The 110,924-nt window shown below is 64.2% G+C and carries 114 protein-coding genes and 1 tRNA gene (1 of these 115 running past the window's edge); 64 read left to right on the top strand and 51 right to left on the bottom strand.

From position 1 onward, the window contains the following. Window positions 1-385: the 5' end (the start) of a lactonase family protein gene (locus tag AWB70_RS04030; RefSeq protein WP_053567772.1), read on the bottom strand. The gene continues 950 nt to the left of window position 1, outside the view; only the first 385 of its 1,335 coding nucleotides appear in the window; the start codon lies at window positions 383-385; the stop codon falls past the left edge of the window. 206 nt (window positions 386-591) lie between these two features. Between AWB70_RS04030 and AWB70_RS04020 the strand changes: the two genes are divergently transcribed. Beyond that, the gene (locus AWB70_RS04020; protein ID WP_014190884.1) at window positions 592-744 is read left to right on the top strand and encodes a DUF3096 domain-containing protein; all 153 of its coding nucleotides are present in this window, start codon (window positions 592-594) and stop codon (window positions 742-744) included. A gap of 132 nt (window positions 745-876) precedes the next feature. Here the strand turns inward: AWB70_RS04020 and AWB70_RS04015 are convergent, their stop codons facing one another. After that, entirely contained in the window at window positions 877-1,125 is a 249-nt protein-coding gene (locus tag AWB70_RS04015; protein WP_053567770.1) for a hypothetical protein, read from the bottom strand. A gap of 465 nt (window positions 1,126-1,590) precedes the next feature. Here AWB70_RS04015 and AWB70_RS04005 point away from each other — a divergent pair, with 465 nt between their 5' ends. After that, a complete protein-coding gene (locus tag AWB70_RS04005; RefSeq protein WP_014190882.1) occupies window positions 1,591-3,465 on the top strand; it encodes a glycoside hydrolase family 15 protein in 1,875 nt (624 codons plus the stop codon). Between the two features lie 353 nt (window positions 3,466-3,818). After that, the gene (locus tag AWB70_RS04000) at window positions 3,819-5,090 is read left to right on the top strand and encodes a polyhydroxyalkanoate depolymerase (RefSeq protein WP_014190880.1); all 1,272 of its coding nucleotides are present in this window, start codon (window positions 3,819-3,821) and stop codon (window positions 5,088-5,090) included. Between the two features lie 113 nt (window positions 5,091-5,203). Here AWB70_RS04000 and AWB70_RS03995 read toward each other — a convergent pair whose 3' ends face one another. Beyond that, complete coding sequence (locus AWB70_RS03995) at window positions 5,204-5,836, bottom strand: TetR/AcrR family transcriptional regulator (RefSeq protein WP_014190879.1); 633 nt, start codon at window positions 5,834-5,836, stop codon at window positions 5,204-5,206. A gap of 272 nt (window positions 5,837-6,108) precedes the next feature. On the opposite strand from AWB70_RS03995, the gene rsxB reads away from it, so the two are divergent. The 3 genes from rsxB (at window position 6,109) to AWB70_RS03980 (ending at window position 8,107) form a co-directional block, all read left to right on the top strand. Further along, window positions 6,109-6,972, top strand: coding sequence for an electron transport complex subunit RsxB (rsxB, locus tag AWB70_RS03990; protein ID WP_053567768.1), 864 nt, complete (start codon window positions 6,109-6,111; stop codon window positions 6,970-6,972). After that, window positions 6,969-7,613, top strand: a complete 645-nt coding sequence (gene nth / locus AWB70_RS03985) for an endonuclease III (protein ID WP_053567767.1) — start codon at window positions 6,969-6,971, stop codon at window positions 7,611-7,613. The genes rsxB and nth overlap by 4 nt, the downstream gene beginning before the upstream one ends. A gap of 62 nt (window positions 7,614-7,675) precedes the next feature. Then, on the top strand, window positions 7,676-8,107 hold the full coding sequence (locus tag AWB70_RS03980) for a DUF1841 family protein (RefSeq protein WP_014190876.1): 432 nt from the start codon (window positions 7,676-7,678) through the stop codon (window positions 8,105-8,107). Window positions 8,108-8,190: 83 nt separating this feature from the next. Here the strand turns inward: AWB70_RS03980 and AWB70_RS03975 are convergent, their stop codons facing one another. Together AWB70_RS03975 and AWB70_RS03970 are read right to left on the bottom strand one after the other, a co-directional pair. Beyond that, window positions 8,191-8,571 carry a c-type cytochrome gene (locus AWB70_RS03975; RefSeq protein WP_053567766.1) on the bottom strand — a complete coding sequence of 127 codons (381 nt, stop codon included), beginning with the start codon at window positions 8,569-8,571 and terminating at the stop codon, window positions 8,191-8,193. A 45-nt stretch (window positions 8,572-8,616) separates the two neighbouring features. Beyond that, window positions 8,617-8,982, bottom strand: coding sequence for a c-type cytochrome (locus AWB70_RS03970; protein WP_014190874.1), 366 nt, complete (start codon window positions 8,980-8,982; stop codon window positions 8,617-8,619). 397 nt (window positions 8,983-9,379) lie between these two features. Between AWB70_RS03970 and AWB70_RS03965 the strand changes: the two genes are divergently transcribed. The 7 genes from AWB70_RS03965 to AWB70_RS03935 all read left to right on the top strand — a co-directional run bounded on the left by AWB70_RS03965 (window position 9,380) and on the right by AWB70_RS03935 (window position 15,337). Next, window positions 9,380-10,222: an AAA family ATPase gene (locus tag AWB70_RS03965; RefSeq protein ID WP_053567765.1), complete on the top strand. Its 843-nt coding sequence runs from the start codon at window positions 9,380-9,382 to the stop codon at window positions 10,220-10,222. Window positions 10,223-10,225: 3 nt separating this feature from the next. Further along, window positions 10,226-10,816 carry a GNAT family N-acetyltransferase gene (locus AWB70_RS03960; protein WP_053567764.1) on the top strand — a complete coding sequence of 197 codons (591 nt, stop codon included), beginning with the start codon at window positions 10,226-10,228 and terminating at the stop codon, window positions 10,814-10,816. A gap of 25 nt (window positions 10,817-10,841) precedes the next feature. Next, window positions 10,842-12,017: a vWA domain-containing protein gene (locus AWB70_RS03955; protein WP_053567763.1), complete on the top strand. Its 1,176-nt coding sequence runs from the start codon at window positions 10,842-10,844 to the stop codon at window positions 12,015-12,017. Window positions 12,018-12,027: 10 nt separating this feature from the next. Further along, a complete protein-coding gene (locus tag AWB70_RS03950; RefSeq protein WP_053567762.1) occupies window positions 12,028-13,224 on the top strand; it encodes a benzoate/H(+) symporter BenE family transporter in 1,197 nt (398 codons plus the stop codon). Window positions 13,225-13,296: 72 nt separating this feature from the next. Beyond that, window positions 13,297-13,539 (top strand): energy transducer TonB, encoded by a 243-nt coding sequence (locus AWB70_RS03945; protein WP_053567761.1) that lies wholly within the window; start codon window positions 13,297-13,299, stop codon window positions 13,537-13,539. 217 nt (window positions 13,540-13,756) lie between these two features. Beyond that, the gene (gene tal / locus AWB70_RS03940) at window positions 13,757-14,710 is read left to right on the top strand and encodes a transaldolase (RefSeq protein ID WP_053567760.1); all 954 of its coding nucleotides are present in this window, start codon (window positions 13,757-13,759) and stop codon (window positions 14,708-14,710) included. A gap of 198 nt (window positions 14,711-14,908) precedes the next feature. Further along, window positions 14,909-15,337 (top strand): VOC family protein, encoded by a 429-nt coding sequence (locus AWB70_RS03935; RefSeq protein WP_053567759.1) that lies wholly within the window; start codon window positions 14,909-14,911, stop codon window positions 15,335-15,337. A 16-nt stretch (window positions 15,338-15,353) separates the two neighbouring features. On the opposite strand, the gene AWB70_RS03930 is transcribed toward AWB70_RS03935, so the two are convergent. The 6 genes from AWB70_RS03930 to AWB70_RS03905 all read right to left on the bottom strand — a co-directional run bounded on the left by AWB70_RS03930 (window position 15,354) and on the right by AWB70_RS03905 (window position 20,678). Further along, entirely contained in the window at window positions 15,354-16,460 is a 1,107-nt protein-coding gene (locus AWB70_RS03930) for an FUSC family protein (protein WP_053567758.1), read from the bottom strand. A gap of 177 nt (window positions 16,461-16,637) precedes the next feature. Then, on the bottom strand, window positions 16,638-18,188 hold the full coding sequence (gene mctP, locus AWB70_RS03925) for a monocarboxylate uptake permease MctP (protein ID WP_014190865.1): 1,551 nt from the start codon (window positions 18,186-18,188) through the stop codon (window positions 16,638-16,640). Then, window positions 18,188-18,436 (bottom strand): DUF3311 domain-containing protein, encoded by a 249-nt coding sequence (locus AWB70_RS03920; protein WP_014190864.1) that lies wholly within the window; start codon window positions 18,434-18,436, stop codon window positions 18,188-18,190. The genes mctP and AWB70_RS03920 overlap by 1 nt, the downstream gene beginning before the upstream one ends. Window positions 18,437-18,661: 225 nt before the next feature. Beyond that, window positions 18,662-19,564, bottom strand: a complete 903-nt coding sequence (locus AWB70_RS03915) for a class I SAM-dependent methyltransferase (RefSeq protein ID WP_053567757.1) — start codon at window positions 19,562-19,564, stop codon at window positions 18,662-18,664. Further along, a complete protein-coding gene (locus AWB70_RS03910) occupies window positions 19,561-20,043 on the bottom strand; it encodes a DNA-deoxyinosine glycosylase (protein ID WP_053567756.1) in 483 nt (160 codons plus the stop codon). The genes AWB70_RS03915 and AWB70_RS03910 overlap by 4 nt, the downstream gene beginning before the upstream one ends. After that, entirely contained in the window at window positions 20,040-20,678 is a 639-nt protein-coding gene (locus AWB70_RS03905; protein ID WP_053567755.1) for a chorismate--pyruvate lyase family protein, read from the bottom strand. Before AWB70_RS03905 ends, AWB70_RS03910 begins: the two co-directional genes overlap by 4 nt. A 145-nt stretch (window positions 20,679-20,823) precedes the next feature. Here AWB70_RS03905 and AWB70_RS03900 point away from each other — a divergent pair, with 145 nt between their 5' ends. Next, window positions 20,824-21,081 (top strand): hypothetical protein, encoded by a 258-nt coding sequence (locus AWB70_RS03900; RefSeq protein ID WP_053567754.1) that lies wholly within the window; start codon window positions 20,824-20,826, stop codon window positions 21,079-21,081. Window positions 21,082-21,136: 55 nt separating this feature from the next. Here AWB70_RS03900 and htpG read toward each other — a convergent pair whose 3' ends face one another. After that, window positions 21,137-23,041: a molecular chaperone HtpG gene (gene htpG, locus AWB70_RS03895; protein WP_053567753.1), complete on the bottom strand. Its 1,905-nt coding sequence runs from the start codon at window positions 23,039-23,041 to the stop codon at window positions 21,137-21,139. 165 nt (window positions 23,042-23,206) lie between these two features. Here htpG and AWB70_RS03890 point away from each other — a divergent pair, with 165 nt between their 5' ends. Further along, window positions 23,207-23,785 carry a hypothetical protein gene (locus tag AWB70_RS03890; RefSeq protein WP_053567752.1) on the top strand — a complete coding sequence of 193 codons (579 nt, stop codon included), beginning with the start codon at window positions 23,207-23,209 and terminating at the stop codon, window positions 23,783-23,785. Here the strand turns inward: AWB70_RS03890 and AWB70_RS03885 are convergent. Further along, window positions 23,752-25,215, bottom strand: a complete 1,464-nt coding sequence (locus AWB70_RS03885) for an aminotransferase-like domain-containing protein (protein ID WP_014190857.1) — start codon at window positions 25,213-25,215, stop codon at window positions 23,752-23,754. The two genes, AWB70_RS03890 and AWB70_RS03885, sit on opposite strands and share 34 nt — an antisense overlap. Before the next feature lie 179 nt (window positions 25,216-25,394). On the opposite strand from AWB70_RS03885, the gene AWB70_RS03880 reads away from it, so the two are divergent. The 6 genes from AWB70_RS03880 to AWB70_RS03855 all read left to right on the top strand — a co-directional run bounded on the left by AWB70_RS03880 (window position 25,395) and on the right by AWB70_RS03855 (window position 32,750). After that, entirely contained in the window at window positions 25,395-26,180 is a 786-nt protein-coding gene (locus tag AWB70_RS03880; RefSeq protein ID WP_053568101.1) for a VOC family protein, read from the top strand. Between the two features lie 31 nt (window positions 26,181-26,211). Continuing rightward, complete coding sequence (locus AWB70_RS03875) at window positions 26,212-27,138, top strand: DMT family transporter (RefSeq protein ID WP_053567751.1); 927 nt, start codon at window positions 26,212-26,214, stop codon at window positions 27,136-27,138. A gap of 86 nt (window positions 27,139-27,224) precedes the next feature. After that, window positions 27,225-28,421, top strand: coding sequence for an aminotransferase-like domain-containing protein (locus AWB70_RS03870; protein WP_014190854.1), 1,197 nt, complete (start codon window positions 27,225-27,227; stop codon window positions 28,419-28,421). Between the two features lie 25 nt (window positions 28,422-28,446). Further along, window positions 28,447-28,908, top strand: coding sequence for a RidA family protein (locus AWB70_RS03865; protein ID WP_014190853.1), 462 nt, complete (start codon window positions 28,447-28,449; stop codon window positions 28,906-28,908). Window positions 28,909-28,989: 81 nt separating this feature from the next. Further along, complete coding sequence (locus AWB70_RS03860) at window positions 28,990-29,880, top strand: PhzF family protein (protein ID WP_053567750.1); 891 nt, start codon at window positions 28,990-28,992, stop codon at window positions 29,878-29,880. A gap of 449 nt (window positions 29,881-30,329) precedes the next feature. Continuing rightward, on the top strand, window positions 30,330-32,750 hold the full coding sequence (locus AWB70_RS03855) for an EAL domain-containing protein (RefSeq protein WP_053567749.1): 2,421 nt from the start codon (window positions 30,330-30,332) through the stop codon (window positions 32,748-32,750). Between the two features lie 9 nt (window positions 32,751-32,759). Here AWB70_RS03855 and AWB70_RS03850 read toward each other — a convergent pair whose 3' ends face one another. Next, window positions 32,760-33,218, bottom strand: coding sequence for a CopD family protein (locus tag AWB70_RS03850; RefSeq protein WP_014190850.1), 459 nt, complete (start codon window positions 33,216-33,218; stop codon window positions 32,760-32,762). Between the two features lie 73 nt (window positions 33,219-33,291). Here AWB70_RS03850 and AWB70_RS03845 point away from each other — a divergent pair, with 73 nt between their 5' ends. Together AWB70_RS03845 and AWB70_RS03840 are read left to right on the top strand one after the other, a co-directional pair. Beyond that, the gene (locus AWB70_RS03845; protein ID WP_053567748.1) at window positions 33,292-33,759 is read left to right on the top strand and encodes a helix-turn-helix domain-containing protein; all 468 of its coding nucleotides are present in this window, start codon (window positions 33,292-33,294) and stop codon (window positions 33,757-33,759) included. Next, window positions 33,756-34,331: a PIN domain-containing protein gene (locus AWB70_RS03840; RefSeq protein WP_053567747.1), complete on the top strand. Its 576-nt coding sequence runs from the start codon at window positions 33,756-33,758 to the stop codon at window positions 34,329-34,331. Before AWB70_RS03845 ends, AWB70_RS03840 begins: the two co-directional genes overlap by 4 nt. Before the next feature lie 39 nt (window positions 34,332-34,370). Here the strand turns inward: AWB70_RS03840 and parC are convergent, their stop codons facing one another. From parC to AWB70_RS03820, 4 genes are all read right to left on the bottom strand, one after another. Continuing rightward, window positions 34,371-36,689 (bottom strand): DNA topoisomerase IV subunit A, encoded by a 2,319-nt coding sequence (gene parC, locus AWB70_RS03835; protein ID WP_053567746.1) that lies wholly within the window; start codon window positions 36,687-36,689, stop codon window positions 34,371-34,373. 34 nt (window positions 36,690-36,723) lie between these two features. Then, entirely contained in the window at window positions 36,724-38,703 is a 1,980-nt protein-coding gene (locus AWB70_RS03830) for a DNA topoisomerase IV subunit B (protein ID WP_014190847.1), read from the bottom strand. A 317-nt stretch (window positions 38,704-39,020) separates the two neighbouring features. Then, window positions 39,021-40,955 (bottom strand): ATP-binding cassette domain-containing protein, encoded by a 1,935-nt coding sequence (locus AWB70_RS03825; protein ID WP_053567745.1) that lies wholly within the window; start codon window positions 40,953-40,955, stop codon window positions 39,021-39,023. 151 nt (window positions 40,956-41,106) lie between these two features. Further along, window positions 41,107-41,514 (bottom strand): DUF4399 domain-containing protein, encoded by a 408-nt coding sequence (locus AWB70_RS03820; RefSeq protein ID WP_014190845.1) that lies wholly within the window; start codon window positions 41,512-41,514, stop codon window positions 41,107-41,109. A 245-nt stretch (window positions 41,515-41,759) separates the two neighbouring features. Between AWB70_RS03820 and AWB70_RS03815 the strand changes: the two genes are divergently transcribed. Then, window positions 41,760-41,942: a rubredoxin gene (locus AWB70_RS03815; RefSeq protein ID WP_041730228.1), complete on the top strand. Its 183-nt coding sequence runs from the start codon at window positions 41,760-41,762 to the stop codon at window positions 41,940-41,942. 28 nt (window positions 41,943-41,970) lie between these two features. Here AWB70_RS03815 and AWB70_RS03810 read toward each other — a convergent pair whose 3' ends face one another. Genes AWB70_RS03810 through cynR form a run of 3 tightly spaced genes read right to left on the bottom strand, consistent with a single transcriptional unit; the run spans window position 41,971 to window position 44,464 of the window. Continuing rightward, window positions 41,971-42,723, bottom strand: a complete 753-nt coding sequence (locus tag AWB70_RS03810) for a class I SAM-dependent methyltransferase (protein ID WP_053567744.1) — start codon at window positions 42,721-42,723, stop codon at window positions 41,971-41,973. Further along, a complete protein-coding gene (locus AWB70_RS03805) occupies window positions 42,723-43,523 on the bottom strand; it encodes a bestrophin-like domain (protein ID WP_053567743.1) in 801 nt (266 codons plus the stop codon). The genes AWB70_RS03810 and AWB70_RS03805 overlap by 1 nt, the downstream gene beginning before the upstream one ends. 26 nt (window positions 43,524-43,549) lie before the next feature. Beyond that, complete coding sequence (cynR, locus tag AWB70_RS03800) at window positions 43,550-44,464, bottom strand: transcriptional regulator CynR (protein ID WP_053567742.1); 915 nt, start codon at window positions 44,462-44,464, stop codon at window positions 43,550-43,552. Between the two features lie 124 nt (window positions 44,465-44,588). On the opposite strand from cynR, the gene AWB70_RS03795 reads away from it, so the two are divergent. Both AWB70_RS03795 and cynS read left to right on the top strand, forming a co-directional pair. Further along, entirely contained in the window at window positions 44,589-45,248 is a 660-nt protein-coding gene (locus AWB70_RS03795; RefSeq protein WP_014190840.1) for a carbonic anhydrase, read from the top strand. Between the two features lie 47 nt (window positions 45,249-45,295). Next, the gene (gene cynS, locus AWB70_RS03790) at window positions 45,296-45,766 is read left to right on the top strand and encodes a cyanase (protein ID WP_053567741.1); all 471 of its coding nucleotides are present in this window, start codon (window positions 45,296-45,298) and stop codon (window positions 45,764-45,766) included. Window positions 45,767-45,980: 214 nt separating this feature from the next. Here the strand turns inward: cynS and AWB70_RS03785 are convergent. Continuing rightward, window positions 45,981-46,055: transfer RNA gene (locus AWB70_RS03785), tRNA-Arg, on the bottom strand. Between the two features lie 175 nt (window positions 46,056-46,230). Here AWB70_RS03785 and AWB70_RS03780 point away from each other — a divergent pair. After that, the gene (locus AWB70_RS03780; RefSeq protein ID WP_053567740.1) at window positions 46,231-46,545 is read left to right on the top strand and encodes a hypothetical protein; all 315 of its coding nucleotides are present in this window, start codon (window positions 46,231-46,233) and stop codon (window positions 46,543-46,545) included. 21 nt (window positions 46,546-46,566) lie between these two features. On the opposite strand, the gene AWB70_RS03775 is transcribed toward AWB70_RS03780, so the two are convergent. After that, window positions 46,567-48,462 carry a bifunctional sugar phosphate isomerase/epimerase/4-hydroxyphenylpyruvate dioxygenase family protein gene (locus AWB70_RS03775; RefSeq protein WP_053568100.1) on the bottom strand — a complete coding sequence of 632 codons (1,896 nt, stop codon included), beginning with the start codon at window positions 48,460-48,462 and terminating at the stop codon, window positions 46,567-46,569. Window positions 48,463-48,704: 242 nt separating this feature from the next. On the opposite strand from AWB70_RS03775, the gene AWB70_RS03770 reads away from it, so the two are divergent. Further along, window positions 48,705-49,562 carry a shikimate dehydrogenase gene (locus AWB70_RS03770; protein ID WP_053567739.1) on the top strand — a complete coding sequence of 286 codons (858 nt, stop codon included), beginning with the start codon at window positions 48,705-48,707 and terminating at the stop codon, window positions 49,560-49,562. A 71-nt stretch (window positions 49,563-49,633) separates the two neighbouring features. Here AWB70_RS03770 and AWB70_RS03765 read toward each other — a convergent pair whose 3' ends face one another. Further along, window positions 49,634-50,314, bottom strand: coding sequence for a TetR/AcrR family transcriptional regulator (locus AWB70_RS03765; protein WP_014190834.1), 681 nt, complete (start codon window positions 50,312-50,314; stop codon window positions 49,634-49,636). 129 nt (window positions 50,315-50,443) lie between these two features. Here AWB70_RS03765 and AWB70_RS03760 point away from each other — a divergent pair, with 129 nt between their 5' ends. Further along, entirely contained in the window at window positions 50,444-50,833 is a 390-nt protein-coding gene (locus tag AWB70_RS03760; protein WP_143281607.1) for a hypothetical protein, read from the top strand. Between the two features lie 22 nt (window positions 50,834-50,855). On the opposite strand, the gene AWB70_RS03755 is transcribed toward AWB70_RS03760, so the two are convergent. Continuing rightward, entirely contained in the window at window positions 50,856-52,334 is a 1,479-nt protein-coding gene (locus AWB70_RS03755) for a sensor domain-containing diguanylate cyclase (protein WP_082378036.1), read from the bottom strand. Window positions 52,335-52,624: 290 nt separating this feature from the next. Here AWB70_RS03755 and AWB70_RS03750 point away from each other — a divergent pair, with 290 nt between their 5' ends. The 6 genes from AWB70_RS03750 (at window position 52,625) to AWB70_RS03725 (ending at window position 56,812) form a co-directional block, all read left to right on the top strand. Beyond that, window positions 52,625-53,128 carry a YbhB/YbcL family Raf kinase inhibitor-like protein gene (locus AWB70_RS03750; protein ID WP_053567738.1) on the top strand — a complete coding sequence of 168 codons (504 nt, stop codon included), beginning with the start codon at window positions 52,625-52,627 and terminating at the stop codon, window positions 53,126-53,128. 99 nt (window positions 53,129-53,227) lie between these two features. Further along, window positions 53,228-54,595, top strand: coding sequence for an MFS transporter (locus AWB70_RS03745; RefSeq protein WP_014190830.1), 1,368 nt, complete (start codon window positions 53,228-53,230; stop codon window positions 54,593-54,595). A gap of 94 nt (window positions 54,596-54,689) precedes the next feature. Continuing rightward, on the top strand, window positions 54,690-55,241 hold the full coding sequence (locus AWB70_RS03740) for a type 1 glutamine amidotransferase domain-containing protein (RefSeq protein WP_053567737.1): 552 nt from the start codon (window positions 54,690-54,692) through the stop codon (window positions 55,239-55,241). After that, window positions 55,238-55,795, top strand: coding sequence for a DUF4142 domain-containing protein (locus tag AWB70_RS03735; protein WP_053567736.1), 558 nt, complete (start codon window positions 55,238-55,240; stop codon window positions 55,793-55,795). The genes AWB70_RS03740 and AWB70_RS03735 overlap by 4 nt, the downstream gene beginning before the upstream one ends. 83 nt (window positions 55,796-55,878) lie before the next feature. Next, window positions 55,879-56,166: a DUF1488 family protein gene (locus tag AWB70_RS03730; protein WP_045450410.1), complete on the top strand. Its 288-nt coding sequence runs from the start codon at window positions 55,879-55,881 to the stop codon at window positions 56,164-56,166. A gap of 73 nt (window positions 56,167-56,239) precedes the next feature. After that, entirely contained in the window at window positions 56,240-56,812 is a 573-nt protein-coding gene (locus AWB70_RS03725) for a glycine zipper family protein (RefSeq protein ID WP_053567735.1), read from the top strand. A 72-nt stretch (window positions 56,813-56,884) separates the two neighbouring features. Here the strand turns inward: AWB70_RS03725 and AWB70_RS03720 are convergent, their stop codons facing one another. Continuing rightward, window positions 56,885-57,133, bottom strand: a complete 249-nt coding sequence (locus AWB70_RS03720) for a hypothetical protein (RefSeq protein WP_041730223.1) — start codon at window positions 57,131-57,133, stop codon at window positions 56,885-56,887. Window positions 57,134-57,320: 187 nt separating this feature from the next. Between AWB70_RS03720 and AWB70_RS03715 the strand changes: the two genes are divergently transcribed. Then, the gene (locus tag AWB70_RS03715) at window positions 57,321-57,773 is read left to right on the top strand and encodes a PA2169 family four-helix-bundle protein (protein ID WP_014190825.1); all 453 of its coding nucleotides are present in this window, start codon (window positions 57,321-57,323) and stop codon (window positions 57,771-57,773) included. A gap of 97 nt (window positions 57,774-57,870) precedes the next feature. Here the strand turns inward: AWB70_RS03715 and AWB70_RS03710 are convergent, their stop codons facing one another. Continuing rightward, entirely contained in the window at window positions 57,871-58,095 is a 225-nt protein-coding gene (locus AWB70_RS03710) for a hypothetical protein (RefSeq protein ID WP_041730221.1), read from the bottom strand. A 324-nt stretch (window positions 58,096-58,419) separates the two neighbouring features. Further along, a complete protein-coding gene (locus tag AWB70_RS03705; RefSeq protein WP_014190824.1) occupies window positions 58,420-58,761 on the bottom strand; it encodes a BON domain-containing protein in 342 nt (113 codons plus the stop codon). 477 nt (window positions 58,762-59,238) lie between these two features. On the opposite strand from AWB70_RS03705, the gene AWB70_RS03700 reads away from it, so the two are divergent. Beyond that, window positions 59,239-60,708, top strand: coding sequence for an RNA polymerase factor sigma-54 (locus tag AWB70_RS03700; protein WP_053567734.1), 1,470 nt, complete (start codon window positions 59,239-59,241; stop codon window positions 60,706-60,708). A gap of 648 nt (window positions 60,709-61,356) precedes the next feature. Here AWB70_RS03700 and AWB70_RS03690 read toward each other — a convergent pair. The 9 genes from AWB70_RS03690 to AWB70_RS03650 form a co-directional block, all read right to left on the bottom strand. After that, the gene (locus AWB70_RS03690) at window positions 61,357-62,265 is read right to left on the bottom strand and encodes a YihY/virulence factor BrkB family protein (RefSeq protein ID WP_041730219.1); all 909 of its coding nucleotides are present in this window, start codon (window positions 62,263-62,265) and stop codon (window positions 61,357-61,359) included. Window positions 62,266-62,380: 115 nt separating this feature from the next. Next, window positions 62,381-62,734 (bottom strand): hypothetical protein, encoded by a 354-nt coding sequence (locus AWB70_RS03685; RefSeq protein WP_053567733.1) that lies wholly within the window; start codon window positions 62,732-62,734, stop codon window positions 62,381-62,383. 126 nt (window positions 62,735-62,860) lie between these two features. Further along, entirely contained in the window at window positions 62,861-64,312 is a 1,452-nt protein-coding gene (gene otsA / locus AWB70_RS03680; RefSeq protein WP_014190820.1) for an alpha,alpha-trehalose-phosphate synthase (UDP-forming), read from the bottom strand. A 191-nt stretch (window positions 64,313-64,503) separates the two neighbouring features. Next, window positions 64,504-64,740 (bottom strand): hypothetical protein, encoded by a 237-nt coding sequence (locus tag AWB70_RS03675; RefSeq protein ID WP_014190819.1) that lies wholly within the window; start codon window positions 64,738-64,740, stop codon window positions 64,504-64,506. A gap of 225 nt (window positions 64,741-64,965) precedes the next feature. After that, window positions 64,966-65,148 carry a hypothetical protein gene (locus AWB70_RS03670; RefSeq protein WP_041730217.1) on the bottom strand — a complete coding sequence of 61 codons (183 nt, stop codon included), beginning with the start codon at window positions 65,146-65,148 and terminating at the stop codon, window positions 64,966-64,968. Window positions 65,149-65,370: 222 nt separating this feature from the next. After that, the gene (locus AWB70_RS03665) at window positions 65,371-66,774 is read right to left on the bottom strand and encodes a sigma-54-dependent transcriptional regulator (protein WP_053567732.1); all 1,404 of its coding nucleotides are present in this window, start codon (window positions 66,772-66,774) and stop codon (window positions 65,371-65,373) included. 331 nt (window positions 66,775-67,105) lie between these two features. Next, window positions 67,106-67,330 carry a hypothetical protein gene (locus AWB70_RS03660; protein WP_053567731.1) on the bottom strand — a complete coding sequence of 75 codons (225 nt, stop codon included), beginning with the start codon at window positions 67,328-67,330 and terminating at the stop codon, window positions 67,106-67,108. Between the two features lie 87 nt (window positions 67,331-67,417). Next, window positions 67,418-67,735: an ElaB/YgaM/YqjD family protein gene (locus tag AWB70_RS03655; RefSeq protein WP_014190816.1), complete on the bottom strand. Its 318-nt coding sequence runs from the start codon at window positions 67,733-67,735 to the stop codon at window positions 67,418-67,420. A gap of 90 nt (window positions 67,736-67,825) precedes the next feature. After that, the gene (locus AWB70_RS03650) at window positions 67,826-68,194 is read right to left on the bottom strand and encodes a hypothetical protein (RefSeq protein WP_053567730.1); all 369 of its coding nucleotides are present in this window, start codon (window positions 68,192-68,194) and stop codon (window positions 67,826-67,828) included. 569 nt (window positions 68,195-68,763) lie between these two features. Here AWB70_RS03650 and AWB70_RS03645 point away from each other — a divergent pair. From AWB70_RS03645 to AWB70_RS03635, 3 genes are all read left to right on the top strand, one after another. Beyond that, complete coding sequence (locus tag AWB70_RS03645) at window positions 68,764-69,831, top strand: sigma-54 interaction domain-containing protein (RefSeq protein WP_053567729.1); 1,068 nt, start codon at window positions 68,764-68,766, stop codon at window positions 69,829-69,831. Between the two features lie 291 nt (window positions 69,832-70,122). Further along, entirely contained in the window at window positions 70,123-70,677 is a 555-nt protein-coding gene (locus AWB70_RS03640) for a hypothetical protein (RefSeq protein WP_014190813.1), read from the top strand. Between the two features lie 71 nt (window positions 70,678-70,748). Further along, entirely contained in the window at window positions 70,749-71,198 is a 450-nt protein-coding gene (locus tag AWB70_RS03635; protein WP_232355421.1) for a hypothetical protein, read from the top strand. Window positions 71,199-71,262: 64 nt separating this feature from the next. Here the strand turns inward: AWB70_RS03635 and AWB70_RS03630 are convergent, their stop codons facing one another. The 4 genes from AWB70_RS03630 to AWB70_RS03615 form a co-directional block, all read right to left on the bottom strand. Further along, on the bottom strand, window positions 71,263-71,664 hold the full coding sequence (locus AWB70_RS03630; RefSeq protein WP_053567728.1) for a type II toxin-antitoxin system HicB family antitoxin: 402 nt from the start codon (window positions 71,662-71,664) through the stop codon (window positions 71,263-71,265). Between the two features lie 13 nt (window positions 71,665-71,677). Then, window positions 71,678-71,878 carry a type II toxin-antitoxin system HicA family toxin gene (locus AWB70_RS03625; protein WP_053567727.1) on the bottom strand — a complete coding sequence of 67 codons (201 nt, stop codon included), beginning with the start codon at window positions 71,876-71,878 and terminating at the stop codon, window positions 71,678-71,680. Between the two features lie 174 nt (window positions 71,879-72,052). After that, on the bottom strand, window positions 72,053-73,408 hold the full coding sequence (locus AWB70_RS03620) for an ABC transporter ATP-binding protein (RefSeq protein WP_041730214.1): 1,356 nt from the start codon (window positions 73,406-73,408) through the stop codon (window positions 72,053-72,055). Window positions 73,409-73,420: 12 nt separating this feature from the next. After that, window positions 73,421-75,184: an ABC transporter permease gene (locus AWB70_RS03615; protein ID WP_053567726.1), complete on the bottom strand. Its 1,764-nt coding sequence runs from the start codon at window positions 75,182-75,184 to the stop codon at window positions 73,421-73,423. A 758-nt stretch (window positions 75,185-75,942) separates the two neighbouring features. Between AWB70_RS03615 and AWB70_RS03610 the strand changes: the two genes are divergently transcribed. Beyond that, window positions 75,943-77,628, top strand: coding sequence for a sensor domain-containing diguanylate cyclase (locus AWB70_RS03610; RefSeq protein ID WP_053567725.1), 1,686 nt, complete (start codon window positions 75,943-75,945; stop codon window positions 77,626-77,628). 132 nt (window positions 77,629-77,760) lie between these two features. After that, window positions 77,761-78,024 carry a double-stranded DNA-specific endonuclease gene (locus AWB70_RS03605; RefSeq protein WP_014190806.1) on the top strand — a complete coding sequence of 88 codons (264 nt, stop codon included), beginning with the start codon at window positions 77,761-77,763 and terminating at the stop codon, window positions 78,022-78,024. 24 nt (window positions 78,025-78,048) lie between these two features. Here the strand turns inward: AWB70_RS03605 and AWB70_RS03600 are convergent, their stop codons facing one another. Together AWB70_RS03600 and AWB70_RS03595 are read right to left on the bottom strand one after the other, a co-directional pair. Beyond that, window positions 78,049-79,389: an ATP-binding protein gene (locus AWB70_RS03600; RefSeq protein WP_053567724.1), complete on the bottom strand. Its 1,341-nt coding sequence runs from the start codon at window positions 79,387-79,389 to the stop codon at window positions 78,049-78,051. Continuing rightward, window positions 79,373-80,095, bottom strand: coding sequence for a response regulator (locus AWB70_RS03595; RefSeq protein WP_014190804.1), 723 nt, complete (start codon window positions 80,093-80,095; stop codon window positions 79,373-79,375). The genes AWB70_RS03600 and AWB70_RS03595 overlap by 17 nt, the downstream gene beginning before the upstream one ends. A gap of 244 nt (window positions 80,096-80,339) precedes the next feature. On the opposite strand from AWB70_RS03595, the gene AWB70_RS03590 reads away from it, so the two are divergent. Continuing rightward, window positions 80,340-80,921 (top strand): Spy/CpxP family protein refolding chaperone, encoded by a 582-nt coding sequence (locus AWB70_RS03590; RefSeq protein WP_053567723.1) that lies wholly within the window; start codon window positions 80,340-80,342, stop codon window positions 80,919-80,921. Between the two features lie 71 nt (window positions 80,922-80,992). On the opposite strand, the gene AWB70_RS03585 is transcribed toward AWB70_RS03590, so the two are convergent. Then, window positions 80,993-81,691 (bottom strand): pirin family protein, encoded by a 699-nt coding sequence (locus tag AWB70_RS03585; RefSeq protein WP_014190802.1) that lies wholly within the window; start codon window positions 81,689-81,691, stop codon window positions 80,993-80,995. A gap of 551 nt (window positions 81,692-82,242) precedes the next feature. Between AWB70_RS03585 and AWB70_RS03580 the strand changes: the two genes are divergently transcribed. From AWB70_RS03580 to AWB70_RS03555, 6 genes are all read left to right on the top strand, one after another. Beyond that, entirely contained in the window at window positions 82,243-82,929 is a 687-nt protein-coding gene (locus AWB70_RS03580; protein WP_014190801.1) for an ABC transporter permease, read from the top strand. A gap of 27 nt (window positions 82,930-82,956) precedes the next feature. Beyond that, window positions 82,957-83,670: an ABC transporter permease gene (locus tag AWB70_RS03575; protein ID WP_014190800.1), complete on the top strand. Its 714-nt coding sequence runs from the start codon at window positions 82,957-82,959 to the stop codon at window positions 83,668-83,670. 25 nt (window positions 83,671-83,695) lie between these two features. Further along, a complete protein-coding gene (locus tag AWB70_RS03570; protein WP_053567722.1) occupies window positions 83,696-84,475 on the top strand; it encodes an ABC transporter ATP-binding protein in 780 nt (259 codons plus the stop codon). A gap of 540 nt (window positions 84,476-85,015) precedes the next feature. Next, a complete protein-coding gene (locus AWB70_RS03565; protein WP_014190798.1) occupies window positions 85,016-86,164 on the top strand; it encodes a porin in 1,149 nt (382 codons plus the stop codon). A 289-nt stretch (window positions 86,165-86,453) separates the two neighbouring features. Continuing rightward, complete coding sequence (locus AWB70_RS03560) at window positions 86,454-87,596, top strand: porin (RefSeq protein ID WP_053568096.1); 1,143 nt, start codon at window positions 86,454-86,456, stop codon at window positions 87,594-87,596. A gap of 319 nt (window positions 87,597-87,915) precedes the next feature. Next, window positions 87,916-88,680 (top strand): alpha/beta hydrolase, encoded by a 765-nt coding sequence (locus AWB70_RS03555; RefSeq protein ID WP_053568095.1) that lies wholly within the window; start codon window positions 87,916-87,918, stop codon window positions 88,678-88,680. 50 nt (window positions 88,681-88,730) lie between these two features. Here the strand turns inward: AWB70_RS03555 and AWB70_RS03550 are convergent, their stop codons facing one another. The 4 genes from AWB70_RS03550 to AWB70_RS38180 all read right to left on the bottom strand — a co-directional run bounded on the left by AWB70_RS03550 (window position 88,731) and on the right by AWB70_RS38180 (window position 93,460). After that, a complete protein-coding gene (locus tag AWB70_RS03550; protein ID WP_014190795.1) occupies window positions 88,731-90,641 on the bottom strand; it encodes a bifunctional transcriptional regulator/glucokinase in 1,911 nt (636 codons plus the stop codon). After that, window positions 90,622-91,332 carry a 6-phosphogluconolactonase gene (pgl, locus tag AWB70_RS03545; RefSeq protein WP_053568094.1) on the bottom strand — a complete coding sequence of 237 codons (711 nt, stop codon included), beginning with the start codon at window positions 91,330-91,332 and terminating at the stop codon, window positions 90,622-90,624. The genes AWB70_RS03550 and pgl overlap by 20 nt, the downstream gene beginning before the upstream one ends. A gap of 111 nt (window positions 91,333-91,443) precedes the next feature. Then, a complete protein-coding gene (gene zwf, locus AWB70_RS03540) occupies window positions 91,444-92,904 on the bottom strand; it encodes a glucose-6-phosphate dehydrogenase (protein ID WP_014190793.1) in 1,461 nt (486 codons plus the stop codon). A gap of 61 nt (window positions 92,905-92,965) precedes the next feature. Further along, window positions 92,966-93,460 (bottom strand): hypothetical protein, encoded by a 495-nt coding sequence (locus tag AWB70_RS38180; protein WP_143281606.1) that lies wholly within the window; start codon window positions 93,458-93,460, stop codon window positions 92,966-92,968. A 59-nt stretch (window positions 93,461-93,519) separates the two neighbouring features. Here AWB70_RS38180 and AWB70_RS03535 point away from each other — a divergent pair, with 59 nt between their 5' ends. The 7 genes from AWB70_RS03535 to AWB70_RS03505 all read left to right on the top strand — a co-directional run bounded on the left by AWB70_RS03535 (window position 93,520) and on the right by AWB70_RS03505 (window position 101,096). Next, on the top strand, window positions 93,520-94,773 hold the full coding sequence (locus AWB70_RS03535) for an ABC transporter substrate-binding protein (protein ID WP_014190792.1): 1,254 nt from the start codon (window positions 93,520-93,522) through the stop codon (window positions 94,771-94,773). 151 nt (window positions 94,774-94,924) lie between these two features. Further along, the gene (locus AWB70_RS03530; protein WP_014190791.1) at window positions 94,925-95,863 is read left to right on the top strand and encodes a carbohydrate ABC transporter permease; all 939 of its coding nucleotides are present in this window, start codon (window positions 94,925-94,927) and stop codon (window positions 95,861-95,863) included. Further along, window positions 95,853-96,710: a carbohydrate ABC transporter permease gene (locus tag AWB70_RS03525; protein ID WP_041730209.1), complete on the top strand. Its 858-nt coding sequence runs from the start codon at window positions 95,853-95,855 to the stop codon at window positions 96,708-96,710. The genes AWB70_RS03530 and AWB70_RS03525 overlap by 11 nt, the downstream gene beginning before the upstream one ends. A 35-nt stretch (window positions 96,711-96,745) precedes the next feature. After that, window positions 96,746-97,864: an ABC transporter ATP-binding protein gene (locus AWB70_RS03520; protein WP_014190789.1), complete on the top strand. Its 1,119-nt coding sequence runs from the start codon at window positions 96,746-96,748 to the stop codon at window positions 97,862-97,864. Between the two features lie 240 nt (window positions 97,865-98,104). Beyond that, entirely contained in the window at window positions 98,105-98,365 is a 261-nt protein-coding gene (locus tag AWB70_RS39160; protein WP_075644206.1) for a hypothetical protein, read from the top strand. Between the two features lie 16 nt (window positions 98,366-98,381). Further along, window positions 98,382-98,906 carry a helix-turn-helix transcriptional regulator gene (locus tag AWB70_RS03510; RefSeq protein WP_053567721.1) on the top strand — a complete coding sequence of 175 codons (525 nt, stop codon included), beginning with the start codon at window positions 98,382-98,384 and terminating at the stop codon, window positions 98,904-98,906. 78 nt (window positions 98,907-98,984) lie between these two features. Continuing rightward, a complete protein-coding gene (locus AWB70_RS03505; protein WP_053567720.1) occupies window positions 98,985-101,096 on the top strand; it encodes a prolyl oligopeptidase family serine peptidase in 2,112 nt (703 codons plus the stop codon). A gap of 389 nt (window positions 101,097-101,485) precedes the next feature. On the opposite strand, the gene AWB70_RS03500 is transcribed toward AWB70_RS03505, so the two are convergent. Next, entirely contained in the window at window positions 101,486-102,697 is a 1,212-nt protein-coding gene (locus tag AWB70_RS03500; RefSeq protein ID WP_053567719.1) for a Bcr/CflA family multidrug efflux MFS transporter, read from the bottom strand. 147 nt (window positions 102,698-102,844) lie between these two features. Here AWB70_RS03500 and AWB70_RS03495 point away from each other — a divergent pair, with 147 nt between their 5' ends. The 4 genes from AWB70_RS03495 to AWB70_RS03480 all read left to right on the top strand — a co-directional run bounded on the left by AWB70_RS03495 (window position 102,845) and on the right by AWB70_RS03480 (window position 106,509). Then, window positions 102,845-103,297: a hypothetical protein gene (locus AWB70_RS03495; protein WP_014190786.1), complete on the top strand. Its 453-nt coding sequence runs from the start codon at window positions 102,845-102,847 to the stop codon at window positions 103,295-103,297. Between the two features lie 157 nt (window positions 103,298-103,454). Continuing rightward, window positions 103,455-104,738 carry a glutamate-1-semialdehyde 2,1-aminomutase gene (hemL, locus tag AWB70_RS03490; protein WP_053567718.1) on the top strand — a complete coding sequence of 428 codons (1,284 nt, stop codon included), beginning with the start codon at window positions 103,455-103,457 and terminating at the stop codon, window positions 104,736-104,738. Window positions 104,739-104,757: 19 nt separating this feature from the next. After that, window positions 104,758-105,870, top strand: a complete 1,113-nt coding sequence (gene ribD, locus AWB70_RS03485) for a bifunctional diaminohydroxyphosphoribosylaminopyrimidine deaminase/5-amino-6-(5-phosphoribosylamino)uracil reductase RibD (protein ID WP_014190784.1) — start codon at window positions 104,758-104,760, stop codon at window positions 105,868-105,870. 27 nt (window positions 105,871-105,897) lie between these two features. Further along, window positions 105,898-106,509 carry a riboflavin synthase gene (locus AWB70_RS03480; protein ID WP_053567717.1) on the top strand — a complete coding sequence of 204 codons (612 nt, stop codon included), beginning with the start codon at window positions 105,898-105,900 and terminating at the stop codon, window positions 106,507-106,509. 22 nt (window positions 106,510-106,531) lie between these two features. On the opposite strand, the gene AWB70_RS03475 is transcribed toward AWB70_RS03480, so the two are convergent. Both AWB70_RS03475 and AWB70_RS03470 read right to left on the bottom strand, forming a co-directional pair. Next, window positions 106,532-106,933, bottom strand: coding sequence for a type II toxin-antitoxin system RelE/ParE family toxin (locus tag AWB70_RS03475; protein WP_053567716.1), 402 nt, complete (start codon window positions 106,931-106,933; stop codon window positions 106,532-106,534). Next, complete coding sequence (locus AWB70_RS03470; protein ID WP_041730207.1) at window positions 106,926-107,249, bottom strand: type II toxin-antitoxin system Phd/YefM family antitoxin; 324 nt, start codon at window positions 107,247-107,249, stop codon at window positions 106,926-106,928. Before AWB70_RS03470 ends, AWB70_RS03475 begins: the two co-directional genes overlap by 8 nt. A 220-nt stretch (window positions 107,250-107,469) precedes the next feature. On the opposite strand from AWB70_RS03470, the gene ribBA reads away from it, so the two are divergent. From ribBA to AWB70_RS03450, 4 genes are read left to right on the top strand one after another with little or no spacing between them, the layout of a single operon-like run. Next, complete coding sequence (ribBA, locus tag AWB70_RS03465; RefSeq protein WP_053567715.1) at window positions 107,470-108,651, top strand: bifunctional 3,4-dihydroxy-2-butanone-4-phosphate synthase/GTP cyclohydrolase II; 1,182 nt, start codon at window positions 107,470-107,472, stop codon at window positions 108,649-108,651. A 34-nt stretch (window positions 108,652-108,685) separates the two neighbouring features. Next, entirely contained in the window at window positions 108,686-109,192 is a 507-nt protein-coding gene (ribH, locus tag AWB70_RS03460; protein WP_014190779.1) for a 6,7-dimethyl-8-ribityllumazine synthase, read from the top strand. Then, complete coding sequence (gene nusB / locus AWB70_RS03455) at window positions 109,189-109,626, top strand: transcription antitermination factor NusB (RefSeq protein WP_053567714.1); 438 nt, start codon at window positions 109,189-109,191, stop codon at window positions 109,624-109,626. Before ribH ends, nusB begins: the two co-directional genes overlap by 4 nt. Continuing rightward, window positions 109,626-110,819, top strand: a complete 1,194-nt coding sequence (locus AWB70_RS03450; RefSeq protein WP_053567713.1) for a pyridoxal phosphate-dependent aminotransferase — start codon at window positions 109,626-109,628, stop codon at window positions 110,817-110,819. The genes nusB and AWB70_RS03450 overlap by 1 nt, the downstream gene beginning before the upstream one ends. Window positions 110,820-110,924 lie beyond the last annotated feature (105 nt).

Below are 110,924 nucleotides of genomic sequence, written 5' to 3'. Positions count from 1 at the left end.
CGTAATTCCGGTCGCGGCTCACGACGAGATACGACGGATTCACCGTCTGCGCCGACGCGATGCGCGACAGTTCGCCATTGCCCGTATCGAAGCGATAGACATAGATGCCTTCGCTCTTGCCGCCGCCGGTATAAGTGCCGACGAGCAGATCGAAGACCGGGCCGCCCGACGCGCCCACGGCGGCCGTGCCGCTCGCAGCGCCAGGCGTGGCGGGCGTGGCCGACGTGGCCGACGCCGGGGCGGATTGCGCGAACGCCTGCGCCGCCGCCAGCGACAGCATCAGCGCCATGCCTCTCGCCCACGCGACGGTTCTGGCGCGCATCGGGCGCGCGTCTTGCAAGAGCGGCATCAGCGCGTTCGCGCCGAATGGATGGCTCGGGTGCATGAAACCTCCTCATCGTTTCTTTGCCGCTTGTTTTCGGAGCAAGGCGAAGCGATGCGAGCGCGCGGCATCGCGAAGCCCGCGACGTGCGGGAGCAAGTTCCGCTCCAAAGGCGCCGGCGCCATCGCGAAAGATGGCTCGCAGCCAAGATACACCACCGCGCCACAGGTCAACCGACACGATTCGAATCAACAACAGGAGTTGCCGCGATGACTATCCATCTAAGCCTTGCCCCGCTGGTTTCGCTGATTGCCGGGATTCTGATTCTCGTGATGCCGCGGCTTCTCAACTTCATCGTCGCGATCTATCTGATCGTGATCGGTCTGATCGGCTTGTTCGGCATGGGATCGGCGCATTTCTGACGTTTCGACGGTCGCACGCGCGAAGACGAACGAACGCACGCGCACGGACTGAACCGCTCGCGTGCGCAAAGTGTCACGAAAAAAGTACAGGTGGAAGTACGCGCGGTCCTGCCGCGCCAGAATCTGCGCGCGTCAGCCGTTCGCGAGCTGATCGAGACGCAGGCGCCCCTGCAACGACAACGCGCCGACCGAAACGCCGGCGACACCGAAGCTATAGCGGCTGAAACAGGCGCGTTCGGTGAGAAAGGCCGCGGCGGTGACCATTGCGTTGCGCGACAGGCCGAGATGGGTGTGATCGAGCGCGAGGAGCGTGTCGGCGTCCGGGACGCGGCTCGCGGCGGAAAGAATGGCGATGCAGTCAGCTTTCGACGGATAGAGCATGGGTTCTGTTCCTCGAAAACGCTACGTTAAGGTACGTAAAGGACCGGCGGGAGCGGCCGGGATCATGCTTGAAAGACGCGCGAAAGGTCAAAGAGTTTCAGCCGCACCGCGTAACAAGAAGAAACAAGGGAAACCGCGCCGAAAGCTTTCGCGAAACTTCATTGTAAACATCAGTCGAATGTTTTTTCAACGGATTCATCGGCGCTTCGTTCGCGCTTTTCCGCCAGTTGCCCGCGGCATGCCGTCGCATGCCGCATGGCGCGGCGCGCTGCGTGCCCGGCCCGCTTTTCTGCTCGGATCGAACGAATGCGGCAGAATGCGGCCAGAAAGCATGCGTGACGTCCCGTATGTCGTGGACGCGGCGCTTGCCCGGAGCACGCTCGCAGCATGCGTCCCGGATCTCCCGCTCAACCCGCGGCGCGCGCTTTGGTTCGGCCCGTGCCGCCAGGAGGATGATGTTCGCTCATGCCTGCACTGATTGAAGACTATGCGATGGTCGGCGACGGCCACACCGCCGCTCTCATTTCCCGCGAAGGCTCGGTCGACTGGCTGTGCTGGCCGCGCTTCGATTCCGGCGCGTGTTTCGCCGCGCTGCTCGGCACGCCGGAGCACGGACGATGGCTGATCGCCCCGGAGATGGCCGACGGCGAGATGCCCGTCATCAAACGCCGCTACCGCGAGGACACCCTCGTCCTCGAGACCGATTTCGAAACGCCGCAGGGCGCGGTGACGATCGTCGACTTCATGCCGCTGCGCAACGGGCATTCGGAACTCGTGCGCATCGTGATCGGACGGCGCGGCACCGTGCGCATGAAGATGGAACTGGTCCTGCGCTTCGATTACGGCTCGGCCGTGCCCTGGGTCAGCCGCCTGCCCGACGACAGCGGCATCCGCGCGATCGCCGGACCCGATCTGGCGGTGCTGCGCACGCCCGTCGAGCTCGTCGGCGAAAACATGCATACGACGGCCTGCTTCGATGTGAGCGCCGGCGAGCGCGTGCCCTTTTCGCTGTGCTATTCGCAATCGCATCTGCGCGTGCCGCATGCGTCCGATCCGCATACGCAGCTTGCGCGCACCGAGAACCACTGGCGCGAATGGTCGGGCCAGAGCGAGCTCAAGGGCCAGTGGGCGCCGGCTATTCGCCGCTCGCTCATCACCTTGAAGGCGCTCGCCTACGAGCCGACCGGCGGCATCGTCGCGGCGCCGACCACCTCGCTGCCCGAGCAACTGGGCGGCACGCGCAACTGGGATTATCGATACTGCTGGCTGCGCGATGCGACCATCACCCTGCTCGCGATGATGCGCGGCGGCTACTACGACGAAGCCCGCGCGTGGCGGGCGTGGCTCGGCCGCGTGATGGCCGGCTCGCCCTCGCAGATCCAGATCATGTACGGCATCGCGGGCGAGCGCCGCCTGCCCGAGTGGGAAATCCCGTGGCTGCCGGGCTATGAGGGCGCGGCGCCGGTGCGCATCGGCAACGGCGCGGTCGACCAGTTGCAGATCGACGTCTATGGCGAAGTGATGAACGCGCTGCACCTCGCGCGTGTCGGCGGCCTGCAGACCGACGAGACGGCATGGTCAATCCAGTGCGCGATGCTGGAGCACCTCGACACGATCTGGGATCGACCCGACGAAGGCATCTGGGAAGTGCGTGGCGGGCCCCAACACTTCACCTTTTCGAAGGTCATGGCGTGGGTCGCGTACGACCGCGCGATCAAGTCGGCGGAGAAGTTCGAGCTGCCCGGTCCGATCGACCACTGGCGGGAGATGCGCGCGCGCATCCGCGCCGAAGTGCTGAAGAAAGGCTGGAACCCGAAGCTGAACTCGTTCACGCAGGCGTACGGCAGCGACGCGCTCGACGCAAGCCTGCTGCTTATTCCCTTGCTCGGATTTTTGCCGCCAAAAGATCCGCGAGTGACCGGAACCGTACATGCGATCGAGACCGATTTGACGCACGATGGTCTTGTCAAGCGCTATCACACCGCCGAAGTCTCCGACGGACTGCCGCCTGGGGAAGGCACGTTTCTAGCTTGTAGCTTCTGGCTGGTCGACAACCTGGCGTTGCAGGGCCGGATCGACGAGGCGCACCGGATGTTCGAGCGCCTTGTCGGTCTCGCGAACGACGTCGGCTTGCTGGCCGAGGAGTACGACACGGTGGCGAAGCGCATGGTGGGCAACTTTCCGCAGGCTTTCACCCACGTGGCGCTGGTGCACACGGGGATGAACCTGATGCGGCACGAGGAAGAGATGGCCAAGGCGACCGGCCAGCCGACTGGCTCGGAGAACCACGAAGACGCGGACGCCCCCGCTGCGGTCGATGCGGCGGCGGGAAAATCTTAAATAGCTGTTTTGTTTGGCGAAAACGGGCGGCGCACGGTAATATTGGTGCAATGCACAAAAGTTAGTATTCGCAGATGTGTTGTTTCCAGGCCGGCAATTTCAACCTGTTGGTTGAATTGAACATTTAATGCGCGGAAAATCTTGCCTAGACTCAAGGATTTGTTGCTGAGGGTCGATAACGCGCAGGTGGCAACACAGAAAAGGCATGCAGCGTCGCAGGAAAGACAGTGCCCCGCAGCGCGGCGACAGCCCGTCGCGCCGCCGGGGATCTTCGAATGCCGTTGAAGCTCATCCCCGGGAGGTTTGCCGGGATCAACGGGCGTACCGGTTTCACCGGAGTTACTGGGGCAACCATGCTCTATCAAATTCACGAATTTCAGCGAGCCGTGCTGTCTCCCCTCACAGCATGGGCCCAGGCCGCATCGAAGTCGTTCGTCAACCCGGCCAGCCCCCTCGCCTACGTTCCCGGTTCGAGCCGTCTGGCCGCCGCGTACGAGTTGCTCTACCGGCTTGGCAAAGACTACGAAAAGCCCGAGTTCAGCATTCATCAGATCGTCAAGGACGGCCATAACATTCCGATCGTCGAGCAGACGGTCGTCGAAAAGCCGTTCTGCCGCCTGCTGCGCTTCAAGCGCTTCGCGGACGACAGCGGCACCGTCACCAAGCTCAAGAACGAGCCGATCGTGCTCGTGTGCGCGCCGCTTTCCGGCCATCACTCGACACTCCTGCGCGATACGGTGAAGACCCTGTTGCAGGACCACAAGGTCTACATCACCGACTGGATCGACGCGCGCATGGTGCCGATCGAGAATGGCCCGTTCCATCTGGACGATTACGTCGCGTACATTCAGGAATTCATCCGCCATATCGGCGCGAAAGATCTGCACGTGATCTCGGTGTGTCAGCCGACCGTGCCGGTGCTCGCCGCCATTTCGCTGATGGCGAGCCGCGGCGAAGACACGCCGCGCACCATGACGATGATGGGCGGCCCGATCGACGCGCGCCGCAGCCCCACGTCCGTCAACTCGCTCGCCAATGAGCATTCCTACGAGTGGTTCGAGAACAACGTCATCTACACGGTGCCGGCGAACTATCCGGGCGTCGGCCGCAAGGTGTATCCGGGCTTCCTGCAGCACGCGGGCTTCGTCGCGATGAATCCGGAGCGCCACCTTACGGCCCATTGGGACTTCTATCAAAACCTGCTGCGCGGCGACGATGACGACGCCGAACAGCACCGCCGTTTCTACGACGAATACAACGCCGTGCTCGACATGGCCGCCGAGTATTATCTGGAGACCATCCGCGTCGTGTTCCAGGAGTTCCGGCTCGCGGAAGGCACGTGGGAAGTCGAAGGCGAGCTCGTGCGTCCGCAGGACATCAAGCACACGGCGCTCTTCACGATCGAAGGCGAACTCGACGATATTTCCGGCAGCGGCCAGACGCGCGCCGCGCACGATCTGTGCACCGGCCTCCCGGCGAAGCACAAGCGGCATTTCACGGCGGAAAAGGCCGGCCACTACGGCATTTTCTCGGGCCGGCGCTGGCGCACGATGGTGTATCCGCAATTGCGCGAGTTCATCCTCGAACACGACAAGACGCCGAAAACCGAAGCGGTGCCGGCGTGAACGTCTGAGCTTAAAAGCGTCGAAACCGATTCCATCGCATCAAACGAAAACGTCGCGCCCTGCAAAAGGCGCGACGTTTTTTCTTCGGGCAACGCGTGCGCGAAGTTCGCGAATCAGCGGCGCGTCAGATACGCCATCAGCAATTCGGTATTCATCCGCACGATCTGATCGCGCTGCCCCTGCTCGCTGAAGTCGAGCCCGAAAGTGGCTTCCAGCGTGAAGCGATTCGAGACGATGTAATAGCCGAGCCCCGACAGAATGATGTAGAACTTGAGCGGATCGACATCGGTGCGAAACAATCCTGCCTTCTGTCCGCGATCGAGAATGGCCGTGAGCGTCGCGACGATAGGCGAAATGAGCTCGCGTATTCGATTCGATCCTTTGATATACCGCGCTTCGTGCAGATTTTCGTTATTGATGAGCCGCAAAAGCTCGGGATGGTCGCGGTAATAATCCCAGACGAAATGCGCGAGGCGCGTCATGGCTTCGATGGGCGCAATGCCGTCGAGTTCGAGCGTGCGCTCGGCGTCGACGAGCGCGGCAAGCGCGTGTTCCAGCACCGCCGTGAATAACTGCTCCTTGCTACCGAAGTAGTAATAGAGCATGCGCTCATTGGTCTCCGCCCGGCGCGCAATTTGATCGACGCGAGCGCCGAACAGCCCACCGGCCGCGAATTCCTCTGCGGCGGCAAGCAAAATACGGCGCCGGGTGCCTTCCGGATCTCTTTTGATTTTCGGCTGATTCATGATGGCATGACTCGGGAGCCGCGTTGCCGGGTTAGCGTCACGCGGCCCGCAATGGGGTACATGACGTGAACGGGCGCTGCCCATTGGTTAATTGGGAAACACCGTCCTGCGGTCAAACGGAAAAGCACTTCGATTATGCGCACATTGAACGAACATTGGCAATTAGGATTGAAAGACATTCGGCACGACCGTTGACGACTTCGGCGATAATGACGGTTAAAGCCGAGCGCGCGCATGCCGCGCCAGTCCCCAAGGCAACATCGCCATTCCCCGTGACCGCCACCGTTTCCAGAACGCTCGCAGAGCGCATCGAAGACCTGCTGCCGCAGACGCAATGCACCAAGTGCGGCTATCCGGCCTGCCGTCCCTACGCCGAAGCCATCGCCGCGGGCGAGGCGAACTACAACCAGTGCCCGCCCGGCGGCGCGCAAGGCATCGCGCGCCTCGCCGCGCTGCTCGACAAGCCCGTGATTCCGCTCGACACGACGCATGGCGAGGAGCGCGCGCGCCCGCTCGCCGTCATCGACGAGAACGTGTGCATCGGCTGCACGCTGTGCATGCAGGCTTGCCCGGTCGATGCGATCGCCGGCGCGGCGAAGCAGATGCACACGGTCATCGCCGAACTGTGCACGGGCTGCGATCTGTGCGTGCCGCCCTGCCCGGTCGATTGCATCGCGATGGTTCCCGTGACCGGCCCGCGCACCGGCTGGGACGCATGGAGCCAGGAGGAAGCCGATGCGGCGCGCGCGCGGCATGACCGGCGCATGACGCGCCTCGAACGCGAGCGCGCGGCGGCCGAAGCGCGGGCGAACGCGCGCCAGGCGTCGCGCTCGCAGGCCGAATCCAAAGCGCAGGAAAAGCCCGAAGCGCCCGCCGCGCAGGACGATCCCGAAGCGAAGAAGCGCGCGATCATCCAGGCCGCGCTCGAACGTGCGCGCAAGAAAAAGGAAGAGATGGCCAGCCTCGGCGCGGGTCCGAAAAACACCGAGCATGTCAGCACGGATGTTCAGGCGCAGATCGACGCGGCCGAAGCGCGCCGCCGCCGGCTCGGACTGACGGACGGCGAAAACGCGTCCCATCCCGGCGACGGCGAGCGCTCCGCCAACGTGAACGCCAAAAATCAACGCCACGAATGAACGCCACCAAGCGCCGCGCCATCTACGAAACGCTGCAAAGCCTGAATCCGCATCCGACGACCGAGCTCGAATACACGACGCCCTTCGAACTGCTGATCGCGGTGATGCTTTCCGCTCAGGCCACGGATGTTTCGGTGAACAAGGCGATGCGCAAGATGTTTCCCGTCGCCAACACGCCGACGGCGGTGCTCGCGCTCGGCGAAGAAGGCGTCTCGGACTTTATCCGCACCATCGGGCTCTATCGCACGAAGGCGAAAAACGTGATCGCGACGTGCCGGATTCTCATCGACCGACACGGCGGAGAAGTGCCGGACGATCGCGAGGCGCTCGAAGCGCTGCCCGGCGTCGGCCGCAAGACCGCGAACGTCATCCTGAACACGGCGTTCGGGCATCCGACGATCGCCGTCGATACGCACATCTTCCGCGTCGCGAACCGCACGGGGCTCGCGCCCGGCAAGGACGTGCGCACGGTCGAGACCGCGCTCGAAAAGTTCACGCCGAAGGAGTTCCTGCACGACGCGCATCACTGGCTCATTCTGCACGGGCGCTATGTCTGCAAGGCGCGCGTGCCCGAGTGCTGGCATTGCGCGATCGAGCCGCTGTGCGAATACCGGCCGAAGACGCCCGCGCCGGTGGAATGAGCGGCCCGCGGCGCCGCAGTCTACAATAGCGGGTTACGAAACCCGCATCGAATCAATACCTTATGTTCAACCCCAGCCGCGACGAAGTTCGCCAGTTCTTCACCGAGACGTGGCGCAAGGAGCGCGCCGGCGAAATCCTGACGCCGCTCGAAAGCATGGCCGCCGACTGGATCGGCGAGCATCCCGAATATCACGACGCGCTCGCGAACCCCGAAGCGCGAGACACCGATTACTCGCCGGATCGCGGCCAGACCAATCCGTTTCTGCATCTGTCGATGCATCTGGCGATCAGCGAGCAGTTGTCGATCGATCAGCCGCCGGGCATCCGCCGGGCGCACGACAGGCTCGTCGCGCGGCTCGGCTCGCCGCACGACGCACAGCACGCGATCATGGACTGCCTCGGGCAAGTGATCTGGGAAGCGCAGCGCTCGGGCACGCCGCCGGACACCGACGCCTATCTCGCCCTGATCGAGCGGCGTGCTTCGCGCGACTGAGCATCGAAACCGGCCCATCAAGCAAAACACCCCGCTTCGAGCGGGGTGTTTCGTTTGTCTGGGCCTGGCCGAACGACGCGCGCTTACTTCTTCAGGACGAGACTGCCGTCGAGCGATTCGATATAAGCCGCGAGATCCTTCAGGTCGCTCTGCGACAGGCTTTGCACCTGCGCCGCCATGATGGCGTTGTTGCGGCCGAAGTTCGGGTTGTTGCCGCCGATCTGATACTGGCGCAGCGCCCAGTAGATATAGGTCGCATGCTGACCCGCGAGACGCGGATACTCGCCGCTCACCGGCTTGTTGAGGCCGGGGCCGTGACAGGCCGCGCAGTTGTGGCTGTCCGAGAGCGCCTTGCCGTTGCTCACGTCGGCCGCGTGCGCCGCGCCGAACGACGTCATGCCGATCAGCGCCGCTGCCGCGCATGCTGCCTTGAAGCTGCTTTGAAGTGCCTTGGAGGGCTTCATGAATTCTCCTTCCCGTTGTCGCTCTGGCGTGCTTCGACGCCGGGATTACTTGTCGGGATTGTTCTTCGATTGGGGAGTCTGCGCAGCGTAGTACGCGGCGATATCGGCGATGTCCTGATCCGAGAGCGTCGTCGCGATAGCGCGCATCGTGTCGAAATGACGGTCGCCCTTCTTGTAGGCATGCAGCGCGTTGGCGATGTACTGCGCGTTCTGGCCGCCCAGCATCGGCACTTCATAGACCTCGGGGTACGCGGTGCGATAGCCGGGGATGCCGTGGCAGCCGATGCACATCGCGACCTTGCCCTCCGCAGCCTTCGCGTTGCCGACGACGTCGGCCGACGCCTCGGTCGCGAAGCCGGCGAGACCGGACAGCGCTGCAATCACGGCACATTTGCCGACGAAATTGTTCATAGCTCTTCTAACCTGGCTTGAGGGGAAATCCGGCGCTCAAAAGGCCGTGGCCCGCGCCGAGCGCGCTACAACCTTCTCGGGACTGTTTGCTGCTGCAGGGTCTGTCGCCACGCAGGCCAAAAAAATCGCGCTAATTGTACCGCGCGACCTACCCTCCGTCCACACACGAACCGCGCGGAAGCCTTGCTGGCAATGGGAACCGGCTGAAACGCAGTGGTTTGGCCTGCGACATTTCGTCCCTGTACAACCGACGAGCCCGCCTGCGCGCTCGCTAGAAACGCATCCCGGCGCATGCGGCCACCCGCCGATGGAGCGGCTCAAACGATACCCGGCGGGCCTCAATGCCGAAAGGTCTTCTGACTTATACTGGGATTTTTTTGCCAACCGGATCTTCGTCATGCGTTTCGAAGGCTCATCGCAATACGTCGCAACCGACGATCTCAAGCTCGCGGTCAACGCCGCGATGACGCTGCAACGGCCGCTGCTCATCAAGGGCGAGCCCGGCACCGGCAAGACCATGCTCGCGGAAGAAGTGGCGGACGCGCTCGGCATGCCGCTCCTGCAATGGCATATCAAATCGACGACCAAGGCGCAGCAGGGCCTCTACGAATACGACGCCGTATCGCGGCTGCGCGATTCACAGCTCGGCGACGAACGCGTGAAGGATATCCGCAATTACATCGTCAAGGGCGTGCTGTGGCAGGCGTTCGATTCCGACCAGCAAAGCGTGCTGCTCATCGACGAGATCGACAAGGCGGACATCGAATTTCCGAACGACCTGCTGCGCGAGCTCGACCGCATGGAGTTCTACGTCTACGAGACGCGCGAGCTCGTGAAAGCGAAGCATCGGCCGCTCGTCATCATCACGTCGAACAACGAAAAGGAGTTGCCGGACGCGTTCCTGCGCCGCTGCTTCTTCCACTACATCAAGTTCCCCGATGCCGAGACGATGAAAGCGATCGTCGACGTGCATTTTCCCGGCATCAAGCAGGAACTGCTGGCCGCGGCCATGCAGAGCTTCTTCGAATTGCGCGGCGTGTCGGGGCTGAAGAAAAAGCCGTCGACCTCCGAACTGCTCGACTGGCTCAAGCTGCTGCTCGCGGAAGACATTCCGTCCGAAGCGCTGCGCTCGTCGGACCAGAAGCAGATCGTGCCGCCGCTGCACGGCGCGCTTCTGAAGAACGAGCAGGATGTCGCGCTCTTCGAACGGCTGCTTTTCATGAACCGCAACCATCGCTAGACAATGAGCCGCTGGATCGAACCCGTCACGCTGGAAGGCGCACATGTGAAGCTCGTGCCGCTCACGCACGAGCACGAACAGGCGCTGACGGCCGCCGCGAGCGACGGCGAATTGTGGAAGCTCTGGTACACCTTCGTGCCCTCGCCCGACAAGACGCGCGCCTATATCGAGACCGCGCTGGACATGCGCGACCGCCTCGGCGCGCATCCCTTCGCGGTCATCGATGCGAAAACGGGCGACATCGTCGGCTCGACGCGCTATTTCGCGGTGGACGAAGCGAACCGGCGGCTGGAGATCGGCCATACGTGGTATGCGAAGCGCATGCAAAAGACCGCGCTCAACACCGAAGCCAAGCTGTTGCTGCTCACGCACGCATTCGACAAGCTGAACGCGATCGCGGTCGAGTTCCGCACGCATTTCATGAATCACGCATCGCGCGCGGCGATCGCGCGGCTCGGCGCGAAACAGGACGGCATTCTGCGCAACCATCAGATTGGCCGCGATGGCGTCTTGCGCGATACCGTCGTGTTTTCCATCATCCAGTCGGAATGGCCGGCGGTGCGCGCCAATCTCAACTACCGGCTCGACCGCTGAACTACGTCACGATGGAGAGCGCGCCATGCTGATCGACTTCTTCTACTCGCTGCGCGACGCGAAGCTGCCCGTCTCGGTCAAGGAATATCTGACCCTGCTCGAAGGGCTGAAGGCGCGGGTGATCTCGCCATCGCTCGACGAGTTCTATTTCCTCGCGCGCATGACGCTCGTGAAGGACGAGAAGTACTTCGACAAGTTCGACCGCGCGTTCGGCGCCTACTTCCACGGCCTGACGCAGTTGCCCGACGAAGCCTTCGACATTCCGCTCGACTGGCTCAAAAAACGCCTCGACCGCGAGTTCACGCCGGAGGAAAAGAAGCGCATCGAGGCGCTCGGCGGCCTCGACAAGCTGATGGAGCGCCTGAAGGAACTGATGGACGAGCAGAAGGAACGTCACGAAGGCGGCAACAAGTGGATCGGCACGGGCGGCACGTCGCCGTTCGGGCATGGCGGCTACAACCCGGAAGGCATTCGCATCGGCGGTGAATCGTCGGGCAATCGCACGGCCGTGAAAGTGTGGGACGAGCGCGCGTACAAGGATTACGACGATCAGGTGGAAATCGGCACGCGCAACATCAAGGTCGCGCTGCGGCGTCTGCGGCGCTTCGCGCGTGAAGGCGCGGCAGAAGAGCTCGACCTGCCCGACACGATCCGCAGCACCGCCGCCAACGCGGGCTGGCTCGATCTCAAGATGGTGCCCGAGCGCCACAACAACGTGAAAGTGCTGATGCTGCTCGATGTCGGCGGCTCGATGGACGATCACATCAAGCGCGTCGAAGAGCTCTTCTCGGCGGCGAAGGCCGAGTTCAAGCATCTCGAGTTCTACTACTTCCACAACTGCGTGTACGACTATCTGTGGAAGAACAATCGCCGCCGTCATCAGGAACGCACGCCCACGTTCGACGTGCTGCACAAGTTCACGCCGGAGTACAAGCTGATCTTCGTCGGCGACGCGACCATGAGTCCCTACGAAGTGCTTCAGCCGGGCGGCTCCGTCGAATACAACAATGCCGAGGCGGGCGCGGTGTGGCTGCGCCGTCTGGCGGACCAGTTTCCGCATCATGCGTGGCTCAATCCCGAGCCCGAGCGGCTATGGGAATACCGGCAGTCGATCGCCGCGATCCGCAACGTCCTCGGCAACCGCATGTACGGCCTCACGATGGCCGGCCTCGAAGCCGCGATGCGCGCGCTGTCCAAATAAGAAACTCGACATGAAAGCTTCCGCTCCGGCGCCCGCCGCGCCGCGTTTTCTCTTTGATACGTCGCTGTCCACCGTCGTCGCCGGCTTCGTCGCGATGATGACCGGCTACACCAGTTCGCTCGTGCTCATGTTCCAGGCGGGCCAGGCCGCGCATCTCACCGACGCGCAGATTTCGTCGTGGATCTGGGCGCTCTCGATGGGCATGGCGGTCTGCACGATCGGCCTGTCGCTGCGCTACCGCGCGCCGGTCGTCGTCGCGTGGTCGACGCCTGGCGCGGCGCTGCTCGTTTCGTCGCTGCCGAACGTCGCGTATGCCGATGCGATCGGCGCGTTCATCGTCTGCGCGGTGCTGCTGACCGCGGTCGGTCTCACCGGCTGGTTCGACACGCTGATGAAACGCGTCCCGTCGGGCATCGCCGCCGCGCTGCTCGCGGGCATCCTGTTCGAGATCGGCATCGAAATCTTTCGCGCCGCCGGACATCGCACGGCGCTCGTCGTCGTGATGTTCTTCGCATATCTCACGGCAAAGCGCTTCACGCCGCGCTACGCGATTCCTGCGACGCTCGTGGTGGGCGTCGCAGTCGCCGGCGGGCTCGGGCTGCTCGACTTCTCGCGCTTTCATGTCGCGCTCGCGCATCCCGTCTTCACGATGCCCGCGTTCTCGCTCGCCTCGGCCATCAGCATCGGCGTGCCGCTTTTCGTCGTCGCGATGGCCTCGCAGAACGTGCCCGGACTCGCCGTGCTGCGCGCGGACGGCTACGCGACGCCTTCCGCGCCGCTCATCTCGACCACCGGCATCGCCTCGCTCGTGCTCGCGCCGTTCGGCTCGCACGGCGTGAATCTCGCCGCCATCACCGCCGCGATCTGCACCGGCCGCGAAGCGCACGAGAATCGCGACAGGCGGTACACGGCGGCCGTCTGGTGCGGCATCTTCTATCTGATCGCGGGCACGTTCGGCGCGACCATCGCCGCGCTGTTCGCGGCCTTTCCGAAGGAGCTCGTCGTCTCCGTCGCGGCGCTCGCCCTCTTCGGCTCGATCATGAGCGGCCTCACCAACGCGATGCAGGACGCGCGCCAACGCGAGCCCGCGCTCGTCACGTTCATGGTGACGGCCTCGGGCCTGACGCTGCTGTCGATTGGATCGGCATTCTGGGGACTGGTCGCGGGCATCGTGACGCATGTCGTGCTCAACGCGCGGCGACCCTGAGGCGGCCTACAATGGCGGAACCGGCCCCGAATTTCCGGCTGGATTTTTGTCACAGGTTGGTGGTATTCCGTCATGGCTTTGATCGATAAACTGCTCGCGCGCACCACGCCCGGCGCCCAGAAACGCAAGACGATCGTGCGCGTGCTGCTCGACGACGCCGGGCACGTGCAGGACGTCGTGCTGAAGATGAGCTGCGGCGACGCCGCGAAAGACGCGCATGCGCTCGACGAGGTGCGCAAGATGCGGTTCGCGCGCGGCCAGCTCGGCTCGGGCACGGTGCGGCGCTGGCACGAACTCGCCTACGCCGCCGATTGAACGCATGCTCGCGCGCCCGGTCGAAACCGGCGTCGTCCGGCACGGGTTCAAACGGATTCACACGCACTCAGCGCGCTCGCCGCGCTCGGGACTAGAATGAGGGAATGACATTCAGGGGCGCGCCGCGCGAACGAAGTCGCCGCGCGGCGTCGCATTCATGGGCAATCCGCGGGTTACGACCGCACTTTGACAAGGCGCATCGCGTCTCAGACTCGACATGACATCCGCTCTCGACCAGCTCAAGCAATACACGACCGTCGTCGCCGACACGGGCGACTTCCAGCAATTCATCGCATTCAAGCCGCAGGACGCGACGACCAATCCGTCGCTCATTCTGAAGGCCGTCCAGAAGGACGATTACAAGCCGCTGCTCGAAAAGACCGTCAAGGAGCACGCGAAGCAGCCGATGCCGCAGATCATCGACAATCTGCTGGTCGCGTTCGGCACCGAGATTCTGAAGATCATTCCGGGCCGCGTCTCGACGGAAGTGGATGCGCGCCTCTCGTTCGACACGAAGGCCTCGATCGACAAGGCGCACGACATCATCAAGCTGTACGAAAACGCGGGCGTGAGCCGCGACCGCGTGCTGATCAAGCTCGCATCGACGTGGGAAGGCATCCGCGCGGCGGAAGTGCTGCAAAAGGAAGGCATCCACTGCAACATGACGCTGCTCTTCTCGCTTGCGCAGGCCGTCGCATGCGCCGAAGCGGGCGCGCAACTCATTTCGCCGTTCGTCGGCCGCATCTACGACTGGTACAAGAAGTCCGCCGGCGCGGAATGGGACGAAGCGAAGAACGGCGGCGCGAACGATCCGGGCGTGCAGTCGGTGCGCCGCATCTACTCGTACTACAAGAAGTTCGGCTACAAGACCGAAGTCATGGGCGCGAGCTTCCGCACGGTGAGCCAGATCACCGAACTCGCCGGCTGCGATCTGCTGACGATCAGCCCCGATTTGCTCAAGAAGCTCGCCGACAGTAACGACACGGTGGAGCGCAAGCTCTCGCCGGAAAACGTCAAGAACGAGAACGTGGAGAAAATCGGCGTCGACGAGCCGACCTTCCGCTTCCTCGTCAACGACGACGCAATGGCGACCGAAAAGCTCGCGGAAGGCATCCGCACCTTCGCCGCCGACGCGATCAAGCTCGAAAAGCTGATCACCTCGTTGCAGTAAATCGTCCTCATCCGATGGCCTGAAAGTCTACGGACAGAACCGCAAATCGAGCCGCCGCGCGGTTTCGATTTGCGGTTTTTTTCATTGCGCTTCTTCGTGACGCAATTTGACTAATTCCGAGTCAATGCGGCATCGCGTTGCAATAGACTTCCGTGCTCTGGCGGCATGTCCGCTTTCTATGCACGGAGCCGTTCGGTCATGCAACTGGATACCTACATTTTCTATAACGGCGACTGCGCCGCGGCGCTCGAACTGTATCAGGCCGCATTCGGCGCGCAGATCGCCGCGCTGGTCCGCTTCCGCGATGCGCCCGACGGCGGCAACGCCCCGCCCGACTGGCAGGACAAGGTCATGCACGCGGTGTTCCACGTCGGACCGAACGCGATCATGGTGTCGGACGGCCGCTACGGCCAGCCGCGCAAGGACTACTCCGGATTCACGCTGTCGATCGCCGCGGACGACGCGCCCGCGGGCGAGCGCATCTTCAACATGCTCGCCGAGGGCGGCAACGTGCTCACACCGTGGCAAAACACGTTCTGGACGCAAGGTTTCGGCATGCTGACGGATCGCTTCGGCGTGCCCTGGCTCATCAACGTGGTGCAGCCCGACGAAGTTCAGGCCGTCTGAGCGTCGTCAACGACCGTTACTCGCCAAGCGGCCGCGCGCCTTCGATATTCCACTGCCGCTCGATTTCCGACAGACGCAGCCGCAAGCGTTCCACCTGCTCGACGAAACGCATCGCGAGCCAGTGCATGCCCTGCGTCGCGTCGCTGGCCTTCTCGTCGATGTGCGGCGGCGGCAGCGGCGATAACTCCACCGCGCGATACAGCAAGCCCACGCGCCCGAAGCGCAACGCACGCGCCATCTGCAGGAGTTGCTGGCGCACCGTGTATTCGCGCGGCGTGCATGCGATCGCGAAACGGTCCGGCGATGCGCCCGCCGCTTCGGGCATCGAGCCCACCAGCAACTCCAGCGCCGCAAGAATCGAACGGTGCAGGCGCTGGATCTCTTCGAGCCGCGCCATCGTCACGTCGGTTTCCTTCGAGACCGATTCCATCAGCCCTCTCGACTGCACGAGCCGCTGGCTCATCTTGAAAAAGCGCTGGGCGGACTCCTCCGCGAGAAGCGGCGTGCCGTCGAGCAAGGCGCCGTAGAGCTTCGCGCATTCGCGCAGATTGTCCGCGAGACGGTAGCGCCACGAATAGGTCGCGTACTGCGGCAGCACGAACGAGAATCCGAGCGCGATCACGACGCCGATCAGCACGTTGGCCGTGCGCCACAGCCCGGTGGAAAGCGGCAGATCGCCGTGGCCGGAGACGATCACCATCGTGATCGCCGTGAGCAGCGCGACATAACCCGCCTTGCCGATCGCGTAGTAGGCGCAGCCGCCCGCGATCACGCACATCAGCACGAAGAAGACCATCGACGAGCCGGTGAGCATTTGCGCGACGATGAGCACCAGACCAAAGGACGCGCCGAGCATCGTGCCGACCGCGCGTTCCGCCGCCTTCTTGCGGATGTTGCCGTAGTGCTGCAAGCCGCCGATCACGACGAGCACCGAAACGGATGCCCACACGCCGTGCGGCATGTCGATGCCCGTCGTGACGGCGATCGATACGGCCATCGCGAGGCCGACGCGCACCGCGTGGATCAGCGCCGCGTGCCGGTAGCGGAAGTACGGCGAGGCGATCCAGTGCAGAAGGCGCGCGAGTTGGCTGCGCCGGGGTGACGTCGATGTCGGTGAAAGCATGGTTCGCTCGCGTCGGTGAAGACACACGCCTCACAACGAAGGCGGTCGAAAAACGAAAACGAAACGAAAAAGAAAAACGAAACGCCCGTAACGGCCATTCGGCTGCTACGGGCGTTTTACCAGCTTTTGGGGCTGCGCGTCGAACGGCTGCCCGACGCGCGGCCACGGCTTGGCGGATCAGCCTTCCACGATGTCCAGATAGTCTTCCGGACGCGTGCGGTCTTCCGAGCGCTTGAGGCCCAGCACGCGCACCAGCACGCTCACGACGATCGAAACGATCAGGTTCGCGATCAGCGCCCACACGGCCGCGTAGCCCGGCACGACATAGCCGAAGAGATGCAGCGGATAGATCGAGCCTTTCAGTTGCAGCGAGACGGCCATCCACGTGCCGACGCCGATGCCCACCGCCCAGCCGAGCAGCAGGCCGCGATGATCGAGCACGCGCGTATAGAGGCCGAGCACGAGCGCGGGCAGCGTCTGGATGATCCAGATGCCGCCGAGCAGTTGCAACTGGATTGCGTAGGTCAGCGGCAGCGCGAGAATGAACACGACCGCGCCGACCTTCACGATCAGCGACACCAGCTTGGCGACGTTGGTTTCCTGCTCAGGCGTCATCCTCGTGTTGACGAACTCGCGATGCACGTTGCGCGTGTACAGATTCGCCGCCGCGATCGACATGATCGCCGCCGGCACGAGCGCGCCGATGCCGATCGCCGCGAACGCCACGCCCACGAACCAGGACGGGAAGTAGTGCAGGAAGAGCGCCGGCACCGCGAAGTTCGCGCCGTAAGCCTTGAAGTACGACGCGTATTCCGGCATGTCCTTCACGCCCGACGCCAGCGCCATGTAGCCGAGCAGCGCGAGCAGGCCGAGCACGAGCGAGTACGCCGGCAGGAGCGACATGTTGCGGCGGATCGTGTTGCCCGAGTTCGACGACAGAATCGCCGTCACCGAGTGCGGGTACAGGAAGAGCGCGAGCGCGGAGCCGACCGCAAGCGTCGCATAGGCGCTGTAGCCGTTCAGGCTCGTCGCGTCGGGCGCTTTCAGCAACAGCTTCTCGGGCGGAACCGTGCTGAAGATGTGGCCGAAACCGCCGAGCTGCGCGGGAATCACGATCATCGCGGCGATGATGGTGATGTAGATCAGCACGTCCTTCACCACGGCGATCATCGCGGGCGCGCGCAGGCCCGACGTGTACGTGTACGCGGCGAGAATCGCGAACGCGATGATGAGCGGCAAATCGCCGACGAAGCCTTGCGTCGAGAAGCCGAGCGCGCCGATCACCACTTCGATGCCCACCAGTTGCAGCGCGATGTACGGCATCGTCGCGACGATGCCCGTCACCGCGACGGCGAGCGCGAGCATGCGGCTGTTGTAGCGCGCGTGCACGAAGTCGGCGGCGGTCACATAGCCGTGACGCTTCGCGATGCTCCAGAGCTTCGGAAACACGACGAACGCGAACGGATAGATGAGGATGGTGTACGGCAGCGCGAAGAAACCCGTCGCGCCCGCGCCGAACACGAGCGCCGGCACCGCGACGAATGTGTACGCGGTATAGAGATCGCCGCCGAGCAGGAACCACGTGACGATGGTGCCGAAGCGGCGTCCGCCGAGACCCCATTCGTCGAGCTGGCCGAGGTCGCCCTTGCGCCAGTGCGCGGCGACGAAGCCGAGAATCGTGACGCCGACGAAGAAGAGAACGAAGACGATGGTTGCGGTGAGATTCATCATGCCGCACCTCCATTCTTACGGCCGGAGGGCAGCGCCTTGGTCTTCACGTAGACCACGGCCGTAATGACCGCGCTGATCAGCACCCAGAGAAGCTGGTACCAGTAAAAATACGGAAAGCCCCACAGAACGGGCTCGATCTTGTTGTAAAACGGCACCCATACCACACCGATCCACGGAAGGATCAGAAGCCAAAGCCAATGCTTATTGCGCGGTTGTCCGGTGCCGGTCGCAGCTTCGTGGGCCATGAACGGTCTCCTCTTTGTTTTGATTCGCTGGGGTTATTGCGAGCCCGGCGGGATGCCGGTTGTCGGGTAGACACGCCGCTGAAAGCGCCCCGAAATAACAGAGGGAGTATATGGACCCTTAAAAGACGGTCAAGCAGGGAGAATCCCGACTATTCCGCTGATTTGAAAGGAATTTGTAAATAGGCCAAAACCCTTGCGCCGGGCCTTGGCCTTGTGCTTCGCCAATCAGATCGCGAAGGAACCGCTCGTCGCAACGCCCGCGCTTTCGGCGAGACCTTTGACCCACTTGCGCGCGGGCAGGCCGAGTTGCGTTTCGATGACCCTCGCGCGTGCGTCGAGCGCGGCGAACGGCACGTCGAGCGCGGGACCGGCGAACGCGATCGCGACGCGGTTGCCGTCATGCACTTCGGGCAGCGCGATGACGCGCCGATCGAACGCTTCGTTCAGGTGACGCATGTTGCGCACGAAGCTCGGATGATCGCCGAACAGGTTGATCGTCACGACACCCGCTTCAGGCGTGAGACATGCGCGGCATGCGCGATAGAACGACACGCTGTCGAGCACGGGGCCGCGCGCGGTGGCGTCGTAGAGATCGATCTGCAACGCGCCGGTCGTGCCGTGATTCGCGCGGTCGTTGACGAACTCCCACGCGTCGCGCTCCGTGACGGTGAGGCGCGCGTCGTCGTAGGGCAGCTCGAACATCGCGCGCGCGGCGATCACGACCGCCGGATTCAGCTCGACGGCTTCCACCTTCGCGCGCTTCAGAAAGCGATGACAGAACTTCGTCAGCGCGGCCGCGCCGAGCCCGAGCTGCACGATGCGCGCGGGCGTCTCGACGAAGAGCAGCCACGCCATCATCTGCTGCGCGTATTCGAGCTCGATGTGATCGGGCTTTTTCAGGCGCATCGCGCCTTGCACCCATTCGGTGCCGAAGTGCAGATAGCGCACGCCGCCCTCTTCCGAGAACGTCACGGGTGCGAAGCGCGGCTTGCGCGGCGCGTCGATGCGCGGCGCGTTGGCGAGATCGTCGTGATCGCGATCATCGCGTTTGCGCTTTGCCTTGTTGTCGTCTTTCTTGCGGCCGAACGCGCGGGCTTCGGCCGACGCGCGCTTGATGAGATTCGTCATTGTGTGGTGAGGATGTCGCGCCAGATGCGCAATTTTTGATCGAACGAGAGGATAGCATTGGCCGCGCTGGACGATGGCAGCACCAGCGTGTCATAGCCCGCCGCGGCGAGCACGGGCGCGAACTTGCCCGAGGTCTTGCCGTTGAAGCACACGCGGCGCAGCTTCGGAAAGCGCACGTGGAACGCGGCGAAATCGTTCGGCGATGCGTTGCGGATCGCGGCGTCGAGACTGCCTTCGCGCTCGCAGGCGGCGAGCACGTCCCACAGGCCGATGCCATGTTTTATCAGCCGTGCGAGGCGTTCGTCGTAGCTCAGCTCGTGCAGCGGTTCGCCGATTGCCGCGCCGACGAGCCGCCAGAACTGATTGCGCGGATGCGCGTAATACTGCGTCGCTGCGAGCGACGCGACGCCGGGAAAGCTGCCGAGGATGAGCGTGCGCGTCGCTTCGTCGCCGACCGGAGGAAAGCCTGCGAGCTTCATTTCGCCTCGCCGTGCGCGACGCGCTTCGCATGCGAACTCAGATGATCGTAAGCGCGCGCATGTTCGCGATGGCTCGGCGCATGCGACGCGGCAAGGCGCGTCCAGAGCGCGTCGAGCATGCATTCGGTGACCATCAGCGGCGCGCCGTGGCGCTTGAAGACCGAGCGTCTGGCGACGAGCGCGTGGCCTCCCTCCATCTGCGCCGACGCCAGCCTATACAGCGGATGCCGCGCCGTGATCCGGCTGCTTGCGAGCGCCGAGCGCGACACGCTGCTGTCGCTGTAGAGCAGTTCCGCGAGCGGCCGCGTGCGCAGGCGGCGCATCGACTGCCACACGCCCGTGCTGTGCGCGAGCGCGACGATGCTGTGCGCGACGACGAACGGCACGCCATCCACTTTCAATGCGACTTCGCGCACCCACACGGGCGTGCGCGGCGTAATGCGCAGGGCGCGCGCTTCGTCGCGCCAGGGCATGTCGACGGCCTCGCGCGTGACCTCGACCGTCACCGCGCCGAGCGTGCGCAAGTGCGCCGTCAGCGAGCCGCCTCGGGTGAGCCAGTCCTTTCGTGCGTCGGAAAGCGTGGGGAGCGGGACGACGCGCCAGTGCGCGTCGGTGGGATCGTTGGGCGTGAGCATGCTGCGGATTATATGACCGGCTCTTGCTTAGGACGATTCGTATGGAATCAGCGTGCTTCGTGAAAGAAACTGAGCCGCCGGTTCGTGTGCCGGGTCCGGCCGCGCTTCAAGCGCGAACATCGGCACATCATCGAGAGGACATCGCATGTCGAAAAACAAGAAACAGACATCGCAGAAAGTAGCGCATCTCGCGGCGGAAACGCTGCATGACCCGAAGGCGTCGGCCATCAAGAAAAGTCTCGCCGCTTCGGCCTTGTCGCAATCGCACACCAGCAAGCAAACGAGCGCCGAGATGGAGCATAAGGCGAGCGAGGTGCTTCACAGCAACAAGTATTCGGAAGAAACGAAGACGCTCGCCGCGTCGGTCCTTGCGCAGTCCAACAAGGAACGCAAGCTGAAATGAAAAACGCGCCGCCGGTTTCCCGGCGGCGCGTCCTTAACCAAGCGCGCGCAGCTTCTTAACGCGCCAGCAACAACGCGTTCGTGCGCTTCACGAAACTCGCCGGATCTTCCAGCGCGCCGCCTTCGGCAAGCAGCGCCTGATCGAACAGCAGATGGCACCAGTCCGCGAAGTTGGCGCTGTCGGTGTTCAAGGCCTTCACGAGCGGATGCTCCGGATTCACTTCGAGAATCGGCTCCGCTTGCGGCGCATTCTGGCCCGCCGCCTTCAGCATGCGTTGCAGATAACCGCTCATGTCGCCTTCATCCGCGACGAGACAGCTCGGCGAATCCGTCAAACGGAACGTGAGACGCACGTCCTTCGCCTTGCCTTCGAGCGCTTCCTTCATCTTCTCGACGAGCGGCTTCAGTTCCTCGCCGACCTTCTCCTGCTGCTGCTTTTCCTCGTCGTTGAGCGCGCCGAGATCGAGATCGCCGCGCGCGACGCTCTGCAAGGGCTTGCCATCGAACTCGTTCAGGAACGACAGCATCCACTCGTCGACGCGGTCCGTGAGCAGCAGCACTTCGACGCCCTTCTTGCGGAACACTTCGAGATGCGGGCTGTTCTTCGCGGCCTGCCAGCTATCGGCGGTGACGTAATAGATCTTCGTCTGCTCGGGCTTCATGCGCGCGACGTAATCCGCCAGCGACACGTTCTGTTCGGCGCTGTCGTTCTGCGTCGATGCGAAGCGCACCAGCTTCGCGATGCGCTCGCGATTGCTGAAGTCCTCGCCGATGCCTTCCTTCAAAACCTGACCGAACTCGTTCCAGAACGTCTGATACTTCTGCTTGTCGGCGTCTTCCGTGGCTTCGGCGGACGACGTCGCGATGTCTTCGAGCATCGACAGCACGCGCTTGGTCACGCCTTCGCGAATCGCCTTCACGTCGCGGCTTTCCTGCAGGATTTCGCGCGACACGTTGAGCGGCAGATCGGCCGAATCGACCACGCCCTTCACGAAGCGCAGATAGGCGGGCAGCAATTGCTCGGCGTCGTCCATGATGAACACGCGCTTCACGTACAGCTTGAGCCCGCCGCGATGCTCACGGTTCCACAGATCGAACGGCGCGTGCTTCGGCACGTACAGCAGTTGCGTGTACTCGCTGCGGCCTTCGACGCGATTGTGCGTCCAGGCGAGCGGATCGTCGTGGTCGTGCGAGATGTGCTGATAGAACTGCTTGTACTGCTCGTCCGTGATGTCGTTCTTCGGGCGCGTCCACAGCGCGCTCGCCTGATTGACGGTCTCGTCCTCGTCCTTCGTGACCATCTCGCTCTTTTCGGCGTCCCATTCTTCCTTCTTCATCAGGATGGGCAGCGCGACGTGATCCGAATACTTCTGGATGATCGACTTGAGGCGGTGCGTGGACAGCAGGTCGTCCTCGTCCGCACGCAGATGCAGCGTGATGGTGGTGCCGCGTTGCGCGCGCTCGATGTCCTCGACTTCGAAATCGCCCTCGCCCGCGCTCGTCCAGCGCACGCCTTGGTTCGCCGGCAAGCCCGCGCGGCGCGTCTCGACCGTGATCTTGTCCGCGACGATAAAGCCCGAATAGAAGCCCACGCCAAACTGCCCGATGAGCGCCGCGTCCTTCTGCTGGTCGCCCGAGAGCTTCGAGAAGAATTCCTTCGTGCCCGAACGCGCGATGGTGCCGAGATGCGAGATGGCCTCGTCGCGGCTCATGCCGATGCCGTTGTCGTCGATGGTGACCGTGCGCGCGGCCTTGTCGTACGACACGCGGATGCGCAGATCCGGATCGCTTTCGTACAGCGCGCTATTTTCGATGGCTTCGAAGCGCAGCTTGTCGGCGGCGTCCGACGCGTTGGAAATCAGCTCACGCAGGAAAATTTCCTTGTTGCTGTAGAGCGAATGGATCATCAGGTGCAGAAGCTGCTTCACTTCTGCCTGAAAGCTCATGGTTTCTTGCGCCATGCTCGGGTCCTCTGTGTTGATTTCGTTGGTGCCTGAAGTCGATCGGGCGGGCAGCCCTCTTGTCTTGCCTCGCCGCGAATTCGTCCGATATGAGGGCAGCGCCGCAATTTTCAAGAGCCATCGTAAGATGTGGCTTGCGAACGACCGATTCCCTCCCGCACCGCGATGCCGCTCTTCAGAAAACGCCACGCCCGCCCGCTCACGCCCGGCGAAACCGCGATGGCCCGGCTCGTGTTCGGCGATGCGATCGACTACCCGAAGGTCGCGGTCTACGCCTGCGCCTATCTGCCGTTCGGCCTGCAGCCACGCCGCACGGCGATGGCGCCCAACGGCAACCTGTATTTTCCGCCCGGCTGCTTTCAGGACGACTTTTCCGCCTGCGCCCTGGCCGGCCGCATGTGGTTCATCCACGAAATGACGCACGTGTGGCAGTTCCAGCTCGGCTATCCGGTGCGCTTGCGCGGCGCACTGCGCATCGGCTTGCCGTACGCCTACACGCTTGGCGACGGCAAGCGTCTGTCCGACTACAACATGGAAGCGCAAGGCAACCTGCTCGCGGACTATTTCGCGCTGAAATTCTGCGACGGGCAAAGCGGCTTGTACGAGCATCGCTACCGGCAAGTGGACAACGCGCTCGCGTGCTACGAATCCGTGCTCGACGATTTCATCCGCGCGCCCGCCGATCGGCAGAACCTGCCGGGACGCCGCGCTCAGGCGCTGCGCCGCGCGGCCTTATCCAGGTAATTCGAGAGGAATTCGGCCAGCGCCGGATCGCCGCAATTGGCGATATTGAAACGCATCCACGTCGTCGGCGACTGATGCGGCGAAAAAAGACTGCCTGGCGTCAGCAGAAAACCGGCTTCGTGTCCCGCTGCCGCGAGGCCATCGGAATCGACACCCGCATCCGCCCACAGGAACATGCCCGCGCCGGGCGTTGCGAAGAGGCGCAGGCCGGTCTTCTCCAGCATGCGCGCGGTCTTCTCGCGCACGCCGTCGAGCCGCGCGCGCAGGCGCTCGACATGCCGCCGGTAATGCCCTTCCGTCAGCACCTTGTAGACGACGCGCTCGTTGAGTTCGGGGCTCGTCATGCCGACGAGCATCTTCTGGTCGGCCAGCGCCTTCGCCACCTCGGGCGCCGCCGCGATATAGCCGACGCGCAGATTCGCCGCGAGCGTTTTCGAAAAGCTGCCGAGAAAGATCACGCGCTTCAATTGATCGAGCGAGGCGAGACGCGTCGCGGGAAACGCCGGCGGGCACAGGTCGCCGTAAACATCGTCCTCGACGACGATGAAATCGTATTCCTGCGCCAGTTGCAGGATGCGAAACGCCTGGCTGCCCGTGAGCGACGTGCCCGTCGGATTCTGCAGGACAGAGTTGATGATGAGCATCTTCGGACGCCAAGTCGCGACCAGCGTTTCGAGCGCGTCGAGATCGGGGCCGTCCTGCGTGTACGGCATGCCGATAAGCCGCGCGCCTTGCGAGGCGAAGCGGCCGAACATCTGGAACCACGCCGGATCGCCGACGATCACCGCATCGCCCGGTTTGACGTAGAGGCGCGCGATCAGGTCGATCGCCTGCGTGATGCCCGACACGAGCACGATCTGCCTGGCCGCCGACGCGCCGATTTCCAGTTCGGCGAGCCGCGTCTGCAACTGCTGGCGCAGCGGCAAGAATCCTTGCGGCGTGCCGAAGCCGAGCATCTGCGCACCGCTCTGCCGCGACAGCGCGCGCAGCGCGTTGGTGATCAGTTCGCCGTCGAGCCAGCGTCCCGGCAGATAGCCGAGCCCCGGCCCTTTTTCCGGGCTCGACGTATGCAGCATGTTGCGCAGCAGCCAGACCACGTCGATGGTGTTCTGCACCGGCTCGCGCTCCGCCGCGAGCGCCGGCGTTTCGCCCTTCGCAACGAGCGTCGGTCCGCTGCGCTCGCGCACGTAGAAACCGGAGCCGCGCCGCGAATCGAGGTAGCCGTGCGCGACGAGCCGCTCGTAAGCCTCGACGACCGTGAAGCGCGACACGCCCTTGTCGAGCGCGAGCTTGCGGATCGACGGCATGCGCATGCCGGGACGGAACACGCGCTCGTCGATGCGGCGGCGGCCCCACTGCACCAGTTGGTCGACGAGCGTGAGCTGGGCCGCGTCGTGCGGGGCGGGAATCTGGTCGAGCGGAACGGACATGCGAGCCTCCGGTCTTCGGCGCACGCTGGCGTGCGCCGGTGGAAAACTGTACCGAATAGTATTGGGCCGATTGTACCGTTACTGTTACGGTGATAGCGGCTACATTTTGCTTTCGGGCTCCCGGCGCGCACGAGGGACGCGTTATGCTATCGGCCCCTTTTTGGCTCGCTTCGCCCGTCATGACCGAACATCGACTCAAACTCGATCACCTCGTGATCGCCGCACGCACGCTGGACGAAGGCGCGCGCTTCGTCGCCGCGAAATTCGGCGTCGAGACAGCGGGTGGCGGCGCGCATCCGTCGATGCGCACGCACAACCGCCTGCTGAATCTGTGGGACGGCGCGTATCTCGAAGTCATCGCGATCGATCCGGCCGCCGCGCCCGCCGAATCGACGAGGCCGCGTCTTTTCGCGCTCGACGATCCGGCGCTGCAACACCGGCTCGAAGCGCACGGCCCGCAACTCGTGCACTGGGTGGCGCGCGTCGAACGGCCCAAGTCGCTCGGGCGCTGGCGCGAACAGTATCCGGATCGCATCGCGCCGGTCGCGGCCATGTCGCGGGGCGGCAATACATGGGGCCTCACCGTCCGCGACGACGGCGCGTTTCCGTCGTGGCAAGGCGCGGGCGATGGCGTGCTGCCGTCGCTGATTCAGTGGGACACGCCGCGCCATCCGAGCGCGACGTTGCCGGAATCGGGCATCGCGCTGCGCTCGCTGACGGGCTTTCATCCGGAGGCGCAGACGCTCGCGGCGCAACTCGCGTGGCTCGGCGCGGCGCATCTGATGCGCGTCGAGGCGACGGCGGGCGCGCCCGTGCTCGTCGCCGAGTTCGATTTGCCGGACGGTTCCGTGCTGACGCTCGGCGAATCGGCGGAAGCGGCAGCGGCGCGCGAGGAAGAAGCAGCTCAGGCGGCGAAGCGCCGCCGCACGACGAAAGCAGCATCATCACCCGATACCAAGGACTGACGCACCGGTCCAAACAAGGAGACGCTACACGATGAAGACCCGCGAAACCGAAGGCATGCTGCTGGGCCTGATCGGCGTCGTCATTTTCAGCCTCACGCTGCCGATGACGCGCATCGTGGTCGAGCAAGTGCATCCGATCCTGAACGGGCTCGGGCGCGCGCTCGTCGCGGCGGTTCCGGCCGCAGCGCTCCTGCTCTGGCGTCGCGAAAAGCTGCCGACGTGGCCGCAGGTCAAGAGCCTGGCCGTGGTGTCGCTCGGCGTCATCATCGCGTTTCCGGTGTTTTCCGCCTGGGCCATGAAAAGCGTGCCCGCCTCGCACGGCGCGGTCGTGAACGGCCTGCAGCCGCTGTGCGTCGCGGTCTATGCCGCGTGGCTCTCGCACGAGCGGCCCTCGAAGGCGTTCTGGGCGAGCGCGATCGCGGGCAGCGCGATCGTCGTCGCGTTCGCGTTGCAGGCGGGCGGCGGCCTGCAGGCCGGCGACCTGCTGATGCTCGTCGCGGTCGGCATCGGCGCGCTCGGCTATGCGGAAGGCGCACGCCTCGCGCGTCAGATGGGCGGCTGGCAGGTGATCTGCTGGGCGCTCGTGGTCTCCGCGCCGTTTCTGGTGTTGCCGGTCGGCTGGCTCGCGTGGGCGCATCATATGGCGCATCCGGAACCGCTCGCGCTGCGCACGTGGCTCGCGTTCGGCTATGTCACGCTGTTTTCGCAGTTCATCGGCTTCTTCGCCTGGTATGCCGGCCTGGCGATGGGCGGGATCGCGCGCGTCGGGCAGGTTCAACTGCTGCAAATCTTCTTCACGATGGCGTTTTCCGCGCTTTTCTTCGGCGAACACGTGAGCGGATCGACGTGGCTGTATGCGGCCGCCGTGATCGTCACCGTCGTGCTTGGCCGCAAGGCCGCCGTGCGCGCCGCGCCGCCGTCCGCGCCGGTCGCCGCCCGCACGACCCACGCAAGATGACGCACTCGCGCGATAATCGACGTTTGCGGCATGGTCCGCGATAAAAAACACTCCCGAGACACACCCGAGACAACCGAGGCATTTCCATGAACCAAGCCGATCTCCGCGCCACGCCGTGGCAACTCTCCGAACGCGCCCGCAAGCTCACCAGTTCGGCGATTCGCGAAATCCTGAAGGTCACGGAACGGCCGGAAGTCATTTCCTTCGCGGGCGGCCTGCCCTCGCCCGCGACCTTTCCGGTCGAGGAAATGCGCCATGCCTCGGAGCACATCCTGCGCGATCAGGCCGCGGCCGCCCTCCAGTACAGCGCGACCGAAGGCTATATGCCGCTGCGCGAATGGGTCGCGGCGCGCTATTCGGTGAACGGCGCGCATATCCGCCCGACGCAGGTGCTCATCACGACCGGCTCGCAGCAGGCGCTCGATCTGCTCGGCAAGACGCTCATCGATCCGGGTAGCCGCGTGCTCGTCGAAACGCCCACGTACCTCGGCGCGCTGCAGTCGTTCTCGCTGTTCGAGCCGCACTACGCGCAGGTGCCCACCGACGAATCCGGCCTGATTCCCGAAGCGCTCGATGCCGCGCTCACCGCAGACGCGCGCCTGCTCTACGCGCAGCCGAACTTCCAGAACCCGACGGGCCGCCGCCTGCCGCTCGAACGCCGCCGCGCTCTCGCCGCGTTCGCGCAGAAGGCTTCATTCCCGGTGATCGAAGACGATCCCTACGGCGCGCTCGATTACGCCGGCGCCCCGCTGCCCACGCTGCTCTCAATGGCGCCCGACCACATCGTGCATCTCGGCTCGTTCTCGAAGGTGCTCGCGCCGGGTTTACGCGTGGGCTACATCATCGCGCCCGAGGAGCTGCACTTCAAACTCGTGCAGGCCAAGCAGGCGACCGATCTGCATACGCCGAGCCTCACGCAGCGCATCGTCTACGAAGTGGTGAAGGACGGCTTTCTCGACCGGCACGTGCCGACCATCCGCGCGCTTTATCGCGATCAATGCCACGCGATGCTCGACGCGCTGGAACGCCACATGCCCGCCGGAGTCGAATGGAACCGCCCGGAAGGCGGCATGTTCGTGTGGGTAAAGCTGCCGAAGCATATCGATTCGATGAAGCTGCTGGAGCAGGCGATCGCGCAAAACGTGGCCTTCGTGCCGGGCGGCCCGTTCTTCGCGAACGAACCCGAGCGCCATACGATGCGCCTCTCGTTCGTCACCGTGCCGCCGGCAACGATCGACGCCGGCGTGGCGAAACTCGGCGCGCTGATTCGCGCGAGCATCTGATTTTCAACGTTTAGAGGAGCAACCGATGGCATCGAACGTGTACGACAAGCTGAAGGAACTCGGCATCGAACTGCCCGCCGCGGGCGCGCCCGCCGCCGCTTATGTGATGAGCGCGCAAAGCGGCAACACCGTGTATCTGTCCGGCCATATCGCGAAGAAGGACGGCAAGGTGCACGCCGGCAAGCTCGGCCACGACATCACGACGGAAGAAGGCAAGGCCGCCGCGAGGAGCGTCGCCATCGATCTGATCGCGACGCTGCATGCGCATGTCGGCGATCTGAACAAGGTGAAGCGCATCGTCAAGCTGATGAGCCTCGTGAACTCGACGTTCGAATTCACCGAGCAGCACATCGTCACGAACGGCGCGTCGGAGCTAATTGCGGAAGTCTTCGGCGATGCCGGCAAGCATGCGCGCTCGGCGTTCGGCGTCGCGCAGATTCCACTCGGCGCGTGTGTCGAGATCGAAATGATCGCGGAAGTCGCTTAAGGCGCTTTCCGCTTCGGAACGAAACCCGACGCGCTCAGGCCGTCGGGTTTTTTTATGTCTCAACGACGCTGAAAAAAAATCATGTCCTCACGCACCGTACAGTTCAAGCAGGTCGATGTGTTCACGCCGGTTCCGTTCAAGGGCAACCCGCTCGCGGTGATCTTCGACGCCGAAGGTCTTTCGACCGAACGCATGCAGGCCATCGCGCACTGGACCAATCTTTCGGAAACGGTCTTTCTCCTGCCGCCGACCGATCCGCGCGCCGACTATCGCGTGCGCATTTTCACGACGGCGGTCGAACTGCCGTTCGCCGGACATCCGACGCTCGGCAGCGCGCACGCGTTGATCGACAGCGGCTACATGCCGAAGACGCCCGGGCGGCTGGTGCAGGAATGCGGCGTCGGTCTCGTGACGCTCGCCGAACGCGATGACGGCGAGTGGGCGTTCGCCGCGCCGCCCGCCACCATCGTGCCGCTGAACGCCGCGCAGAACGACCGGCTCGCCGCCACGCTCGGTTCGGCCGTAATCGATTTCAGCGCACCGCCCGCCGCCGTGAACAACGGCGCGCCATGGCTCGTCGTGCGCGTGCAGAATGCCGCGCAGTGCCTCGCGCTGACGCTGCAAGGCCAGGCGCGCGAATCGCTACAAACGCTCGTCGAGGAAGTCGGCACGCACGGCATCGCGGTCTACGGGCCGCATGAGCGCGGCGGACCGGCGACGTTCGAGCTGCGCGTGATCCTGCTCGGCGCGGAGAACATCGAAGACCCGGTGACGGGCAGCGCCAACGCGGCGCTCGCCACGCTGCTGAGCGCGCAAGGCAAGCGGCCCGGCGCGTCGTTTACGGTGCGTCAAGGCACCGTGCTTGGGCGCGAGGGCCGCGTGAACATCGCCTACGACGACGAAGCGAGCGGCGCGCAGGCGTGGATCGGGGGCGCTTCGGTAACTGTGATCGACGGCACTTTCTGCCTTTGAAACAATGACCTACGCGCGGCGGCACGGCCGCGCGTATACCCCCAAGCTGCGCCCCTTTCTTAATCTTCGAGGCTTCGTTAATATCTGAACAATCGGGGATGGCGCTTGCGGTTCATGTCCGCGGACGGTTTTGCGTCGTTAGGTGAACCGTCTGCGCCGCGGCGCAAACGTATGCTTCTAACCACACCGGACGCTCGTCGTTTCGCTCCTGACGGAGGTCGCGCGCTGCTGGACAACACGGCTCGCCGAACCGCCGTTGCGCTGCCTGCTGCTATGGTTCGGGCCGTGACCCGCGCCCCGGACAGTTTCTGTGCCGACCCTTCGCTGCGCGACGCACGCGCTCTATTCAATCGATTCGGCCGAACGACTCACGACATGCATCGCTTCATCCACTTCGCGCAGTTCGCAGCACGCCACGCGCTACGCGATCGCGCGTGCACGGACGCGTCATGAAGCGCATACGCACTCACGTCTTTTCGGACGCGCTTCGCGGCGCAGCCTCCACACGACGCCGGCGCGCGCTGCTCGCCATTCCCGTGCTCGGCAGCTTCGTGCTGGTGCTGCTGTGGGCGGTGATCTTCGCGCGGCTTTCGGTCGAGCGCGAAGCGACCACGCATGAATCGATGGCCTCCGCCGCCATCCTCTCCTCCGCGCTCGAACAGCACACCATCAAGGCGATTCATCAGGTCGATCAGATCACGCGCTTCGTCAAGTACGAGTACGAGAAATCGCCCGACAACTTCGATCTCGTCGCGACGGTCGAGAAAGGCGTCGTGCAGAGCGACACGCTCGTGCAGGTCTCGCTCATCGACGAATACGGCACGCTCATCGGCAATACGTCGGACCCGCATCCGAAGCCCATCGACCTGTCGGACCGCGAGCACTTCAAGGTCCATGCGCATTCGAACGACGATCTGCTCTACATCAGCCGTCCGGTGCGCGGGCGCGTGTCGGGACAATGGACCCTGCAGATTACGCGGCGGCTCAATCACGCGGACGGCTCGTTCGCGGGCGTCGTGGTCGTCTCGGAGAATCCGACCTACTTCACGAACGACTTCTATAACGTTGCGTCGATCGGCCATGAAGGCGTGATCGCCGTCGTTTCGGATTCAGGCTCGGTGCTCGCGCGCAGCACCGCCGGCGGTCTCTCCGACAACGCCGCGACGCATGCCGTCGCGAAAGGCGGCGGCCCGGCCGAACGCGCGCACGCCGAATTCAGCGCGAGCGGCGTCTATCCGACGACCGATCACGCGTCGGGCATCTATGTCGATCCGATCGATCACGTGAAGCGCATCGTCTCGTACCGGCATATCGACGGCTATCCGCTCGGCGTGCTCGTCGGCCTCTCCGAGCGCGAGGAGATGACCGACTACAACCACACGCGCAACGTCTATCTGCTGATGGCGAGCTTTATCTCGCTCGCGATGCTCGGCTTCTTCGCGGTGGCGACGGGCCTCATCGGCAAGCTGCTCGGACGCGAGCGCGAGATGACGCATCTCGTCGAATACGATCTGCTCACCGGCTTGCGCAACCGCTATTCGACGCTGCGCGCGCTGCGTCAGGACGTGGCGCAACCGGAGAACATCGGGCGGCTCGCGCTGCTCTTCATCGACCTCGACAACTTCAAGACCGTCAACGACACGCTCGGTCACAACGCCGGCGACATCGTCCTGCAAATGACCGCGTCGCGGCTTGCGGAGACCGTGGGCCAAAGCGGCACGCTGTCGCGCATCGGTGGCGACGAGTTCGTCGTCGTCGTGAAGGGCGACGAAGTCGAGCAACGCGCCGTCACGCTCGCCGACGATATCTCGACCATGTTCGCCACGCCGTTCGACGTGCGCGGCAGCGCGTTCGTGCTGCACGCGAGCATCGGCATCGCGCTCTATTCCGTATCGAACGAAAGCGAAATCGATCTCTTGAAGAAGGCCGATCTCGCGATGTACAGCGCGAAGGACGCGGGCCGGAACTGCTATCAGTTCTATTCGCCGCAACTGTCGCATCGCGCGGATCATCTGATGAAGTGGGAGCAGCAACTGCGCGTGGCGCTCACGGAGCAGCAGCTTTTCCTCGTCTATCAGCCGAAGATCGACCTGACGCGCCGCTGCATCACCGGCTTCGAGGCGCTCGTGCGCTGGAATCATCCGCAGCACGGGCTTATTCCGGCCAATGAGTTCATTCCGGTCGCGGAGTCCACCGGATTGATCGTCGCGGTCGGCGACTTCGTGATTCACACCGCGTGCCTGCAGCTCGCGCAATGGCAGCGCGACGGTTACGCGGGGCTGTCGCTCGCGGTGAACATCTCGGCCGTGCAGTTCTGGCGCGGCGATTTGCTGGAGACGGTCGCGCGCGCAATCGAGGCGAGCGGCATTCCTCCGGACAAGCTGGAGCTCGAAATCACCGAAACCGTGATGGTGGAGTATCCGGAGCTGGTGCAGGAGAAGATCGTCGCGCTGAAGCGTCTGGGCGTGCGCATCGCGCTGGACGACTTCGGCACGGGGTATTCGTCGCTGTCGTATCTGAACCGCTTTTCGGTGGATACGCTCAAGGTGGACCGCTCCTTCATCCAGGCGATTCCGGAGGACCGGAGCGTCTGCGTGATGGTCTCGGCGATCGTCAATCTGGCGCGATCGCTGGGGCTGACCGTGGTCGTGGAAGGCACCGAGCGCGAGGAGCAGATTGCCTGGCTTGCGGCGCTCGGGCCGGTGGAAGCGCAAGGCTTCCTGTTCTCGCGGCCCGTGCCGGCGGATGGCGTGCAGGCGTTGCTCGATCGCTTCGGTGTATGCGGATGGCCGCGCGGGCAGGCGCCGCGCTCGCGCAAGGATGCCGGACGCGAATCGAACACCGCGCTTTCCGACGAGCGCGGCGGCTGATTCAGCGGTTCAGAAGCCGCGCGAAAGCACTGCCGTGCCGATCGTCACGACGCCGAGCACGAGATTGATCACGACGAGCCGTCGCACGGTGCCGACCGCGCGCGCGCCGTCGGGCCAGTTCTGCGCCTGCACGGCGCGGCGGATGCGCGGAAACACCGCGAAGCGGATATGCCCGAAGATCAGCATCATCACGATGCCGAGCCCGGCCATTGCATGCAGCGGCCACGCTGCGTGACCGCCGCCGAACTCCACGAGCAGAAAGCCGCCGGTGACGAGAATCACGAGCACCGAGGCGGCCACCCAGTTGAAGAAGCGCGCGAACACCGACTCCCACAGCGGCAAGCGTAGCTGCGGCGTGAGATCGCCGAGCGCGGGACGCAGGCAGAAATGCGCGAAGACCATGCCGCCTATCCAAACGGCTACGCCGAGCAAATGCAGAAAGAGCGCCGCTTCGATGGCTTTGTTCATTGTTTTCGTTTATTTCGAGTTTCGTTTATTTCGAATAAAATGGCGCACTACGCTCATTCAAGCGGGGCACGCCATGACACGAACTACCTTTCCCGACGTGAATCTGCCGGTCGAACGCGAAGTGCGGGCGGCAGTCGAGGGGCAACGCACACTCGCCACGTACCTGTCGACCAGCTTCGAGACACAGCGAATTCAGATCTTCGACGACAAGGACGAAGCGCATCAGATCGAGTTGCCGACATCGGCGCTTCGACTTCTGGTCGACATCCTCGCCGAACTCGCCGACGGCAACGCCGTCAAGATTGTGCCGGTTCATGCCGAACTCACGACGCAGGAAGCCGCTGACCTGCTCAACGTCTCACGGCCACATCTCGTCAAACTGCTCGACGCAGAAGCACTGCCGTTCCACAAGACCGGCAAACATCGGCGCATCCGCTTTGCCGATGTCATGCGTTATAAAGCCGAGCGCGACCGCACGAGCGAAGCAGCAATGAAGGCGTTGGCCGAGCAGGCACAGAGACTAGGAATGGACTACGAATGAAGAGTTCCCGATTCATAGTCATTTATGATGCTTGCGTGCTGTACCCGGCTCCCCTGCGCGACTTTCTCATGTGGCTCGGTCTGTCAGGACAGTTCCGGGCAAGATGGAGCCGGCAGATTCACGAAGAGTGGAAACGCAATCTCTTGAAAAACCGTCCCGACCTGACCAGAGATCAAGTCGATCGAACAGCCGAGCTAATGGACCTGGCGATTCCCGATGCGCTCGTCACCGGGCACGAGGACCTGATGGCCGGATTGAACTTGCCCGATGACGACGATCGCCACGTTCTGGCGGCCGCCATTCGCAGCGGCGCCAGCGTGATCGTCACGTTCAACGAGAAAGACTTCCCGGCGAGCGTGTTGAGCCCATTGGGTATTGAGACGCGGCATCCCGACGTGTTCGCCGATGAGCTGTTCGATCTTGCCCCGGCAGCCGTCATTCGTGCCGCGCAGCAGCAGCGCAAGCAACTGCGGCATCCTCCGCTGGAGCCGGAGCGGTTCATTGAAATTTTGCTGAAGCAGGGGCTGGTTCAGACGTGCAAATCGCTTGCACTGTACAAGGCGATCCTGTGAATCGCGGCGCAGTCGTAACCGCGCCGCGCCCCGTAACCCTCACCCCTCGAACACCGGCCGCAGATCCGTCACCTTCAACGACGAATCCGGCGCCCTTCCCTTCCTCGCCCGCTTGCTCAAATGCAGTTGCATCTGCGAACCCGCGAGCTTCTCGTCCCTCACTTTCCCGCCGCGTCCGGTGCCGATCATCACGACGCCGCGCGCATCGATCGCGAGCGCCTGACGCAAGGTCTCCTTCGGATCGAGCGCCATCAGAATCACGCCGCGGCCGCCGCCCGAGAGCGTCTTCATCTCGTCCATGCCGAACACGAGCAAACGCCCCGTGCTCGACAGACACGCCACATACGTCGCGCCGGGAACGACAGGCATCGGCGCGAGCGGCGCTGCGCCTTCGTCGATCGTCATGAACGCCTTGCCCGCCTTCTGGCGGCTGATCAGATCGCCGAGCTTCGCGACGAAGCCAAAGCCGTTGCTTGACGCCAGCAGCAGTTGCTGCTCCGCGTTCGCCGCGAAGTAATGCAGCAGATGCGTGCCCGATTCGAGCTCGATCAGCGACGTCACCGGTACGCCGTCGCCGCGCCCGCCCGGCAGCGCAGAAACCGGCACGGAATACACGCGCCCCTTGCTGCCCCACGCGACGAGCGAATCCGGCGTGCGCGCCTGGAAAGCGGCGTAGAGGCCGTCGCCCTGCTTGAACGTGAAGCCTGCCGGATCGAGCCCGTGGCCCTTGAGCGCACGCACCCAGCCCTTTTGCGACACGACCACCGTCACCGGCTCGTCGACGACACGCGCTTCGAACGTCGCGCGCGTTGCTTGCTGGATCAGCGTGCGGCGATCGTCGCCGAATTGCTTCGCGTCGGCTTCGATCTCCTTGATGAGCAGCCGCTTCATCGCGGCGTCACTGTTGAGCAGTTCTTCGAGCTTCGCCTTCTCTTCGCCCAGGTCCTTCAACTCCTGCTCGATCTTGATCGCTTCGAGCCGCGCCAACTGACGCAAGCGAATTTCGAGGATGTCTTCCGCCTGCCGGTCCGACAGGTTGAAGCGCGCGATCAGCGCCTGCTTCGGCTCCTCGCTTTCGCGAATGATGCGAATGACTTCATCGATATTCAGAAAGACGATCATCCGCCCTTCGAGAATATGGATGCGGTCGTTGACCTTGGAAAGACGATGCTGCGTGCGCCGCGTGACCGTCACGAACCTGAAGCCGACCCACTCGTGCAGAATTTCGACGATGCCCTTCTGACGCGGCCGGCCATCCACGCCGATCATCACGAGATTGATCGACGCGTTCGATTCCAGGCTCGTATGGGCCAGCAGCGTGTTGACGAACTCCGTCTGGTCGATGCGGCTCGACTTCGGTTCGAACACGAGCCGCACGGGGGCGTCCTTGCCGGACTCGTCGCGCACGGCGTCGAGCAGCGCGAGCATCGACTGCTTGGTCTGCAATTGCTCGGGCGTGAGCGTCTTCTTGCCGAGCTTGATCTTCGGGTTGGTCAGTTCCTCGATTTCTTCGAGCACCTTCTGACCCGACGTGTTCGGCGGCAATTCGTTGATGACGAGTTGCCACTGCCCGCGCGCGAGCTCTTCGATCTTCCAGCGCGCGCGCACCTTGAGCGAGCCGCGGCCGGTTTCGTACGCCGCCGAGATGTCCGCCTGCGACGAGATGATCTGCCCGCCGCCCGGAAAGTCCGGTCCGGGCAGCTTTTCCATGAGACCCGCGTGACCGATCTTCGGATCGCGGATCATCGCGACGGCCGCCGCCGCCACTTCACGCAAGTTGTGCGACGGACATTCCGTCGCGAGACCGACCGCGATGCCCGATGCGCCGTTCAGCAGCAGGAACGGCAGACGCGCGGGCAACAGCTTCGGCTCTTCGAACGAGCCGTCGTAGTTCGGCATGAAATCGACGGTGCCCTGATCGATTTCATCGAGCAGGAGGCGCGCGATCGGCGTCAGGCGCGCTTCGGTGTAGCGCATGGCCGCGGCGCCGTCGCCGTCGCGCGAGCCGAAGTTGCCCTGACCGTCGATGAGCGGATAGCGCATCGAAAAGTCCTGCGCGAGACGCACGAGCGCGTCATACGCCGACTGATCGCCGTGCGGATGGTACTTGCCGAGCACGTCGCCGACGACGCGCGCCGATTTCACGGGCTTCGCGTTGGCGGCGAGGCCCATTTCGCTCATCGCATAGAGAATGCGGCGCTGCACGGGCTTCTGGCCGTCGCTGACATCGGGCAGCGCGCGGCCCTTCACCACGCTCACCGCGTAGTCGAGATACGCGCGTTCGGCGTAGTCGCCGAGGGTGAGTTGTTCGCCGTCCGGTGCGGTCTGTTCGGCGAAGAGATCGTCTGTGATTCCCATCGATTAATCCGTTGTGCGTTGCTTCAAGCCGAGCTCAGATGTCCGCTTCGACTTCGTTGCCTTTCTCTTCGAGCCAGCTTCGGCGCGACGCCGCTTCGCCCTTGCCCATCAGCATCGTCATGCGCGAGACGGTGAGGTCGAAGCCGAGTTCACCGAGCGCGACCGGCAAAAGGCGCCGCGTGTCGGGGTTCATCGTCGTGTCCCAAAGCTGTTCCGCGCTCATTTCGCCCAGGCCCTTGAAGCGGCTGATGGTCCATGCCGTTTCGCGCACGCCGTCCTTGCGCAGCTTGTCGAGGATCGCTTCGAGCTCGCCTTCGTCCAGCGCATAGAGCTTCTGCGCGGGCTTCTTGCCGCGCGCGGGCGCATCGACGCGAAAGAGCGGCGGCCGCGCGACGCACACATGGCCGCGCTCGATCAGTTGCGGGAAGTGCTTGAAGAAGAGCGTCAGCAAGAGCACCTGAATGTGCGCGCCGTCGACGTCCGCATCGGAAAGGATGCAGATCTTGCCGTAGCGCAGATTCGAGAGATCGATCTGATCGTCCGGACCATGCGGATCGACGCCAATCGCGACCGCAATGTCATGCACTTCGTTGTTCGCGAAGAGACGATCGCGCTCGGTTTCCCACGTGTTCAGCACCTTGCCGCGCAGAGGCAGAATGGCCTGAAATTCCTTGTCGCGGCCCATCTTCGCGGAGCCGCCCGCCGAATCGCCTTCGACGAGGAAGAGTTCGTTGCGCGCGATATCCGTCGATTCGCAGTCGGTGAGCTTGCCCGGCAGCACGGCCACGCCCGAACTCTTCTTCTTCTCGATCTTCTGGCCCGCGCGCGTGCGCGCCTGCGCCTGACGGATCACGAGTTCCGCGAGCTTCTTGCCGTACTCGACATGCTGATTGAGCCACAACTCCAGCGCCGGCCGCGAGAACGACGACACCAGCTTCACCGCGTCGCGGCTATTCAGCCGTTCCTTGATCTGCCCTTGAAACTGCGGATCGAGCACCTTCGCCGAAAGCACGAAGGACACGCGCGCGAACACGTCTTCCGCGAGCAGCTTCACGCCCTTCGGCTGCAGGTTATGAATCTCGACGAAGTTCTTCACCGCCTGAAAAAGCCCGTCGCGCAGGCCGGATTCGTGCGTGCCGCCCGCGGGCGTCGGAATCAGGTTCACATACGATTCACGCAGCAGCGGCCCTTCCTCGCTCCACGCGACGACCCACGACGCGCCCTCGCCTTCCGCGAAAGTCTCTTCAGTGTTCTTCGAGCTTTCGGCATAGCGCTCGCCTTCGAACAGCGGAATCAGCAGTTCGCTGCCGCCCATGCCTTCGAGCAGATAGCCGCGCAGGCCGTCTTCGTACTTCCACGTCTGACGTTCGCCCGTTTTCTCGATGACGAGCGCCACTTCGACGCCCGGCAGCAGCACGGCTTTCGAACGCAAAAGACGCTGCAATTCGCCGAGCGGCAGATTCGCGGAATCGAAGTACTTCGGATTCGGCCACGCACGCACGCGCGTGCCGCTCTTCTTCTCGCCGCGTTCGGGAGCGCGCGTGCTGAGTTCCTCGATGACATCGCCATTGGAAAACGCGAGTTGCGCGACCTTGTTGTCGCGCCAGACGGTCACTTCGAGACGCGTGGCGAGCGCGTTCGTCACCGAGACGCCGACGCCGTGCAGGCCGCCCGAGAACGTGTACGCGCCGCCCGCGGCCTTGTCGAACTTGCCGCCCGCGTGCAGCCGCGTGAACACGATCTCGACGACCGGCACGCCTTCTTCCGGATGCAGGCCGAAGGGAATGCCGCGGCCGTCATCATCGACGGAGACGGAGTTGTCGTTATGCAGCGTGACGGTGATCTGCTTGCCGTAGCCGCCGAGCGCTTCGTCGGAGGCGTTGTCGATCACTTCCTGGATGATGTGCAGCGGGTTCTCGGTGCGCGTGTACATGCCGGGCCGCTGCTTGACCGGCTCCAGGCCCTTGAGCACCTTGATCGATGCTTCGCTGTAGCCGGCTGCCTTGGCGTTCATGACAGGACGTTTGCCTCGTTCCGTTCCTGCCGCCATTGCGCTGGATTTTTTCGTGGACATAGTTGAACGTTGATCCGGCTTCTCGGGCGTTCTCGCGGGAAATGCCACAACGTGACGCCCGGCGAAGCCGACGGATGCTTGATGAATGTGCCTGGCCGGATGCCTCATGAGCGAGGCGGAAAACCGCCCGCCGATCCGAGCCGCGCTAGGAGAATAGCGGTTTTCGCCCGCCGCGCCCACCTCGGCGGCAAAAACGCGCTGCGCGCGCGAACCCTCCCCATTCACGAAACCGACACGCGCGCGGCGTGCCAGCGTGCTTATTTGCGCTTCGCTTCCAGCTCTTCCCAGCGTTCGAGGGCGACGAGCAATTCCTCTTCGATCGCCGCATGACGCTCCGACAGACGCGCGCCCTCTTTCGCGTCCTTCGCGAAGATCGAGCCGTCTTCGAGTTGCGCGCCGATCGTCTTCTGCTCGTTTTCCAGCTCGGCGATGCGCCCCGGCAGCGCCTCCAGCTCGCGCTGCTCCTTGAACGAGAGCTTCACGGTGCGCTGCGCGTTGCGGCCCGCCGCGCTCTCCTTCGGCGCGTCGTCTTTGGGCGCTTCCTTCGCGGTCTGACGCGCCGCCTCTTCCGCGATGCGCTCCGAACGTTCGCGCTGAATCTGCCAGTCGGAGAAGCCGCCGACATACTCGCGCCATGCGCCGCCGCCTTCCGCCGCGAACACCGAAGTCACGACGTTGTCGAGGAACGCCCGGTCGTGGCTCACCAGCAACACGGTGCCGTCGTAATCCGCGAGCAGTTCTTCGAGCAGTTCGAGCGTCGGAATGTCGAGATCGTTGGTGGGTTCGTCGAGCACGAGCACGTTCGCGGGGCGTGCGAACAGGCGCGCGAGCAGCAGACGGTTGCGCTCGCCGCCCGAGAGCGAGCGCACCGGCGAGCGCGCACGCTCCGGTGCGAACAGGAAGTCGCCGAGATAGCTCATGACGTGCTTTTTCACGCCGTTCACTTCGACCCATTCGCTGCCGGGGCTGATGGTGTCGGCGAGCGACTTGTCGAGATCGAGTTGCGCGCGCATCTGATCGAAATACGCGGCCTGAATGTTGGTGCCGGTGCGCACGCGCCCTTCGTCGGGCTGAAGTTCGCCGAGAATGAGTTTGAGCAGCGTGGTCTTGCCCGCGCCGTTCGGGCCGACGAGACCGATCTTGTCGCCGCGCATCACGGTCGCGGTGAAGCTGTCGACGATCGTGCGTTCGCCGAAGCGCTTCGTCACCTCGGTCAGCTCCGCGACGATCTTGCCCGACTTTTCGCCCTGTCCGACGTCGAGCTTCACGTTGCCTTGCACGTTGCGGCGCTCGGCCCGTTCATTGCGCATTTCCACGAGCCGCGCGATGCGCCCGACGCTGCGCGTGCGCCGCGCCTCGACGCCCTTGCGAATCCACACTTCCTCTTGCGCGAGCAGCTTGTCGAACTTCGCCTGTTCGACCTGTTCGACTTCGAGCTGTTGCGCCTTGCGCGTCTGATACGCGCTGAAATTGCCCGGATACGACAGCAATCGCCCGCGATCCAGTTCGACGATGCGCGTGGCCACGCGATCCAGAAACGCGCGATCGTGCGTGATGAACAGCAGCCCGCTGCGCAAGGTGACCAGCAGTTCCTCGAGCCAGCGGATGCCGTCGAAGTCGAGATGGTTGGTCGGCTCGTCGAGCAGCAGCACGTCCGGCTGCACAACGAGCGCACGCGCCAGCGCCACACGCTTTTTCATGCCGCCGGACAGGTCGCCCGCGCGGGCGTCGCCGTCGAGGCCGATCTGCGCGAGCGTGGTCGCCACGCGCGTGCGCCAGTTCCACGCATCGCGCAGATCGAGCGCCGATTGCAGCGCGTTCATGCGCGCGAGCAGCGCGTCGTGCTGCGCGCCTTCGGGCGTGTCGGCAAGCGCGTGCGCGACGGCGTCGTATTCGTCGAGCAGCGCGCGCGCGTCGGTCAGGCCGGAGGCGACGACATCGAACACGGAGGCGTCGAGATCGAACTCGGGCTCTTGCGGCACGTAGACGGTCGTAAGCTCGCTCTGACGCGTGACGAGGCCGTCATCGGGCGCGGCGAGGCCCGCGACGATCTTCAGGAGCGACGACTTGCCGGCGCCGTTGCGGCCGATCAGCCCGACGCGCTCGCCCGCTTCCAGCGAGAAATCGGCGTGGTCGAGCAATGCGACGTGGCCGAACGCGAGCTGCGCGTCCGTGATGGAATAAAGCGACATGGGAAAACCAGATGAATGGCGAAGAACCGGCGGCACGCATGCCAGCCGTTGGAAGCGCCCATTGTACCGGGCGCGGCGCGCGCCACTGCATCGTCCGGAAGGGATAGGCCTGACGGCATGGCGGCGCCCCGGCCGCCATGCGCGTCATCGATTACTGTTTGACATGCACCTTGATGGTCTGGCTCATTTCCGGCCCGTAAGAGCGATGTGCGCCGTCGGCGAACTGCATCGTCAGCGTGTGATCGCCGGGCGGCAGCTTCACGTCGGCTTCGGTCTGGCCCTTGCCGTAGTGCAGGTTTTTGTCGTCCATCGGGATGACCGTGCCTTTCGGAATCGGCTTTTCGTCGATCAGCAGATGATGATGCCCCGTGCCTTCGGTCATCGTGCCGGCCGGCGCGACCGACATGCCGTCGACGCCGAATTTGACGTGCACGGGACTCGTGACGGTCGCGCCGTCCTTCGGCTCGACGAAATAGACGCGCGCCTGCGCGTGCGCCGCGCCAGCGAACGACAACAGAATTGCGCCCGACAGCATCGCACTCAAGAGCTTTTGCTTCATTGTTTTCTCCGTGTTGTGAAACCGGTCGATGGCGCGAAATCGGCGCCGAAATCCCCGAAAAGCATACACCGGGCTTTCGGACGCGCGTATCCGTACCATCCTGCGCCCGCAATATGACATGGCGCAGCGCGGCGCGCCGTTCGGGGAACGATCGCGCCAATTCCTGTAAGATGCCGTCTCGCCGCGCGCCGGGTTGTCCTCTGGCGCACACGGTCCGTTTATTTCTTTCGAATCAAGAGTCTGTCGTGAGCGAAGTCATCGAATACAAAAGCTGGGTCTGCCTGATTTGCGGCTGGATCTACAACGAGGAAGAAGGCCTGCCGGACGAAGGCATCGCCGCCGGAACCCGCTTCGACGACATTCCCGCCGACTGGCGCTGCCCGCTGTGCGACGTGGGCAAGGCCGATTTCGTCGTCGTCGAATTCTGATCCACGCCGCCGCGTTTCAGTTCGCTTTTCAGCGCGCCACCGCGATCAGCTCGCGGCTCGCTTCGCCCACCGGCGCGCGATTCCAGTCTCCGTACCAGTCGATCGTCGCGAAACCCGCGCCGGTCAGCATCTGCGTCAGCTCGTCGAGCGTGCGAAAGCGCAGTTCGCTCGTCGCGCTGAGCGTCTCCCCGGCCATGTTCGTTGCCGGCTCCGGCATGAAGCGATAGTGCGTGGTGAACGCCGCGCGCCCGGTCGCGAGCGGGTCCGGCGCGGCGTGCCGCTCGTGCCAGACATCGACCGCCCTGCCGTCCGGCGCGACGACGCGCCTCGCGGACCGCTCCGGCGTCCAGTGCTCCCACGCGCGCGCCGACGGATTGCGGCTCTCGAACGCGATCGCACCGCCGGGGCGCACCGCGCGGCGCGCGGCCGCGAGCGTCGCGGCGAGCGCCGCATCGTCGAGAAACACTTGCGCGACGTGCCCCGTCATCACGAGCAGATCCGCCGCGCCGACGAATGGCAGCGCGCTCGCATCGCCTTCGATCCATGTCACCGTGTCGCCGTGCGCCCGCGCGCGCGCCACGCTCAGCATGTGCGGCGACGGATCGATGCCCGTCACGCGATGACCGCGCTTTGCCAGCTCGCACGCGAGCAGCCCCGTGCCGCAGCCGAGATCGACGACATGCCGCGCGGATTGCGCCAGCGCGAGATAGAACGCCGTATCGTCGGCGAACGGATTGAGGGTGTCGTATAGCGCGACGAGACGCGGATCGTCGTAGCGCATCAGCGGCTCTGATACGCGAGCGCGTCGCGCAACGGCTGGCTGCCGACCATGATCGGGCCGCTGAACGGCGTATCGAGATCGAGGATCACGAGCACCGCCGACGCGATCGAGAGCGCCCCGAGCATGATCGTCACGAGCGAGAGCGCGTTGCGCGGCGCGATCAGCCCGAAGCACAGAAAGATGATGAGCAGCCACCCGACGAGAATGCGGTCGAACGGATAGGAGATCGAGCCGTGCGCCTCTTCGACCAGCTTCCAGCGCTGCGCGATGAGTTGCTCGAAGCGCGCGGTGGCCTCGGCGGCGAGCTGGCGATGGTAGTCATCGCGCGGTCGCAGCATGCGCACGTCGTGTTGGGCGCGGCTCAACAGCGCGCCGAGCGTCGCGTTCGCGAGGCTGTCGTCCTTTCCTGACGGCTCGACTTTCGGATAGTCATCGCCCGGCGGCGGCGTTTCGCGCGGCCACGTGCTCGCGATCGCCGCGGCGGTGTAGGCGCGCAACAGCTTGCGCGCCGGATCGAGCTCGCCGCCGTAGTCGCGCATCGTGCGGTCGAGCTCGATGATCGAGGTCGCGTAGCCGCGCATGTCGGTATTCGTAGTGTCGAAAATCGTTTTCGCCGATGCGGTCAGAAGACCGAGCACGAGCGCCGCGAACGTGACCAGCATGCCGACGAGCAACTGGACCAGTTGCACCGTTTCCTGCGCCTTGTGCTCCTCGGGCAAGAGCGGCCGCACGATCGCGCCGAGGCCCGTGCTGGCGAGCAGGAGGATGAAAACGAGCACCGCGGATTCGATTTCGGTCATGAACGCATGAGCCGTGGAGGCGAGTCTCAGGTCGTCGCATTATCGGCGCGAAGGGGCTTACGATTCAATGCCGGATCGTGCGCGAGCGCGATGAAGGCGCTCGTTGCCGCGCTTCGATACGCGCCTTTGCGCAGCAACAACGCGGCGGTTCGCTGCGGCAGCGCCGGCTCCAGTTCCACGAGACACAGTTCGCGGTGCTCGCGCGCGATCGCGGCGGGCAGCAGCGTCGCCAACGTGCTGCGACGCACGAGCTCGATGACCGCGCTGATCGAATTGACCTCCATCGCAATACGCGGCGCAACGCCGTGCTGCCTGCAATACCGGTCGATGTAGTGCCGCGTCGCGAATTCTTCGTTGAGCAGGACGAGCGCTTCACACTCGAACTCGCGAAGCGTCAGCGCGCCGCGCTTTTTCGCATACGGATGCGACTTGCCGATCACCATCGCCAGCGCCTCGACGAAAAGCGCCTGTGTCTCGATATCGGGAGAGTGCGTGTCGCTGAATGCGATGCCGACATCGAGCGCGTCTTCATTCAGCAACGCCTCCAGGCGCTCCTGCGGCATTTCGCGGATGTTGAGCGTGATGTTCGGATAGCGGTGGTTGTACGCCTGCAGCAGCGGGCCGATCAGATAGGCCGTGAAGGTCGGGGTCATCGCGAGGCGCAGTGAACCGCGCGTCAGGTCCCGCACGTCGTGGATGGCCCGCTGGCCCGCTTCCAGATCCTGAAGCGCCCGCTGCGCGTAAAGCAGATAGGCGGCGCCGGCGTCGGTCAGCTGGATCGTCCGTCCGGAACGGTCGAGCAATTGCGCGCTCATCGCATCCTCCAGTTGCCTGATCTGTTGCGACAGCGTCGGCTGCGACACGTGCAGCGCCTCGGCCGCCCGCGTGAAATTGCGGTGTTCCGCGACCGCCAGAAAGTAACGGATGTGCCGGAGCAGCATGGTTCCCTCCGAACTATTGGTGCTGCCTATGGGAAGAATAAGAAACCGGTCTTGGACACTATAGCTCGCCCGGCGCATTCTTCATCCATCGATTCCCGACACGCACACTGAGATGGAGCGGAACATGCAAGACATCATCGACGGCTTTCTGAAGTTTCAGCGCGACGCGTTCCCCAAGCGCTCCGAGCTTTTCAGGCAACTGGCCACCAGCCAGCATCCAAAAACCCTGTTCATTTCCTGTTCGGACAGCCGCCTCGTGCCCGAACTCGTCACGCAGCGCGAGCCCGGCGACCTGTTCGTGATCCGCAACGCCGGCAATATCGTGCCGTCATACGGCCCGGAACCGGGCGGCGTGACGGCAACGGTCGAATACGCGGTCGCGGCGCTCGGCGTAACCGATGTGGTGATTTGCGGCCACTCCGACTGCGGCGCGATGACGGCCATCGCCACCTGCAAGTGCCTGGACCATATGCCGGCCGTGCGCAACTGGCTGCATTACGCGGACTCCGCGAAGGTCGTCAACGAGGCGCGTGAGCATAAGAGCGAGCGCGACAGAGTCGACTCGATGGTCCGCGAGAACGTGATCGCCCAGCTCGCCAACATCAAGACGCATCCCTCCGTGCGGCTCGCGCTCGAACAGGGACGTCTGAGCCTGCACGGGTGGGTGTACGACATCGAGACCGGCTCGATCGACACGCTCGACGGCGCGACCAACCGGTTCGTCTCGCTCGCTGAACATCCTCATACGTGCGCAACCCCGGCCCGGCTCGATCTCGCAGCCTGACCCACCGTTTTCCACTCACACTCGATTCGATCGAAAGGAGCATCGTCATGACGCAATCCATTTCCAGCCAGGCCCCCCGTCAAGCACTGACCGACATCATCATCGACGCGAAGGTTCGCAAGAACCTGACGTTCGAGCAGATCAATGAAGGCACGGGTTTGAGCATCGCCTTCGTCACCGCCGCCCTGCTCGGCCAGCACCCGCTGCCGGCCAAGGCCGCGCAAGTGGTGGCCGACAAGCTCGAACTCGGCGAAGACGCCGTTCGCCTGCTGCAAGCCATCCCTGTACGCGGCAGCATTCCGGGCGGCGTGCCGACCGATCCGACGATCTACCGGTTCTACGAAATCGTGCAGATCTACGGATCGACGCTGAAGGCGCTGGTTCATGAGAAGTTCGGCGACGGCATCATCAGCGCGATCAACTTCAAGCTGGACATCAAGAAAGTGGACGATCCGGAAGGCGGCTCGCGCGCCGTGATCACGCTCGACGGGAAGTATCTGCCGACCAAGCCGTTCTGATGCAGCGGTGGGGAATCATCTTGGACAAGGTGGATTCCCCAATTTTTGATTAGCAATACGTATTGTATTTAAAGGCCCGTATAGATCGAGATTTCCGATATCGCTGGGAGGTGGGTGAGAGAGCGGCGTGGACGCGCCGGGTTTTCCATGGAAAACCCTTTTTGCAGGCACGTTGATGGTGATGACGATTTCGCCGAATCTCGCGAAATCAATTTGGTCCCCCCGGCAGGAATCGAACCTGCATCTAGCGCTTAGGAGGCACTCGTTCTATCCATTGAACTACGGGGAGCGGACCGCGCCCGCGCGATGCGTCGGCGAGCGAGCGCAGAGTATAGCAAACGCGCATGGCGGCTTCCGGTTCGGCATGAACAAATTCGAACGCTGCGGCGCGCATCGAAAAAAACACGCGCTACATGCGGGTTTGTCCCTATCAAGTCTCGCCGAATCGCGCCGCCATCGGAGTAATGAACCCATTTCCCGATATCAAGCCGCAGGGCGCGTTTTCGGCGTTGCTGGCGGACCAGGACCTGACGCACCTCGAACTGGTGTTACGTCGTTCATTGTCGTGCGATCTGGGCGGCCCGTTGCTGCCGCCTTCGTACTGGCGCGCGCGGCTCGCCTCGATCATGCGCCAGTCGCATCTCTCGCACACGCAGATTCAGACCGTGCACCGGCTGTATCTGTATATCGATGCCTTCGAAGCCGCCGGGCGCGCGCGCGAGGAAGAGCTCAGCCGGGAACGCGCACGCGTCGCCAGCGAAAAATCACACAGCGCCTGACAACCTGACGCGTTTCCGTTTCTAAGCCGCCTGCCGCGCACGCTGCTGCTGTTGCGCGTGCGCCGCGAGTCGCACGGCCGCGTTGGCCGCGCCGTAGCCATCGTAACCGCCGCGCCGCTCGATCACTTCCAGGAAGAAACGCTGGTCGAGCTGCTCCGTGTACGCGTGGAAGAACTCGCCGCCGCGCTCGTCGCGATCGTAGAGGATGTTGTGCTCGCGCATCTGTTCGATCTGCTCGTCGGGCAGGCCGAAGCGCGCGACCAGATCGTCGTAGTAGTTGCGCGGGATGCGCAGGAACTTCACGCCATCGGCTTCGAGGCGAGGAATGGCGTCGAAGATATCCGGCGTGCTGAACGCGACGTGATTCAGCCCCGAGCCGCGATAGGTCGACAGCGATTCGGCCACCGCCGTATAGCGGTCCACCGATGCGTTCAGCGCAATGCGCACGGAACCGTCGCGGCTGCGCACCGCGCGGCTGCGAACGAGGCCGTACGGATCGGGCACGAGCACGGCCGGCTCAGTCTCGAAGCCGAACGCGCTGCGGAAGAACAAGACCCACGTATCGAGCGCATCGGCGGGCAGCGAGAGGCACACGTGATCGATGCGCGACAGCGGCCCCACTTCATAAGGCCCGTCGATATCCGTCAGATTGAAGTCCGACTCCCAGAGCGTCGGGCCGCCCTTCGCTTCGTCGACGAAATAATCGAGACTGCCGTCGGGCGACTGCACGCCCGGCACGACGCGCTCGTTCGGGCCGACGCGCCCCGAAAACGGCTGCGAGCCGTACGCCGCGGCGCGCTCGAAGGCGAGCTTCGCATCATCGACATGAAACGCCGACGCGCACAGCGACAAGCCGTGCTTCTGAAAGAACGCACTCGCGAACGAGTCGGCTTCGGCATTGAGCACGATGGAGCCCGCGCCGTGCCGGTACAGCGCCACATCCTTCGAGCGATGCTTGCCCGCGAGCCTGAAGCCGAGCCTGCCGAGCCATTGCGCGAGATGCTCGCGCGTGGAATCGTCGACGGCGAATTCGAGGAACTGGAAGCCGATGTGCTCGGGCGGCGCGGGCGGATTGAAGAGTTCCGGCGGCGCCTTGTCTCCCATCAGCGCGCGCGTCTGCTCCTCCAGAAAACGCAGCGAGCGATGGCCGTCCGCCGCCGTGATCGCGGTCGGCGCGGCGCGAAAACCATCGTTGAAAATTTCCAGCGAGAGCGGCCCCTTGTAGCCCGATTCGAGCACGCGCGCCGTGAAGCCCGCGACATCGAACGCGCCCTGCCCCGGAAAGCATCGATAGTGACGGCTCCATTCGAGCACGTCCATCGCGAGCACGGGCGCATCGGCAATCTGCACGAACGCGATGCGCTCGCCCGGAATCGACGCGATCTCGTCCACCGAATCGCGGATCGACAGCGTATGGAAGGTGTCGAGCGCGAGACCGAGGCTCGGATGATTCACGGCATCGACGAGCTTCCACGCGTGCTTGTACGAATTGACGTAGCGGCCCCACGCGAGCGCCTCGTACGCGACGATCACGCCGGCCTCTTCCGCGATTTTCGCGAGCACGCCGAGCTGATCGACGAGCAGCGCGTCGTCGCGAATGGTGTCCGGCGACACGTTGCTGCACACGAGGATGCGGTCCGTGCCGAGCTCGTGCATCAGCTCGAACTTGCGTTTGGCGCGCTCGACATTCTTCGCGAGCCGTTCGGCGCTCACGCCGTCGAAATCGCGAAACGGCTGGAACAAATAGATTTCGAGGCCAAGGTCGGCACACATGCGGCGCACATCGGCGGGCGTGCCGTCGAAATACAGCAGATCGTTCTCGAAAATCTCGACGCCGTCGAAGCCAGCCGCCTTGATGGCGCGCAGCTTCTCGGGAAGCGTGCCGCTGATGGATACCGTCGCGATGGAAGTCCGGATTGAACGCAGCATCGCTGCCTCCTCGTAGCAATTCAGTGAATGCGGGATGGATGCGGTGCTTTCCAGTGTAGGACGTCCGTACGGCAGACGCGCGCAATCCATGTCATTCTGCGAGATCATAACAAACTAACTAGACCGTACAAATTAGTGAAAACACGAACCGACAAGGCTCGCGCGTGCGTTCACACTGCGCGTATTCAATTTCGCACTGCAACAACAGTGCACCGTGCCGGAGCGCTCGCATGACCAACAAGACTTCGTATCTCATCGGCCTGATCGGATCGGGCATCGGCGGCTCGCTCACGCCCGCCATGCACGAAAAGGAAGGCGCCCATCTGGGGCTCAATTACGTCTACCGGCGCATCGACCTGCAGGCGCTCGCGCTGGAACCGTCCGCCCTGCCCGATCTGCTCGTCGCGGCCGAGCGCATGGGCTACGACGGCCTGAACATCACGTATCCGTGCAAACAAAGCGTGATCCCGTTGCTCGATGACCTCGACCCCGACGCCCGCGCGCTCGGCGCCGTCAACACGGTGGTGCTGAAGGACGGCAAGCGCATCGGCTACAACACGGACTGGTCGGGCTTCGCGCGCGCGTTCCAGCGCGGGCTGCCGGGCGTGCCGCTCGAACGCGTCGTGCAGCTCGGCGCGGGCGGCGCGGGCGCGGCCGTCGCGCACGCGGCGCTCACGATGGGCGCACGCGAACTCACGCTGTTCGATTCGGACGATGCGCGCGCCGCCTCGCTCGCCGCCGAACTCGCGGCGCGCTTTCCGGACCGCGTCGTGAAAAGCGGCGGCGATCTGCGCGACACGCTGGCGTCGGCGAGCGGGCTCATCCACGCGACGCCTACCGGCATGGCGAAGCTGCCCGGCCTGCCGTTGCCGGCGGATTATCTGCACAAGGAATTGTGGGTCGCGGAGATCGTGTATTTCCCGCTCGAAACGGAACTGCTGAAGGCGGCGAAAGCCATCGGCTGCCGCACGGTGAGCGGCGGCGGCATGGCGGTGTGTCAGGCCGTCGATGCGCTGCGCATCTTCACCGGCCGCGAGCCGGATGCCGAGCGCATGTTCGCGCACTTCCAGAGCTTGCTGGAAAGCTGATTCATCGATTGCAATAGACAACGGCGACCTCGCGAGAGCGTCGCCGTTTCGTCATTGGCGCGATAAAAACGTCAGCCGTCGCGCCGCATGTAGCGCAGCACCGCATCGACGATCATCTCGCGATGACGCGCCCGCGCACGCGGCCCCGACGGATCGCGCCCGAACGCCGCGCCCCACGTGTGACGGTTGCCCACGCGGTGAAAGCAGAACGAGCTGATCATCAGATGCAGGTCGATCGGATCGACGTCGTCGCGAAACTTGCCCGCCGCGACGCCGCGCGCGATGAGATCCTCGATGGTCTTCACGACAGTCGAATTGCGCGCCTTGAAGGTCTTCGACTGCTCGATGTACTTCGCCGCGTGAATGTTTTCGATCGTGACGAGACGCACGAAATCGCGATGCTTGTCGTGATAGTCGAACGTGAAGCCGATGAATTCGCGCAGCGCTTCTTCCGGGTCCATTTCCGCGAGCTGCAACTCCTGTTCGAGCGCGCGGATATCGCCGTACACCTGCTCCAGAACCGCCTCGTACAGCCCTTCCTTGCTGCCGAAGTAGTAGTACAGCATGCGCTTGGTGGTGTTGGTGCGCTCCGCGATGGCGTCGACGCGCGCGCCCGCGAGTCCCATCGCCGAGAACTCCTGCGTGGCGATGTCGAGAATGTTCCGCTTGGTCTCCTCAGGATCGTACTTGCGGCGCCCTTCCGCTGTGGTCGACGAGGGCGCGGCAGGGGCGGCCTTGCTTCCTTTTTTCATTTTTCTGTCTGAGAACGGCGTTGAGAATCGATTCTAGCACGGGCTATATAGGCATCTTTAGCGTCGGCGGCATTCGATTCGGGCTACGTCACCTATAATTTTTCATCCCCGCAAACCTATACGAATCCAATGCGCACCAAGCTCCCTGCACTCCTCTGTCTGACGGCGTGGTGTTCCTTCGCGACCGCGCAGACGGCCATGCCGCCCGGCCATCCGTCCTCGAAGCAACTGATGGCGGCCGAAGGCGTCATGACGAGCGCGAACATCGCGCGCGGCGCGGCGGACGTGTGTCATCTCGATGCCGCGAAGATCGCGCGTTTTCGCGACGTCGTTCGCCGCAGCTATCCCGACGCACCCGATTTCGACGGCGAATGGAAGCTCGGCCTCGCACAGGCGCAACCGACCGTCGAGCGCTTCGAGAAGCTGAAGACGAGCAATCCCGCCGAGTACAAGAAGGAGATCGGCGAGGCGTGCCCGGCGATCGATCGCGGCATGGACGAAGTCACGCAGCCGCAATAGTCGAGAACCTGTCACGCACCCGTCACTCGCCCTTGCCGTCGTAGTGCAAGCGCTTTTCGGCATACATCGCGGCATCGGCGCGTTGCAGCATCGCTTCGAGCCGCTCGCCTTCGTGCGCCGTGGCCGCGCCCATCGCGAAAGAAAGCGGCATGCCCGAATAGAACTGGTTGTTCACTTCGAGCAACTGGCGAATGCTCTCGATGACCGCCTCGCCGCCGCGCTCGTCGGTGCCGGGCATGAGTACCATGAACTCGTCGCCGCCGATGCGCGCCGCCTGAAACGGCTTTTCCACCGCCTTGCCGAGCACTTCGCCCGCGCGCCGCAGGAGCGCATCGCCGGCGGCGTGGCCGAGTTGATCGTTGACGGCTTTGAGCCCGTTCACATCGACCGCGATCGCCGTCACCGGGAACGGGCCCTTGCGTTCGAGCCGGTTGATTTCGTCGATGTAGAACGAGCGGTTCTTGAGCTTCGTGAGCACGTCGTGCTTGCCGAGGAATTCCAGATACGCCTCGGCCTTCTTGCGCGCGGTGATGTCGGTGAGCGCGACGAGCACGAGATCCCAGCGCGCCTCGTGCCCCGGAAACACCGAGAACTGCAAGTGCACGTGCACCTCGTTGCCGTCCAGCGAATAGTTGAGCACTTCGCGCTGATGAAAGAGCTTGCCGTCCCACAGATCGATCAGCTGTTCCTGGAAGTGCTGCTGCATGTCGTCGCGAAAGATCTCGGGCAGGCGCGCGAGCAGCGTCGCCTTGTCGTGCGCGGCGAACATGCGCAGCGTGTGCTGATTCACGTCGAGCACGTGAATCTCCTGCATGCAGCGTTCGACGAACTCCGGATGCACGTTCGTGAACGTGCGGAAATCGACGATGCCGCGCTCGCGCACGTCGTCGAGCAGCGCCTTCACGGAACTGAAATCCTCGACCCACAGCGACACCGGCGAATGCTCGAAGAGCCCGCGCGCGTAGAGCGCGCTCGCGGCCGCCGTGCGGCGCATCGCTTCGAGCTCGGTAATGTCTTCGATGGTGACGAGCACGCGGCTCCACGAATCTTCATGCCCCGGCAGGATGACGGCCTTGAGCAGCACGTCGAGGCGCTTGCCGTCGAGCGTGTAGTTGACCGTCTGGCTCACGAAACTTGTCTTGCCGGACCAGAGCTGGTCGAGCTCGTCGACGTGCGTGGTGAGCATGTCGTCGCGGAAGACGCGATCGACGTTCTGCACGAGATGATCGGCGTCCTTCGCGTTGAAGAGCGACAGCGTGCGGCGGTTGACCTTCACGATGCGAATGCGCGACGAACACTCCGCGACGCGTGCGGGATTCTCGGCGAGAAACGCGCGCAGATCGGCGACGCCCGCGGCGCGCCAGCGTTCGAACTGCTCACGCACGGCGCTGAAGTCTTCGAGCCAGAGCGAGACCGGCGCGAGGTCGAACATGTCGGCATCGTCCTCCGGCAGGCCCGCCGGCATGAATTGACCGGCAGCGCGGCGCGGGTCGTTGGGCATGATCGTCCTTTCGGCTCGCGCCGGCTGAATTCATCTCATTATTGTATCGCGCGTCGTATTTCCGGGGCCGAATCGCGGTCCGGAGGAACGCGCCGCCGCGGCGATTGTGCGCAAGCCGGATATCGGGGGCGGATGCTACACTCGATTCGCTATGCCCTCGCGATGCGCGCGCTTCCGGCGCGCAATGCGCGGGCACGTTTGCTGCACCGCCTGGCTGACCGCGGCATCACGCGGTCCGGTGCGCAGTGCCGCATCCATCCACATTGCAAGAAGAAGGAGGCACGACTCTCATGGCTGATTTCCGCATCTGGTCCGACGAATTTCCGGCAAACGGCTTCATGACGCGCGCGCAGGAATTCGACCAGCAAGCCTTCGGCGGCGCGGGCGACAACGTTTCCCCGGCGCTGCAATGGGAAGCCCCGCCCGCCGACACGCGCAGTCTCGCACTCACCGTCTACGATCCCGACGCGCCCACGGGCAGCGGCTTCTGGCACTGGATCGTGGTCAATATTCCGCCCGACGTGCGCTCGCTGCCGCGCAACGCCGGCACGGCGGACGGCGCGCTGCTTCCGCAGGGCGCGCTGCAGCTTCGCAACGACTACGGCACGGTCGGCTTCGGCGGCGCGGCGCCGCCGCGGGGCGACAAGCCGCATCGCTACATCTTCCGCATTCATGCGCTCTCCGCGGAGAACCTTCCGCTCGACGCCAGCACGACCAATGCGGTCGCGCGCTTCATGACGCATCTGAACGAGATCGATTCGGCCACCTACACCGGTCTCTACGAGCTGAAGTAAGCCTGCGGACGGGGCGCGGCTGCCGCGGCCGCGCCGACTCACAAGCCGTTTGAAAACGGCGCGGCATACAATGCGCCGCCCGCCACTTCCCGGTCATCGATGGATTCCGAACAAGGTTTGCCGCTGCCCCAGCGATACTGGGCCATTGCTGTCGTCGCGCTCGGCATCACGCTCTCGGTGCTGGACGGCGCCATCGCCAACGTCGCGCTGCCGACCATCGCGCGCAATCTGAACGCCTCGCCCGCCGACTCCATCTGGGTCGTCAACGCCTACCAGCTCGCCATCACCATTTCGCTGCTGCCGCTCGCTTCGCTGGGCGACCGCATCGGCTACCGGCGCGTGTACATGATAGGGCTCGCGCTCTTCACGGTTTCGTCGCTCGCGTGCGCGCTCGCGGGCTCGCTCGCCACGCTCACCATCGCGCGCGTGATCCAGGGCTTCGGCGCGGCGGGCATCATGAGCGTGAACACGGCGCTCGTGCGCGTCATCTATCCGCAGGACCAGATCGGGCGCGGCGTGTCCATCAACGCGACAGTCGTCGCCATCTCGTCGGTGATCGGCCCGACGGTCGCCTCGGGCGTGCTCGCCGTCGCGACCTGGCCGTGGCTCTTCGCCATCAACGTGCCGATCGGTCTCGCGGCGTTCGCGTTCGGCTGGAAGTCGCTGCCGCGCACGCCGGGGCATCGGCAGCCGTACGACTACATCAGCGCGATCATGAATGCGCTCTTCTTCGGCATCGCGATCGTCGCGGTCGATGGCTTCGGACATGGCGAGCATCGGCCGTATCTCGTCGGCGAAATCGTCGCGGCGGCGGTCATCGGCTACTTCTTCGTGCGGCGGCAACTCACGCAAAGCGCGCCGCTCCTGCCCGTCGATCTGATGCGCATTCCGGTGTTCGCGCTGTCGGTGGGCACGTCGGTGTGCTCGTTCTGCGCGCAGATGCTCGCGTTCGTGTCGCTGCCGTTTCTGCTGCAGGGCAAGTTCGGCATGAGCCAGGTCGAGACCGGCTTTCTGATGACGCCGTGGCCGCTCGTGATCGTGTTCGTCGCGCCCATCGCGGGCGTGCTCGCGGACCGGTATTCGGCGGGGCTGCTCGGCGGCATCGGCCTTGCGATTCTCACCGTCGGGCTCGCGTTGCTCGCGAGCGTCGGCGCGCATCCGGACGCATTCGACATCGCCTGGCGCATGGCCGTGTGCGGACTCGGCTTCGGTCTTTTCCAGTCGCCCAACAATCGTCAGATGCTCGCCTCCGCGCCGCGTCATCGCAGCGGCGGCGCAAGCGGCATGCTCGGCACCGCGCGACTCACGGGGCAGACGCTCGGCGCGGCGCTCGTCGCGCTGATCTTCGGCCTCGCGCCGCAGCAAGGCGCGGTGATCGCGCTCGCCGTCGCAGCGGTGTTCGCGGCCGCCGCCGCCGTGGTCAGCATGTTGCGCCTGACCGGCAAACGCAGCGTCGAGCCGGCCTGACGCGCCCCTCGCTAGGCACACCCCTTGCTGAAACTCCGGACATGAATCGCGCGCCACGCGCAATGTCCGGATATCAGCAACGAGGAGTGTGTTCATGGCCAATACCCTCAACGGCCTCAAGGTCGCCATTCTCGCCGTCGACGGCTTCGAAGAGGCGGAACTCGTCGAGCCGCAGCGCGCGCTGAAGGAAGCGGGCGCGCAGGTCGATGTGGTCTCGCAGAAGCCCGGTCAGATTCAGGGCTTCAAGCACGTCGACAAGGGCGACAAGGTGAACGTCGACATCACCTTCGATGCCGCCAACGCCGCCGATTACGACGCGCTCGTCCTGCCGGGCGGCGTCGTGAACGGCGACGCGATCCGGCTCGATGCGAAGGCGCAGGGCTTCGTGAAGGACGCTGACCGCGCGAAGAAGCCGATTGCCGTGATCTGCCATGGCGGCTGGCTGCCGATCTCGGCGGGCATCGTCGCGGGCCGCACGATGACGAGCTGGCCGAGCCTTCAGGACGACGTACGCAATGCAGGCGGCACATGGGTCGATCAGGAAGTGCAGATCGACGGCAATCTCATCACGAGCCGCAAGCCCGACGATCTGCCCGCCTTCAACCAGGCGTTGATCGAGGCGCTCGGCAAGGCGCGCGCGGCATGAGCGTCACGCACTCCGCATCGCTCCCCTCCGTCATGCGCGTGCTGACGCTCGCGCTGGCCGCCGCCGCGTGCGTGCCCGTCGCCGGCGCGCAGACCGAGAGCGTCGCGCAAAGCCCGACGCTCTCCCCCGCCGATCAACAGTTCCTGCAGGACGCCGGTCAGGCGGGCGCGACGGAACTCGCCGCAAGCAAGCTCGCGCTCGCCCATGCGAGCGGCCGGCAGGTGCGGGAATTCGCACAGCGAATGATCGTCGATCACACGAAGCTCGCGCGCAATCTCGACGTCATCGCGAAACGGCACGGCATCACCGCGCCGCCCGTCGCCGATTCCGCCCTGATCGGCAGCCTGCAAAATCTTCAGGGCGCGGAGTTCGACAAGGCCTATATTGAAAAGGTAGCCGTGAGCGGGCATCAGAAGGCCGTCGAACTGTTCAAGAAGGAAAGCGAAAGCGGCAGTGACAGCGCGCTGAAGGCGGCGGCGAGCAAGGCGTTGCCGGTCATCAGCCATCACTACGAGATGGCGCAGCAACTCGCGAAAGCGATGGCGGCGTCATGAGCGTCGCCACTATCGCCAACGGTGCGGGCATGATCAGCCGCGCTTCTCGTCCCGCTTCTCGCCCAGCTTATGAGGACTCGACCATGCACATCACGTTTGCAGACGAATCCCCCGTTTATGACGGCGACGATCTCGCGATCCACTTCGCCGCGCTCATCGACGGCGAGCCGGTCGTCTGTTCGATCACCGCCGAGGCGCTGGAAGACCATTTCGGCGCGCAGTCCCCGCGCGAGGAAGATTTGCTCGCGGCTTTCGAACAAGGCGCGGCGCGCATTCGCGCGGTCTGCGCCGAAGTGCTCGACGACAACGGCGGCCAGCCCGTCGTGCTGAGAAGCGGATTGTTTCGCGTCGCCGGCATGGAGCCGGAATGAGCGCGCGGGCGCTCGTCATGCGGCGCGGCCAATCCGGCGAACACGACCAACCCCAAGCCAACAAGGAGGGAACATGTCCCTGATCATTGCGGGCCGATTCCAGACTTTTCGCGCCGCCGAATCGGCGGCCCAGAAGCTCTTCGCGCGCGGCTTCCTCGAAGAAGACGTGACTCTTTTCTTCGTCAATCCGAGCGGGCAGCACGCGCGCTATCCGGTTGGCGGCGATGTCGGCACCGACCCCGGTGCGAGCGCCGCGCCGAAGGGTGCGGGCAAGGGCGTGACGATCGGCGCGGTGATCGGCGCGGTGGTGGGCGCGGCGATCTTCGCCGTCTTCCACGCGCCGCTGCTGGTGTCCGTGATCGCTGCGGGCGTCGGCGCGTATATCGGGTCGCTCGCCGGCGCGATGTCGCATACGAAGAAGGCCAGAACCGCCGGGCAGGCCGAGGAGCCGGCGCGTCATGCGGGCGTGCTCGTGGCCGTGCACGTGGCGCCGGAAACGCAGGATCAGGCCGCGACCGCGTTGCGCGAAGCGGGCGGGCTCGATATCGAGCGTGCGTCGGGACGCTGGAAACAAGGCCGCTGGAGCGACTTCGATCCGTTGCAGCCGCCGCATCCGGTGGGCGAGTTCGCGCAATCGCGCGTGTGATTGCTTCGTTTATCGGTTCGATGATGACGCCCGCCTCGCGCGGGCGTTTCTCTTTCTACTGACGCACTCGATTCAAACCCACCGAGCCCGCGCCCGATGCGTCCGCATATCGGCGCGAATGCCGCAGTCGGCGGGCAGCATGCGCGGCGCTTCGTCTTCGTTTGAAGCAGATGGCTCGCATAAGCGCTCGTCGATTGCATGAGGCGCGTACGTTGGTTGCGCATCGGCGACATGCTCGCGCACCTGCAAGGTCAGCGCCGATGCCGCGACGGCCACGAGGATCAGAAACTCGCGATTCGCGAGTCGATTGAAGTATTTCACTACGCTCTCCTGTTGCCGTTCATGTGCGCGCGTCTCGTTTCGGACGCGCGCTGTAGTGCGTGGACGACAGCAAGTCGCATGCCGCTCGCTTCGACGCCTGCTGGCACGGCGCGTGCGCAATACATCGGCGAGCCGCATCCCGAGGGGAGGCGCGCACTGGGAATGTCAAACGAAAAGGAGGTGTTGCATGAGCACGAACGTCGTATCGGTACTCAACGATCTCGTCGAAACCTCGAAGGACGGCGAAAAGGGATTTCTCAAGGCCGCCGAGGACACGCGTGACCCGAGCCTCAAGCTGCTGTTTCAGAACCGCGCGCAAAAATGCGCGGAAGGCGCGCGCGAGTTGCAGGACCTCGTCGCGCGACTGGGCGGCAAGCCCGAAACCGGCGGCTCGGTGACAGGCGCGCTGCATCGCGGCTGGGTCGATGTGAAGTCCGCCGTGACCGGCCACAGCGATCACGGGATTCTCGCCGAGTGCGAGCGCGGTGAGGATGCCGCGAAGAAGAACTATCGCGAGGCGCTCGACAAGGACCTGCCTGCCGATATCCGCGCCGTCGTGGAGCGGCAGTATCAGGGCGTGCTGGAAAATCACGATCGCATCCGCGATTTGCGCGATCAGTACGCCGCCGCCAAGTCCTGATGCAATGAAGCGCGCGGCCCCTGCGCCATCCGGGGCCGCCAAAACACAAACGGCCGCATGATGCGGCCGTTCGTTCGTCCAGCGTGCAAAAGACGCGTTACTGCGGCTGACCCTTGTCGTTCGTGCCGAGCGACGAAGCCGCCGCAGCCGCCGATGCGCCCTTCAGCTTGTGCGCCTTGTTCTGCTGATGCAGATAGGTGCCCTTCTCCTTTTTCGCATGCGTGCCCGCGGTTCCGGCCGCATCGGACGCTGCCTGCGCGAACGCCGTCGTCGAGAACGCCAGCGCGAGCGCGCCGATCAATGCCATCTTTTTCGTCTTCATGAAGAGCTCCTTTTTGCCGGGGCCTCTGAACGCCGGGCTACTGCGCATTCGAGAGCCGCCTGGGTAAGTACCGTCCTGAACGGTCGTACTCGTGTTTTAAGTTTCGAAGTGCTGCGAGGTGATGCGCACTGCGTGAAGCGTCATGCGTGAAGCTGCGACTAGAACGCCGTGCGGAACCGCAAACCCTGCGCTCACATGCGAGAACCCGCGCTGGAGCCCGACTGCTCGCCGAAAGAGGCGAATCGTCGAACCCCGCGCGGGTTCCGTACTGCTGGCACTCAACCGCGGCCCGCCGTGGCGAAGCCGGGCATACGAACTATGCCATTACTTGGCGGCAATTTTAAGATGGTTCTTCACGGAAGCAACACCCGAGACGTTCGAGACGACCTCTTCAGCGGCGGTCTTGTCCTCCGCCGACGGCACCGAACCCGTCAGCGAGACGATGCCTGCGCGCGTCTTCACGTGGATATGCGTGGATTTGACGTTCTTCGCGCCCAGCAGCTCGGCCTTGACCTTGGTGGTGATCGCGCTGTCGTCGACCTTCTGGCCCATGGACGTATCGGCGCTGCTCTTCGATGTCGTCGAATTCGTCTGTGCCCCCACGTTCAGCGCAAACACCACACACGCGATACCGCCGGCTGCCTTCAGGATTTGAGTCGTCTTCATGGCAATACTCCCATTTTGTCGATTTTGGTCTCGCGCCCCGTTCGCCCGCTTCATTCGATGCGCGCGGGGGACGCTGTTTGTCACGTCCGCGCCCGTAGCACGCGGATCGTTCCCTCCAACCGCAACTTGCGTGCCTCATCCGCTGCGGGCGCGATAGAAACGCGGCTGATCAGCCCGCGAATCCCCGCTGCGCAAAGGGCAACGTGAGCTTTCGAACAAATCTTCGACATGGTCAGACATGCCCGTCGCTGCGCGGGCGGCGCGGCGCGAAACGCGCGTCGCTTTTGGCCGGGCGCGTGTAAAAACTGCGTTGAAAACGGCCGCCCAGGCCGCCGACAGAAGGAAGCGGACGACGAAAAACGTAATCGCCGCACGAGCTTATCGTTAGATGGCATGGCTGTTGCTTTAACTAGCCGCAAAGCCCGCCCAACTACGTCTAGAACAATCAGGTCTAGAACAATCGAGGATTAGCAAGCAATGCCGCCTACACTCGAACTCCGCGCAAAGCAAACACTGGCGCTCACGCCGCGCCTCCAGCAGTCGGTTCGTCTCCTGCAACTCTCGTCGCTGGAGTTCCAGCAGGAATTGCGCAACGCGCTGGATACGAATCCCTTCCTCGAATACGACGAGTCGCAGACCGAAGACAACGCCCTCGGCGCCGACAACGGCAGTTCCACGACGACCGCCGACACGGCGGCCGAAGCCCCGCTCACGTCCGAACCGAGCATGGAGAGCGAAGCCAGTGCAGACACCAGTTCCCGCGACGATGCCGTGAGCGACTTCTCGTCCGATCCGTTCGGCCGCGGCGCTTCGCGCGGCAACGGCGACGGCGAAGGTTCCGATCCCGCCGACTGGGTGCGCATCGAGCCGTCGCTGCATGAGACGCTGCACGACGCGCTGCGCCTGTATCAACTGAACGAGCGCGACCGCGCGATTGCGCAACTCATCATCGAAGCGCTCGACGACGACGGTTATCTGCGTCAGGAACTGAGCGAGCTTGCGGGCGTCGTCGAGATCGAGCCGGCGCTGAACGAAGACGAGCTCGTCATCGCGCTCAGACTCGTGCAGTCGCTCGACAAGCCGGGCGTCGGCGCACGCACGCTCTCCGAATGCCTTTCCCTGCAACTCGAAGCGCTGGACGAGGAGACGCCGGGCCGCGCTGTCGCGCTCGAAATCGTCAGGCATCATCTGGAGCGGCTCGCACGGCGCGAGCAGGCGGAGTTGCAGAAGAAGATCGGCTGCAGCGCGGATGAACTGCGCATCGCATGCGCGCTCGTGCGCCGTCTCGATCCGAAGCCAGGCGAGAACTACGGTTCGAGCGAGGACAATTACGTCGTGCCGGACGTCATCGTGCGTCAGGCGAAAAAGCAGTGGGTCGTGACGATCAACCCGGCGGTGTTGCCGCGCGCGCGGATTCATCGCATGTACGCCGAGTTGTTCGCGCAGTCGGCGGGCGCGAGCCGTTCGCCGCTCGCACAGCAGTTGCAGGAAGCGCGCTGGCTGATCCGCAACGCGCAGCAGCGCTTCACGACGATCCAGCGCGTTGCCGAGTGCATCGTTTCGCATCAGAAGGCGTTCTTCGATTACGGCGAGATTGCGCTCAAGCCGCTTGTTCTGCGCGATGTCGCCGACGAGCTCGGCCTGCACGAATCGACCATTTCGCGTGCGACGGGCAACAAGTACATGGCGACGCCGCGTGGCATTTTCGAGTTCAAGCACTTCTTCCCGCGGGAGTTGAGCACCGAGAGCGGTGGCACGTGTTCGGCCGCGGCCGTGCGGGCGCTTCTGAAGGAAATGATCTCGAAGGAAAATACGCGCGATCCGCTGTCGGATGTGAGTCTTGCGAAGATGCTTGCGGATCAGGGGGTGATCGTCGCGCGGCGCACGGTGGCGAAGTATCGGCATTTGATGAAGGTGCCGCCGGCGGAGTTGCGGCGGCAGGCTTGAGGCGGCTACGGGGCTTGTTTTGCGGGGAACTTGCATTGTTGTCGGTCTATTAGCTCTGCCCCTCCCCGGGGCGGGGGTAACTTTCTTTGCTGCTGCAAAGAAAGTCACCAAAGAAAGCAGCTTTCTCACCGCCCGCGGTCACACGCACGTTGGCCACTTTTCTCCTCGGGGAATGGCCCTCGCCTAAAGAGTGCCCTCGAAGAACTAATCGGGCTTGGATCGCGCACGATCCGTCACATCGCGCCGCGTAACGAACCGGCACAGCCATTTCAAGCTCCAGCCCGCTTCGCGGCCGACGGGTTAATCGGGTATGCGATTGCATTCGTGTTCGCTGGTTTCCCTCGCATACCCCACGGCAGCGCGCAGCGCTGTGCAGGTGCTATTTCGTGCTGAACCAGCGCGCTTCGCGCACTGGCTTGTCAGACCGTGCGCGATCCAAGCGCGGTTGGGCCTGTGAGGGCACTCTTTAGGCGAGTGCCACCGTGGGCTGGCAAGCATGGCCAAACTGCGTGTGACCGCGGGCGGTGACAAAGCTGCTTTCTTTGGTGACTTTCTTTGCAGCAGCAAAGAAAGTTACCCCCGCCCCGGGGAGGGGCAGTGCTAATAGACCAACACCAAAGCAAGCTCCACGAAAAAAACAAGCAAAACCTAACGCCACCCCGACGCCCGATGCGTCCGCTTCCTCGCCGCGGTAGCGGAAAGCTCCGCCCCGAGCAAAAACACGGCCGCCGAGTAATACAGCCACATGAGAATAATCGCCAGCGACCCAGCCGCGCCGAACATATTCGCCGTCCCCGCGTGCGCAAGATAAAACGCAAACAACCGCTTACCACCTTCAAACAGCAATGCGGCCGCCGCAGCACCGAGCGCAGCATCGCGCCAGAGCATTCGCGTAGTCGGCAGAAACTTGAGCAGCACGCTGAACGCGATCATCAGCACAGCGAGCGATATCGCGCGCCGCGTGAGCCCGGACAGCACCACGAACGGACTGCCATCGCCGAGCGCCCAGTGCCCGAGCAATTCGACGAGCGCATCCATCACCAGCAGCGCAGCGACGAGCAATCCCGACCCGACCACCAGCCCGAACGACATCAGCCGCACGCGCAATAGCGTGACGATACTTTCGCGCGTGCTCACGGCGGGCGTCGGCCAGATCACGTTGAGCGCGCTGTGCAGCGAAGAGAACGTCGCCGACGCGCCAACCAGCACGCCCGCGAGCGACAGAATCGCGGTGCTGCGCGCGATATCCGCATGCCACGCGTTCGCGACGATCGCCTCCAGCGCGTGCGCCGCATCGACGCCAACGACACCGCTGATTTCATCGAAGAGCCGCCCCTGCACGGCATCCGCGCCGAAGAACACGCTTGCCACCGCGATCACGATAACGAGCGTCGGGGCGAGCGAGAACGCGGCGAAAAACGCGATCGCCGCCGAGAACATCAGGCAGTGATCCTGCGTCCATTGCACGATCGGATCGACGATCCACGAGAGCCAGCCGAAACGCGAAGTGCGGCCCGAGGCGATGGGCGCGGTTTGAGTGGGGACGTCCTGATCCATCGAAGGCGTAAAGGGCGAATGTGTCAACCGACGATGTTAGCCCCGACACGCGTTGCGCGTGCAAAAAACGGCGCGCTCCGTCACGAGCGCGCCGCGATTGCACCTCATGAAGCGCTCAGCTTCGGTCCGCGTCAGGGTCAGGGTCGGCGTCTTCATCGACGAGGCCGCGCGTGTCGTCCTCGATGTCATCGGGCAGGATATCGGCGTCGGATTGCAGGTTGTTATCGCCGTCCGCCGATGCGACTTCGCCCGTGCCCGCGCGGTCGGTGTCGCTGTCGAGTTCGGCTCTGGACTGGCCGATCGCGTGCGCATCGAGCTCGTCTTCGATGTCGCCCGGATAGCGCTTCTCGCCCTGCACGTCCGAGCCGCTGTCGGACGAGTCGCTCGGTCCGAGCGCGCCCGTGCCGTGTCCCTTGCCGTATTCCACGCCGTCGTCTTCCGGCGGGTTCAGTGTGCTTCCGCTCATCATGACCTCCGTTGGATCGTGTCCATGATGAATCCGCAAAACCCGTTCCGCGAACGGCGCGTCGGCGCATGAAAAACCCCGCGCTCCTTCCGAAGCGCGGGGCCGTGTACACAGCTTACTGCGAAGAAATCAGGCCTTCGCCGCCGGACGCTTCGCCTCGCTCGCGCCCTGCTTCACCGTCTTGACGGTCTTTTCCGTGACCGACGTCGCCGTCGCGACGCTGCGCAGATCCGAAAGGAACGAATCGCGCCAGACCGAAAGATTGTTCTCGCGCAGCGGCACCATCATGTCGGCGTGACGCGCCTTGCGCTCCGCGAGCGGCATCGACAGCGCTCTCTCCAGCGCTTCGGACATCTGCGACAAATCGAACGGGTTGACGACCAGCGCGCCCGGCAACTGATCCGCCGCGCCCGCGAATTGCGAAAGCACCAGCGCGCCCGGATCGGCCGGGTCCTGCGACGCGACATACTCCTTCGCGACGAGATTCATGCCGTCGCGCAGCGGTGTCACGTAACCAACCTGCGAGAGCCGGAACAGCGCCATCAGCAGGTTGCGCTCGTACTTGCGGTTGAGGTACTGGATCGGCGTCCAGTCGAGCTGCGCGAAACGCCCGTTGATGCGCCCCGCCTCGCCTTCGAGATTCTGGCGGATGCGCTGATACGTCTGCACGTCCGAGCGCGTCGGCGGCGCGATCTGCACGAGCGAGACACGGCCATGCCAGCCCGGCGCGTTCAGCAGGAGCCGCTCGAAGGCCTGAAAGCGCTCGACGAGACCCTTCGAGTAATCCAGACGGTCGACGCTCATGATGAGCTTGCGACCGTTCATGCTGTCGCGCAGGCTCTTCACCTGCTTGCGGTTGGAAAACTGCTCGGCGGCCTTGGCGATGGCGTCCGGATAGATGCCGATCGGATACGCGCCCACTTTCAGCATGCGGCCGAACGCCTGAAGCATGCCGTCGTCGCTGTAATGGCCGCGGCCGGTGCGCTCCACATAATCGATGAACGACTGCTTATCGGCATCCGTCTGGAAGCCGACGACGTCGTACTGGCACATCGCCGCGATCAGTTCCTCGTGCGGCGGCACGGTGCGCATCATCTCGGGCACCGGAAACGGAATATGCAGGAAAAAGCCGATCGGATTCGCGACGCCGAGCTTTCTCAGTTCCTGCGCGAACGGGAGCATGTGATAGTCGTGCACCCAGATGATGTCGTCGGGCTTGAGGAGCGTCTTGAGCTTCGCGGCGAGGCTCGCGTTGACGCGCATGTAACCGGCGTACTCCTCGCGATCGAAACGCGAGAGGTCATTGCGGTAGTGAAACGTCGGCCACAGGGTCGCGTTCGAGAAGCCGCGGTAGTACTGGTCGTAATCGCGACGCGTAAGTCCGACGGTCGCGTAGGTTACTTTGCCGCTTTGCTCGGCCACCGGAGCGCCCGCCTCACCGACGATCTCGCCGCTCCACCCGAACCACACGCCGCCCGTTTCCTTGAGCGCGTCCAGCACGCCGATCGCGAGGCCGCCCGCGCTGGGCTTGCCTTCCTGGATCGGAGCGACGCGATTCGATACCACGATCAATCTGCTCATTACAGCATCACCTCATCAGTTGTCGTTGCATGCTCGAATTGGCGATTAAGGGTATGCAAAAGATGTGCCGTTATGTCGAAATCTGTAAATAAAAGTTTGTATGGAGATGTTACGGACGAACGAAAACACGCGGCGAATGCGCGCCGCGTAGAAATTTTTGTTCTTGTGCCGGGTGCTTCGGCCGGCCTGAATCACGCGTCCTGCTCGGAGCCCAGATCGCGCTGATAGTCGATTCCCTCGCGCCGCACGCCGCCCTGATTGTGCTCGCCGTCGGGCGGTGCGCCAGGCGCGGGGCGGTTCTGCCCGGCCGGGTCGTGCTCGGCGGGCGGCGCCGATGCGCTCTGCACGCCGCCCGCCTTGGCGGCTTCGGCGCGGGCTTCGCGCTTGGACGAGTGACGCGCGGAGCGTCGAAGTGCGGGATGCCTCATGATGCCTCCAGAAAAGAAGGCCGTCGCGATAGTGACGTCGGCGGCGTCGGACCGGTGCGCTCGTTTCAAGCGCGGCTTCAGAAAAAACGACCGGCGACAGGGCGTGTCGCCGGTCATTATTGCGTCATCCGTTGTAATCCCTACGTCCGGGATGGAAACTTATTCAAACCTTGCACGAATTCTGGGCATTGTCCAACGTCTGCGGTCCAACGTCCTTCGGCGCCGCTAATACACATGCGGCGATTCGCCGGGCCCCGGCGGCGGATCGCCGATCGGCTGCGACGGCGGCACGGGCGGCTCGCGCGTCGGGTCCGGATTCGTGTCCGGCGGAATCGGCGTGGGCGGCGGCTGGTCGGGCGGCGTTACCGGCGGGTCGGGCGGCTGCGGCGTCTGTGCTTCGAGGGACATGACGGGCTCCTTGCGGTCTTGTGATCGTACTTTCCCATCCGCGTCGCGCCGTCACGGCGTGCGCCGATGTCATTCGATCTACCGCAAGGGGCATGCCCCTACGAAAGCGCCCGGTCCGCATCCCTCTGTCACATTATCGGCGTAGAAAACGCGCCTGCCAAATGAAAAACGCCTGCGCTTTAGTAAGACGCAGGCGTGTTTTTGTCTAAAGATACGCGACGTTCAAGGATTTTCGCTATCCGGCTCGTTGACGTCGCCGCCCTCGCCCACCGCCGCCTTATTGGCATCCTCACCATACTCGACGAGCCGGTTATAGAGCGTTTTCAGGCTGATGCCGAGGATTTCCGCGGCGCGCGTCTTCACGCCGCCGCATTGGTCGAGCGTCGCGAGAATCAGTTGACGGTCAGCCTGCGCGAGCGACGTGCCAAACGGAATCGTCACGGCCGTGCCCGCCGACGGCTTCGACAGCGAAATTTGCAACGGCACGGTCGCCGTGCTGTCCGAATCCGACGCCGACATGATGTACGCGCGCTGTACGTAATTCTTCAGCTCGCGCACGTTGCCGGGCCAGTTGTAGGAGGCGAGCATGTCGCGCACGGCGGCCGGAAAACCCTTCTTCGTGCTGTAGCGCGAATTCAGTTCGTCCAGGAACGCCTGGCCGAGCAACTCGACGTCCTTGCCCCGGTCGCGCAGCGGCGGCAGGTTGATCGGGAAGACGTTGAGACGGTGATACAGGTCGAGACGCAACTTGCCTTCCAGCACGGCCTGCTCGGGATCGCGATTGGTCGCGGCGATCAGGCGTACGTCCGTTTCGATTTCCTTGGTCGTGCCCACGCGCATGAACATGCCCGTTTCCAGCACGCGCAGGAGCTTCACCTGAAGCTCGATCGGCATTTCGGTGATTTCGTCGAGGAACAGCGTGCCGCCGTTCGCGCGCTCGAAATAACCCTTGTGCTGACGGTCCGCGCCCGTAAACGCGCCGCGCTCGTGGCCGAACATCTCCGATTCGATGAGGTTCGGCGAGATCGCGCCGCAGTTCACCGCGATGAACGAATGTTTGCGGCGCAGGCTGAGCTCGTGCAGCGTCTGCGCGGCGACTTCCTTGCCGGTGCCGGATTCGCCGATCAGCAAGACGGATGCGGCCGTCGGCGCGACGCGGCCGATCTGATCGTAGACGGTCTGCATCGCCGGCGAATTGCCGAGCATCAGACCGAAGCGGCCCATGCGGCGCAACTCGCCGCGCAAGGTGCCGATTTCCGCCTTCAGATCGCCGGCGCGCGGAAGGCGCGAAAGGATCGCCTTCACGCGCTGCATGTTGATCGGCTTGACGAGGTAATCCGCCGCGCCCATCTTGAGCGCGCTGACGGCGGACTCCACCGTCGCATGGCCGGTGATCACGATCACTTCCACGCCCGAGCGCGGGTCCAGATCTTCGAAAAGATCGACGCCGGTGCCGTCGGGCAGTTTCAGATCGGTGAATACGACGTCCGGCGTCTGACGCACGAGCTGAATGCGCGCCTCGCGCAAATCGCTGGCGACGGCCGTCGTCAATCCATCTTCGCCGATGATCGCGGCTAGCGCTTCGCGCGTACTGGGATCGTCATCGACAATCAATACATGTGGCATTGCGTCTCGAATTCTTCCAAAGCGTTTCAGGGTCACACGCCCGGTGGTGGCGTGGTCTTCTCCGCGCGGCAAGGACGCCGCCCGGGCCGGTGCGATTCACGGTTACGCCCGATTAAAAATAATCGGTCCGACGCAAAATGCGCGATAAATAAAATAGTTACCGATGTTCTGCACGCTTGGGGTACGGCTGCTGCGTAAGTTTTTCCATTTAGGCAACTTATTGCAGACGTTTCGCTGATTATAAAGGTTTATCAAGATGAAAACGCACGCTGATGCGGCGCGCGTTTTCATTGATCGCATCAATGGATAGTCGTGAGTTCGAGCCGTGAAATCAGCTCCGCGGAAAATGCCACGCATCCGCCGTCCCGCCTACCGCTTCGCCATTCACGGCTTGCGTGCCGGCGGGCGTCAGCACCTTGCCGCCCTCGTCTTCCCAGCGGTTCAGATCGCGCGCCGTACGCCGGCCGGCCAGATTTTGCGATTGCACCCATTTCCATGCGAGAACGCCGCCCACTGCGAACAGCGCGCCGAAGATTCCGATCGAAGGCCGTGCCATGTGTGTTCTCTCCCATCGTCAAGAAATTCGATGCCGCCGTGAAAAACCGGCGGCGCTCCGATTCACCCGAAAATCGCGAATGGCGAATCAGCGCGAAACCAGAAGCCCGAGCAGAAAACCGACGCCGGCGGCCATGCCGAGCGACTGCCAGGGGTTGTCCTTCACGTATTTTTCGGTGCAATCGACGCCCGCGCGATAGCGGCTTTGCGCGCTCGCCTGAGCGTCCTCCAGCGCGACGCGCGCCGAATCGACGTGATCGCGCAGACGCGAGCGCAGTGCATCGACACCCTCGCCGGGCAACGTGGCCGACAGCCGCAACAACTCTTCGGAGTCGTTCAGCAGCACCTTGATGTCCTCGATGATTTTTTGCTTGCCCAACGCAAGCTGGACAGTCGTTTGACTCATGGGATGAAGTCCTCGCCTAAGTGGGGTGAGTGGAGCGCGACGCCGGGTCGTGCCGCAGCGCGGCGGCAATCCAGCGGCATCAATACCGCATCATTGCGATTCCGCGACCGGCACGCGGGGCACGGCAAGCTGCCCGTCCGCCGCGAGCCGCGCGCGCAGACTGCGCACGACGCCGCTCGCCATCAACGCGCCGCCCATCGCACCGAACACGAGGCTCGTCACGTTCGCGGCGCGCGCGAGCGCTGGCGTGCCCGCCGCATAGCCTAGCACCGCGCACATGAGCGCGGTCACGAGCGCGACCGCCGCCCAGTGATAGATGTCGATCGGCTCGCCGGCCGCGAGTTCCTGCCGATCGCCGCCCGCGGCGTGCGTGCGCCGTGCCCGGACGGGCCGTGTCGACGCCGTGCGCGGGTTGGTGCGCTCTCGCGCGGCCACTTCGAAACTGAAAAAGTCTTCCATGATGCGTTTGCCTCTCTCGCCCATCCTCGTGTGTACGCCTCGGACGCGATGCTTCGTCGGCGAACTTTCGAATAAGAATCACGATGACCTACGGGTATGCAGCTTTCGTGCCACGTCCGAATAGCCTTAAGCAAGCGCATGTTTTCGGCGCTGATCGGGTAACAATTACGCCGTCGCTTTGTAATTTTTCGACGCCGAAAGGAGAACCTTTCCGCAAACTACACAAGGCCCGTAAAAGCCGCCGACAAAATCCGCCCCGAGTGAGTCCACGCATTGCCGCCAAGCCGTTGCGAATGGTTAAATAGCGAATATTGAGACAGGCTCGTTCGCAACGATTCGGATGCGAAAGCAGCCGATGCAGACGATCCTCGACCGACGCACGACCAGGAGAGCGGCCCACGGAGAACGTGAGCCGACGGGCAGCGCGCACGGGCGCGTCACATGCCGATGCGCGGTCATTCACGGTCGCGCCGCGAGCGCCGGCTGCGTACAGACGGCCGCGACACGAGACGCGCGCGCGGTCCGCCGCCCGCCCACCCCATACGCAGAATCAGGAACGATCAGGACACATGGCGTCAACCGATCTGGATCCGCCGCCCATTGCGGTCGGCGATACACCCGCGCAAAGAAAGCGCAACACGGGAGAAGTGCCGGGCTTGAAGTCCTATGGACTGCTCTACGGCTCCTCGCCCGTGATGCAGGAGTTGTACGCGCAGATCGAGCGCGTCGCCGCCACCGATGCGACCGCGCTGATCATCGGCGAGTCGGGCACCGGCAAGGAGCTCGTCGCCCGGACGATTCACGACCACAGCGCGCGCAAGGACGCGCCGTTCATCGCCGTGAACTGCGGCGCGATTCCCGACAACCTCATCGAGGCCGAACTCTTCGGGCATGAGAAAGGCAGCTTCACGGGCGCGGTGCAGGGACGCATCGGCTATTTCGAGCACGCGAACGGCGGCACGCTCTTCCTCGACGAAGTGACGGAAATGTCGCCCGTGCGGCAGGTGAAGCTGCTGCGCGCGCTGGAGACGGGCACGTTCTTCCGCGTCGGCGGCAACGATCTCATCCGTTCGGACGTGCGCGTGATCGCCGCGACCAATCGCGATCCTGTCCTGGCCGTCAAGGAAAACGGACTGCGCGAGGATCTGATGTATCGCCTTGCCGTCTTCCCGCTGCGCGCGCCGCCCCTGCGCGAGCGCGATTCGGACCGCGAACTGCTCGCGCAGCATTTTCTGACCGAGATGAATGCACAGGAAGGCACGACCAAGGTGTTCAGCAAGCGCGCGCTCGACGTGCTGCGCACTTACTCGTGGCCGGGCAACGTGCGCGAGCTGAAGAACACGGTTTATCGCGCGTTCATTCTGGCGGAAAGGACGGTGGAGATCGCGCATCCGCATCTCGCGTCGCGGGTGAAGAAGCCCGTCACGCAAGGCGATGCGATGAACGTGTGGGTCGGCACGCCGCTCGCCGATGCGCAAAAGCAGATCATTCTCGGCACCCTCAAGCACTGCGGCGGCGACAAGCGGCGCGCGGCGAAGGCCCTTGGCGTGAGCCTCAAGACCTTGTACAACCGCCTCGGCGCGTACGAAAACGAAGATACGGACTCCGGCGACACGGGTTCGAACCACGAAAGCTGAGCGCCCGCCCGGCTTTCATCGCCCACCATCGAACGAGCGCGCACCGACGCGCTCGTTTTTTTTGGCCGCGATCGTGACGTGGATCGCAATGTGCTCTTCCCGTTTGCAATTTCTTGCAATTTTCCTCAGGCGGTAATTAGAAGCATGCTTCAGAATGCGCGAAGCCCGGGCATCGCGGCTGCCTCTTTGCGTTGCCGGGCGGCCATCAGACGGCGAAACCTCAAGTAGATTCGAGCCCCTCGAACCCGATGGCAAGCATCGGCGGAACGGGCAGACGAAGGAAAAAGCAACATGCAGATCAGGGTCCAACGGCGCGGGCCGCGCGCCGCCGCGCTCGCCGCGGTCATCACTGGCGCCATCGCTTGCGTGAGCCTCAGCGGCTGTAACTCGCTCTACAGCGAAGGCGCGACCGCGGGTGCGGGTATCGCGGGCGCAGCGATCGCGAACAGCGTCACCAGCAATGCCGCGGTGGCGACGGGCATCGGCCTCGGCGCGGTCGCCGCGGCGCGCGCGGGCGTGCAATATTCGCAGCGCGTCGTCCATACCAATACGCAAGATCAGATCGCTTCCATCGCCGGGCCGCTCGCGGTCGGCGCGGTCGCGCCGTGGAAGGTCGTGCATTCGGTGCCGATCGAAGAAGACGAAAAAGGCCGCGTGACGGTGAGCCGCACCATCAGCAGCGGCGTGCTCGATTGCAAGGAAATCGTGTTCTCCGTGGACCGCGACGCGACCAAGGACCGCCCCGCCGGCAGCGCGTTCTACGTGGCGTCGGTGTGCCGTGACGGCAACAAGTGGAAATGGGCGTCGGCGGAACCGGCGACGCCGCGCTGGGGCTCGCTGCAATGACCGTGCTTTTCGACGGACCTTTCTCCTTGCGCCTCGGCTGCATCGCAGCGCTCGCCGCCGCCTGCGTGACGATGAGCGGCTGCGCGTCGATCGGCGCGGCAACGGGCGCGCTGGCCGGCGTCGCGACGGGCGCGGTCACGACGAATCCGGCCATCGGCTTCGGCGTGGGCATCGCGGTGCAGGCGGCCACGGACGAAGCGGTCAAGCGCGTGACCAAATCGCTGCATCAGGATCAGCAGGTCATGATCGCGGTGACGGCCGGCGTCTCGCAAGTCGGCGAGACACGGCCGTGGAAGGTCAAGCACACCTTGCCGGTCGAAAACGGCCACGGCGAAGTGCGCGTGCTGCGCGAGTTCGGCAGCGCGCTCGCGTCATGCAAGGAATTCGCCTTCTCGGTGGTCGATGGCGACGACGCCAAAGCACCCGCCGAATGGTTCATCGCCACGGCCTGCCAGCAGCCCGAGGGATGGAAGTGGGCGTCGGCGGAGCCTGCGGTCGAGCGTTGGGGGAATTTGCAGTAGTAGTCCCTTGCGGCTGGATAGCGAAAGCGCGGCGTTCCCTGTGGAGACCGCGCTTTTTGCCGTTTCAGCCGTTGGCGATCGCTTCGAGTGCGACGCGCGCGAGAAAGCCGCTGCGTGTCTCGTGGCGCGCTTCGACATAGCTGTCGATCTTGTGCAGCACGAAGCGCGGCAGGCTGATGTTGATGCGCTCGGGACGCGCGTCGAGCTTCGAGAGATCGACTTCGACGTAGGCCCAGATGGCGCCGGCGAAGTCGGGGTTGGGCATGAGATCTTCGATCGGGGAAGGCACGAGGGAGACGTCCAGACCATCCTCGATGAGAATCGAGACGTGGGTGTAGATCGCCTCTTTCGTATTCTTCATCGCCTCGTCAACCGTATCTCCCGCGGAGAACACGCCAGGGATATCGGGCACAGTCACCCCGTAACAACTGTCCGGATCTTTATGAATGGCGACAGGGAATTCCACTTTCGAATCTCCGTTAGGAAGAGTACAGCCGGTTGAGCAGCCCGGCGGTCTTGAGGACGCTTCTGACCGTACCAATGGAAAGGTCCTTTCTCGGGTGAGGCACCGTGACCAGTCTCGTGCTCCCGCGGCGTTTGAAATGGTGGTGACTGCCGACGATTCGGTCCAACTGCCAGCCGTCATCCATCAGCATCCGTATCAAGCGCGATGATTCCATCTCGTCTCCGAATGCCGCGTGTGTAATCTTACACACGCAGCAATGATCTTCAAGACGAGAACGTTACGTTTCAACGCACTGCGCGAACATTCAGCCAAACGGCCAGCGCCCAAGTAAAAGGCGCGGTTCCGTTGCCGGCGACCGCGCCTTCGAATCAACCCAAACCGGCGATCTTCAAGCCTCCACATCCTCCAGGCTCAGCATCTCGGTCTGATCGTTGTACGAGAAAATTTCCCCGTACCGTCCCCAGTCGATGACCGCATCGAGCGTTTCCTGCGCGGCCTTGTCGGAGAGAAAATCTTCGAGTTCCTGCTCGAAGCGAAGCCGCGGCGCGCGATGCCCCGGCCGCTCGTTCAGTACCTTCTTGATGCGCGCCGCAAGCGGCACGTGCCGCAGCAGATGCTCTGCGAACATCATCTTGCGCTCCTGCGTACCCAGCTCCGCGAATACGCGCGCCTGCGGCGTGAGAAAGATGTCGCCCTCGCGCACATCGGCGAAACCGAGATGCTGGAGCACTTCCGCGATCGGAAAAAGATCATCGACTTCGAGATGCAGCGTCCGCGCGATTTCCGGCATGTCCGCGCGGCCGTGGTACGGCTCGGCCGCGAGCGTTTCGATGAGACCCGCCATCAGATTCGTCGACACCGACGGCAGCCAGCTTCCCGCTTCGAGCCCCTTCTTCTTCGTTTCGTCCATCTGCCGGGCGGTCATCTTCGCGTAAATGTCGTCGACGAGCCGGCGGAACGCCGGATCGAGACGATTGCGCGGATGCTTGAACGGCACCTTGATTTCGGCCATCACGCGGCCCGGATTCGACGACAGCACCAGAATGCGGTCGCACATGAACACCGCTTCCTCGATGTTGTGCGTGACGATCAGCACCGATTTGATCGGCATGCGCCCCTGCGTCCACAGATCGAGCAGATCGGTGCGCAGGTTTTCGGCGGTCAGCACGTCGAGCGCGGAGAACGGCTCGTCCATCAGCAGCAAGGTCGGATCGACGACCAGCGCCCGCGCGAAGCCCACGCGCTGGCGCATGCCGCCCGACAACTCGCGCGGATACGCGTTCTCGAAGCCGTCGAGACCGATCAGGTCGATCGCGGCAAGCGCCCGCTCGCGACGCTCGCGTGCGCCCACTCCCTGCGCCTCCAGCCCCGCTTCCACGTTCTGCAGCACGGTCAGCCAGGGAAACAGCGCGAAGGTCTGGAACACCATCGCGACGCCCTTCGCGGGCCCCTTCAACGGCTCGTTCAGATAGGTGACTTCACCCGCGGTCGGCTCGATCAGCCCCGCGATGATGCGCAAGAGCGTGGACTTGCCCGAGCCGGAGCGCCCGAGCAAACCGACGATCTCGCCTTCGCGCAGCGCGAGGTTCGCATCGTCGAGCACGAGCAGCTCGCCCTGCGTCTTGTTGAAGCCGCGGCTCACGTTCTGCACGCGCAGGATTTCCGCGCCCAGACGCGGCGGCGTGCCGGCCGGCGCCGCGCCCGCGGTGCGCTGGAGGGTCTGCGTATTTTTCAGGTTCTGCATCGGAACTCGTCCTCAATCCAGCCGGAGTCTTGCTTCGGCGTAGGCGTATAGCGGGCGCCACAACAGTCGGTTGAACAGCGTGACGAACAGCGACATCACGGCGATGCCGAGAATGATCTTCGGATAATCGCCCGCGGCGGTGTTCTGGGCGATGTACGCGCCGAGGCCATGCGCGACGACTTCCGTCTTGCCCCACGACACCGCCTCCGCGACGATGCTCGCGTTCCACGCGCCGCCCGACGCGGTGATCGCCCCGGTGATGTAATAAGGAAAGATGCCCGGCAGCATGGCCTTCTTCCACCACTGCCAGCCGCGAATCTGGAAGTTGGTCGCGGCCTCGCGATAATCGTTCGGATAAGCCGACGCCCCCGCGATGACGTTGAAGAGGATATACCACTGCGTTCCGAGCACGATGAGCGGCGACAGCCAGATATCCGGGTTCAGGTTCCAGCGCACGATCACCACGACGAACACCGGAAACAGCAGATTGGCCGGGAAAGCGGCCAGAAACTGCGCGAGCGGCTGGACTTTCTCCGCGAGCGCCGGCCGCAGGCCGATCAGCACGCCGACGGGCACCCAGATCACCGACGCGATCGCGATCAGCACGACCACGCGCAGCAGCGTGATGATGCCGAGCACGAACACGTGGCCGACTTCGCCCCACGTCACGCCCGTCGCGACGAACGAGGCGACCTTCCACACGACGAACACGGTGATGAGCAAGAGCGCCGTGCCCCACGCGATATCGCCGACGCGCGTCGACGGCACCTTGGCGCGCAGCGGCAGCCCGACGGTCTCGAACGCGCCCTGCAGCGACGGCAGTTTGATCGGCACGCGCGCGAGCCGCGCGAGGATCCAGCCCGCCGGCACGAGCAGGCGGTGAATCAGGCGCGTGCGGCGGATCAGGTCGAGCAGCCACGATGACGGCTCGTTGCCCGAACTCGTGAACTCCATGCGGAATTTGTCCGCCCACGCGACGAGCGGCCGGAACATCAACTGGTCGTAGGCGAGGATGACGACGATCATCGCGAGGATCACCCAGCCGATCGCGCCGAGATTGCGCTCGCCGATGGCCGTGGCCAGATACGCGCCGATGCCCGGCAGCACGATCGTGCGGTTGCCGACGGTGATCGCCTCGGAGGCGACGACGAAGAACCAGCCGCCCGACATCGACATCATCATGTTCCAGATGAGGCCGGGCATCGAAAACGGCACTTCGAGCTTCCAGAAACGCTGCCAGTTGGTGAGGTGAAAGCCGCGCGAGACTTCGTCCAGATCGCGCGGCACCGTGCGCAGCGACTGATAGAAGCTGAACGTCATGTTCCACGCCTGGCTCGTGAAGATCGCGAAGATCGCCGCGCACTCGGCGCCGATCACGCGGCCCGGAAACATCGCCAGGAAAAACGTCACCGTGAAGGAGATGTAGCCCAGCACCGGCACCGACTGGAGGATGTCGAGAATCGGCACGAGCACGAGCGACGCGCGCCGGCTCTTCGCCGCGAGCGTGCCGTAGATCAGCGTGAAGACGAGCGATGCGACCATCGCCAGCAGCATGCGCAAGGTCGTGCGCAATGCGTACTCGGGTAGATTCGCGGGATCGAGCGAGATCGCCTGCGTCTGCAGCGTCGAGATCGGCGCAAGCGTTTCGTGAAAGCCGACGGCGGCGAGCGCGATGATGCAGATGATCATCGGGAACGCCACGAAATCCCAGCGGTTGGGCAGGAGCCGCCACGCCGACGCATTCGCCGTGCGATTCAGATTGAAACCAAATTCCATGAAGGCCCTCCCCGTAAGGCTTTGTTCCGGCCGCGCGAACGCGGGATGTTGCTTGAGACGGCAAGCGAGCCGTCGGGCGGGCAAGAAGCCTTTTGCCCGGGACGGCCCCATGCTCAACGCACGCAACCGCCGAAAGGACGACACGAAAGGCGCGACGAAGAGCACAAAGAGCACAAAGAACGGCGCCAGGCAGCCGCCGCGCCGGAAATCGCCCGCGCAGAACCGACCGACACTACACCAACCGATGTGACAGGCACAACCGTCATGCGGCCCGGCGCGCGATTCGTGCGATCTTTCTGTTGCTCTTCAGCACGGCACGGGCAAAATAAAGGGCAATCCGCGCCGGATGTGCCTGCGCCCGCGTGCTTTCGCTTCCTTTCAGTCTGGCCGCAGCCCGCCCGGACCGGGCAGCATGGCGGCAAGCGTTTTTGCGCGGCGCACGTCCGTTGTGTTCGACGCACGTCGCTCGCCGCAAGAAGGCGCTTGATAGGCGGCGAAAAACATCGTCCAATCTTGGCTTATCACGAACAATAAATTGAGCGCCGAAGCGATGCGAGACGACGCCAGATCCGAGCCGCAAAATCACCCGAGCCCGACCCGCCGCGCCGTTGCGCCCGTGGTCCCCTTGGTCCGTCCAGCGGCAGACCGCCTGCGCTGCAATCCGCGCGCCCGCACGGTGCGCGCCGAGCAGCCTCCCCCGCGCGCGAAGCGCGCGTGCCGCCCGTGCACGGCGTGACCGTCCAGGCCGCCCGAGTTCGATGAACAAGCTCATCCTGCACCGTCTGATCGCGACGCTCGGCCTCGCGGCGCTGGCATGCGCGTGCTGGATTGCCGCCGGCTTGTTGTCGGACCGAATGGTACAACAGGAGATGACGGCGACGGTGCGCACGGAGCGCCAGATGGCGGCGTCCATCGTCGACAACATGGCGCAGATCATCGCGAGCGATCTGGCGATGTCGCGCGCCATTCCCGCGACGCTCGCGCAGATGGACCTCACGCAGCGGGCACTGGCGGAGTCGCGGAATTATGCCTCGAACCCGGCCGCGACGGAACTCGAACGCCGCAAGGACTGGACAGCGCGAGCCGGCCTCGCGAAAGTCAACCACTTCCTGCACGAAGCGCAGGGCTTCTCCGGACTCGATTCGATCTGGCTCGTCAACGAACGGGGCTTCTGCATCGCGTCGAGCAACGCCAACGACGACGACAGCTTCATCGGCTACGACATGAGCGCGCGCGGCTACGTCACGCGCGCGCTGCTCGGCGGCTTCATCGAGATGTATGGCGTCGGACGGCTCTCCGGCGAACCGGGCATTTTCATCGCCGCGCCCGCCTACGAGGACGGCATTCTCGTCGGCGCGGTGATCGCGAAGGTGAGCATCGACCGCCTGCGGCACTGGGTGTCGCGCGCCGGCACCTTCGTGACCGACGAAAACGGCGTCGTGGTGATGGCGCACGACGGCCAGCTCGAATACGAAGCGATGCCCAATGCGCCCGTCGCGCGCATGACCGAGCGCGAGCGCCTCGAGCATTACCGGCGCGAGTCGTTTCCGGAGCTGCGCGTATCGCACATCGGCGAGCAGATGCGCGCGTCCGAGCACTGGCTCGCGCCCGCGCTCGCACAGACCTTCTACGCCGCGAACGGCAGCAACGTGCCCTCGCTCTACGACGAGCGCACCGGCCTGAACTCGGGCCTCTCGGCGCATATCGTGCATCCGCTCACGAGCTGGCCGGAAATCAGCCGCAATCACAGCCGCGACCGCTTCCTCGTGTTCCTGACGATGGCGGGCGTGGTTACGCTCGCCATCGTGATCGCGACGTCGTACTCGCGGGAGCGGCGTCTGCACCGCGCGACCCGCGATCTCGCCGAGCAGTTGCAGTCGGCCAATACGCTGCTCTCCGCCGAAGCCCGCCACGACGCGCTGACGGGCGCCCTCTCGCGGCGCTATTTCCTCGACACGCTGCGTCATGAAGTGGAACTCGCGCGCTCGGCCGGCACGCCGCTGTCGGTGGCGATCGCCGATCTCGACCACTTCAAGCAGATCAACGACCGGTTCGGCCACGCGTCGGGCGATCGCGCGCTGGAGCATTTCGTCGAAGTGTGCCGCGCGCAACTCCGCCCGAGCGATGCGATCGGCCGGCTGGGCGGCGAGGAGTTCGGCATTCTGCTGCCGCAGACTTCGCTCGCCGATGCGCAAGCCGTGCTGGAGCGGCTGCGCAAGCGCTTTCATCACGAGCATTGCGCGCATCTGCCGGACGATGCGGCGCTTTCCGTCTCGATCGGCATTACCGAGCTCGCGCCCGACGATGCGCTCGAATGGATCCTGTCGCGCGCCGACCTCGCGCTCTACGAGGCGAAATCGCGCGGGCGCGACCGCAGCGAAGTGCGCCCGGCCGATCCGGGCTCGTCCGCGCGGCATCCCGAGGACACGCTCGCGGGGAAATGATCCGCCCTTCAATGTGCCCTTCGCGTGCGTCGGGTCATCGCACGGTCACGTGCATGTCGCGACGCGCACGCATCCCGCAGGTATCATCGATGTTCGATAACGAATGCCGCTTGCCCCAGCCGGGAGGATTGCATGAAGGGAAATCTGGTCATCGTGTGCCGCGATCAGGACGCTGAAACGTTCGACCATCTGCTCGCCGAGTATGGCTCGTTTCAGACGCGGCTTTCCTCGACGGCGTGGTTCCTGAAGATCGACCTCGCGCCCGAGGTGATTCAGGAAGAGATTCTCTCGCGCCTCGGCAAGTACACGACGCATTACATTTTCGAGGCCTCGACGGTGACGTACAACACGGTCGACAGCGAAGCGGCGTCGGCGCTCGAAACGCTGTTCGACTGACGCCGTTTTCCGCCGGCGCGCGCGTCAGAGCGCGCGCTCCTCGTGCTGCGGGCCGGCGCGGCGCTCGGCGAGCGGCTGCGTGGCGACCTCGAAAGGAAACGTCATGGCGACCCGCAGCCCGCCTTCGGCACGATTGCCGATCTCGCACTCGCCGCCCACGCGCCGGGCGAGCCGCTCGACGATGGCAAGCCCGAGCCCGCTGTGGCCGCTGCCGCCGCGCGCCGGATCGAGCCGCACGAACGGCCGGCTCGCCTTGATGAGATCGTCCGGCGCAATGCCCTTGCCGTGATCGGCCACGGACAACACCCAGCCCTTCGCGTCCCGCCGCGTTTCGATGACGACAGGCGGCGCGCCATACGCATGCGCGTTGTCGAGCAGATTCGACAGCAGCCGGTCCAGCGTGGCCGCGGGCAGCACGAACGACGGCCCGGCCTCGAGATTCAGGCGCACGGGCTGCGCGCCCGGCGACACCGCCCGATACGCCCGCACGATGCGTTCGCATTGCTCGTCCACCGGGACCGGCTCGCTGCCGTCCGGGCGGTCGTGCGCGAACACGAGAAATTGATCGACGATATGCGCCATCGAATCGACGTCGCGCACCACGCCGTCGCGCATCTTCTCGTCGTCCATCATTTCGGCGCGCAGGCGTAGACGCGCAAGCGGCGTCTTCAGATCGTGCGCGACGCCCGCGAGCATCACGGCGCGGTCGTTTTCGGTCTGCGAGACTTCGCGCACCATCTGGTTGAAGCCGTGCGTGAGCTGCCGCAACTCGCGCGGGCCGCGTTCGGGCACCGGCGGCGTCGGCTGGCCGCGCCCGAATCGCTGCACCGCCTGCGCCAGTCCGCGCAGCGGATTCTGCAACTGCCACGCGCCGAACAGCGCGGCAAGCACGGCGGTGGAAAAGATCAGCGCGAGCCACACGAGCATGCGGTCGCGCGAGCGCGGCGGGCGCAGCGGCTGCACCGGCACGACGATCCAGCCCGTGTCCTTCGCGCCGTGCACCCACACGCTCGGCGGGCCGCCGGGTTCGTTCAGGCGTACCTCAGTGCCGTCGGGCAGACGGTCTTTCAGATCTTCCAGAAAGCGTTGCAGCGGCGGCGGGATGTCCTCGTCGGGCTGTCTCGGCACGTCCGGGCTCTCGAGCCCCACCACGCGCACGCGCGGCGGCAAGGGCTGATCCGGCGTATTGGCGATGTGCTGGCGCACCGCCTCGACGAGGAACACGGCCTCCTCGACGGCGAAGCGCGTCTGCACGTTGTCGCGCTCGAAGCGGATGATCGCGAACCACGCGACATGCGACAGCACCAGCATGCCGATGACGATGACGACCAGCCGGCCGAACAGCGTATCAATTGCCCGGCGCATTTTGCTCGCCGTCCGGCACGAACACGTAGCCGCGCCCCCGCACCGTCTGGATGAAGCGCGGCGCGGACGGGTCCGTCTCCAGAATGCGGCGCAGGCGCCACACCTGCACGTCGATGCCGCGGTCGGTGCCGTCATATTCCGGGCCGTGCAGCAGTTCGAGCAAGCGCTCGCGGGTGAGCGTGCGCATCGGGTTGTTCACGAAGATCTTGAGCAGCGCGAATTCGCTGCCGGACAGCGTGAGCGGCTTGTCGTCCTGTTGCAGCGTGCGCGACTGGAAATCCAGCCGGAAGCGGCCGAACGAGTACGGCTCGCGCTGCTCGGGCGCCGCCGACGGAATCGTGCGGCGGCGGCGCAGCACCGCCTGGACGCGCGCGAGCAGTTCGCGCGGGTTGAACGGCTTGCCGAGGTAGTCGTCCGCGCCGAGTTCGAGGCCGACGATGCGGTCCACGTCGTCCGCGCGCGCGGTCAGCATGATGACGGGAATGTCGTCGCCGGACGCGCGCAGCGATTTGAGCGCGGTGAGGCCGTCGACGCCCGGCATCATCAGATCGAGCACGATGAGATCGGGACGCTCGCGTTCGATCCGGCGTTCGAGTCCACCGGCGTCATGCAGCACCGAGACCTCGATGCCCTGCCGGACCAGATAGTCGCGCAGAAGGTCGCGCAGTTCGGCGTCGTCGTCGACGACAAGTATTTGCGTAGTCATGGGATGGAGTTTAGCGCGTGAGCCGGACCGCGATTGATGACAGCCGCGCCATAAGGGTTACGGGGTGTTACCACGAAAGGCGGGCGTAAACCGGCGTAACAAGCCTAAACCATCCCGTAACACGCGCCGCGGTCCGAACCCCTACGCTGTGTCTCACCGACAAGCGCAAGACTCGACCCACGGTCCGATGCATCGATCACGGTCTCGCGGCTTCGGCTTCGACAACAATCCAGGGAGTTACAAGATGGCCAAGCAATATCGCATTCTCACCGCCGCCGCTGCTGCAATCGCGCTGACGTTCGGCACGGCTTACGCCGCCACCACCGACGCGCCGCCCGCGCCGGCCTCCGGCGGCCCGGCCATGATGGGCGGCCACGGCGGCCCCGGCGGGCATCGCATGGAAATGCGCATGAAGAAGCAACTGGACGAATTGCACGGCCAGTTGAAGCTCAACGCGGATCAGGAAAAGCTCTGGCAGACGGCGCTCGATACGATGAAGCAGAGCCACCAGCAGATGCGCGACGCACGCCGCCAGATGCACGAGCAGTTCAAGTCGGCGGAAAGCCAGGCGATCCTCGACCTCGACGCGATGCACGCCGCGCATCAGAAGCTGGATCAGCAGGCGTCGCAACTGCGCGAGCAGACCGCGACCGCGTGGCTCAACTTCTATCACTCGCTGAACGATCAGCAGAAGACGACCGTCAGCACGGCGCTCAAGAAGCACTTCGCGAAGATGCGCGAGCACGAACAGAAGCGTCACGAGCGCTGGCAGAAGCACGGCGCACCGGGCGCGGCGGCGGGCGCATCGGCCACCGCGAAGCCGTAATCCGGCGCGGCGCATGGCAAAAGGCCGCGGAGCGTGCGCTCCGCGGCCCTTTTTTTACCTCGGGACGGCGATCAAACGAGGTCGAACAGCAGCACTTCCGCGTTCTCGCCCTTCTCGACCGTCACCTTCGAGACGTCTTCGAGCTTCGCGGCGTCGCCCGGGCCGAGCGCCTCGCCGTTCACGGTCACCGCGCCGCGCGCCACGTGCACATACACGCGGCGGCCCGCCGGCACGTCGAAGTCCGCGCGCTCGTCGCCGTCGAAGAGGCCCGCGAAAATGCGCGCGTTGGCGCCGATCGTCACCGAACCGTCCGCACCTTCCGGCGATGCGATCACGCGCAGACGGCCGCGCTTTTCATCGTCGGCGAAGCGCTTTTCCTCGTAGCCCGGCGCACCGCCCGGCGCATCCGGAATGATCCAGATCTGCAGGAAATGCGCGGTGTCGGTCGGCGAGCCGTTGAACTCGCTGTGGCGCACGCCGGTGCCCGCGCTCATGCGCTGCACGTCGCCGGGACGGATCGTCGAGCCGTTGCCCATGCTGTCCTTGTGGGCGAGCGCGCCGTCGAGCACGTAGCTCACGATTTCCATATCGCGATGGCCGTGTGCGCCGAAGCCCTGGCCGCCCGCGACGCGGTCTTCGTTGATCACCCGCAGCGCGCCGAAGTGCATGTGCTCCGGATCGTAGTAATCGGCGAAGGAGAAGCTGTGATACGAGTCCAGCCATCCGTGGTTGGCGTGACCCCGTTCGTTGCTGCGGCGAATCTCGATCATGATGTTTGCTCCCGCCCAAGGCGTTGTTTTGCAATGGAGAGAATGTAAGGGCGCGGCCCCGCCGAAACAACGCGTGCGGCGGCACTACATCGTTCCGCTGATGCATGTAATCGGACGCCTCCGGCTTCTCGTTCGCGCGCCGGCCGGGTTCGGGTAAAATACCGCGCTTTTCCGGCGTGGCCCGGCGTGGCGATGGGTTGCGGCCGTCCGCGAGCCTTGTCCGCCGTGCGGTTCGCCGCATCGGGACGCCGGGAAATCAGAGAAAAAGCGAGGCCGCCGCGGCGCAACAATTGCTCGCCGCAGGGTTAGCAGCAACGGCAGCCCGCAATTTTGACCAACTAGAATACCGACCGCCGGCCGTGAAGCGAGAAGCGGCCGGAGCAGGACAGCCGATGACGCGGGGCAAAGCGCCGCCGGCTGAGAAGAGACATGAACCGAACGCATCGCGCGCCGCGCCTTTACCCACAGGCGCGGGCGGCGCGGGCGCCACGCGCGCGAGACCGCCGTGCGCCGCACTCCATGCACGTTAGGCACCTTATCAAGGAATCACCATGTTGCAAGGCTACGGTCCGCTGATCCTCGCGGGCACCTGGCAGACCGTCAAGCTGGCGGTGCTGTCGCTCGCGTTCGCCTTCGTGATCGGGCTGATCGGCGCGGCGGCGAAGCTGTCGAAGAATCGCCTGGCGTCGGGCGCCGGCACCGTCTACACGACGCTCATCCGCGGCGTGCCCGATCTCGTGCTGATGCTGCTGCTCTTCTACAGCATCCAGATCTGGCTGAACCTGTTCACCGATGCGATGGGCTGGGATCAGATCGACATCGATCCGTTTCTCGCCGGCATTCTCGTGCTCGGCTTCATCTATGGGGCGTATTTCACCGAGACGTTCCGCGGCGCGTTTTTGTCGGTTCCGCGCGGCCAGCTCGAAGCGGGCGCGGCGTACGGCATGACGCCGTGGCAGACCTTCTCGCGCATCATGTTTCCGCAGATGATGCGCTTCGCGCTGCCCGGCATCGGCAACAACTGGCAGGTGATGGTCAAGGCGACGGCGCTCGTGTCGATCATCGGGCTCGCGGACGTCGTCAAGGCCTCGCAGGACGCGGGCAAGGGCACGCTGCGTTTCTTCTTCTTCACGCTTCTCGCGGGCGCGATCTATCTTGCAATCACCACGGTCTCGAATCTCGTGCTGATCTGGCTGGAGCGGCGCTATTCCATCGGCGTGCGCAAGGCCGACCTCTAAATTGCCCATGAAAGAGCGGCACGGATCATGATCGAAATCATCCAGGAATACTGGAAGAACTATCTCTTCACCGACGGCTACCGCATCACCGGTCTCGCGATCACGATGTGGCTGCTGGTCATTTCCATCGGCCTGGGCTTTTGTCTTTCGGTGCCGCTCGCGGTCGCGCGCGTCTCGAAGAACAAGCTGCTGTCGCGCGCCGTGTGGCTCTATACGTATGTGTTTCGCGGCACGCCGCTCTACGTGCAGCTCCTGCTTTGCTACACGGGTCTGTACAGTTTGCAGGTCGTGCGCGATCACATGTTGCTCGCCGAGTTCTTCAGAAGCGGCATGAACTGCACACTTCTGGCGTTCACGCTGAACACTTGCGCGTACACCACCGAAATCTTCGCCGGCGCGATCAAGGCGACGCCCTACGGCGAGATCGAAGCGGCGCGCGCCTACGGCATGTCGTCGTTCACGCTGTATCGGCGGGTGATTTTGCCGTCCGCGCTGAGACGGGCGCTGCCGTACTACAGCAACGAAGTGATCCTGATGCTGCACGCGACCACCGTCGCGTTCACCGCGACCGTGCCGGACATCCTCAAGATCGCCCGCGACGTGAATTCCGCGACGTATCAGTCGTTCGAGGCGTTCGGCATCGCCGCCCTGCTCTATCTCTGCATTTCGTTCGCGCTCGTGTGGCTGTTCCGCCGCGCCGAGCATCGCTGGCTCGCTTATTTGCGGCCGCAAGGCAAATAAGACCATCGCCGCCCAAGGACCGTTCATGATTTCCCAGCAGCACAAGCTTTTCGTCGACGACATCCACAAGCAGTACGGCAGCAACGAAGTTCTGAAGGGCGTTTCGCTCAAGGCGAAAGCCGGCGACGTGATCAGCATCATCGGCTCGTCGGGCTCGGGCAAGAGCACGATGCTGCGCTGTATCAACTTTCTGGAGCAGCCGAATCAGGGGCGCATCTTCGTCGACGGCGACGAAGTCCGCACGATGAAGGACAAGACCGGCGCGCTCAAGGCCGCGGACCCGCAGCAGTTGCGTCAGGTGCGCTCGAAGCTCTCGATGGTCTTTCAGCACTTCAATCTGTGGTCGCACATGAACGTGCTGGAGAATGTGATCGAAGCGCCCGTGAACGTGCTCGGGCTCTCGAAGAAGGACGCCGAGGAGCGCGCGCGCACGTATCTGGAAAAGGTCGGGCTCGCGCCGCGTCTCGAGAAGCAGTATCCGTCGCATCTGTCGGGCGGACAGCAGCAGCGCGTGGCCATTGCGCGCGCGCTCGCGATGCACCCCGACGTCATGCTCTTCGACGAACCGACCTCGGCGCTCGATCCCGAGCTCGTCGGCGAAGTGCTCAAGGTGATGCAGACGCTCGCCGAGGAAGGCCGCACGATGATCGTCGTCACGCACGAAATGGCCTTCGCGCGCAACGTGTCGAACCATGTGGTGTTTCTGCACCAGGGGCGCATCGAAGAGGAAGGTCATCCCGATGCCGTTTTCGGCAACCCGAAGAGCGAGCGGCTCAAACAGTTCCTGTCGGGCAGTCTCAAGTAACCCGAAATAAAAACTCTCTTAAAAAAGGCGCCCGCGAGGCGCCTTTTTTTCGTCCGCGCCCCTTTGCTGAAACCCGCCCTGTCGCCCCTACGCGAACTAGCGCCACCGCACGCCGGCGTCAATAGGCGACAAACCCGACCCCGAAACTTACGGCCAGCTAAAGCCCTGATGCCATAAGGCTTTGCGGGGCGTTTCCCATGCTTTGGGTAGCGTTCCTACCACATGGGCATTGCATTTTTGACACACACGTCTCCCGAGCCTCGATTTTCTTTGGCGGCTATAACGTATTTTGTTAAATTGGTAACGAAAGTACCAAAACGAAGTACGCAAAAAGTAGTTTTACTTCAAAAGTCCAAAAGAAACGGAGGAACGGCACCGATCGACGGATCGGCGCCGGGTTTGCGCCCACGACGCGCGAATCGTCACAAGCACTACAGCCCGCGTGTCCTTCCTCTGAAAACGATTTTTCGGTTGGGTGCGCCCGCATCGAACCACACAGCAGCACTTGGGTTCTATTTCTTGACAGGGTTGGAGGAGATGATGAAGAAAGCTTTGCTCGCGTCGGCAGCACTGCTGACGTTCAGCGCGGTGGCGCACGCTCAAAGCAGCGTGACGCTGTATGGCCGCCTGGACGCCGGGCTCGAATACATGAACGGTGTGCCGACCGGCCCGGCCGGCGCACCCGCCACCGGCTCTTCGCACCGCTTCAGGGCGGAAAGCGGCGACTGGGGCACGAGCTTGTGGGGCATGAAAGGCGTCGAAGACCTCGGCGGCGGCTACCGCGCCGTGTTCCAGTTGGAAGGCAGCTTCAACACCATGACGGGCGCAGGCCCGGGCGGCGGCGGTCTCTTCAATCGCTGGGCGACGGTCGGTATCGCGAACAACCAGTTCGGTACCCTGTTGCTGGGCCGTGAGCTCTTCATCGCGAACGGCGTGTGGGACTTCGATCCGTTCGGCCAGTCGAACTGGTCGTCGGCGTCGCTGGTGCGTGGCCGCAACTGGCCGCAGTCGAGCAACAACATTTCGTACCAGTCGCCGAAGTTCGCGGGCCTGGACTTCTACGGCCAGTACTCGCTCTCCAACGCGACGAACTGGAACGGTAACGGCACGACCCCGCAAGGCCGCGAAGCGGGTGCGTACGTCACGTACACGACGCCGCTCTTCCAGGTGCGCGGTATGTACGACGAAATCCGCAATCCGGCGAACGGTACGCTCGGCGGCGTCTACAACCCGATCGACGGCGGCAGCGGCGGCAACGGCGCCTATGCGTATTCGCGTGAATACACGGCGATGTTCAACGTCTTCCTCGGCCAGTTCAAGATCCAGGGCGCCTATCAGGCGATCCGCAGCTCGGGCATGACCGGTCAGTTGCCCGGCCAGCCGACCACGCTCGATCACGAGTGGGGCGGCGTGACGTGGCAAGCGACGCCGGCGGCCGCGCTGATCGCCGCGGTCTATCACGTCAACGGCAACAACGGCGCGGGCAATGCGACCATCTACACGGTCGGCGGCTCGTACAACCTGTCCAAGCGCACGCTGCTCGACCTGCAGGTCGCGACGGTGCAGAACAGCAAGACCGCCAACTACGGTTTGAACGCCAACAACTACGGCTCGGCTGCTTCGACGGACAATCCGTTCCCCGGCCACAGCCAGACGGGCGTGTACGCAGGTATCCAGCACTCGTTCTAAGCGACGAGTCTGACCTAAGAAACGTTTAAGAAGGTTTTCACGCTGCTGCGAGAGGCGCGTATCGGTGCGATGCCCGAAAGGGTATCGCACCGTTTTTTATTGGCGCGCGCGGTACGCATCGTCGCTCAGGAAGATTCATTACATCGCGAGACAAAAAACTACAGCCCGGAATCCCGAATATAGATAGTTCTCCTCCAAAATCCGCAATCGGGCCGATACGTAAAACGGATAAGGCCCGAACGAGAACGTATTTTTCGAAATCTGTTATTTGCGGGGTTCAGAGGAGATGATGAGAAAAGCTTTATTGGCGGCCGCGGCGCTGCTCACCTTCAGCGCGGTTGCGCAGGCGCAGAGCAGCGTGACGCTCTATGGCCGTCTGGATGCGGGGCTCGAATACATGAGCGGCGTGCCGACAGGCGTCGGTCCGAACGGCGGCGCGACCGGCAGCGCAAACCGCTTCCGCGCGGAAAGCGGCGACTGGGGCACGAGCCTCTGGGGCATCAAGGGCGCGGAAGATCTGGGCGGCGGCAATCGCGCGGTGTTCCAGCTCGAAAACGGATTCAACGCGATGAACGGCGCGGCACAAGGCAACCTGTTCAATCGCTGGGCGACGGTGGGTATCGCCAACGACCGGCTCGGCACCGTGTTGCTGGGGCGTGAGCTCTTCATCTCCAACGGCATATGGGACTTCGATCCGTTCGGGCAGTCGGCCTGGTCGTCGGCTTCGCTGGTGCGCGGGCGCAACTGGCCGCAATCGAGCAACAACATCTCGTACCAGTCGCCGAAGGTCGCGGGCTTCGATTTCTACGGACAGTACGCGTTCTCCAACGCGACGGGCTGGAACGGCAACGGCACGACCGATCAGGGTCGTCAGGCCGGCGCGCAGATCACGTACACCGCCCCGTACTTCCAGGTCCGCGGCATCTACGACGAGATTCGCAATCCGAACAACGGCACGCTCGGCGGCGCTTACGTTCCGGTGAACAAGGCGAACGGCAACGGCGCCTACGCCTATTCGCGCGAATACACCGCGATGCTCAACGTGTTCTTGGGCCAGTTCAAGCTCCAGGGCGGTTATCAGGCGATCCGCAGTTCGGGGATGGTCACGCAGTTGCCCGGCCAGCCGACCACGCTCGATCATGAATGGGGTGGCGTAACGTGGCAGGCCACGCCGGCCGCCGCCTTGATCGCCGCGGTCTATCACGTCAACGGCAACAACGGCGCGGGTAACGCGACCATCTATTCGGTCGGCGGTTCGTACAACCTCTCCAAGCGCACCCTGTTCGATCTGCAGGTCGCCACCGTGCAGAACAGCAAGTCCGCGAACTATGGTCTGAACGCCAACAACTACGGCTCGGCTGCATCGACGGACAACCCGTTGCGCGGCCACAGTCAGACCGGCGTGTACGCGGGCATCCAGCACTCGTTCTGATTCTCAGGACGGTTCGAGACCGCATAGAGGTGCGATTCCGCGAGGGAATCGCACTTTTTTGACGCCCGCTGCCCGTTGTTCAGAAACGCGCGCCGAACTGAATGTTTCACGGACTAGGCACTTATCCTAGTCCGTCGAACTTTGGGAATCCGCAACCTTCCCGCAAAGATCGGCCGCCTTTAGCCTCGCGACTTGCTTTCAATCACGAGACGTTAATGCGTCGGTCATCCGATTTTGGCGGCCTTGTTTGGGCCGTTTCCTATTGCATTGCTGCTTGCTTGTCGCGCGCACGCGTGGCCGTGCCGTCGGGGGCGGCGCCATGAGCGCGAACCGCACCGCCGCGCTGCTCATCCACGGCCTCGGCGGCACGCGGTTCGACCTTGGCTCGCTGCACAAAACGCTGAAACGCGGAGGGATCGACACGCACTCGCTCACGCTGCCGGGCCACGGCGGCCGGCCGCACGATCTCGTCGGCGTGCGCGCAGAGGATTGGCTCGACGCCGTGCGCAAGACGTATCGCGAGGTCTCGCAGGAATACGAGACGGTGCATGTCATCGGCATGTGCATGGGCGCGTTGCTCGCGATCGCGCTGTGCGCGGCGGAAGAGCACCGGCGCGGCAAGCTGATCGCGCTCGCCCCGCCGGTTTTCCTCGACGGCTGGGCGACGCCGTGGTACGCGGCCGCGCGTCATGCGCTCTACCGTGTGCCGTTGCTGCCCGCGCGGATGCGTATCGCCGAAGACGAGCCCTATGGCGTCAAGAACGCGCTGGTGCGCTCGGTCGTGAAGGCAAAGTTCGAACGCGGCGACAATTTCCACTACCGCTGGGTGCCGCTCGCGTGTCTGCGCGAAGTGGACCGCCTGCGCCGCAAGGTGAAGCGTTCAGCGCACGCGATCGGCTGCGCCACGCTCGTCATGCATGCGCGCGAGGACGAACTGACGAGCCTGCGCTCGGCGACCTTCCTGCGCGAGCGCATCGGCGATTCGGAACTCGTGGTGCTGGAGAACAGCTATCACCTGATTTGCGTCGATAACGACCGCGACGTCGTCAAGCGCAACGTGTTGCAGTTTCTGGATCTCGCGTAGATCGCTCAAAGAACGAACGGCCCGCGCGGGCCGTTCTCTTTGACGGCGCCTCAATCCCGCGCCATGCCCGATGCGCCGTGGCTCAGCCAGTCGAGCACGGCGGCGGCGTCATCGTCGCCGGATTGACGCGCCTTCGCGACCGCCTCGCTGATCTTCGCGCCCGGCTTCGGCGCCGCGCGGCGGATCGCCACGCCGACCGCGAGGATGTCGATGATCACGAGATGCAGAATGCGCGAGATCATCGAAAGCTGCGACTCGCGGATCTCGATGTGATCCGTCTCGAGCGCCACGGTCGCGCGCTTGGCGAGCGGCGTGTTGCTCGACGTGATCGCGATAACCGTCGCGCCCTGCTGCATCGCCACTTCGAGCACGCGCAGCAGTTCCGGCGCGCGCCCCGACTTCGACACCGCCACGATCACGTCGCCCTTGCCGAGCAGCGCGGCGGAGGCCGCCTGCATGTACAGGTCGCCGTAAGCGATCGTCGGGATACCGAAGCGGAAGAACTTGTAATGCGCGTCCTGCGCGACGATGTTCGAATTGCCGAGCCCGTAGAACTCGATGCGCCGCGCGCCGTTGAGAATATCGATCGCGCGCTCGACGTTCTCGAAATTCAGATGCTCGCGCAACTGCAGGATCGCGGACACGGTGTTGTCCAGCACTTTCGCGCCGAAGTCGGTAGCCGTGTCGCCCAGATGCACCTGACTGTGGCTCACCGGAATCGTGCCCGTCAGACCGGTCGCGAGCTTCAGCTTGAAGTCGGACAAGCCCTGACAGCCGAGCGAGCGGCAAAAGCGGATCACGGTCGGCTGGCTCACGTCGGCCTTGCGCGCGATGTCGATGATCGGATCGTTGATGATCGAGCGCGGATGATTCAGCGCGAGATCCGCGACGCGCCGCTCGGCGGGCGTCAACGCGTCGCGCATCTGCCGAATGCGCTCGAACACCGCCGACGAGCCGCTGTTCGCGCGGTTCGACAACTGCTCCGACAGAATCGCGGACACGCCGAGAAACGCCGGATATTCCGCCGTGATGATGTACGTCGGAATGCCCGACAAATACTGCTGAAAGCGCCCTTTCGCCTCGAAGCGCTCGCGAAACGGCGACTTGTGGAACAGTTCGCCGAGCTTGAGCACGATGCCGCCGCCGATATAAATGCCGCCCAGCGCGCCCAGCGTCACCGCGATATTGCCCGCGAACGTGCCGAGAATCGCGCAGAAGCAGTTCACGGTTTCGAGCGCGAGCGCTTCGCCTTGCAGTGCGCGGTGCGTCACGTCGGCGGCGGTGAAATCGTCCGCGACGGAGACTTTGTCGCGTTCGGCCAAAGCTCGATAGATCAGCTCCAGCCCCTGCCCCGCGCACACGCGCTCGAACGAGACGTGCGGAAACTTGCGGCGCGCGAAGCGCATCACGAGGTCTTCGCGCTCGTCGAACGGCGAGAACGTGGCGTGACCGCCTTCGCTGCCGAGCGCGATCCAGCGGTCATCGGCGGGAATGAGACCCGAGACGCCCAGGCCCGTGCCCGGTCCGAGCAGGCCGATCACGCTGTTCTGCCGACGCGCGCCGCCGCCGATCTGCTCGCGCTGCGCATCGGTCAGGCCGGGCAGCGCCATCGCGAGCGCGGTGAAATCGTTGACGACGAGCAGCGTATCGAAGCCGAGCGCGCGGCGCGTCGCCTCGATCGAGAAGCTCCAGTCGTGATTGGTCATCTTCACGTGATCGCCGTCGACCGGATTGGCGATGGCGATCGCCGCGTGATTCACGCGCCCGACCTTGGTGTCCTTCAGATACTGCTGCATCACCTCCGCGATGCCGGGGTAGTCGGCGCCCGGATAGACACGGATCTGCCCGATCTCGCCGGGCGCCGTTTCCAGCGCGAAACGCGCGTTGGTGCCGCCGATGTCGGCGAGTAGCCTCGGTCCGTCGGCGTGCTGAGCCGCTGCCTTATGCACACCAGTAGACATCGAGCTTCACTCCTTGAGCGTGGGCCAGCGTCGAGATGGCGTTCTTCTGCGGCGCGGCGAGCGCCGCGTTCAGGACGTCGAGTTTCTTCTGCCCGGCGATGAACAGATACAACTGCCCGATCTGCTGCATCGCCGACATCGACAGGCTCACGCGCGCATGCGGCGCCGCGCCCGGATGCACGGCGACGAAGCGCTCAGGCGTCGAGATCGCGACATCCCACTCGGGCGCATCGGCGAAGATCGAGGCCGTGTGGCCGTCCTCGCCCATGCCGAGCACGGCGACATCCGGCAGACGGCGGCGGGGATCGGCGTTCAGTGCGGCGATGTGCGCTTCGAGCGGGATGGCCGTATCGACGAGCGGCAGAAAATAGGCCGACGCGGCCGCGTTCTGGAGCAGCGTCTCGCGCGCGAAGGTCGCGTTGCTGGCCGGATCGGTCTCGGGCACCCAGCGATCGTCGACGAGCGTCACGTCGATATGCGCCCAGTCGAGCGGCGCGCGCGAAAGCGTCTGCAAGAACGGCTTCGGGCTCGATCCGCCCGATACCGCGAGCGTGGCGTGCGCAGTTTGTCCCGTGGCGCCGGCCGAAGCCGCGCCCCTTGCCGCGAGGGTCGCCTTCAGCGCGTCGCCCACGGCTTTGGCGAGCGCGTCCGCGTGGGCCCGCGGATCGTCGAATGTACGAAGCTCGATCACTTGCTCCTCCTGCTTGTTCTGGTTTATCGATCCGCCATGCGTTCGCACCATCGCGACGATGGGCGAAGCGGAGTCCTGCATTCCCGTTCGGGCGGCGTCGGGCTCACGCCGTCAATTCTCCTCTTCGAGCCAGCACGTGCCCGCCTGCGCGAGCATCGCGCTCGACGCCGCCGGGCCCCACGTGCCGGCCGCGTACGGCTTCGGCCGGGTCGTCGACGACGCCCACGCGTTCAGAATCGGCTCGACCCAGCGCCATGCCGCTTCCTGCTCGTCGCGCCGCACGAATAGCGCGAGCCGCCCGTTGATCACATCGAGCAGCAGGCGCTGATACGCCTCCATCTGTCCTTCCTTGAAGAACTGATCGAACGCGAGATCCAGATGCACGCTCGCGAGATTCATGCCCTCGCCGGGCTGCTTCGCCAGGCAATAGAGACGAATCGACTCGTTGGGCTGCAGCCGGATCACGAGCCGGTTCGCGCCGGCGCGCAACGGCATGGACCCGAGCGACGAGTGCGGCACCGCGCGGAAATTCACGACGATCTCCGCGACGCGATCCGCGAGCCGCTTGCCCGTGCGCAGGAAAAACGGCACGCCCGCCCAGCGCCAGTTCTCGATCTCGACCTTCAGCGCGACGAAGGTCTCCGTGCCGCTGTCGGGCCGCACGCCCTTCTCTGTCGCGTACGCCGGCACCTGCGTGCCGCGGATCACACCCGCATGATATTGCCCGCGCACCGCGACGCGGCTGATATCGCGCTCGTCGACGGGCTTGAGCGCGCGCAGCACGCGCAGCTTTTCGTCGCGCACGGAGTCGGAATCCATCGAGTGCGGCGGCTCCATCGTCACGATGGAGAGCAATTGCAGCAAATGGTTCTGCACCATGTCGCGCAGCGCGCCCGTATTGTCGTAGAAGTCGCCGCGCGCTTCCACGCCCAATTCTTCCGCGATCGTGATCTGGATGCTCTCGACCCATTCGCGCCGCCACAGCGGCTCGAAGAGCGCATTGCCGAAACGCAGCGCGAGCAGGTTCTGCACCGGCTCCTTGCCGAGATAGTGGTCGATCCGGTAGATCTGCTCTTCCTGGAAAATTTCGCCGACCGCGTCGTTGATCGCGTTCGACGACTTCAGGTCGTAGCCGAGCGGCTTCTCCAGCACGATGCGCGAATCCTGGTTCAGCCCGACATCGGCGAGCCCGCGGCAGATCGGCACGAAAAGCGACGGCCCCGTCGCGAGATAAAAGACGCGCGTGCCGCCGTGGCGGCCCAGCACGTCGCGCAACAGAACGAAGTCTTCCGCGCGGCCGAGGTCGAGTCCGACGTATTCGAAGCGCTCGACGAAGCTGCGCCACGCGGACTCGTCCACGCCGTGCTTCGACACGTGAGGTTTCACGTGATCTTCCACCCAGGCGCGGTATTCGGCTTGCTCCTTGGCTTCGCGCGCGACCGAGACGATCTTGCCCGACGGGTTGAGCATGCCCGCGCGATGGGCCTCGAAGAGCGCGGGAAGAATCTTGCGCATCGAGAGGTCGCCGGTGCCGCCGAAGAGTACGAAGGTGAAGTTCGAGTCGCTGTGCATGTGTCTGAACGTGGGTTCGAGAACCGGATGTGAGTCGAATCGGGGCGCGCCGCCCAAGAAGTTACCGGACGCCCGGCACGCGCCGTAGTCCGATAAAAATTTTTTTGACACTGAATTGTAGTTTAACTACAATCCAAATCAAGAGGAAATGTCGATCTCTGAAAAACGGCCCTTCGTCAACCGGATCAATCCGGGTGATTTGCGGTTTTTTGGATAGACGTTCTGAGCGCATGGTAATGGAGCCAGCGGCTCGCCGCTTTCCCCGGAAAGAGCGCGTGCCGGTTCCCATGCAATCGAGCCTCGCGCCTCGCCGTCGAGCGCGCCCTTCGTGGCGAAGCATGAACGGCCGGGCAAAAATCAAAAGAGGAGACAAGCCGTTGCGATTCAATTCACTCATCGCTTGAGCGCCGTGCGGCCGTACATCGGTCTGCCGGCCCGGCATGCCGCGCTCGCGTGACGTGCGCCTTGCCCGCTTCCCCGCCGACACCGCCGATTTCCGGCCATCCAGCTTTGCCGTTTTTTTGACCACCGCTTTTGACCACCGCTTCTTAGCCATGCTTCTGGCGGCATCGGGAGCCAATCGTTTCTTGATCAGGTGTCTGGAGGAGATTAACAATGAAAGTCCGTAAGCTCATGGGCGCGCTGTGCGCCGCAGGTCTTCTGTGCGGCGCGACGGCGTCGGCGGTTCAGGCTGCCGAAGCCGTTTCCGTGCTGCACTGGTGGACGTCCGGCGGCGAATCCAAGGCAGTCGGCGTGCTCAAGGACGACATGACGAAGCAGGGTTACACCTGGAAGGACTTCGCTGTCGCGGGCGGCGCGGGCGCGGCCGCCATGACCGCGCTGAAGACGCAGGTGATTTCGGGCAATGCGCCGTCGGCGGCGCAGATCAAGGGCCCGCTGATCCAGGAATGGGCCGAGCAAGGCGTGCTCGTGCCGATCGATTCCGTCGCCGGCGACTGGAAAAAGAACCTGCCGCCGGAAATCGACAAGATCATCCACGCCGACGGCCACTATGTCGCCGCGCCCTTCTCGGTGCACCGCGTGAACTGGCTGTACATCAACAAGGCCGCGCTGGATAAGGCCGGCGGCAAGGTGCCGGCCAACTGGAACGAGTTCTTCCAGGTCGCCGACAAGATGAAAGCCGCGGGCATCATGCCGATCGCGATGGGCGGCCAGCCGTGGCAGGACCTGACGCTGTGGGAAGACGTCGTGCTGTCGCAGGGCGCGGACTTCTACAAGAAGGCAATCGTCGATCTGGACCAGAAGACCCTGACCTCGGACAAGATGGTTCAGGTGTTCGACACGGTTCGCAAGATCCAGGGCTACTTCGACAGCGGCCGCACGGGCCGTGACTGGAACCTCGCGACGGCCATGGTCATCAACGGCAAGGCCGGCATGCAGTTCATGGGCGACTGGGCGAAGGGCGAATTCGCCGGCGCGAACAAGAAGGCGGGCACGGACTATATCTGCGCGCCGGTGCCGGGCACGGAAAAGGCCTACACCTTCAACGTCGATTCGTTCGTGTTCTTCCAGCAGAAGGGCCAGAAGGCGGCAACGCCGGGTCAGCTCGCGCTCGCGAAGACCATCATGACGCCGGAATTCCAGGAACAGTTCAGCCTGAACAAAGGCTCGATCCCGGTGCGTCTGGGCGTGTCGATGGATAAATTCGACGACTGCGCGAAGAAGTCCTACGCTGATGAACAAACGGCGATCAAATCGGGCGGCTACGTTCCGTCGCTCGCGCACGGCATGGCGCAGGGCGATGCCGTCGCCGGCGCGATGACCGACGTCGTGACGAAGTTCATGAACTCGTCGCAGGATTCGAAGAGCGCGGTCGCAGCGCTCGCGAACGCCGCCAAGACGAAGTAACGCAGTGTCCGCCCGGCGCGTGCCGGGCGGAAAAACGAGACACCCAGGTAGCGTCGCGCCTTTCAGCGCCAGCAGCCCTTTCGCCACAGACGCGCAAATCAGTGCACCTAAACGCACGAGACGCGCGGGCGCATCTTCCAGGAGTCGAGTCGTGACTGCCTCCATCACCGCGGACAAGAAACCGCAAAATCCGCCCCGTCGCGCTTCACCGACGGCGGCGCTCGCCGATCGCCTGATTCCGAAGCTGGTGCTCGCTCCCAGCGTCTTGATCGCGCTCGTCTTCGTGTATGGCTTCATCGCCATTACCGGGTATCTGTCGCTGTCGGAATCGCGGCTGATGCCGCGCTACGATTTCGCCGGCCTCGACCGGTACCGGCAACTCTTCGCCAACGATGTCTGGTGGACTTCCGCCGCCAACCTCGGCTGGTTCGGCATTCCGTTCATCGGAATTTGCGTGTTCCTCGGCCTCTTCCTCGCGATCCTTCTGGACCAGAAGATCCGCAACGAAGGCGCGTTGCGCGCGATTTTTCTCTACCCGATGGCGCTCTCGTTCATCGTGACCGGCACCGCGTGGCAGTGGATTCTGAACCCCGGCCTCGGTCTGGAGAAAGTTTTTCACGACTGGGGCTGGACGAGCTTCTCGTTCAACTGGCTCGGCGACCCGGACAAGGCGATTTTCTGCGTCGTGATTGCGGCGGTCTGGCAATCGACCGGCTTCGTGATGGCCCTTTTCCTCGCGGGCCTGCGCGGCGTCGATAGCGAAATCTTCAAGGCCGCCCAAGTCGATGGCGCGACCTTGCCGACCATCTACCGCAAGATCGTGATTCCGAGCATGCGCCCGGTGTTCTTCTCCGTACTGCTGATTCTCTGCCACATCACGATCAAGACCTTCGACCTGGTCGTCGCATTGACGGCGGGCGGTCCGGGCACGTCGTCGTCGCTGCCCGCCATCTTCATGTACACGTTCTCGTTCAACCGCGGACAGTTGGGCGTGGGCGCGGCGTCATCGATGATGATGCTCGCCACCGTCGTCGCGGTGCTCGTGCCGCTCATGTATCTCGAATCGAGGAGCACGCGAAATGCAGCCTAAGATGACTTTGAGCCGCGCCGTCATCTACGCGGTGCTGATTCTGTTCGCGCTGTACTTCCTGTTCCCGATCTACGTGATGCTCTCGACGTCGTTCAAGGACCTCGATCAGCTTCGCACGGGCAACCTGCTGACGCCGCCGTCGCACTTCACGTTCGCGCCGTGGGTGAAGGCGTGGCAGGAAGCGTGCACCGGCGTGCGCTGCGACGGCATGCAGCCGTTCTTCATGAACTCCGTGCGCATGGTGATTCCCGCCGTGCTGATCTCGTCGTTCGTCGGCGCGTTCAATGGCTACGTGCTCACGCACTGGCGCTTTCGCGGCGCGGACGCGTTCTTCACGATGCTGCTGGTCGGCTGCTTCATCCCCTTCCAGGCCATTCTTCTGCCGATGGCGCGCCTGCAGGGCTATCTCGGCCTGTCGAACACCACGACCGGCCTCGTGCTCGTGCACGTGATCTACGGCATCGCGTTCACCACGATGTTCTTCCGCAATTTCTACGTGAGCATTCCGGCTGAACTGGTGAAGGCGGCGCGTATCGACGGCGCGGGTTTCTTCACCATCTTCACGAAGATCCTGCTGCCCGTCTCGCTGCCGATTTTCATGGTGTGCCTGATCTGGCAATTCACGCAGATCTGGAACGACTTCCTGTTCGGGATCGTGTTTTCGGGCGTCGATTCGATGCCGATCACGGTCGCGCTGAACAACCTCGTGAACACATCGACGGGCGTGAAGGAATACAACGTGGACATGGCGGGCGCGATTATCGCCGCATTGCCGACGATTCTCGTCTACATGATCGCCGGACGTTATTTCGTGCGCGGGCTGACGGCCGGCGCGGTGAAGGGTTAATCGGACATCGTTCGACAGAGATATAGAGGATTCACATGGCAAGCCTTTCCATCCGTGACGTGTACAAGACCTACCCGAACGGGGTGCCGGTTCTCAAGGGCGTCAACATCGACATCGAGGACGGTCAGTTCCTGATCCTCGTCGGCGGCTCGGGCTGCGGCAAATCGACCCTGCTGAACATGATCGCCGGGCTCGAAACCGTGACCAAGGGCGACATCATGATCGACGGCAAGACGGTCAACGACCTCTCGCCGAAGGACCGCGATATCGCGATGGTGTTCCAGTCCTACGCGCTCTACCCTTCGATGAGCGTGCGCGACAACATTTCGTTCGGCCTCAACATCCGCAAGGTGCCGAAGGACGAGCAGAAGAAGATCGTCGATCGCGTGTCGGAGACGCTGCAGATTGGCCATCTGCTGGATCGCAAGCCGGGGCAGCTTTCCGGCGGCCAGCGTCAGCGCGTGGCGATGGGCCGTGCACTCGCGCGCGATCCGGTGATGTTCCTGTTCGACGAGCCTTTGTCGAACCTCGACGCGAAGTTGCGCATCGAGATGCGTTCCGAGATCAAGCTGCTGCATCAGCGCCTGGGCACGACGATCGTCTACGTGACGCACGATCAGATCGAAGCGATGACGCTCGGCGACCGCATTGCGGTCATGAAGGACGGCATCGTGCAGCAGTTCGGCGCGCCGCAGGAGATTTACGATTCGCCGTCGAATCTGTTCGTGGCAGGCTTCATCGGCGCGCCGCCGATGAACTTCATCACCGGCAAGCTGGTCGAGTCGGGCTCGGGCATCGGCTTGCAGCTCGATACGGGCGTCGCGCAGAAGGTGCTGAATCTACCGTTCGATGCATCGAAGCTGCGCGGCAAGATCGGGCAGGACGTGATCCTCGGCCTGCGTCCGGAACGCATCACCGATTCGCGTTCGGCGCACGACGTGTCCGATGCGAGCCTGCAACCAGTCGATGTGCGCGTCGACGTGATCGAGCCGACCGGCCCGGACACGCTCGTGTTCGCGCAGGTGAACGGCAAGCGCATCGTGTCGCGCGTGCATCCGGCGTCGAACCCGAAGCCGACCTCGGACATGACGCTGCTGTTCGATGTGTCGAAGGCGGTGCTGTTCGATCCGCAGACGGAGGAAAGGCTGGCTTGAGGGTGTTTTTTGGTTGATGTTGAGAGCCGCGCTTCGCGCGGCTCTTTTCGTTTGAGGCTGACGTTTTCAGACGCAGCGTTCTCATATTTCGGATTACTTCGTATCGCAATTAACTCGTGATCGTCGATAAGATTGGCCGCAGTCGCCTGCCGGCGAATCATCATTGACAATGCCGGCTGGCGCAGTCGCCTCTGGTTGTCACTTGACAACCAGACTAGCCATGAATAGACTGAACTGCCGATGAAACGACCGCATGCGAAGAAAGAGATCGAGGCCGCCCTGCTCTACGCCGAAGCGAACGGGTGGGTCGTCGAGCCCAAGAAAGGTAACGGGCACGCGTGGGGACGAATGTATTGCCCGTATAACGATGCGGAATGTCGTTGCGGAGAATTCTGCATCACAAGCATCTGGAGCACGCCTCGCAATGCGGTGAATCACGCGAACGACTTGAAGCGAGTCGTTGACAACTGCTCTACCCGCAAAAAATGCACTGCACGATGAGGCGCACGAACATCTCATGGAATACGAATTCACGCTCAAGTACCGCTTGTCGGCAGAAGACTGCGACCATGAGCAACTCCTCGAACGGCTCGCGGAATCCGGATGCGATGACGCAACGATCGGAATCGGTCAGCCCGGACGCATCGCACTCGCCTTCAGGCGCGAGCGGCGCAACGCCAGGAACGCCATCTTCTCCGCGCTCAAGAACGTAAAGCAGGCCATTCCCACCGCGCGCCTGATCGAAGCGGGTCCGGACTTCGTCGGACTCACGGACGTCGCCGAAGTAACGGGTATGACCCGTCAGAACATGCGCAAGCTGATGCTCGCGAACGCGATGGAATTTCCAGCGCCGATTCACGAAGGCAATCCGTCCGTCTGGCATCTGTCCGACATTCTCGCGTGGCTGAACGATCGTGGCGGCTATCGCGTCGATACGCACCTTCTCGATGTGTCCAAAACAGCGAAACAGGTCAATCTGGTGAAGGAAGCTCGGGATGTCGAGCCACGAATGACTCAGGAACTGGAGCGGCTGGTCGCCTAGACCGGCGCGATGCAGGCGTGCCCACATGTGCCATTACAGGCACAATCCTCGTTCTGCATCTCGAACGACCAAAGCCGCATGACTCTCCTCTCCTCGCATCCCGAACTCGCGTGGCCCGCAGCGAGCGGCGCCGATCCCTTCATCGGCCTCGAATCCCTCGACGACGCCCGCGCCCAAGCCTGGGTCGACGCCCAGAACCGCCGCACCGAAGCCGCGTTCGGCGCGACGCCCGAAGCGCGCGCGCTCGCCGGGAAGCTCGAAAAAGCGTACACGTCGAAGGACCGCATCGTCGCCTGCTCGCGCTATGGCGACTGGGCTTACAACACATGGCAGGACGAGGCGCATCCGCTCGGCATCGTGCGCCGCACGCCGTGGGCGTCCTGGCTCGCGGGCGCGACCGAATGGGAAACGATCCTCGATGTCGACGCGCTCGATCTCAACACGCGCGCCGATGACGACACGCGCTGGGCGCTCGCCGATTTCGACATGCTCTACCCCGATTACGACCGGGCGCTCGTGAGCCTCTCGCCGGGCGGCTCGGATGCGGTGATCGTGCGCGAGTTCGACATCGCATCGAAGGCCTTCGTCGCAGACGGCTTCGCGCTACCCGATGTCGGCAAGCACGATATTTCGTGGATCGATTGCGATACGGTCTACGTCGGCTGGGACGACAGCAAAACGAACCCGCGCCCCGCGCTGACGACCTCGGGCTTTCCGCGCCAGTCGCGTCGATGGAAGCGCGGCACGCCGCTCAGCAGTGCGCCCGTCGTGTTCGAAGGCGAGCGGCGCGACGTGTCGGCGGGCGTCGACTACGATCCGATCGAAAAGCTGCATCTCGCGTCGCGCGCCGTGACGTTCTACGACACGCTCAACTATTGGCTCGACGAAACCGCCAACGCATGGCGTCAGTACGATCTGCCCGCGCATGTGGAAATCGAGCACTGGAACGGCTGGCTCTTCGTTACACCGCGCAAGTTCTGGAACGCGGGCGGCCGCCGCCACGCGCCCGGCACGCTCACGGTCATCCGGCGCGATGCGTTCCTCGCAGGCTCGCGCCATTTCACCACGCTGTTTGCGCCGTCCGAGCGGCTCGTGCTCGCGGGCATCGACTTCACGAAACAATTCCTCATCGTCTCGCAGATGGACGACGGCACGCCGCGCGTCACGCTCATGCGCGCGCCATCGCAGGAAAGCGGCGAATGGGAAGCGCGCGAATTCGCGCTGCCGGACGCGAGCCAGTCGTGGGTCGATTCGATCGACAGCGAGCGCGACGATACCGTGCTCATCCACGTCGAGCACTTTCTGACGCCGCCGTCGCTGCATCATGCCGATCTGTCGAGCGACGCGCCGTGGCAACTGCTCGCGCGCCTGCCCGCGCAGTTCGACGCGGCGGGTCTCGCCGCCGTGCGCCGCCACGCGTTCGCGCCGGATGGCGAGCGCATTCCGTACTGGCTGATCGGCAAAGATGTCGAGACCGCGACGCACGCGCGCCCGTGCCTGCTTTACGGGTACGGCGGCTTCGAGGTCGCGCTCGATCCGCAGTACGACGCGACCACCGGCATCGCGTGGCTCGAGCGCGGCGGGCTCTACGCGGTCGCCAATATTCGCGGCGGCGGCGAGTTCGGGCCGGCGTGGCATCAGGCGGCGTTGCGTGAAAACCGGCAGATTGCGTTCGACGATTTCATCGCGGTCGCGCAGGCGCTGGTCGATACCGGCGTCACCACGCCGAAGCAACTCGCGATTCGCGGCGGCAGCAACGGCGGCCTGCTCACGGGCGCATGCATGGTGCAGCGCCCCGACCTGTTCGGCGCGGTGCTCGCCGAAGTGCCGCTCTTCGATATGGCGCGCTTTCACTTGCTGCTGCAAGGCGCATCGTGGATCGATGAATACGGCGATCCGGACGACGCCGACGATCTGCGTCATCTGCTAGCGTATTCGCCGTATCAGAACGTGAAGGCGAAGGTGGCGTATCCGCCGGCGCTCTTCACGTCATCGACGAGCGACGACCGCGTGCATCCCGGCCACGCGCGCAAGATGACCGCGAAAATGCAGGCGCAAGGCCACGAGGCGGTCTGGTATCAGGAAACCGGTGAAGGCGGACACGGCGCGGGCGTGGAGCCGGAAGCCGTCGCGCAGGCGGAAGCGGCGGCCTTCACGTTCCTCGCGGCGACCATCGGCCCGCTCGGTTGATTCCGTCATTCGCGCGGCGAAACAGAGCATTTCCCGGAAAAGACAGGTGTCCGGTCTCGATTCAAATTCCGTCGATACAGCGGCGCATCGCCGCTGCATATAGTGACGACATACCGAATCGACCCGGACTGATCAGAAGCGCCTTTGACCAGACACCTGACCGTCCATTCCAAGGAACATGCCTATCGCCACTGAAACCGAACCGGCCCGAAAGCACCTTTGACCAGACGCGAAGGGACCAGCAAAAAAACGACGCTCGACCCGGAATGCACCTTTGACCAGGCACCACCGATCACGAGATTCAAAACAGTTCGACCTTTTGGCCTCGCCTCCGCGCGAGGCTTTTTTTCGTCCCGAGCCGATGCGAGAAGCAGCGCCCGCAGGCGCGCTCACACCTTCACCGGCGCCGCATGCGAGCGCAGCACCAGCGTGCGGCCCGCGAACGTCAGCACGCCGCACACGCCGATCACCACGCCCATGCCGTGCGGCGAGACATCGTGAAACAACCCAATCGCGACGCTCGCGAGCGCGCCGAGCGCAAGCTGCATCGCGCCGAACACGGCGGCGGCCGCGCCCGCGTTCTTCGGATAGCGATGCATCAGTTCCGTCGTGCAGTTCGCCGAAAGCAGACCGACCACGCCGACGACGAAAAAGAGCGTCGCGACGATCGACCACAGCCCGCCCCATCCGGTCAGCGAAACGAGCGCGACCGCGAGCGCCGCCGCGACGCTCACGAACGACGCGGCCGAGATCATCTTCATCGCGCCGACGCGCCCGACGAACCGCGTGTTCAGCACATTCCCCGCGATGATGCCGACGATATTCAGCCCGAACAGCAGCCCGTAGTACTGCGGCTTGACGTGGAAGTAATCGATATAGACGAAAGGCGTCGCGGTGATATACGCGAACATCGACGCGAACGCCATGCCGCCGCACATCATGTGGCCCCAGGTGACGGGATCGGTCAGCAGGTGCCCGTACGCCGCGAACGATTTGCCCACCGCCGCGCTCGCGCGCTTTTCTTTCGGCCACGTCTCGGGAACGCGCAGATAGGCGGTCACGGCGCAGGTCACGCCGAAGAGCGTCAGCGCGACGAACACCACGCGCCAGCCGCCCAGCAGCAGAAGCTGCCCGCCGATGAGCGGCGCGAGCAACGGTCCGATCGACGTGACGATGGAAAGCATCGACAGCACGCGGGCGGCGTCGCCCGGCTCGTGGGCGTCGCGAGCAATCGCGCGCGCCAGCACCGAGGCCGCGCCCGCGCCGAGCGCCTGCAGGAAGCGCACGAGGACAAGCGCGTCGATGGACAACGCCGCCGCGCAGCCGATGCTCGCGAGCGCGTACAACGCGATGCCGCCAAGCAGCACGGGCCGCCGGCCGTAGGCGTCGGAGAGCGGGCCGTAGAGCAGCATGCCGAACGAGAAGCCGAACATGAAGCTCGTGAGCGTGCTTTGCGCGGCGGCCGGGCTCGTGCCGAACGATGCGGCAAGCGCCGGCAGGCTCGGCAGATACATGTCGATCGACAGCGGGCCGCACGCGGCAAGGGCGCCGAGCAACAGGATCAGACGGGCATCGGGCCGGCGCCGGGGGGTGTCGGACATGGGTTCGCGGGAGGGGGAGTGTCGAGGTCACGCAGCCTTTCGGCAGCGTAAGGAGCAATCATTGTACGCGACGCCTCGTCGCGATCCGGCCCTGTGCGGCACGTTGCGCTAAGCTCTTCGCTCTTCTTCACCCGTCTCATCGAACCGATGACCGCCTTTCTGCTGATCTGGAGCCCCAAAAAGTGGCCGTGGCCCGAGTTGCCCGATTTCGCGCGGCGTGTCGCGGCGGGCGAAGCGGTCGCCGACGTCTGGGGCTGCGGCACCGCGCGCGGGCTGATGCCGGGCGATCGCGTGTTCGTGCATCGCGTGTCGCAGGAACCGAAGGGCGTATTCGCGTCGGGCTGGGTGACGCGCGCGCCCTACGAAGTGCCCGATGCCGGCAGCAAGCGCGGCTATCGGCTGTGCATCGATTTCGTGTACGACTTTCTGGCCGATGCGCACGAAAAAGTCGTCGTCACGCGCGACGAACTGCGGGCGCATCCGTTCTCGGTGCAGACATGGGACGCGCAAATGTCCGGCACGCTCATCAAGCCGATGGCGGAAGGCGCGCTGGAAAAGCTCTGGACCGAACGCACCGGGCGGCGGCCATCGCGGGCCTAGACGCCTGAAACGACACGGCCCGTTCGCATCGACTCCGGTACAATTTCAGCATCGTTTTCGCGTCGGCCCGCGCGCCTTGCGCGCTGCGTTCCTCGCCGCTTTCGCGTCCGGCCGCCTCCCGCGACTCCCGCATCCACTTTCAGCGCAGGCTTTCTCCATGTCCAAGAATCAAGCTCTCTTCGAACGCGCCCAGCGAACCATTCCTGGCGGCGTGAACTCGCCGGTGCGGGCGTTCCGCTCGGTCGGCGGCACGCCGCGTTTCATCGAGCGCGCAGAGGGGCCGTACCTCTGGGACGCCGAGGGCAAGCGCTACATCGACTACATCGGCTCGTGGGGCCCGATGATCCTCGGCCACGTGCATCCCGAAGTGCTCGACGCCGTCCAGCGCGTGCTCGCGAACGGCTTCTCGTTCGGCGCGCCGACCGAAGCCGAAATCGAAATCGCCGAGGAAATCTGCAAGCTCGTGCCGTCGATCGAACAGGTGCGCATGGTGTCGTCCGGCACCGAAGCGACCATGAGCGCACTGCGTCTCGCGCGCGGCTTCACCAACCGCAGCCGTATCATCAAGTTCGAGGGCTGCTATCACGGTCATGCGGACAGCCTGCTCGTGAAGGCCGGCTCCGGCCTGCTCACGTTCGGCAATCCGACTTCCGCGGGCGTGCCCGCCGATATCGCGAAGCACACGACCGTGCTCGAATACAACAACGTCGAGCAACTGAACGAAGCGTTCGCGGCGTTCGGCGCGGAAATCGCCTCGGTGATCGTCGAGCCGGTCGCGGGCAACATGAACCTCGTGCGCGCGACGCCCGAGTTCCTGAATGCGCTGCGCGAGCGCTGCAACGAGTACGGCGCGGTCCTGATTTTCGACGAAGTCATGTGCGGCTTTCGCGTCGCGCTCGGCGGCGCGCAGCAGGTCTACGGCATCAAGCCGGATCTCACCTGCCTCGGCAAGGTCATCGGCGGCGGCATGCCGGCGGCGGCCTTCGGCGGACGGCGCGACATCATGGCGCATCTCGCGCCGCTCGGCGGCGTCTATCAGGCGGGCACGCTGTCGGGCAATCCGATCGCGGTGGCCGCGGGTCTCAAGACATTACAGTTGATCCAGCGCCCCGGCTTCTACGAGGAGCTGGCAAAACAAACGCGCAAGCTCGTCGATGGCCTCGCGAACGCCGCCCGCGACGCCAAAGTGCCCTTCTCCGCCGATTCCATCGGCGGCATGTTCGGCCTCTACTTCATGAACGACGTGCCGGGCAGCTTCGCGCAGATCCAGCAAGGCGACACGAAGCGCTTCAACGCGTTCTTCCACGCGATGCTCGACGCCGGTGTGTACTTCGCGCCGTCCGCGTTCGAAGCGGGCTTTGTGTCGAGCGCGCACGACGACGCCGTCATCGACGCGACCCTCGACGCGGCGCGCGGCGCATTCGCGTCGCTCGCGGCCTGACGCTTTCCGGGCCGCGCCGATGTTCTCGCAAACCGACTTCACCCACATGGAGCGCGCGCTCGCGCTCGCCTCGAAGGGCATGTACACGACGACGCCGAATCCGCGCGTCGGCTGCGTGCTCGTCAAGAACGGCGAAGTGATCGGCATGGGCTTTACGCAGCCGGCCGGTCAGGATCATGCCGAAGTGCAGGCGCTGAAAGACGCCCGTTCGCGCGGCAAGGACCCGCGCGGCGCGACGGCGTACGTGTCGCTCGAACCGTGCAGCCACTTCGGGCGCACGCCGCCGTGCACGCATGCGCTGATCGATGCGCGCGTCGAGAAAGTCATCGCCGCGATGGAAGATCCGAATCCGGCCGTGTCCGGCCGCGGTCTCGCGATGCTGCGCGACGCGGGCATCGATGTGCGCTGCGGCCTGCTCGCGAACGAGGCGCAGGAAATGAACATCGGCTTCGTGTCGCGCATGACGCGCCGCCGTCCGTGGGTGCGCATGAAGGTCGCGGCGACGCTCGACGGCCGCACCGGCCTGCCTTCGGGCGAAAGCCAGTGGATCACGGGCGAAGACGCGCGCGCCGATGGCCACGCGTGGCGCGCCCGCGCCTGCGCGATCCTGACGGGCATCGGCACGGTGCGCGAGGACGATCCGCAACTGACCGTGCGCGCGGTGGACACGCCGCGTCAGCCGCAGCGCGTGTTGATCGACAGCCGTCTGGACGTGCCGCTCCACGCGCGCATCCTCGACGGCGCGCCGCCGTGGATTTTCCACGCAGCCGACGCCGAACCCGCGCGCATCGACGCGCTGCGCGAAAAAGGCGCGGAGCCGATCGAGCTTTCGAACGAGCACGGCAAGGTCGATCTGCCCGCCATGCTCACGGCGCTCGCGGATCGCGGCATCAACGAATTGCACGTCGAAGCGGGCCACAAGCTGAACGGCTCGCTGTTGCGCGAGGGCTGCGTCGACGAACTGCTGGTCTATCTCGCGCCGAGCCTGCTCGGCAGCGCGCCCGGCATGTTCGACTTCGCGCCGCCCGAAACGCTCGATGCGCGGCCGCATCTGAAGTTTCATCGCATCGACCGGCTCGGCGACGATCTGCGCATTCTCGCGCGCTTCGCAGAGGCGAACGTCGCGAACTGATTACCTACGATTCAAGGAAGCTAGCCGATGTTTACAGGAATTGTCGCGGCGGTGGGCCGCATCGAAAAAGTCACGCCGCTCGGCGCGGAGGAAGCGGGCGTTCGTCTGACGGTCGCGGCGGGCGGCCTCGATCTCGCCGACGTCGAGCTCGGCGACAGCATCGCCATTCAGGGCGCGTGCATGACGGTGATTCAGAAGTCCGCTGACGCCTTCGACGTCGACGTGTCGCGCGAAAGCCTGAACAAGACCGTCGGTCTCGGCGATGCGGGCGCCAAGGTGAATCTGGAAAAGGCCTTGCGCGCGCACGACCGGCTGGGCGGGCATCTCGTGTCCGGTCACGTGGATGGGCTCGGTGTCGTGTCGAAGTTCGAGCCTGTCGGCGAGTCGCACGAATTGCGCATCGTCGCGCCGAAGGAGATCGGCAAGTATCTGGCCTACAAGGGCTCGGTGACGGTGAACGGCGTGAGTCTCACGGTGAACTCGGTCAGCGACCGCGCCGATGGCTGCGAATTCTCCATCAACCTGATTCCGCATACCGTCGAAGTGACGACGCTCAACGCTCTGTCGAAAGGCGCGAAGGTCAATCTGGAGATCGATCTGATCGCGCGGTATGTCGAGCGGATGATGAGCGCGGGGTAACGAGGTTGCTGCCGATGCGATGTCAGCGCTCGGCTCCCCACAGGTATTCGAAGTCGAACGACACTTCCTTGCTGTGACGGATCGACACGAGATAGATCGTGTCGTCCGTCAGCAAATAAAGCAGAACATAGTCGTCGAAAATATACTCGCGCAGCTCCGGCGCGCTGCTCGCAACGACCGTGGCCTCGACGATCTGCTCATACGCCAGTAGCGCGTGAACCGTGTCGGGGTTCGTATTCAGCACGCGCCGGCCGATTGCGGGAAACCTGCGCAACAGCGGCAGCGCCCGGTCGTGAAGCGATTCGACCAGCAGATCAAAGGCCTGCAGACGGCCGGTTCGATCGCAGTGCCGCTCGATATCCGTGAGCCGCGTGTCGAAACAGCCCATGATGCGCACGGAAAAGCGCTTTCGTTCATCATTCACGGTCCGCGCCTCCGCCTTCTTCGCGCCCTGCCTTCAAACGCGCCCTCAGGCGTTTGAAATAGTCGTCGGCATCTTCGTGTCGCCCGGTCTTGAGATCGTCCAGGCCTGCGAGGGCATCTTGCAGCAGCAACATGTGGATTCGATTGCGTTCCATTCGGTAGTACATCTCGAGCTTCTCCGTGCTGATCAGCGCGGCGCAGCTCTCTCCATTTTTCGTGATGATTTTTTCAGTCCCGCCGCGCACCTCGTCGACGAGTTCGGAGAGATTGGCGCGCGCCTGCGACAGCGGGATGATGTCCTTTGCGGTGTAAGCCATGGCCGGCTCCATTCGATTTAATGTACTGAGCATTGTACAAAATTCGCACCTGTTTGAATTGAGATGACGCCAGTGTCGCAGTACCGCTGCTACGGCGCCATTCGTCCGAATGGGTTAGGAAAACTCCACTGGAGAAACGCCGCCGATTTCAACGACTGTCCATCGGCCGTGGCGTAAAATACGCGCTTTCCCCAAACCGGACCCCGCACGGGACGTCACCATGTCGCTCGCCTCCACTCCTGAGATCATCGCTGAACTGAAAGCCGGCCGGATGGTGATCCTCGTCGACGAAGAAGACCGCGAGAATGAAGGCGATCTCGTCATCGCCGCCGAATTCGTCACGCCCGAAGCCATCAACTTCATGGCGAAGCACGGCCGCGGCCTCGTCTGCCTCACGCTCACGCAGGAACGCTGCAGGCAACTGAACCTGCCGCTCATGACGCATCGCAACGGCACGCAGTACGGCACGGCGTTCACGGTGAGCATCGAGGCGGCCGAAGGCGTGACGACCGGCATTTCCGCCGCCGATCGCGCGAAAACCATCGCCGCCGCGGTCGCGCACGACGCGCGCGCCGAACACATCGTGCAGCCCGGCCACGTATTCCCGATCATGGCGCAGCCGGGCGGCGTGCTCGTGCGCGCGGGCCACACCGAAGCCGGCTGCGATTTCACGGCGCTCGCCGGGCTCACGCCCGCCGCGGTGATCTGCGAGATCATCAAGGACGACGGCGAAATGGCGCGTCTGCCGGATCTCATCGAATTCAGCCAGCAGCACGGCATCAAGATCGGCACGATCGCCGACCTGATCCATTACCGCAGCCGCACCGAATCGATCATCGAAAAAGTCTGCGAGCGGACGATGCAGACCGCGCACGGCCCGTTCCGCGCGGTGCTGTATCGCGACGAGCCGACGCGCTCGCCGCACATCGCGCTCGTGCGCGGCACGCCGCGCCCCGACCGCGAAACGCCGGTGCGGGTGCACGAACCGCTGTCGGTGCTCGATCTGCTCGAAATCGATTCCTCGACCCATTCGTGGACCGTCGACGCCGCGATGAAGGAAATCGCCGCGCGCGATCTCGGCGCGATCGTCATGCTCAACTGCGGCGACACGAAGGAACATCTCATCGATGTGTTCCGCGCCTTCGAACAGCAGGACAAGGCTGCCGAACTGAAGCGCCGCCCGATCGACTTCAAGACTTACGGCATCGGCGCGCAGATCCTGCGCGATCTGGGTGTCGGCAAAATGCAGGTGCTCGCGAATCCGCGCAAGCTCGGCAGCATGTCGGGCTACGGGCTCGAAGTGACGGGCTTCGTGCCGATGCCCGGCTGCCCCGCGACGGCCGCGCCCGTCGATTCGGGCAATCCGGGCAATCTGAGCATTACGCAGCTTCGCTCGGCCTGACGCAAAACTATCTGAACCAACGGAAAAAACATTCATGGAAATCGGACAATATCAGCCGAACCTCGACGGCGACGGCCTGCGCATCGGCATCGTGCAGTCGCGCTTTAACGAACCGGTGTGCAACGGCCTCGCCGATGCGTGCATCGAGGAACTGGAACGCCTCGGCGTGATCGGCCAGGACGTGCTGCTCGTCACCGTGCCCGGCGCGCTGGAAATTCCGCTCGCACTGCAAAAGCTCGCCGAATCCGGCCAGTTCGACGCGCTCATCGCGCTCGGCGCCGTCGTGCGCGGCGAGACGTATCACTTCGAACTCGTGTCGAACGAAAGCGGCTCGGGCATCTCGCGTATCGCGCTCGACTTCGGCATTCCGGTGGCCAACGCCGTGCTGACGACCGAGAACGACGAGCAGGCCGTCGCGCGCATGACCGAAAAGGGCCGCGACGCCGCACGCGTGGCGGTCGAAATGGCGAATCTGTCCGTCGCGCTCGAACAGCTCGACGGCGATGAAGAAGACGAAGAAGAAGACGAGGACCGCGCATGAAGAGCGCTCGACGCCGTTCGCGCGAACTCGCGACGCAAGGGCTTTATCAATGGCTGCTGTCGGGTGCGCCCGCCGGCGAAATCGACGCGCAGTTGCGCAGCGCGCAAGGCTTCGACAAGGCCGACCAGGCGCATCTCGATGCGATCCTGCATGGCGTGATCAAGGAGTCCGACGCCTTGTCCGAGCAGTTGCAGCCGTGCTTGGACCGACCGATCGAGCAGTTGTCGCCGGTCGAGCGCGCCGTGCTGCTGGTCGCCGCGTTCGAATTCAAGCATCACATCGACGTGCCGTATCGCGTCGTCATCAATGAAGCGGTCGAACTGACGAAGACCTTCGGCGGCTCGGACGGCTACAAATACGTGAACGGCGTGCTCGACAAGCTCGCCGTCGTCATGCGCCCCACCGAAGCGCAGGCGCGCGGGCGCGGCGCGTGATGAGCGAGAGCGCCGAACCGCTCGTCAGGCTCGCGTCGCGCGTCGGCGCGATCGAGCCTTTCTACGTGATGGAGTTGATGAAAGAGGCTCAGGCGCTCGAACGCGCGGGCCGCGACGTCATCCACATGAGCATCGGCGAGCCGGATTTCACTGCGCCCGAGCCCGTCACCCGCGCCGCCGCCGACGCATTGAAGCGCGGCGTCACGCAGTACACCAACGCGCTCGGCATTCACGCGCTGAGGGAAGCGATCGCGGGGCATTATCGCGATACGTTCGGCCTCACGGTCGATCCGGAGCGCATCGTCGTGACGGCGGGCGCGTCGGCGGCGCTTTTGCTCGCGTGCATGGCGCTCGTCGATAACGGCGACGAAGTGCTGATGCCCGATCCGTGCTATCCGTGCAACCGGCATTTCGTGTCGGCGGCGGATGGCAAGCCGGTGCTCGTCGCAAGCGGCCCGGCCGAGCGTTTTCAACTCACGGCCGAGCACGTCGAGGAACACTGGAACGACAAGACGCGCGGCGTGCTGCTCGCGTCGCCGTCGAACCCGACGGGCACGTCGATCGAACCGGACGAGTTGCGGCGCATCGTCGAGACGGTGCGCGCGCGCGGCGGCTTCACGATCGTCGACGAGATCTATCAGGGCTTGAGCTACGACGCGAAGCCCGTCTCCGCCCTCTCCTTCGGCGACGACGTGGTGACGGTCAACAGCTTCTCGAAGTATTTCAACATGACCGGCTGGCGGCTCGGCTGGCTCGTCGTGCCGCACGCGATGGTGAGCGCGGTCGAGAAGCTGTCGCAGAATCTGTTCATCTGCGCGTCGGCGCTCGCACAGCATGCGGCGCTCGCGTGTTTCGAGCCTGAAACCATCGCGATCTACGAAGCGCGCCGGCTCGAATTCAAGCGGCGGCGCGATTACATCGTGCCGGCGCTGCGCTCGCTCGGCTTTGGCGTGCCGGTCGTGCCCGACGGCGCCTTCTATGTCTACGCCGACACGACCACCGTCCACCACACCGCCGCCGGCAACAGTGATGCACTCACGCACTCGATGCTCCATGACGCGGGCGTCGTGCTCGTGCCCGGCATGGACTTCGGCTTTCACGCGCCGCAGCGCTATATCCGTGTTTCGTATGCCACCGCGTATGCGAAGCTGCAAGAAGCGGTCGATCGGCTCGGCACCTTGTTCCGCCGATGACATAAAAAAGGGCACCGACCGGTGCCCTCAGACTGCTGACAAAGCCCTGGCTCTTGCCAGGGCTTTGTCGTTAAATGAGCGCCATGCTCAAGAAACCGACGCCTA

The organism is Caballeronia cordobensis (assembly GCF_001544575.2).
Classification (GTDB): Bacteria; Pseudomonadota; Gammaproteobacteria; order Burkholderiales; family Burkholderiaceae; genus Caballeronia; species Caballeronia cordobensis.
Note: the sequence above shows the minus strand (reverse complement) of the source record. Positions and strands in the feature narration are given on the sequence as shown.

Excerpts from the sequence above, each read along its gene's own strand:
- AWB70_RS03795 (WP_014190840.1), top strand. The coding sequence starts at position 44,589 with ATGCAAGACATCATCGACGGCTTTCTGAAGTTTCAGCGCGACGCGTTC.
- AWB70_RS03935 (WP_053567759.1), top strand. The coding sequence starts at position 14,909 with ATGCAACTGGATACCTACATTTTCTATAACGGCGACTGCGCCGCGGCG.
- AWB70_RS03675 (WP_014190819.1), bottom strand. The coding sequence starts at position 64,740 with ATGAGGCATCCCGCACTTCGACGCTCCGCGCGTCACTCGTCCAAGCGC.
- AWB70_RS03615 (WP_053567726.1), bottom strand. The coding sequence starts at position 75,184 with ATGGAATTTGGTTTCAATCTGAATCGCACGGCGAATGCGTCGGCGTGG.
- AWB70_RS03570 (WP_053567722.1), top strand. The coding sequence starts at position 83,696 with ATGATTTCCCAGCAGCACAAGCTTTTCGTCGACGACATCCACAAGCAG.
- AWB70_RS03955 (WP_053567763.1), top strand. The coding sequence starts at position 10,842 with ATGCTGATCGACTTCTTCTACTCGCTGCGCGACGCGAAGCTGCCCGTC.
- ribBA (WP_053567715.1), top strand. The coding sequence starts at position 107,470 with ATGTCGCTCGCCTCCACTCCTGAGATCATCGCTGAACTGAAAGCCGGC.
- AWB70_RS03730 (WP_045450410.1), top strand. The coding sequence starts at position 55,879 with ATGCACATCACGTTTGCAGACGAATCCCCCGTTTATGACGGCGACGAT.
- tal (WP_053567760.1), top strand. The coding sequence starts at position 13,757 with ATGACATCCGCTCTCGACCAGCTCAAGCAATACACGACCGTCGTCGCC.
- AWB70_RS03505 (WP_053567720.1), top strand. The coding sequence starts at position 98,985 with ATGACTCTCCTCTCCTCGCATCCCGAACTCGCGTGGCCCGCAGCGAGC.
- AWB70_RS03965 (WP_053567765.1), top strand. The coding sequence starts at position 9,380 with ATGCGTTTCGAAGGCTCATCGCAATACGTCGCAACCGACGATCTCAAG.
- AWB70_RS03970 (WP_014190874.1), bottom strand. The coding sequence starts at position 8,982 with ATGAACAATTTCGTCGGCAAATGTGCCGTGATTGCAGCGCTGTCCGGT.
- AWB70_RS03535 (WP_014190792.1), top strand. The coding sequence starts at position 93,520 with ATGAAAGTCCGTAAGCTCATGGGCGCGCTGTGCGCCGCAGGTCTTCTG.
- AWB70_RS03480 (WP_053567717.1), top strand. The coding sequence starts at position 105,898 with ATGTTTACAGGAATTGTCGCGGCGGTGGGCCGCATCGAAAAAGTCACG.
- AWB70_RS03920 (WP_014190864.1), bottom strand. The coding sequence starts at position 18,436 with ATGGCCCACGAAGCTGCGACCGGCACCGGACAACCGCGCAATAAGCAT.
- AWB70_RS03765 (WP_014190834.1), bottom strand. The coding sequence starts at position 50,314 with ATGAAAAAAGGAAGCAAGGCCGCCCCTGCCGCGCCCTCGTCGACCACA.
- AWB70_RS03650 (WP_053567730.1), bottom strand. The coding sequence starts at position 68,194 with ATGGAAGACTTTTTCAGTTTCGAAGTGGCCGCGCGAGAGCGCACCAAC.
- AWB70_RS04015 (WP_053567770.1), bottom strand. The coding sequence starts at position 1,125 with ATGCTCTATCCGTCGAAAGCTGACTGCATCGCCATTCTTTCCGCCGCG.
- AWB70_RS03555 (WP_053568095.1), top strand. The coding sequence starts at position 87,916 with ATGAGCGCGAACCGCACCGCCGCGCTGCTCATCCACGGCCTCGGCGGC.
- mctP (WP_014190865.1), bottom strand. The coding sequence starts at position 18,188 with ATGAATCTCACCGCAACCATCGTCTTCGTTCTCTTCTTCGTCGGCGTC.
- AWB70_RS03890 (WP_053567752.1), top strand. The coding sequence starts at position 23,207 with ATGCCGCTCTTCAGAAAACGCCACGCCCGCCCGCTCACGCCCGGCGAA.
- AWB70_RS03565 (WP_014190798.1), top strand. The coding sequence starts at position 85,016 with ATGAAGAAAGCTTTGCTCGCGTCGGCAGCACTGCTGACGTTCAGCGCG.
- AWB70_RS03950 (WP_053567762.1), top strand. The coding sequence starts at position 12,028 with ATGAAAGCTTCCGCTCCGGCGCCCGCCGCGCCGCGTTTTCTCTTTGAT.
- AWB70_RS03660 (WP_053567731.1), bottom strand. The coding sequence starts at position 67,330 with ATGGCACGGCCTTCGATCGGAATCTTCGGCGCGCTGTTCGCAGTGGGC.
- ribH (WP_014190779.1), top strand. The coding sequence starts at position 108,686 with ATGGAAATCGGACAATATCAGCCGAACCTCGACGGCGACGGCCTGCGC.
- AWB70_RS03725 (WP_053567735.1), top strand. The coding sequence starts at position 56,240 with ATGTCCCTGATCATTGCGGGCCGATTCCAGACTTTTCGCGCCGCCGAA.
- AWB70_RS03575 (WP_014190800.1), top strand. The coding sequence starts at position 82,957 with ATGATCGAAATCATCCAGGAATACTGGAAGAACTATCTCTTCACCGAC.
- AWB70_RS03945 (WP_053567761.1), top strand. The coding sequence starts at position 13,297 with ATGGCTTTGATCGATAAACTGCTCGCGCGCACCACGCCCGGCGCCCAG.
- AWB70_RS03820 (WP_014190845.1), bottom strand. The coding sequence starts at position 41,514 with ATGAAGCAAAAGCTCTTGAGTGCGATGCTGTCGGGCGCAATTCTGTTG.
- ribD (WP_014190784.1), top strand. The coding sequence starts at position 104,758 with ATGTTCTCGCAAACCGACTTCACCCACATGGAGCGCGCGCTCGCGCTC.
- AWB70_RS03510 (WP_053567721.1), top strand. The coding sequence starts at position 98,382 with ATGGAATACGAATTCACGCTCAAGTACCGCTTGTCGGCAGAAGACTGC.
- AWB70_RS03560 (WP_053568096.1), top strand. The coding sequence starts at position 86,454 with ATGAGAAAAGCTTTATTGGCGGCCGCGGCGCTGCTCACCTTCAGCGCG.
- AWB70_RS03600 (WP_053567724.1), bottom strand. The coding sequence starts at position 79,389 with ATGCGCCGGGCAATTGATACGCTGTTCGGCCGGCTGGTCGTCATCGTC.
- AWB70_RS03670 (WP_041730217.1), bottom strand. The coding sequence starts at position 65,148 with ATGTCCCTCGAAGCACAGACGCCGCAGCCGCCCGACCCGCCGGTAACG.
- parC (WP_053567746.1), bottom strand. The coding sequence starts at position 36,689 with ATGGGAATCACAGACGATCTCTTCGCCGAACAGACCGCACCGGACGGC.
- AWB70_RS03780 (WP_053567740.1), top strand. The coding sequence starts at position 46,231 with ATGAACCCATTTCCCGATATCAAGCCGCAGGGCGCGTTTTCGGCGTTG.
- AWB70_RS03805 (WP_053567743.1), bottom strand. The coding sequence starts at position 43,523 with ATGACCGAAATCGAATCCGCGGTGCTCGTTTTCATCCTCCTGCTCGCC.
- AWB70_RS03855 (WP_053567749.1), top strand. The coding sequence starts at position 30,330 with ATGAAGCGCATACGCACTCACGTCTTTTCGGACGCGCTTCGCGGCGCA.
- AWB70_RS04020 (WP_014190884.1), top strand. The coding sequence starts at position 592 with ATGACTATCCATCTAAGCCTTGCCCCGCTGGTTTCGCTGATTGCCGGG.
- hemL (WP_053567718.1), top strand. The coding sequence starts at position 103,455 with ATGTCCAAGAATCAAGCTCTCTTCGAACGCGCCCAGCGAACCATTCCT.
- AWB70_RS03850 (WP_014190850.1), bottom strand. The coding sequence starts at position 33,218 with ATGAACAAAGCCATCGAAGCGGCGCTCTTTCTGCATTTGCTCGGCGTA.
- AWB70_RS03740 (WP_053567737.1), top strand. The coding sequence starts at position 54,690 with ATGGCCAATACCCTCAACGGCCTCAAGGTCGCCATTCTCGCCGTCGAC.
- AWB70_RS03580 (WP_014190801.1), top strand. The coding sequence starts at position 82,243 with ATGTTGCAAGGCTACGGTCCGCTGATCCTCGCGGGCACCTGGCAGACC.
- AWB70_RS03645 (WP_053567729.1), top strand. The coding sequence starts at position 68,764 with ATGGCGTCAACCGATCTGGATCCGCCGCCCATTGCGGTCGGCGATACA.
- AWB70_RS03825 (WP_053567745.1), bottom strand. The coding sequence starts at position 40,955 with ATGTCGCTTTATTCCATCACGGACGCGCAGCTCGCGTTCGGCCACGTC.
- AWB70_RS03710 (WP_041730221.1), bottom strand. The coding sequence starts at position 58,095 with ATGAAGACGAAAAAGATGGCATTGATCGGCGCGCTCGCGCTGGCGTTC.
- AWB70_RS03640 (WP_014190813.1), top strand. The coding sequence starts at position 70,123 with ATGCAGATCAGGGTCCAACGGCGCGGGCCGCGCGCCGCCGCGCTCGCC.
- AWB70_RS03735 (WP_053567736.1), top strand. The coding sequence starts at position 55,238 with ATGAGCGTCACGCACTCCGCATCGCTCCCCTCCGTCATGCGCGTGCTG.
- AWB70_RS03875 (WP_053567751.1), top strand. The coding sequence starts at position 26,212 with ATGAAGACCCGCGAAACCGAAGGCATGCTGCTGGGCCTGATCGGCGTC.
- AWB70_RS03595 (WP_014190804.1), bottom strand. The coding sequence starts at position 80,095 with ATGACTACGCAAATACTTGTCGTCGACGACGACGCCGAACTGCGCGAC.
- AWB70_RS03865 (WP_014190853.1), top strand. The coding sequence starts at position 28,447 with ATGGCATCGAACGTGTACGACAAGCTGAAGGAACTCGGCATCGAACTG.
- AWB70_RS03915 (WP_053567757.1), bottom strand. The coding sequence starts at position 19,564 with ATGACGAATCTCATCAAGCGCGCGTCGGCCGAAGCCCGCGCGTTCGGC.
- AWB70_RS03625 (WP_053567727.1), bottom strand. The coding sequence starts at position 71,878 with ATGGAATCATCGCGCTTGATACGGATGCTGATGGATGACGGCTGGCAG.
- AWB70_RS03585 (WP_014190802.1), bottom strand. The coding sequence starts at position 81,691 with ATGATCGAGATTCGCCGCAGCAACGAACGGGGTCACGCCAACCACGGA.
- AWB70_RS03495 (WP_014190786.1), top strand. The coding sequence starts at position 102,845 with ATGACCGCCTTTCTGCTGATCTGGAGCCCCAAAAAGTGGCCGTGGCCC.
- AWB70_RS03860 (WP_053567750.1), top strand. The coding sequence starts at position 28,990 with ATGTCCTCACGCACCGTACAGTTCAAGCAGGTCGATGTGTTCACGCCG.
- AWB70_RS03975 (WP_053567766.1), bottom strand. The coding sequence starts at position 8,571 with ATGAAGCCCTCCAAGGCACTTCAAAGCAGCTTCAAGGCAGCATGCGCG.
- AWB70_RS03980 (WP_014190876.1), top strand. The coding sequence starts at position 7,676 with ATGTTCAACCCCAGCCGCGACGAAGTTCGCCAGTTCTTCACCGAGACG.
- otsA (WP_014190820.1), bottom strand. The coding sequence starts at position 64,312 with ATGAGCAGATTGATCGTGGTATCGAATCGCGTCGCTCCGATCCAGGAA.
- AWB70_RS03500 (WP_053567719.1), bottom strand. The coding sequence starts at position 102,697 with ATGTCCGACACCCCCCGGCGCCGGCCCGATGCCCGTCTGATCCTGTTG.
- zwf (WP_014190793.1), bottom strand. The coding sequence starts at position 92,904 with ATGCACAGCGACTCGAACTTCACCTTCGTACTCTTCGGCGGCACCGGC.
- AWB70_RS03605 (WP_014190806.1), top strand. The coding sequence starts at position 77,761 with ATGAAGGGAAATCTGGTCATCGTGTGCCGCGATCAGGACGCTGAAACG.
- AWB70_RS03685 (WP_053567733.1), bottom strand. The coding sequence starts at position 62,734 with ATGATGAGCGGAAGCACACTGAACCCGCCGGAAGACGACGGCGTGGAA.
- AWB70_RS03760 (WP_143281607.1), top strand. The coding sequence starts at position 50,444 with ATGCGCACCAAGCTCCCTGCACTCCTCTGTCTGACGGCGTGGTGTTCC.
- AWB70_RS04000 (WP_014190880.1), top strand. The coding sequence starts at position 3,819 with ATGCTCTATCAAATTCACGAATTTCAGCGAGCCGTGCTGTCTCCCCTC.
- cynR (WP_053567742.1), bottom strand. The coding sequence starts at position 44,464 with ATGCTGCTCCGGCACATCCGTTACTTTCTGGCGGTCGCGGAACACCGC.
- AWB70_RS03870 (WP_014190854.1), top strand. The coding sequence starts at position 27,225 with ATGAACCAAGCCGATCTCCGCGCCACGCCGTGGCAACTCTCCGAACGC.
- AWB70_RS03700 (WP_053567734.1), top strand. The coding sequence starts at position 59,239 with ATGCCGCCTACACTCGAACTCCGCGCAAAGCAAACACTGGCGCTCACG.
- AWB70_RS03690 (WP_041730219.1), bottom strand. The coding sequence starts at position 62,265 with ATGGATCAGGACGTCCCCACTCAAACCGCGCCCATCGCCTCGGGCCGC.
- nusB (WP_053567714.1), top strand. The coding sequence starts at position 109,189 with ATGAAGAGCGCTCGACGCCGTTCGCGCGAACTCGCGACGCAAGGGCTT.
- nth (WP_053567767.1), top strand. The coding sequence starts at position 6,969 with ATGAACGCCACCAAGCGCCGCGCCATCTACGAAACGCTGCAAAGCCTG.
- AWB70_RS03470 (WP_041730207.1), bottom strand. The coding sequence starts at position 107,249 with ATGGCTTACACCGCAAAGGACATCATCCCGCTGTCGCAGGCGCGCGCC.
- AWB70_RS03840 (WP_053567747.1), top strand. The coding sequence starts at position 33,756 with ATGAAGAGTTCCCGATTCATAGTCATTTATGATGCTTGCGTGCTGTAC.
- AWB70_RS03550 (WP_014190795.1), bottom strand. The coding sequence starts at position 90,641 with ATGTCTACTGGTGTGCATAAGGCAGCGGCTCAGCACGCCGACGGACCG.
- AWB70_RS03745 (WP_014190830.1), top strand. The coding sequence starts at position 53,228 with ATGGATTCCGAACAAGGTTTGCCGCTGCCCCAGCGATACTGGGCCATT.
- AWB70_RS03655 (WP_014190816.1), bottom strand. The coding sequence starts at position 67,735 with ATGAGTCAAACGACTGTCCAGCTTGCGTTGGGCAAGCAAAAAATCATC.
- AWB70_RS39160 (WP_075644206.1), top strand. The coding sequence starts at position 98,105 with ATGAAACGACCGCATGCGAAGAAAGAGATCGAGGCCGCCCTGCTCTAC.
- AWB70_RS03830 (WP_014190847.1), bottom strand. The coding sequence starts at position 38,703 with ATGAACGCCAAGGCAGCCGGCTACAGCGAAGCATCGATCAAGGTGCTC.
- AWB70_RS03620 (WP_041730214.1), bottom strand. The coding sequence starts at position 73,408 with ATGCAGAACCTGAAAAATACGCAGACCCTCCAGCGCACCGCGGGCGCG.
- cynS (WP_053567741.1), top strand. The coding sequence starts at position 45,296 with ATGACGCAATCCATTTCCAGCCAGGCCCCCCGTCAAGCACTGACCGAC.
- AWB70_RS03930 (WP_053567758.1), bottom strand. The coding sequence starts at position 16,460 with ATGCTTTCACCGACATCGACGTCACCCCGGCGCAGCCAACTCGCGCGC.
- AWB70_RS03525 (WP_041730209.1), top strand. The coding sequence starts at position 95,853 with ATGCAGCCTAAGATGACTTTGAGCCGCGCCGTCATCTACGCGGTGCTG.
- AWB70_RS38180 (WP_143281606.1), bottom strand. The coding sequence starts at position 93,460 with ATGGCTAAGAAGCGGTGGTCAAAAGCGGTGGTCAAAAAAACGGCAAAG.
- AWB70_RS03910 (WP_053567756.1), bottom strand. The coding sequence starts at position 20,043 with ATGAAGCTCGCAGGCTTTCCTCCGGTCGGCGACGAAGCGACGCGCACG.
- htpG (WP_053567753.1), bottom strand. The coding sequence starts at position 23,041 with ATGGCGCAAGAAACCATGAGCTTTCAGGCAGAAGTGAAGCAGCTTCTG.
- AWB70_RS03635 (WP_232355421.1), top strand. The coding sequence starts at position 70,749 with ATGAGCGGCTGCGCGTCGATCGGCGCGGCAACGGGCGCGCTGGCCGGC.
- AWB70_RS03960 (WP_053567764.1), top strand. The coding sequence starts at position 10,226 with ATGAGCCGCTGGATCGAACCCGTCACGCTGGAAGGCGCACATGTGAAG.
- AWB70_RS03995 (WP_014190879.1), bottom strand. The coding sequence starts at position 5,836 with ATGAATCAGCCGAAAATCAAAAGAGATCCGGAAGGCACCCGGCGCCGT.
- AWB70_RS03520 (WP_014190789.1), top strand. The coding sequence starts at position 96,746 with ATGGCAAGCCTTTCCATCCGTGACGTGTACAAGACCTACCCGAACGGG.
- AWB70_RS03900 (WP_053567754.1), top strand. The coding sequence starts at position 20,824 with ATGTCGAAAAACAAGAAACAGACATCGCAGAAAGTAGCGCATCTCGCG.
- AWB70_RS03715 (WP_014190825.1), top strand. The coding sequence starts at position 57,321 with ATGAGCACGAACGTCGTATCGGTACTCAACGATCTCGTCGAAACCTCG.
- AWB70_RS03845 (WP_053567748.1), top strand. The coding sequence starts at position 33,292 with ATGACACGAACTACCTTTCCCGACGTGAATCTGCCGGTCGAACGCGAA.
- AWB70_RS03810 (WP_053567744.1), bottom strand. The coding sequence starts at position 42,723 with ATGCGCTACGACGATCCGCGTCTCGTCGCGCTATACGACACCCTCAAT.
- AWB70_RS03885 (WP_014190857.1), bottom strand. The coding sequence starts at position 25,215 with ATGTCCGTTCCGCTCGACCAGATTCCCGCCCCGCACGACGCGGCCCAG.
- AWB70_RS03705 (WP_014190824.1), bottom strand. The coding sequence starts at position 58,761 with ATGAAGACGACTCAAATCCTGAAGGCAGCCGGCGGTATCGCGTGTGTG.
- AWB70_RS03880 (WP_053568101.1), top strand. The coding sequence starts at position 25,395 with ATGACCGAACATCGACTCAAACTCGATCACCTCGTGATCGCCGCACGC.
- AWB70_RS03905 (WP_053567755.1), bottom strand. The coding sequence starts at position 20,678 with ATGCTCACGCCCAACGATCCCACCGACGCGCACTGGCGCGTCGTCCCG.
- AWB70_RS03755 (WP_082378036.1), bottom strand. The coding sequence starts at position 52,334 with ATGCCCAACGACCCGCGCCGCGCTGCCGGTCAATTCATGCCGGCGGGC.
- AWB70_RS03450 (WP_053567713.1), top strand. The coding sequence starts at position 109,626 with ATGAGCGAGAGCGCCGAACCGCTCGTCAGGCTCGCGTCGCGCGTCGGC.
- AWB70_RS03590 (WP_053567723.1), top strand. The coding sequence starts at position 80,340 with ATGGCCAAGCAATATCGCATTCTCACCGCCGCCGCTGCTGCAATCGCG.
- AWB70_RS03770 (WP_053567739.1), top strand. The coding sequence starts at position 48,705 with ATGACCAACAAGACTTCGTATCTCATCGGCCTGATCGGATCGGGCATC.
- AWB70_RS03665 (WP_053567732.1), bottom strand. The coding sequence starts at position 66,774 with ATGCCACATGTATTGATTGTCGATGACGATCCCAGTACGCGCGAAGCG.
- AWB70_RS03610 (WP_053567725.1), top strand. The coding sequence starts at position 75,943 with ATGAACAAGCTCATCCTGCACCGTCTGATCGCGACGCTCGGCCTCGCG.
- AWB70_RS04005 (WP_014190882.1), top strand. The coding sequence starts at position 1,591 with ATGCCTGCACTGATTGAAGACTATGCGATGGTCGGCGACGGCCACACC.
- AWB70_RS03750 (WP_053567738.1), top strand. The coding sequence starts at position 52,625 with ATGGCTGATTTCCGCATCTGGTCCGACGAATTTCCGGCAAACGGCTTC.